Source organism: uncultured Pseudoteredinibacter sp. (assembly GCF_947500695.1).
GTDB lineage: Bacteria > Pseudomonadota > Gammaproteobacteria > Pseudomonadales > Cellvibrionaceae > Pseudoteredinibacter.
The window spans coordinates 461,371-576,713 of record NZ_CANMSS010000001.1; the positions used below are offsets into that span (position 1 = coordinate 461,371).

Consider the following 115,343-nt stretch of genomic DNA (forward strand, 5'->3'; position numbering starts at 1 on the left):
CGCTAGAATTTCTGTTCCACTAATCAATATTCATAAAACGCGTTTGAATGATCCCTTCTTATGGTTCATGGGTACGAATGATCAACCTGGAGATTATCGACACTCAGGCTGTACCTCTTGTCACGTTGTTTACGCCAACGACCGTGACCCGAAACACTCGGGGCCTTACGCGCAGTTTGGCCATACAGGCAAAACACAAACGATAGATCCAACGATTCCAAAAGACGAATCCGGTCACCCGTTAAAACACCAGTTTACTCGAGGTGTACCTAGCAGCCAGTGCATGATCTGTCATATGCACCAACCCAATATGTTTATGAATACTTATTTGGGTTACACCATGTGGGACTATGAATCGGATGCACCGGCGATGTGGCCAGAGGAGCAACAATATCCTTCTGAGGCGCAAAAGCGTAAAGTGTTAGATCGTAACCCTGAAGGTGCTGCGCCTCGTGGTAATTGGGCCGACGTAGAATTCTTAAAAGAAGTTGCCTCCTTAAATCCAAAGCTAAACGACACCCAGTTTGCTGACTATCATGGTCACGGTTGGAACTTCCGGGCTATCTTTAAAAGAGACCGTAAGGGTAATCTACTCGATGCCGAAAACAATATGGTATCGGATGATGATCCCGATAAATTTAAAAAAGCTGTGCATATGTCCTCGATTCATGCGGACGTAGGCATGCATTGTTCCGATTGTCACTTTGCACAAGACAACCATGGTAATGGGCACATCTATGGCGAAGTCGCCGCCGCCGTTGAAATTGCTTGTATCGATTGTCACGGCAGTGCGCAACGTTACCCTAACTTACTAACCTCCGGCCCAGCGAAACTGGGTAAGGGTGCAGATCTTTCTGTACTCCGTAACCCTGACGGCCAGTTACGATTTGAATGGCTTGAAGGTAAGTTGATCCAACGCTCCTTGGTAACACCAGGCTTAGAATGGGAGCTTAGTTTGGTGAAGGACAGTGTGAGCAAAGGGCATCCGCAATACAATGAAAAAGCAGCCCGTGCTAAGTTAATGTCAAAAGACACCGCAGAACAAAATTGGGGTGAAGATGTGCCGGAGGATCAGCTGGCGCATACCTATGAAAATATGGAGTGTTACACCTGTCATACGGCGTGGACAACAAGCTGCGGCGGTTGTCACTTGCCTATTGAGGCCAACGTAAAAACCGAGCGCCATCATTATGAAGGTGGAGAGTCGCGTAACTTTGCGACCTATAATCCGCAAGTGTCGCGTGATCAAATTTTCATGATTGGTAAGCGGGAAGAACATAAAGGTGGTAAGTATGCACCGATTCGCTCTACCTCAGCCTTGGTATTGTCTTCGACTAACTCAAACCGTGAGCGGATCTATATCCAGCAGCCTCCCGTTGCGTCTAGTGGCTTTAGTTCGCAAGCGATTAACCCGCATTTCCCACATACAGTTCGCAAGACTGAAACCAAAACCTGTAGTGATTGCCACTTGGCAAACACTGAAGACAATAATGCGATCTTTACTCAAACCTTAGGTGTAGGAACTAAGTTTATCGACTTTATCGGCCGCTTTGCTTGGCTGGGCGGTGATGGCGAAGTTGTTGGTGTGCAAGTTACCGAATGGGACGAGCCTCAGGCGGTTTATGGCAGCTACTTACATAAGTATGCCTATCCTGATTGGTACAATGATCACCAAAAAGCTGGCCAAGAGTTGCAGGTAGGCTACAGTCATAGTTCTGGGCGCAGCTCTTGTTTGCAGATGCGTGGCGAATATCTCTACACGGCGGCAGGTAAGCAAGGATTACAGGTCTATGATATTGCCTCTATTGATAACAAAGGTGTTTCCCAGCGTATTATCTCGGCACCATTTAGCCCACTTGGCCACAACCCGAATGTACCGAGTAAAAACGCAACCTGTATGTTGATGCCCACAACTCAGCCAGTTGCGCCAGCGCGAAACACTGGTGAGCTGATGCGGGTGACCAATATGGAACAACCAATGCATCCTTTATATCACTATGTCTATGTGACGGATGCAGAAGAAGGGTTAATTCTAGTCAATATCGATACCTTCTCCGACGGTGAACCTCGCAATAACTTTTTGGAACGTGCCGCTACTTGGAATGCCAATGGCATATTAAATGGCGCGCGCCATATAAGTATTGGTGGTCACTATCTTTACATTGTTGCAGATGCTGGTTTGGTCATTGTTGATATTGATAAGCCGCTATCGCCGCAGTTGGTGTCGGTGACACCATTGAATGATGGTCGAGCTTCGGCCGTACAGTTTCGTTACTTGTTTGTGACTGATGCGGATGGACTAAAAGTCATTGATATTACTGACCCCAAGCAACCCTCTCTATTGGCGAATAACACGATCGCTTTGGCTGATGCACAAAAGGTTTTCATTGCTCGAACCTATGCTTATGTCGCGGCTGGCAAAGATGGTTTGGCAATCATTGATATAGAAAAGCCAACCGCCATGAAAGTGCAGCAAATGTTTAACGCTGGAGGCAAGCTCAGTGATTCTCAAGATGTCGTTGTTGCGAGTACCAATGCCTCCTTGTTCGCCTATGTTGCTGATGGGACTGGTGGTTTAAAAATACTTCAGTTGACGTCTCCGGAAATTCAGCCAAAATTTTATGGCTTTAGCCCGCAACCGAATCCGCATCTAATTGCGCATTACCCAACGGAAAAGGCAGCCTTAGGTTTGTCGAGAGCGCTAGAACGTGACCGTGCTGTTGATGAAACTGGTGGCCAAGTAGCGGTATTCGGCCGTCGCGGTTCTCGCCCGCTGAATAAAGAAGAAATAAATAAGCTTTACAAAGATAAATCCGGCAAGGTCTGGACCGTAAAAGATAAAGAAGAGTAGTTATGAAAAAAACGATCTTGAAACTACCGGTGTTTATTTTTAGCTTGGCATGCTTAGCGGCAAGTGGGCATGCCTTAGCCGAGGAAAACCCAATCACGGGAAAAGACAAGCACATGGGTGTTGCTACCTGTGCTTCCAGTGTGTGTCACGGTAAGCCGGCACCGGATGCAAACTCATACGCGCTGTTAAATGAATACCGCACTTGGAGCCGTGAAGACTTACACTCCAAAGCTTATAAAATTCTATTCAATGCTGAGTCTAAGCGGATGGCCAAAAATCTCGGCTTGGCTTCGGCTCATACGGCGGATATTTGCTTAGATTGTCATGCGGATAATGTTCCCCAAAGCCAGCGTGGCCCTAAGTTCGTCATTCGTGACGGCGTTGGCTGCGAAGCCTGCCATGGTGGCAGTGAGAAATGGTTAGATAGCCATTATAAAAAAGGCGTAACTCACGCAGAAAATTTGGCGGTAGGCATGTACCCAACTGAATCGCCAAAGCCTAGAGCGGAAATGTGCCTATCCTGCCATTTGGGTACTAAAGATAAATTCGCCACGCATCGAATAATGGGAGCAGGGCACCCTCGTTTGGCTTTCGAATTAGAAACTTTCACCGCAAATCAGCCCGCTCATTATGTAGTTGATCAAGATTATCTTGAAAGAAAAGGGCAAATCGAATCCGTGACTATGTGGGTTGCCGGGGTTTACTACACCGCTAAGCAAACCTTAGAGCTTTATAACAGTCATTTGCTAACGGCTAATGGAATGATTCCTGAGCTATCTTTCTACGATTGTCACGCCTGCCATCATCCGATGGATAAAAAGACTTGGCGCCAGACAAGTATCGAAATTGGATTAAAACCCGGAGATTTACGCTTAAACGATGCGGCACTACAAATGTTGGTGGGTATTGCCTATATTCGTGATCAGGAAGGCGCCCAGCGATTACTGCAGCTTTCACGTGATTTGCATGTCGCTTCTCGTAAAGATGTTAACAGTCTTAGGTCTTCCGCCAAGGCGGCATTAGCAGAACTAGCAAGCATGGAGGTGGCACTATTGGATCGCAACTACAGTAGCAATGAAATTAATTCTTTGCGACAAAGAATCCTAAGCAAGAGCGCCGCCGGTCAATATCGCGATTACACCAGTGCTGAGCAAGCCTTCTTGGGGGTTGAGACGCTAACATTGGCTTTAAATCAAAGTGAGCGATATAGTGCACAAATGGACAGCTTTTATGCTTCACTCGCCAGTGAGTCTGCGTTTCAGCAGGGGCGTTTCGCCAGTGTCGCAAAAAATCTGCTTTCAACCATGTACCCATAGCGAGGTGAGTCAGTGCTAAAAATAGTAGGATGCACCCACACGGGAAGACGTGAGCTAAATGAAGATTCCTTTCTAGCGGATGATGAACTGGGCTTGGCGGCTGTGGCTGATGGCATGGGAGGCTATTCCTCAGGTGAGGTTGCAAGCGCAATCGTGGTTTCCACCCTTTGGAACGATTTAAAGGAAGGCGAAAAAAACTTAGAAGAGTCGGTCGCCAATGCTCATCTAGAAGTGAAAAAAGGCGTTTTGGACGGACGTGGTGGAGCTGGAATGGGCTCGACCGTGGTCGCAGCGAAATTTGACGGTTCGCGTTTTGATGTCGCCTGGGTTGGCGACAGTCGCGCTTATATATGGGATGGGCACGAACTACGGCAAATCAGTCGTGATCACTCCTACATCGAGTCATTGCTGTCGCGCGGCATTATATCGGCTGAAGATGCCAAAACACGTAATGATCGCAATTTGGTGACTCAGGCCTTAGGGGCAGAAGCGCTTGTTGAGCTGGATATCGGAACCTGCGAAGGAGATTTGTATCAGGGCGAGCTACTGCTCCTCTGTAGTGATGGCCTAAACGATGAGTTAGGCGGTTTTGAGATCGCAAGGCTTCTTCATGATAATGCCGCCGAGGGTCTTGAGAGCTGTTGTGAAAAATTAGTCCAGGCCTCATACGATGCTGGCGGTAAAGATAATATTACCGTGATGCTGGTGAGTAATGATGTTGTTGCGCCAGAATCCGGCCGTGTACCAGCAACAATTGTAGAAACCCATAATCTATCGGGGCACAGTGAGTATTTCCCGCTAGGCGTACAAAATGATGGCGCCCATATCACCAGCAGTGAGAGTGTCACTGAAGAGTTTTCCACTACTCAAGTGTATGCGGTTAAGCCCAAGAGTCAGTTAGATTACGATGCATTGGATGATCATATCGGTGGTGGCACGCCAAGTTGGCTAATTACGATGGTTTGTCTGCTTTTATTGGCAGGGCTGCTTGGGCTGCTCGTTTATTTGGGTATAATCAGCTTCTGATATTGCTTTGATGTAGCAATCAGCTGATTTAGGCGCTGCCTAAGCTTAATACAGCTTTCATAATGGCAGCGTAAGCTAGTTTATTTGTTTTCTGTATCAACGCAGATTTCAAACACATAGTAAAAGATTAAACAGTAGTAAGAATAAGTAAAAGGTCGAAAATGATGGTTGAGTGCACAAGCGACAACTGTAAATTGAAGAATCCGCAAACAGGCGAGCTGTTATCTTTAAGCGCCTCTACCATCCTAGGGCGTAGTGATGATTGTGACATAGTTCTAAAAAGCGATGTGGCCTCTCGTCGACACGCGTCTATCGAAATAAAGGATGGCAAGCTGGTTTTGTTAGATCTGGGCTCAAGTAATGGCTCATTTCTAAATGGTGAAAAAATAAACGATTCTTCTGATCTGTTCGATGGCGACTTAATTGTGATCGATACCGACAGCTTTAGTGTTATTTCGCCCAATAAGCGTGAAGCCGAAGCGGATATTCCATCGGTTTGGTCTGAAGGGGAAGGACTAGAAAGCGCTTCACAGACCCAAATTGTGTTCGATGTAGAACGTTCTGCGGCTGTTTCAGACTACATGGCGGGCCGTATTGATATTCCAGCGCTTGGCGCTGTCCCACGTTTAGTTGGCCTGTCAGACGCTGTCAGAGGTCGAATCTATGAGCTGCAAGGTGATCAAGCGACTAACATCTGGCACCTAGGGCGTTCAGAAGAAGTGGACATCGTAATCGACGATGGCAGTGTTTCTGGTAAGCACGCCCAGTTGGTGAATGATGGTGTACTCTGGAAAATTGTTAATTGGATGTCAACCAACGGTACTTTTGTAAATGATAAAAAAGGCTTGTCTACCTTTTTGAAGTCTGGCGACATCATCCGCTTAGGGTCTGTAGAGTTTGCCTTTGAAGCGAGATTGTCCAATAACAATTCAGCAGCCGCTAGCGTTAAAACGGCTAGCCAAGAATCCGGCTCATCGAAGACTGGCCTAATCATGGGAGCAGTCGTTGTTGTGGTAGCTATTGCAGCTGCAGCCGCATTCTTGCTCTAAAATTTTAGGGCTGTAAATTTAAAAAAAGCCGCTATAGCGGCTTTTTTTATGTCCTTTTTATATTCGCTTTATGAAAGGCATAAAAAGGAGCAGTTGCTAGTCAACAACCACTGGCAAATCAAAGCTCTGTGTTGCTTTTAGCAAAAAATTTAGCAATCAATGTATCGATAGCCAAAATGCCTGAGCCCCATAGTAGATTCAGGCCCAATAACAGACCCCAGATAACATGCCCAGCAAAGGCTGCGGGCGCTATTTCTTCCAAGCTAATTACGGCAACAACATTTACTACGCTCAATCCAAGTGCCGCAAATCGTGTGCTGAACCCAAAGGCCAATAAAACCGGTAAAACAATTTCACCTGCAGTACCTAGAAATGCGGCTACAGCCGGAGACAAAAAGGGTACCTGATACTCATATTCAAAAAGAAAAAGCGTTGTTTCCCAATCATTGAGCTTCGTTAAGCCTGAAGCGAAAAACACCCAGGCGACGTAACAACGCGCAAGTAACAACGCCAGGTGCTGGGGGTATTCTAAATATCGGCTTAGCTGCAAGTAATTCTGGTAGTGGTTTCGTATACTAGAGTTCATAATTTTCTCCGTTGTTACTCGTTTAATTGGCTCTAGCTAATAAAGAGCGCAAGGTAAAAGGTATTATCGGTAGTGCTGTTAAAAGAGTGCTATAAAAATGGTGCTGTTTCATGTTGCTAATTCCAGTTGTCCAAGCTCACTGTGGCGGTTTCTGTAGCGTTCTACGCTCACAGCTCATTGAATGTAAAGTTCACTAATGGCTTGGTGTTGGATCAGTAAACTCAATACGCTGCCCAGGTCTAAGCCTTTATTTTCACCGCTTCGATGCGCTTTGATCTCGATCGTGTCCAAAGCAGCTCCGATACTTAAGCCGTTTATACAGGCTGAAATGAACGCGAATTCATTTTTAGCCACCGCTATTGAGTGAGCTTTATAACGACAGCGATAAATCATCAGTCGTTCTTGATATTCATCTTGCTCAAGTTTTTTCTTAGCTGACTGTAGATACTGATCAGGTTCAGCAGCTTCGCTGAGGTTTGCTCGATAAATATCTTCTATGGGATAAGGGCTTTCCAGTATGCGAAAGCTTTCTTGAAAGCGAATGTATACATTATCGATTTCGCTTTCTTGCAGTTTGAAAACACTTGATTGGTTGAATAACTCATCCTTAGATCGTTCGCTTTCAAATATCAGCGCTTCGTAACGGGCCACATCGCTTAGATAGGGGTATGATTCAAAGGCTTCATTACTGGCAATAATCTTAGCGAGTAAATGCCCAAATTCAGACCAGTCCGCGGCTTGTAATGGCTGCTGCTGCAAATGCATTGCCGCCAGCGCTTTTAGGGCTTCATCGCCAATTAATTGCTGAGTGCAAGGGTAGGCAATGGACAAGCTTCTAAAGGCACTGGCCAGTAGGTTATTCTGATAAACCTGAGTATGTGCTGCTGATGTGTCTTGTTCACCAAAGCGGTATATGTCTTCGAGCACAGAACCTTGCAGTGTCTGGATATCACTCATGACGGTAGCGCCTGTTTTAGGTAATACTCTGACTCCAGCTCACTGACAATAGCCCGTGCTTTGTCCAGCTCAGCCACTAAAGTTTCCCAGCTTGGTAGCGAATTGTCCCATTCAATCAAAGTGGAAACGTTGCCAAGGCGCTGAATAGTATTGCGATACAAAGCCCAGCATTCATCAGATACTGCCTGAGAGTGATCGTCGATATAAAAACTGGCTACCTTATCTTGGCTAAAGCCTGCTAGATGAATTTCTTGTACGGCGTTGAGGTTTATAGATTCGGTCCAGCTAATAGCATCGTGGAGCGGATTACTACTTTGCTTGTTGTGGGCGTTGATCAAGATATTGTTTAGATCAAGTAGCAGTCCACAGTTGGTTTTTTCGACAAGCTGGTTTAAGAAGTCTGTTTCCATCATTTCATCTTCATCGTACTGAAAATACGAAGATAGATTTTCAACAAGGATTTGGCGACCTAACTTGTCTTGGACATAGTTAACATTATCGCTCAGCGCCGAAAGCCATTCTCGGTTAAAAGCTAGGGGTAATAGATCACCGGTAAATATTGGCTTGGCGTTTGTACCGGATTTAGTAGCGGCCCGGTTAAAGCTTGCATGATCTGATAAAAATAGAGGTTTATGTTCCTGATTTAATCTTGCGATAGTTTCCATATAGCTATCGCTGGGTCGATCGATTGAACCTAGCCCCATGGCAGTGCAGTGTAAACTCAGCTCGTAATGCTTAGAGATCTCACGGATAAGCTCAGCACTGGCCCCGCCTGGGGCGAAGAAATTTTCAGTGTGTACTTCCACAAAGTCGATATCAGCGGGACAGGTCAGGGCCTGCTGGTAATGCTCGTGACGCAAGCCAATACCAAATAGCTGTGCATCATTAAGCGCTTTTGTTGGATTGCTCGATGATATAGCAGGCCCTAACATGTTTATCTCCCTGATCGATTAAGCTTTTTTAGAAGCTTTGTACTTCTCTTTGGCTTCTGCTTTCAGCATACCGCCAAGGTCTACGCAAGTGCCTTTGGCTACGAGCTTCCATTCACCTGGATCGTTATCAACCTTTGATTGGCCTGCACATGAATGTGTACCAGCTAGGTTGCCACAATCATTTTGGCCAGCTTTGGCAACGCCGTAGCATTTTTCTTTCGCTGCGGCTTCGCTGACCGGAACCATGGTGGTGGATACTAATGCGGCTAAAGCCGCGCTTGCTAAAATACTCTTGTTCATAGCTATTCTCCGCTAATGTTGGAAAATTACTCTTCAGCCAAAACTTCAGCGTCTACAGTACGGATGCCATTCCAGTTACGGTAGGCTGTTGTTAGATTGCCGTCGATGTCAGAAGACCATTTCTTTTGAACATCTTTGTTAAGGTTCAGGTAAAGCTTGTTGTCAACAATTTTCCAAGCGTATGGGTCAACGTCCAATTTCTTATTCAGTGCAACACCCATCGCGCAGTAACCACCAAATTGTGGTGCATACTTTTCAGGTGAGGCCTTAAATAGATCGCGGTTGCTCGCACTGCGAAAGTGGAAGATGGCACCTTTGTGGGTCGCGGTGTACTTGGTGTTACCTTTGCTAGGCTTGCCTTTCTTAAAGTAAGAAACGGCATCGTAACCACTGATCGCCAGATCGTTTTTGTCAGCATTGACACCAATATCGGCCGCAAAAGTTAGGCTGCTCATGGCAATAGCTGAAGCGGCAGTTAAGGTTTTTAGTACTCGATTGAATTTCATAATTTCCTCGCTAAGTCTTTAGGTTTTGGCCATCGCTTGGCCTATTAAGCTGTGATGACTCTTCAATCACGGTGACCAGTATAGGTAGGAAAAAATATTAAAATTAACCAAACGTACAGAAAAACGAGCCAATCGTTCAGCCTTACAAAGGTTTACTTCGGGCTTATCTTTTGCTTAACAATTGCTTGATTTTACTTTGCGTTGAATATGATGGTGGCTTGTTGCTGTTAGGCTGGAGAGTTATATATTGTAAATGTATAAGCTAATAACAAGCTTATTTGTCTATCTTGGTTTTTGCGAAGTTACTCTTGTTGGGGTAGCTAATGACTTCGACGCATAGCTAGACCCTGGGTCTTCGCTTGTTGAATTTTAGAAAAGAAGATAATAGTTACGCTGACGCAAGCTTATAAATTAATAAAACGATTTAGATAAAGTTAGTTGCAAGCAATATAGCTAAATTGGGGTTTCAGAAGGGTAAGGGGTAAGTTAAAAAGGAAAGGGCGGGCAGCAAAACTCAGTGCTTATCCTATTAAGCGCTGAGCTTCTCTTTAAGCCATTCTTTAGGGCTGATACCATAGCGCTTGCGAAACACCCTGCTGAGCGCTGATGCATGCTCGTAACCCACTTCATGGGCCACCAGGCTCACCGGTTTATTGTTAATTAGAAGTTCTTGGGCCTTAACTAATCGTATTTCGGTAAGATATTCATTAGGCGTCTTGCCTACAGTATCTTTAAATAAGGTGGCAAACTTAGAGCGTGACATGCTTGCCGTCGCTGCCATGCTATCTAGGTTCCAACTATCTGACGGGGCTTTTTGAATGGCTGCTATTAGTTTGGATAACTGTGGGTGCACCAAGGCTGAAAGAATCCCGTGGACTACAAGCCCCTTTTCAGTAACATGTCGGAGAATCTGGATAAAAATAATGTCGCTAAGTTTGTCCAGCATCATTTGTTTTCCGGGCGTCTCTTGGAAAGCTTCTTCAAACAGCCAGTTTGCAGCGCGTTGAAGATGCTGGTGGCTGGCGCCATCAAAATAAATAAAGCGTGGTAGAGAGTTAACGAACTTTTCTTGTCCCTGCCCAAAATGAATTTTGGCGCAGACCAGTTCAGCGTTTTCACTATCGCCTACGGAAAGTCGGTGATTAGATTTGCTAGGGATGAAAATAACAGATGGACGATCTAGAAATATTTTGTGCCCATCCTCAGTAACAATGTTTAAAGTTCCTGATTTCAAGACATGTAAATGCCCGCAGCTGTTGTCGCCGATGGATTGCAAGCCGCAAAGCTGACCACTGAAAAACACCTCTGTATTGAAGTCGATTAAACCCGCCGTTTCACTAAGCTGATCCATACTTAAAGCTTCTTATCATTGATGGTGGGCGTACTGTGCGTCTTTACATTGCTTGAATCAAGGTTGATAAACAAAACTTGATAATCAACAAGTGGGCTTTACTCAGGATTTTGAGGGCTCACAGTTTTCTGTGTTTAAAGCCCTAAAAACCGCGAATTTTTGCTGGCGGTGTTGGCTTATAAGCGTATAGTTTATAGGTAAAAGGGCAATAGCTTGATGCCCGAGAAGTGGATGTTTCTGAACTCTATAGCTGATAGATCGGCTGGACGAAGCTTCACAGCTGCCGATCTACCACTATAAGCGAGCAGCTCTATGAGTTGCTGATATGATGTTATTGATAATGGATTGTACAGATTTCCAAAAGCTGGCCTTTAATAGGCCAGATTAGGTCGTATCCATTTTTCAATGTCTTCCTGCTTAAGATCTCGGCGCTGCGCTATTGATTGCACCTGATCTTCCTGGATTTTGCCAACATTAAAGTACTTACTTTCTGGGTTGGCAAAATACCAGCCGGATACTGAGGCAGCGGGAGTCATGGCGAAATGCGTACTGAGCTCTACGCCAATATTTTCTTGGGCATTTAGTAGTTCGAAGAGAAACTCCTTTTCGCTATGATCCGGACAGGCAGGGTAGCCAGGAGCAGGGCGTATGCCTTGGTACTTCTCCTTGATAATCTCTTCATTGCTAAGCTGCTCATCGGCTTGATAGCCCCAAAACTCTTTACGAACCCGCTGGTGCATATGTTCAGCAAAGGCTTCGGCCATACGATCTGCCAAGGCCTTAACCATAATTGCCGAGTAGTCGTCACCATTACTTTCGTATTCTTTGGCAAGGGCTTCAGCGCCTAGGCCGGTGGTCACACAAAATCCACCTATATAATCTTGCTTGCCGCTATCTTCGGGGGCGATAAAGTCCGCTAGGCTCAATAGTGGTGGCTCCGCCACATCCCTAGTCGCTTTAATAGCCTGTTGGCGAATAGGCTGAATGTTGCCCAAAACCTTGCCGGCTTCGTCGCTAATCTGAATGTCTTCTTGATTGACTTGATTGGCTGGCCAAATACCGATAACGCCCTTCGCTTGTAGCTGTTTTTTCTCGATTAACTCTTTAAGCATCTTTTGCGCGTCGGCAAATAGGCTGGTGGCCGCTTCGCCAACGATTTCATCCTCTAGAATAGCGGGATATTTTCCAGCCAAATCCCATGAGATAAAGAAAGGTGTCCAGTCGATGGCGTCGACAAGCTCTTCTAATGGGTAGTCATCAAATACTTGGGTCCCGACCAGCTTTGGAGTAACCGGTGTAAAGGCATCCCAGTCTATCTGTAAGCCGCGACCTTTACTTTCTTCATAGCTGATTTGTTTGCCCTTGGGTTTGCGGTTAGCGGTACGTTCGCGAACTTTTACGTACTCACTTTTAATATCATCAATATAGCTTTCTTTGTTCTTAGACAATAACTTGCTAGCGACACCTACCGCTCGCGAAGCGTCCGCAACATAAATAGCTTGATCAAGATCGAACTCGGGATCAATTTTGACGGCGGTGTGGGCTTTTGATGTTGTCGCTCCGCCAATCAGCAATGGTTTTTGAATATTCTGTCGCTGCATCTCTTTGGCAACGGTAACCATTTCATCAAGCGATGGAGTAATAAGACCTGATAAACCGATAATGTCGCAGTTTTCTTCGATCGCTGTTTTCAAGATGTCTTCGCAGGGCACCATGACGCCGAGATCAATCACCTCAAAGTTATTACACTGCAATACCACGCCAACAATATTTTTTCCGATATCGTGCACGTCACCCTTAACGGTGGCCATGAGAATACGGCCATTGCTCTTTGCGCCTTCGTCTTTTTCATCTTCAATATAGGGCTGCAAATAGGCTACTGATTGCTTCATGACTCGGGCGGATTTTACCACCTGCGGAAGAAACATCTTACCTTGGCCGAATAAGTCACCGACAACATTCATGCCGTCCATCAGTGGGCCTTCGATAACATCGAGAGGTCGCGTGCTGGCGATGCGAGCTTCTTCGGTATCTTCCTCAATAAAATTGTTTATGCCTTTTACAAGGGCATGCTCCAAACGTTTGCTTACCGGCCAGTCGCGCCATTCTAGGTTCTCTGTTTTTGCGCCACTGCTGCCATCACCACGATACTTATCGGCGATTTCAAGTAAGGCTTCGGTAGCTTCCTCGCTACGGTTGAGGATTACGTCTTCAACTTTATCTTTTAGTTCTTGCGGCAAGTCATCGTAAACGGCGAGCTGGCCAGCATTCACAATGCCCATGTTTAGACCGGCTTTAATGGCGTAATATAAAAATACGGAGTGAATCGCTTCGCGTACTGGGTTATTTCCCCTAAAAGAGAATGAAACATTACTTACGCCACCAGAAACACCGGCGTGAGGAAGGTTTTCACGAATCCACCGTGCCGCCTCAATGAAATCGACGGCGTAGTTATTGTGCTCTTCAATGCCGGTGGCAACAGCAAAAATGTTTGGATCAAAAATAATATCTTCGGGTGGAAAGCCTACTTGATCGACCAGTACTCGGTAACTGCGTTCGCAGATTTCAATTTTCCGAGCAAGGCTGTCGGCCTGTCCCTCTGTATCAAAGGCCATTACAACAACAGCGGCGCCGTAGCGCATGCAAAGTTTTGCCTTGGCAATAAAGTCTTCTTCGCCTTCTTTTAAACTGATCGAGTTAACGACGGCTTTACCCTGTATGCATTTTAAGCCAGCTTCGATAACCTCCCATTTAGACGAGTCCACCATGATAGGTACGCGGGAAATATCAGGTTCACTAGCTATCAGGTTTAAAAATTTCACCATGGCCGCTTCGGCATCCAGCATGCCTTCGTCCATATTGATGTCGATAATTTGCGCGCCGTTTTCTACCTGCTCTTGGGCAACCTCTAGAGCGGTGTCATAATCTTCTTCAATAATCAGGCGTTTAAAGCGCGCAGATCCGGTGACATTACAACGCTCGCCGACATTAACGAACAAAGAGCTTTTCTCGATATTGAATGGCTCCAAACCAGCTAAGCGGCAGGCAACATCAAGTTCTGGAATTTTACGAGCTGGATGTTTGGCAACTGCAACGGCGATAGCCTTAATATGTGCGGGCGTTGTACCGCAGCAACCACCAATGATATTTACAAAGCCGCTGGCTGCAAACTCTTCAACGACTGTCGCCATTTCTTCTGGCGTTTCATCGTATTCACCAAATTCATTAGGTAAGCCGGCATTAGGATGCGCCGAGACGAAACAGTTGGCAACCCGAGAAAGCTCTTTTAGGTAAGGGCGCAGCTCATCGGCACCGAGTGCACAGTTCAATCCTATTGAGATAGGTTTGGCGTGAGCTAAGGAGTTGTAAAAGGCTTCTGTAGTTTGTCCAGAAAGGGTGCGGCCAGATGCATCGGTAATCGTACCCGAGATCATAATAGGTAAGCTTTGGCCGACTTCCTCAAAATATTCCTGTACCGCAAACACCGCAGCTTTGGCGTTTAGGGTATCAAAGATGGTTTCAATCAAGATAAGATCAGCGCCACCGGCGATAAGCCCGGAAACCGCTTCGCGATAGTTCTCAACTAATTGGTCAAAGGTCACATTACGGGCGGACGGGTCATTTACATCGGGTGATATTGAGCAGGTGCGGCTGGTAGGGCCAATCACCCCAGCAACATAGCGTGGACGGTCAGGTGTTTTGGCCGTCATGGCATCGGCGGCTTCGCGTGCTACTTTCGCCGACGCTAGGTTGATCTCATAAGCCAGCTCTTCCATTTGGTAGTCGGCCATCGAAACCTGGGTGGCATTAAAGGTATTGGTCTCAATAATGTCGGCACCGGCTTCCAAGTAGGCCGTGTGGATGTCTCGAATAATATCTGGCTGGGTGATCGAAAGCAGGTCATTGTTACCGGCCACGTCCATATGGTAATCCGCAAAGCGCTCACCGCGATAATCAGCTTCTTGCAGCTTGTAGCCTTGAATCATGGTGCCCATACCGCCATCCAGCATCAGGATACGATCTTGCAGTTGTTCTCGAATATCAGGGCGTGGGCTTTGACTCATGGTTTCATTCCTTCTTGCTTCGGCGCTACAGCTGGTTCAAGTAGTGGTTTAAACCAGTTGGGCCAGGCGCTACATTTGTTATATGCCACAATGACTAGTTAATGCTATGGCTAGTATTGGCTTGTTCTTAACTATAATTCTTAAAGATAGACCTAAAAGAAAATTCATATAGCCTCGCATTATACCTATATCAAAATATTTCGATATAGATTTTGAATTCTAAGCTTATTCATATATTGAGGCTGTTTGATTGCCGCGCCGTACTACATTGCAGGGCATATAAATTTGTCTTAGCGCTAAACCCACTTCACACACAAGGTTTTTATATTAGCGTTCATGATTTAGAATAACCGACCTGTGAATTAAGGTATTTAAAGAGCCTGTTATATGAGTGATACGCCTGTAGTCGATGTGGATTTTACCCCTTCAGCCCAAAGCTATTTAGCTGAATTATTGTCAAAGCAAGACGGTGAGGGCATTGGTATTCGCATGTTTGTATCAAACCCAGGGACGCCACAAGCGGAAACCTGCATAGCTTATTGTCGTCCCGGAGAAGAACAGGAAGGTGATATCCAAGTTCCTTTGGATGGTTTTACCGCGCATTTCGAGGCGCGCTCGATACCTTTCCTAGCCGAAGCTAAGGTTGATTACTCGGCGGATAAGATGGGCGGCCAGCTCACGATTCGAGCGCCTAATTCAAAAATGCCTAATGTTACCGACGACAGTCCATTAGAAGATAAGATTAACTACATCTTATTCAACGATATCAATCCGGGCTTGGCTTCTCATGGTGGTGAAGTGAGCTTGATTGAGATTACCGATGATAACTACGCAGTATTGCGCTTTGGTGGTGGCTGCCAGGGCTGTGCCTCAGTGGATATGACCCTAAAAGATGGTGTTGAAGGCACTTTAAAAGCTAAGCTGCCAGAGCTTGCTGGTGTTCGCGATATCACTGACCACAGTGACCGTTCTCAAGCTTACTATTAAGCAGCATCCTTGCTAAGTTCCTTCCAGCTTAACACTTTAGGATGCTCCCAAAGCCAATGCCAAGCAGAGGCTTTGGGGCCTGCGTCAAAGCTTCTTAGTTACTTCAGCTAACTTAAAGGCACTAAAAATAGCCAAGATTCCCCGCTATCTAAATCGTGCATTACATTATCAACGACAAACTGCTCACCCTCTAAAACCAGTTGTTCACCAATGGTAACTGGGTTTCGAAATAGCTGGTCTTCATAGCTGTAGCTATCTTCTTTGCTGACATGTAGGTGGTAGATGTACACAAATTACTCCTTGAGATCTAAATTCCTGTCAAAATCTTTTGAGTCGGAATAGGGGATACTGTAGCCGTGTGACTCAATAATCTGCTGCGCCTTAGGTGTTTGTAAAAATCGCCAAAAAGCCGTGGCCGACAGCTTGTTGCTGCTGCGCTTAAGTAAAACGGCGTCTTGTAAAATGGCCGGGTGCAACTGCTTGGGGACTTGCCAGGCATTATTACGATCTTCTGTTTGCAAGCTCAACCATTGAGATTTGGCAATAAAACCCGCGTCTACTTGGCCTGCTTGAGTAAAGTGGTAGGCTTGGGCAATGTTTTCACCTTGTATCTGTACTATGTTGCCCGCCTTGTTCGGCTTTGCTTCATTGGCAAGCTTTGCTAAAACACTGCTCGCAGCTTTGCCATAGGGGGCGAGTTTGGGGTTGGCTAGGGCAATTTTTCCTGCTTCCCGCTTAAGAAACTCGACACTCAGCTTCTTATTCCGATGCTCGGCATGGCTAGACCATAGTACTAGGGCGCCCTCAGCATAGCTAAATTGACTATCCGCGAGTGCAAATCCTTCGGCAACTAGCTGTTTTGGGCGAAGCTGATCTGCAGATAGAAATATATCAAAAGGCGCGCCGTGCCGAATTTGGGCGGCGATCTTGCCGCTAGAGCCCAATACAAAGCGAACTTTGTGGCCGCTTTCTTTGCTGAATTCTTGCCCTATCTGTCGCGCGCTATGGGCAAAGTTTGAGGCTACAGCAACGGTTAGTGTCGCTGAGTAAGTTTTTGAAATACTGTTAATAAACAAAAAGATGGAGAATAAAGCTAGAATTAGCTTCACCACAAGAACCCCCGAATATTTAGTCTCCTTAAAGTAACAAATTCAGGCATCTTTTGCAGTAAGTTATAGAATAAAAGCTGTAGTGAGCTGCTGTCGTTGTGGAAGTGGAATCTAAGGATAAAAAAGCCGCCTATAATACAGGCGGCGCAAGGGTCTTAGGGTGTTCTCTATTACTTAATAACTTAGATCATATATCTGGCATATGCAAAAGTGATTGATGAAGCAAACGACTTTTTTCACACTTTCACATCAAATTATGATGTGTGTTTCGCTTATTTCGCCAGCAGAGCATCAATTTGGCGCTCTCCGTCACTTAACACTTCGGCTTGCGAGCCCTTTGAGCCACTTGCATCGATGTGATGTATTTCCTTAACGCCAATAAAACGGCATACCTGCTCGATATAAGTGCTGCAATGATCATAGCTACTGCCTACGGGCGTGCCGCCAGTTGCGGTGATGATATAGGCCTTCTCTATATTACAGAGGCCTTGTGGACCTTGCTCTGTATAGTGAAAGGTCTTGCCCGCAACACAAATGGCATCAATCCAAAGCTTTAAATAGCTCGAAACGCTGAAGTTGTACATGCTGGCGCCAATAATCAGAGTGTCAGCTTGCTTTAATTCGGCAATCAAATTGTTCGATAGCCCCACAAAGCTACTTAGGCTGGTATTTCCGTTATCAGTTCCATCTTTAAAGGCCATCAAGTCCTCGGCGCTTGGCAGGCTAACGGGGTTTGACACGAGGTCACGGTACACCGTTGGCTTATCCAGCTTAGCCGCAAGGTATTGGCCTAGCTTGCGACTGTTGGAACCTGTTAAGTTAGCGCTGCTATCGATGTGTAAAGCTGTCATTTTTAAGCCCTGTATCCAATTAATTGTTCAAATTCGTTTTTGATTTATTAAGCTTGTTTCGCAGGACGTGTCTTGAGGTTGCGCCCTGCAATAAACTGTTAAGAAGTATTTTATGGATTGACAGTTTTTTAATAAGCGGTAAATTCTGCATAAAACCTTCAATTAAATTGAACAGTTACTATGAGATCTCAAATAACTCTAGAAGTCCTTGAAATTCTTGATGCCATTGATCGTCGAGGCAGTTTTGCTAAGGCGGCCGAAGAGTTGAATCGGGTGACCTCGGCATTATCGTATTCCGTGCAAAAACTCGAGGAGCAGTTAGATATTGTGGTGTTTAGGCGGCAGGGGCGCCGATCGGTACTCACGCCTGCTGGAAAGTTACTTCTAGATGAGGGGCGGCAGCTGTTGCAGGCTAGCAACGATATCGTCCTAAAGGCGAAAGAGGTGGCTAATGGTTGGGAGCCAAGGATCCGCATTGCCGTTGAATCTCTGCAGAACTATCCCAGCTTTTTTACTGTGGTATCCGATTTTTTGCAGGAGCACCCCAGTATGGAAATAGATGTTCAAGAGTCAGTTCTAAACGGTGGCTGGGATGCCTTGGCCAGAGCTGAGGTAGAGCTGCTTGTAGGCGCGCCAGGGCCGGTACCTAGCAACCAGGGGATTAGAATGGAGCCTTATGGCTTGGACGCGCTGATTGAGCTTATATCATCTCATCACCCTTTGGCTGAGCAGGCAGCTAATGTCGATTCGGTAGATCAGGTTTACCCAAGCCTCAGGCGGGTAGTGCTGCATGATACCTCGGTGGTTGATGTTGCCCGAAGTGCCGGCCTCGGGCAGCAATCACAGCGTTTTTATGTGCAAACCATGGAGCAAAAATACCAGGCCATCAAAGCTGGAATAGGAATCGGCTTTGTACCTACGCACCGCGCCGAGAGAGCAATAGAAAGCGGTGAGCTTATCAAAGTTGCCAAGCCGATTATGGATAATCAGCAGCAGTACCTGGCCTGGAAAGTGAGTAACAAAGGCAGGGGCTTGCAAGAATTGTGTCGGCGTTTGTTACAAGATGATCGGTGATTAATCCGCAGGCTGCTCTAGGGGTTTCTTTCGTAGATACTTTTCCACTTTTAGGCAAGCTCGACTGCGAGACTGCCTACGGTATCGCCTGGGAAATTACTGGGATTCAAACAAGGCTAATCCTACTCCTTTCAGTTTACCCTTGTGGAAATATTGCCAAAAGAGAGTCGCAGATAAGCCAAGCCACAGAGCTTTATGCTCTGCAACTCAAGCGGCTTTAAACTTAAATGCTCGTCTTTTTCCTATGAAGTCTTGTTCTGAGCGCGCTTTGATCGAAACGCAATCAACCCCAAAAAAGCGCCAAGCAGTAATAGGCCTATGGGTGGCAAAGCTGGCACAGAAGTAGTTGAGCTTGCCCCTACAGCGCTAAAAAAGCGTATATAAATATGGAAACCTGTCACTAATATAGGTGCGCCCCCTGAGTCGCTAACAAGGTCGCGAAGATCGCCCACTAGGGTGTTAGATATTACGTTATAGGCATTGGCACCATCAGATGAATATACAGCAATAAAATATGTTCCTGGCGCCAGCTGAGATGTTGTGAGCGTAAATTGATCCAAATTGGAATCATTTCCGCCTACAGTGACATTCGCATAGGTAGATCGGTTTGCTAAGGTTGCTGGCCCCGATTCAATTAAATTGTATGGCGCTACGTTGCTGCGTATTGCGTATTCATAACTCGTAGCCATTGAGGGTGTGCTATCGCTGAGCTGCTCTATTCTTGTAATAACAGTGGGTGAAGTAATCGTCAGGGGAGTAAAGCCTATTTGCCTCGGTGGGCCTACATGCTGGACTTGTAGGGTGTTTGCTGCACCGTCAAATCCAGTAATACGCTCATCCAATAGAGTTTGCGCTAGTGATTGTTGGCTAAAGAACCCAGTAATCACTAATAAAAAAGAAAATACGGCACACGTACGTGAGTACTTCATTTACTACCCCCACAACGGAATTGATTAGTTATTATAAAACTTGGTGATACTAACCCGCACTTATATTAATTGGTAGTAAAAATGGCGCATAAAGGAACTTTCATAATGCCTTTTCAATCGCTGAAGAGCTTAGTCAAACGTTTCCAGATACAGAGTTTCATACAGAAGGGCGCGTGAGTTTTTATATTTTGTTGTTTTGGTAATGAGCGAATCCCTAAGGGCTAAGAAGAGGGGGCTCTAGAAAATCAAAAGTTAAATAAAAAAAACCCGACGTCTGGGGGAGAGCATCGGGCCAAGACCATTAGGAGTAAACACGTCGTTGAACATAGCTTTGAAGAAAGATAACAGTGCTCTGTTCGATCATAAGATGAAGACTGGCTGCTGTCATTTACCTTACTGGCGTTATTAAGTATTAATCAAATCAGAAAAAATGCCAGTGAAATATCGCCGTTGCTTAAATGTTTTTTTCATGTTGCCAAGGCTTCGAAATACTCAATTCTTATATCCAACCTATTACTGAGCTCCGGGGTAATTAATCGCTATTTGTTATTAATTTCGTGGAATATAAACATGCTTGCTATATAACTTAAGCTGCCATTAGTTGGCACTATAGTCACAAAAGCCGCTTTGGCCTCTTTATTGCAATATTTTTTGTAATGATCACTGCAATTGAGTCAGCCCCCCAAAATAGCCTAGTGTGATTGTAATACGGCTTATTGCCGGCTAGGTACTGGACAAAAATTTCCTGTGGGAAATTTAAAAGGGAAGCTTGTTGCCGCTTATATACGGGAAGAGCGTTATGAAAACGAGTAAGTTCACCGCCGCAAAATTTTTGTCGATCGCTTTATTGCTATCGATGCAAATGGCCTGCACGCCGCAATACAGTTATCAGGTGGCCCAGGAGATTCCGTCCTATCTTCAAATGAGTAATAAAGTAAATATTACTCGGCAGCAGCAGTGGCGGCTTAATGCCCATACGCCTTTGTATATTGCAATGGCTAAAAACGATCTAATTCCCCGTACCGAGCTGACTATCACAGAAAGCCTTTACGATGCTTTGCTGGAGCAATTTCCACTGAGCAAAGCCTCCTCCAATCCTGCTAGTTTAGGCGAGGCGCTGGCCAGCGCTCGCTTGATGCGCATGCCGATCACGGTGTTTCATCAGTTATCCTACATGGAGGACAATATCAGCAGCTGGCAGGAGTTCGATCAGGATATGGACTCCGGCAGATCCATGGGGCGGGACCGTCTGCGCCTTCAGATCCAGTTATACGATAGCTATAGCGGTAAGCTATTGGATTCGGCCATATTGGATTCGGTAAGTCGCCGGCTTGCTTGGTCTGAGGTAAGTCCAATTGAGCTATTGCGTATGGCATCCGCAGATTATGCTCAGCAGTTAACTATGGTCAGCGTCCCCTGATAACCGCTTTGAGACAAAGACGAAGGGTTCTTGCATCATGAGCTGACTATGGGCAGACTGTAGCGCCCTAATGCTGGGAACACAAAAATCCTCCGTTGTATGGCCGTCGATTATCGGCTAGTGAGACTTAAAGAGAGGGTGGTTATGCCAAGCAGGAATTATAATTTAAGACCTATGCTAGACCCAGAACAACTGAGCCAGGCCGTTCAACAAGCCGCTTCGCCAGGATCTAAGCCTCCAGTTCATTTGTGGAACCCTGATTTCAGTGGCGACATCGATATTGTTATTGCTGCAGATGGGCAGTGGTATCACGAAGGCGATCCTATTCGCCGCTTACCTTTACGCGCATTGTTCGCCTCGATTTTAAAGCGCGAAGGCGATGAGTACTTTTTGGTAACCCCGATTGAGAAGTGGCGAATTCAAGTGGAGAGACAAGCATTTTGTCTAACTCAAATGATGGAGTTGGAAGAAGATGGTGTGTTTTTTCTTGAGTTTCGCAACGAAATTGGTGAATCTGTGCGCCTTGATGCCAAGCACCAAATTTGGTTTGAAAGCTATGGTGAGCAAAGTATCCCCTGTATTGCCGTGCGAGATGGCTTAAATGCGAGCTTATCACGATCGGTCTTTTACGAGCTGGTAAATCTTGCCCAGGACTGTGAGGGTGAAATGCAAGTGTTTAGCGGCGGAGTTGGATGTTCCTTAGGGAAAATATATTAACTAGCTTTAAAGCTCTTGTAGCTGCTAACTAAAATAGATGACATTAAAAAAGGGCCTGAAGGCCCTTTTTTAATGTCGCAACAAGCTTTGCGTTACATATTTGGATAGTTAGGGCCGCCAGCACCCTCTGGGCATACCCAGGTAATGTTCTGGCTTGGGTCTTTAATATCACAAGTTTTGCAGTGTACGCAGTTCTGGCCATTAATTTGGAACTTCTTGCTGCCATCTTCTTGCTCGACAACCTCGTAAACACCTGCAGGGCAGTAGCGTTGTGCTGGCTCGTCCCACTTGGCGTAGTTCACCTCCATTGGGATAGCGTCGTCTTTCAAGGTTAGGTGGCAAAGTTGGTCTTCTTCGTGGTTGGTATTCGATAGGAATACCGAAGAAGGTTTATCAAAGCTCAAAACGCCGTCTGGTCGCGGGTATTCAATCTTCTTGGCCTCGGAGGCTAGCTGCATGCCTTCATGGTCTGGCTTAGGGTCAGATAGTGTCCAAGGCAGGCCGCCATTGAAGATATTGATATCGATAAAGGCGTAGGCTGAACCAATAATGTTGCCCCACTTATGCTGTGCTGGGCCGAAGTTGCGCTGGGTGTGAAGTTCTTTCCACGCCCAAGAAGCTTTGTAGGCCTCGGTAAACTCAGTTAGATCTTGACCGTTACGCTCTTCTGCAATCGCTTTAACTACCACTTCAGCGCCTAGCATGCCGGATTTCATGGCGGTGTGGCTGCCTTTAATTTTGGCGAAGTTTAGGGTGCCAGCGTTATCGCCTAGTAATAAGCCGCCAGGGAAGGTCATCTTGGGCTGTGACTGGATACCGCCTTTGGCAATAGCGCGGGCACCGTAAGAAAGACGCTCGCCACCCTCTAGGTACTGCTTGGCTACAGGATGATGTTTGTAGCGCTGGAACTCATCGAACGGGCTTAGGTGCGGGTTGGTATAGGAAAGGTCGGTAATTAGGCCGATCACGACCTGATTGTCTTCGATGTGGTATAAGAAGGTACCGCCAGCAGAGCCTGATTCGTTCAGTGGCCAGCCTGCGGTGTGAACAACCAAACCTTGCTGATGCTGTTCGGCTGGAACCTTCCAAATCTCTTTAATGCCGATACCATAATGCTGTGGCTCTACGTCTTTATCCAGCTCGTATTTGGCGATCAATTGCTTACCAAGCTGGCCGCGACAGCCTTCAGTGAATAGGGTGTATTTACCGTGCAGCTCCATGCCGGGCATATAGCTGTCTTTTTGCTGACCATCCAAACCTATGCCCATATCGCCAGTGGCAATGCCTTTTACGCTGCCATCTTCGTTATAGACAACTTCGGCGGCGGCAAAGCCTGGAAAGATCTCTACACCCATGGCTTCGGCTTGTTCAGCCAGCCAGCGGCACAAGTTGCCAAGGCTGATAATATAGTTGCCTTCGTTATGCATGGTTTTAGGGGTAAAGAAGTTTGGAATCTTGATGCTGTTTTCGGCGTTGCGCAGCATATAGATGTCATCACCAGTGACTTCGGTGTTGAGTGGCGCGCCACGTTCTTTCCAATCAGGGAACAGCTCATTTAGGGCAGTGGGCTCGAATACCGCACCCGAAAGGATGTGGGCTCCAACCTCTGAACCTTTTTCAACTAGGCAGACAGAGATTTCTTCGTTCAGCTGTTTTATACGACAGGCTGCTGATAAACCGGCAGGGCCAGCACCAACGATAACCACATCGTATTCCATATATTCTCTTTCCACAGTCTCACTCCTGGCAAATCTAGCTAAATACGGTTGTGCCGTTTATCTAATAGCGGCACTTCTATAATACAAACCGAGAGGCTTGGCTTTTTATCAACCCAAAACCTCTGGGTTAAGCTTCATTATTGGCTTAGCTTAACCTTTCTAAACCTTTTAACGCCATTCATAGTTTTGATACCCGTTATCGATACTGTCGATTCGAGCTTGAAACGGCTGGCAAAGCGCTCAGATAATTAAAACTAATACCCAATTTCTCTAGTATTGGCGCGGATTATAGCTGTGACGGCCTAGATAGACCAATGGTAAAAAGGCGCAAAGCTATGACCGAATGTTCCACCATTTAAGTAGCGAGATGCGACATTTGCCCAACAACTGCCTAATTAATGAGCCTTAAAAAGGTACTGTCTGTGGAAAAAATGACTAATTTCAGTGACTTTGATCAATCTCGCCATTACCCCTGAGCAGAACAGGTATTGATTTTAAGGGGCTGCTGCTTCAACATACTCGCCGCTCGAAGTCGGCTGTAATATGCTTTTATTAAAGCCAGAGCACTGCGGGAATGTGGTACCACTCTTAAAACAACAAGGGCGTAAAGCCAGAGGGTGCTGCCGCGTTTATCCTTCAACGATAAGCGAATGGGAAACCGATGAAGATTCTTGTTGCTGTAAAACGCGTTGTGGACTACAACGTCAAAGTACGTCCAAAGTCAGACGGTACTGACGTTGATATTGCCAACGCTAAAATGTCTATTAACCCTTTCTGTGAAATCGCTGTTGAAGAAGCGGTTCGCCTAAAAGAGAAGGGCGTTGCGACTGAAGTAGTCGCCGTATCACTGGGTACCAAACAATCCCAAGAACAAATTCGTACTGCGATGGCCTTAGGTGCCGATCGCGGCATCTTGGTAGAAACCGATACTGAGCTGCAGCCATTAGGCGTGGCGAAGTGTTTGAATGCCATCATCGCTAAGGAATCCCCTGATCTTGTGATCATGGGTAAGCAGTCCATTGACGGTGACAACAACCAAACTGGTCAGATGCTAGGTGCATTGAGCAATATGCCTCAGGGTACTTTCGCTTCTGAAGTTGCGGTTGAAGACGGCACTGTTAACGTAACTCGCGAAATCGACGGCGGTCTACAGACTGTTAAGTTGAACTTGCCAGCGATCGTTACTACCGATCTGCGCTTGAATGAGCCTCGCTATGCGTCTTTGCCTAACATCATGAAGGCTAAGAAGAAGCCACTAGATACTACAACTCCTGATGAGTTGGGTGTTGATGTAGCTCCACGTGTACAAACCTTGAAAGTTGAGCCACCTGCCGAGCGCAGTGCGGGCATCAAGGTTGCAGACGTAGCTGAGCTGGTTGAGAAACTAAAAAATGAGGCGAAGGTGATCTAAGATGAGTATTTTAGTAATTGCAGAACACGATAATGCTAGCCTCAAGGCCGCTACTCTAAACACTTTGGCTGCGGCTAAAGCGATTGGTGGTGACGTACATGTACTCGTTGCTGGCTCTGGTTGTGGTGCTGCGGCTGAAGCTGCTGCCCAAGCTGATGGTGTAGCTAAGGTATTAGTTGCTGACAATGCCGCATACGAGTATCAGTTGGCTGAAAACGTTGCAGCTCTTGTTGCTGACTTGGGTAAAGATTACACCCATGTTTTGGCTTCTGCGACCAGTAACGGTAAGAACATCATGCCTCGCGCTGCAGCTTTGCTGGATGTTCAGGCTATTTCTGACATCATTTCTGTTGAGAGCAGCGATACCTTTAAGCGTCCTATCTACGCTGGTAACGTGATCGCAACAGTACAGAGCTCTGATGCGATTAAAGTGATCACTGTTCGTGGTACGGCGTTTGACGCTGTAGCAGCCGAAGGTGGTTCTGCTGCTGTTGAGTCTGTAGATAATGCCCAAGATGCTGGTGTTTCCTCTTTCGTTGGTGAAGAGCTAGCGAAGAGCGATCGTCCTGAGCTAACTGCCGCCAAGATTGTTATCTCTGGTGGTCGTGGTATGCAGAACGGCGAAAACTTCGAAATGCTGTACAAGGTAGCTGACAAGCTAGGTGCTGCGGTAGGTGCTTCACGTGCTGCTGTAGATGCTGGCTTCGTACCTAACGATATGCAGGTTGGTCAAACCGGTAAAATCGTTGCGCCTGAGTTGTACATCGCTGTAGGTATCTCCGGTGCTATTCAGCACTTGGCAGGTATGAAAGATTCTAAGGTTATCGTTGCCATCAACAAAGACGAAGAAGCTCCGATCTTCTCTGTAGCAGACTACGGTCTAGTTGCTGATTTGTTTGAAGCTGTGCCTGAGTTGGAATCTTCCATCTAAGCCGGTCTTGGGTTTATTGATTGGGAGGGCAGCTTGCTGCTCTTCACTGAGCTTTGGGCTCAGATGATTTCCATCAGTAAATTTCAAGCATAAAAAAAGCCGCAATAGCGGCTTTTTTTATGGCTGCGAATTAATCAATTATTCGCTTTTTAGCTTTTCAAGAGCGCCTTCAGCTTTGTCTTTTAGCTCGTTCATTTTTTCTTCGTCTTGAACGGCTTCTTCAACCTTGTTCATTGCGTCGCCAGCAGCTTCTTCAACTTTATCAGCTACAGCACCAACAGCGTCTTTAGCGCCTTCGCCTAGCTCACCAGCCGCTTCTTTTGCGCTATCGCTCATTTCGCTCATGGCATCAGAAGCCTGCTCTTTAAGACCAGATGCGGCATCTTGGGTAGCTTTGGCAGCTTGATCCAATAGGTTGCCAGACTCAGCCTTGGCTTCGCCAGCAGCTTCTTCAACAGCAGCGGCGGCTTTTTTCTCTTCGCTAGCGTCTTGTGAACAGCCAGCTAGTACCAAAACAGAAGCCGCAGTGAAAGCCAGTAGACCGTTACGCAACAATTTAGTGTTAATTTTCATTCTATATCCCCTTTGTCTTCACTTATAATAAACCTAATACAGGTATATTAGGCGCGGCATCAAGACCCTTGTTCCTGGCAGCGCCTTTTAACTTTTATGAGACCGCTCTTATGAGCGACTCAGGCAGTGTATCTGGCTTATCCTGAATAGAAAAGTAACCGATACCACATTTTTGCGAAGAGTTTGGAGTTATTAGTGGATATTGAAGTATTTGAAACCTGGTCTCTGTATCTAGGGGTCGGTGGCCTAATCGCCTTTATGGCATTTATTGTTTGGGATTTAGCCAAACAGTCCAATGCTGGGCGCTTCGGTACCATGATTCTGTTTGCGGCTCTTGGTTTGGGTGTTCTGGGTTTTGTCATTAAAACCGTCATTGTACAGATGATGGAGCAGTAAGCTCCCCGGTGTCCAATTGCTAGTAATAGCTGCACATTGCGCAGTAACCCGTTTTTGCGAGAACAGGCCTTATGTTTAAGCTCTTTATTCCAGAATCTAAAGTTCATCGTGATCGCCGTTTAATGCGCGAAACTGATAGTCGCATGGCCAAATACAGTCGTCGCGGCATCTTGATCAATCTTGCGGTGTTTCTGTTCTGTGTCTGGATGGGGGAGCTTTACCTTCAAGCTCCAACCGCCACTGCAATTTTGACTGTTGGCTTATTAGCATTAACTGCTGTGCGCAGCTTTTTTCTATTTCGTTTTGATGCTTTATATCCGAGAGCTCCTTCTCGCTGGCGTAACCAGTATTTTTTAGCCTCACTGCTCGGTGCTGTTTGGTGGAGTGTGGTCTTAGTCACATTTACGCTTATCAAAGGCCTTGATGACGCTTCTACTATCTTATGGTTTTACACCATCGTTTTCTTTTCTTCGACGGCCAATGCTTTAGCGCCTTACAACCGCTATATGAGTTGGTATCAGTTTCTAGGCTTGATACCAGGTGCCTTGGCCATGGTGTCCTTGGGCACCATTAACGGTTATCTCTACGGCATCATTATTTTGTTGTTTTTCTTGCTCATGATTCATCAGGGTAGAATTGTCGCAGAAAGCTACTGGAAGAGCTTGGAAACTAACCAAGCCTTGACCCGTAAAACCATTGAGCTGGAAGCTGAAAAGCGCGATATGCAGGCCGCAGATCAATTTAGTACTGAGTTTTTACAGAACCTGGGTAGCGAGGTTCGGGTTAACTTAAATGATTTGTTGGGAAGTTTGTCCTTACTTGATCGCGATCAACTGAGCTCACATCAATCTGAATTGGTGGATATGGCGCATCGTACTGCCATGCATCAATTGGAGTTGATCAATAATGTTGGTGAATATCTAACAACTGTGGGTCGTCAGTACGAGCGTGATATCAGCGTATTTAATTTACGTCGCTTGCTAGAAAACGTACTTGAAGATTTGTTTGAAGATGCGGCTCATCAGCACACTGAATTGAATTATTTGCTGAATTCAAGCATTCCCCTTCGTGTGCGCGGCGATGCTGTACGCGTCCAACAGATTTTGCATCAGCTGATTTACCACGTGATGTATTCCACTCAGTCCGAAGAAATTACCATCGTTGGTAACTATAAATTGGATAATCAACGTGACGGTAATCTGACCTTGAAAATTCGTTTAATAGGGGCAGGGGATGACAAGTATTCCGCCTGGGAAACGACAGGTGAAAGCGAGGAAAGCGCGACTACTTTAGTCAATAGTTGGGAAAACAGTACTTCATTTGTCGTCTGTAAAGCATTGGCAGAATCTATATCAGGCTTTGTAGAGGTAAGCCCTTCGCGTCACCAGGTTTTGGTAAGCTTGCCACTTGAAATATCTGGTAGCCTCACGCAAGAAGTTTCAGTCAACGCTCGCCTTAAAAACAAACGAGCGCTATTGGTAGATGTATCCAAAGAAGTTCGCAAGCCAATGATGCGTGAATTTAAGGACTGGGGTCTAAAGGTCACCCACGAAAAAGATCTAGGCTCAGTGGTTCAGCTAATGTGGGATGCACGAAACGATGACGAAGCATTTGATCTAGTGCTGTTTTACACCCGTCATGGTAATCGTGACTGGATGGAAATTTCTCAGCAGATTTTAGATAACGAGCAACTGCGCGATGTCGCACAGTTAATTGTGGGTAATAAGCGCGATATGGAATGTACGGAAGTTACCGACTACGCCATTGATAAGATACAAGTTGCCCGCTTGAATAAACCGCTATCTCCACATGCGGCTCACAATGCCTTGCAATACTTGCTGCTAAAAGGCGATTACGCTAAGCCCGATTGCCTCAATCATGATAAAGATAATATTTTATCTTTTGACGGGTATTCGGTTTTGCTGGTAGATGATCATCGAGCCAATCAACTGGTGACACAGAGATTATTGGAAAAATTGAAACTGCAAGTTACCGTCGCGATTAACGGCAAAGAAGCTTTGGAAAAAATGCAAAACCAGAGTTTTGATATTGTACTAATGGATTGCAATATGCCATTAATGGATGGTTTTGAGGCAACTCAAATAATTCGAGAACGTGAAATCGAGCACGAGTTAAAAAGCGCCGAGTCAGGAGAGCCTGTCTCCGAGCATATCCCAATTATTGGTATGTCATCGCATTTGTTTAACGGTGAAAAGTCTCGCAGTTTTGCCGCGGGGATGGATGAGTACTTAGCCAAGCCTATCGAGTTTTATAAGCTGCAGCGATTGTTGCAGCGCTGGTTGAATAACTAGTTTGCACTTTTAGATCTTATAAACTCGATAAGAAATCTAAATGGCGCTAGCGTTTCTGTGTTTAGGTGGTCAAGTTGTGGAGTGGCAGCTTGATCTAGAGCGGAAGTTTAGTTTTTCCTAGTGGTAGTTGTTTGCTTAAACTCAGTGGTAGTCATCCCGCTCCATTGTTTAAAGCGCCGAAAGAAAGATCTGGGCTCAGCAAAACCTAGTTGGACGCAGATGCTTTCATTGTCCATTCCTTGCCTTAACATAGCCTTTGCTAGTGAAAAACGAATTTCACTCAACTCCTGCTGATAACTGCTGTCGTTTTCCTCCAGTCTTCGCTGTAGTGTTCTTGGGCTAATGTTCATTTTGTTAGCAAGTGCGGCTTTACTAATATCGTTTTCCTTAAGTAGCGCGCCAATATTCTTTCGGATTTCCTCTAGCCCACTGTTTTCCTTCTTGGGGGCCAGCTTTAGTAAAAGTTGGTTGGCGTGGTTGATCAGTGAATCCTGCAGCGCTGGGTTGGCCTGGGGTAAGGGTGCGTCCATGGCTTCTTTAGGTAGCCGTAAAGCTGTGTAGGGCGCGTTAAATACAGGCGCGCAGGAAAACACAGTATTATATTGCTGAAGATCATTGCTGCTTTGCGGGTGTTCAAAGCTTAAGCCAAGTACATCGCCTTCAAGGCCCAGCATGTTTTTTCCGTATAAATACCAAGAAGAGAGCACCGCTTCACTGATATGTCGCCGGGCCGCTGGGTCTTTTAGTTGGCAGTGCCAGCGCTGCTCGAAATATTCTTCCTGCTCAATTAACTCGGTAGTGCCCATATCACCAACTAGTGTCTCATAGGTTGGCACCAGCTCAATACATGCCCGTAAGCTAGCAGCGCTAATGGAGATAAGCCCAAGGCTTGCGTACATGGCTGGGCTGATGTGATTGCTGGCATAAAGACCGAAATAGGGGTGTTTACTGGCTTCGATCAAAGTTAAAAAAACATCTTCAAAATGAGCCAAATCGATTCTGGCTTCGTTGTCTTGAAGTACGTTCTCCGTGAGGCTGTGCTTTACCAATACGGGCGCTATATCAACACCTAGAGCTTCGGCGGCTGTCAGATATTGCTTTAATGCAGGAATTGATGCGCTTAGAGGGGTCAAAATTAGCCCTTATTGTTGTTTTATTGTCGCGTTATCTTAGTAAGATTAATAAAAATCTTACATTTTGGCTCGTTTGGTGATTCTAGCGTCTTCTCTCGTCATCGCAAAGTGTGTGATCTCACAATACTATAAATGCTGATACCTTTATTAAAAGCTACGGCTTAGTAACGATCTAATAAGAAACTGGGGGAGTTTATGGGCACACAGTCTAATGGCCAAAGACGATGGAATGGTTGGGGCAAGCTTAATGGAGAATATGAGCATAGCCCAAGCACGCAGGCCGTAGCGATGGCCAATGAGCGTTTAGGTGCCGCTGCCGCATTGCCACTTGCCGAACTTGAAAGCGTGCTCGCGAAAGTACCCGCCAGTAAGCTTGCTGAACACCCTTTATTGGACTTAAGCCCCGAGACTCGCGTGCGTCACAGTCGCGGCCAAAGTTTGCCCGATTTATTCGCCCTTCGTTCTGGTGAGTTAGGCGCGATACCTGATGCGGTGGCTTTGCCGAACGATGAGGTGGAAGTAGAAGCGTTGCTGCAGCTCGCCGAAGAGCGTAATGCCATGATTATCCCTTACGGTGGCGGCACCTCGGTAGTCGGCCACATTAACCCTGCTAAAACCGAACGACCTGTCATCACCGTTAGTCTGGCTAATTTCAATAAGCTCTGTGAGTTGGATCGCGAGAGTCAAATTGCTACCTTGGGTGCTGGTTTGGCTGGCCCTGAACTTGAGGCGCTATTAAAAGCAGAGGGTTATACCCTGGGGCATTTTCCGCAATCTTGGGAGCTTTCTACGGTTGGTGGTTGGGTGGCAAGCCGCTCTAGTGGTCAACAATCTTTGCGCTATGGTCGCATTGAAAAAATGTTTGCTGGCGGCACCATGGTGACGCCAAAAGGCAGCTTGGACATTCCAACTTTTCCTGGCACATCGGCCGGCACGGATCTGCGTGAAGTCGTACTTGGTTCGGAGGGGCGTATGGGAATCATCACCAAGGTGAAGATGCGGGTTACGCCGCTGCCCGAAGAAGAGCATTTTTACGGCGTTTTCTTTCCTAGCTGGCAACAAGGTAAAGCATTAAGCAAAGCTTTGGCACAACAGATGTTGCCGTTGTCGATGATGCGCCTAAGCAATGCCGAAGAAACGTCCTCTCACTTAAAGCTCGGTGGCGACCCCAAGGCGATTGCTTATCTGGAAAAATATCTCTCTTTTCGCGGTGTGGCTGAAGGCAAGGTAATGTTCACTTTTGGCACCACCGGTGACAGTAAAAGCTGCCGCTTCGCGCTCAAGCAAGTGAAACGTCTAAGTCGCAAATTTGGTGGTGTCTATATCGGAAAGTTAATTGGCAAGGCATGGGAGCACAGTCGTTTTCGTAGCCCATATTTGCGCGATGGCTTTATGGATTTGGGTTATGCGATTGATACCATGGAAACTGCGGTAGATTGGAGCAAAACCGATACCACTATGGCCGCGATCGAAGAGGGTATTCGTAAAGCGGCTGAAGGCTTTGGTGAAAAGGTGCATGTCTTTACCCATCTCTCACATTTTTATCCGCAAGGGAGCAGTGTCTATACCACCTATATGTATCGTGCAGGCAGCGACTACCAAGAGGCCTACGATCGTTGGTTGGCGTTAAAACAAGCTGGCGCTGAAGCCATCGTCTCTGTTGGTGGAACAATTAGTCATCAGCATGGTGTTGGCGAAGACCATAAGGCTTACTTGCCGGCTGAAAAAGGTGAGTTGGGCATTGCAACAATACAAAGCTTGTGTAAACACTTTGATCCAAACAATATTATGAATCCCGGCAAGTTGGTTGATTAATTCCTGTCACTGTAGCAATTTTAGTGGAGACTAAAGTGATGAGTAAACGCGCGCAAAAGCTTGCACAGGCTCAAGGCCAAAGTTGGGACATGATTGTTGTTGGTGGCGGTATCACCGGTGCTGGTGTGGCTCGGGAGGCGTCACGGCGCGGTTTGAGTGTTCTGTTATTGGAACAGCAAGACTTTTCTTGGGGAACCTCTAGCCGCTCTTCAAAAATGGTACACGGTGGTTTGCGTTACCTAGCCATGGGGGATAGGAAACTCACCAAGGAATCCCTGTTGGAGCGCGAGCGTATTCTGCGTGAAGCTCCAGGGCTAGTAGAACGCATGGGCTATTATTTTTTATTGCCTAAAAGCTGGTTGCCATGGCGTATGGTGATGAAAATTCTGCTGTCTAGCTACGACCGTATTGCGGGCATCAAAAATCACAAAATATGTGATACCGACGAATTGCAATCAAACTTTAACAGCATGTCTATCGAAGGCTTAGAGGGCGCCGCTTATTATACCGATGCGGTAACAGATGATAGTCGCTTGGTGTTGCGAGTACTACAAGAAGCCGAAGCAGAGGAGGCCTGTTTGCTAAACTACTGTGAGGTGAAAAGCTGCACCGCTGATGACAATGGCCTGCAACATCTAGAAGTGTTCGATACAATTTCTTCAGTTGGTTTTAGCTGTAGCGCTAAAGTGGTTGTAAATAGTACGGGTGCTTGGGCTGACAAGCTTCGTCAGCAACGTATCGATGAAGCTCGCGTGCGCCCGCTTAAAGGAAGCCATATTGTGCTTAAGCGAGGTGTGTTACCCATGCATAGCGCTTTAAGCTGCCAGCACCCAGCTGATAAGCGCAGTGTATTTGTATTCCCTTGGGAAGGGCACAGTGTGATTGGCACGACTGATTTGGACTATGATAAAGAGCTCAGTAGCGAGGCGGCAATATCTAAAGAAGAGCTCGATTATCTTTTAGCGATTGTTGAAAAACACTTTCCCGGAACAAGCATTAGCCATAAAGACATTGTCTCGACTTGGTCTGGCGTAAGGCCTGTTATTGCCGGGGATAAGCAGTTTAAAAAGTCACAACAGCTTGCGGCTAAAAACGCCAATCAAAAAAGCAGTAAAAAGAAACCTTCCAAAGAAAGGCGCGATCACGCTGTGTGGGATGATAAAGGGCTGATCAGTGCGGCAGGTGGAAAGCTCACTACTTTTCGTGTGATGGCTTTGGATGTCCTGCAAAAAGCTGAACAGTACATACCCGGATTCAATTTTACACGTGATGACGCCCAAGTGTTTCGAACACTAGATGCATCAAAACTCGAAGCGCTAAAACCTATTGTCAAAGACGAGGTGATTTTCGATACTGCAAGCGCATTTTATGGCTTCAAAGCCGCAGGCTTTTTGTCTGAAAGTACGAGCGATGAGCTGCAACCCATCGAGCAGCAAAAATACTGTGTAGCGCATCTACGTTGGGCCCTTAAACATGAATGGGTTGAGCATCTTGACGATTTATTGTTACGCCGCACACGTCTTGGCTTGCTACTTGAAGATGGTGCGAGCTCTCTGTTTTCTGTGTGTAAGCTCTTGTGTATTGAAGAGTTGGGCTGGAGTGAGGAACGCTGGGAAGCTGAGCTTGAGCGTTACAAGAATATTTGGCAGAACCACTACAGTTTACCAACTGAATAAAAATTGGCTCTAATAAAAGAATTGCCCTATGAGTGAAAAACCCTTTGTACTCAGTATTGATAATGGCACACAGAGCATCCGTGCGCTGGTCTATGATCGTGATGGTAATCAAATAGATAAGGCTTATGTACCCATAGAAGCCTACACGAGCCAAGAACCAGGATGGGCTGAGCAATCGGCCGATTATTTTTGGGAAAAACTCTGTGAAGCCTGTCAGAGCCTGTGGCAACAGGGGGTAGTAAAACCGGAGCAAATTGCGGCGCTCAGCGTCACTACCCAGCGTGGCACCGTCGTGAACGTAGATAAAAATGGCGATACTTTGCGCCCAGCCATTATTTGGCTGGATCAGCGGGAGGCTCCGAATCCTGTTTCTTTGGGTTGGCTAGATTGGCCATTAAAACTACTGGGCCTAAAATCTAATATTGATTATTTTACCCGTCAGGCGGAAGCAAATTGGTTGGCGCAAGCGCAGCCAGATTTGTGGCAACAAACCCATAAGTTTTTGCTGCTATCGGGCTATCACCACTTTAAACTTTGTGGTGAATTCAAAGACAGTGTCGCGAGCCAGGTTGCCTACATCCCATTCGATTACAAAGCGCAGCAATGGGCAAAACCGAGCAGCTGGCATTGGAAGGCCTTGCCGATTACTCAATCAATGCTGCCTGAATTAACGCCTGCAGGGGAAGTACTTGGGCATGTAAATGCTATTGCCGCTCAAGAGACGGCTCTGCCTGAAGGTCTTCCCATTGTCGCTTCAGGCTCCGACAAAGCCTGCGAGCTATTAGGAGCGGGCGCTGTAGAGGAACATATCGGCTGCTTAAGCTATGGTACTACAGCAACCTACAATGGTAATTTTGATCGCTATATTGAATCGGCCACGATGATACCGCCATACCCAGCTGCGTCGCCTGGTCGATACAACACCGAAGCGATGGTGTATCGCGGATACTGGATGGTAAGTTGGTTCAAGGAGCAAATGGCCTTGGAAGAACGCTTGCGAGCAAAGGAAGAGGGCGTAGCGGTAGAAAGCTTATTCGACGAGTTATTAGAACAAGTTCCAGCTGGCTCAATGGGCCTGACCCTACAACCTTACTGGAGCCCCGGCATTAAAAACCCAGGTCCAGGTGCAAAGGGCGCAATTATTGGTTTTGGTGATGTCCATACCAAAGCACATATTTATCGAGCCATTATTGAAGGGCTTTGTTACGCATTACGCGAAGGTAAAGAGCGCGTTGAAAAGCGTAGTGGTAAAAAAATAAGCAAGCTGCGCATCTCAGGTGGCGGCTCCCAAAGCGATCAAATTATGCAAATTTCTGCCGATATTTTCGGCATGGAAGTCGAACGTCCTAGCACCTATGAAACCAGTGGCTTAGGGGCGGCGATAAACTCAGCGGTGGCCTTAGGTTGGTATAAAAACCATGCTGAAGCCTGTAGAAGTATGAGCTCTATTGGTACCGTATTTAGACCCAATCAAGAAAACGTAAAGCTCTATAATGACCTGTACAAAGAGGTGTATCTAAAGATGTATCCGTCCCTAAACCGTCTTTATCAAGCAATACGTAAAATTACTGGTTATCCTGCTTGAAGCGGTTTAGCTGGTTCCTTTGGTTCAGTAATTTCACTAGGGAAGTTCATGTGCCACGCCATTTAGAGCCTTGTTCCCACAGTTTCTCCTTATCGTTTGTTAGCTCTAAATCGAGATTGCTGGTGGCTCCGTCACAAAAATCGCCCAAAGCCTAAAAACCCTAATTAATATACGTTTAATAGTCCAATTTGCTCCATTTTTAGGCGCATAAAGCACTAAAGCGTAGATATATATCAAAAAACAATAAGAATAATACTCATTTGCCATTCCATTTTGTTTGTTTTTGCTAGATACTTCCGCCCAATTAAAAAGCAGGGCAGAGACCTTTGCCAATTAGCGGTTATAGAAGCCGTTATCGACAAATATCCAAATAGGTATGGAGTGGAGAACATGAAAAAATTGCCATTAGCTGTTGCGCTAATCGCTGCGAATCAAGCCTTACTTTCTGGGGTGGCTATCGCTGAAGACAGTATTGAAGAAGTGATCGTAGAGGGTTCTTACCTTTCTATGGATAAACTTAACTCTGTTAAAAGCCCAACCCCGATTATCGATGTACCACAGAGTTTATCGATTATCACTGCTGCACAAATCAGCAAGCAGGGTTTCGATAGCGTTGCCGATATCATTAACTACACTCCAGGCGTAAACAACACCCAAGGTGAAGGTCACCGTGATGCGGTTGTATTCCGTGGTGTTCGTTCAACCGCAGACTTCTTTATTGATGGTGCGCGTGACGATGTTCAATACTACCGTCCGCTTTATAACCTAGATCAGGTTGAAATCTTGCGCGGCCCTAACGCACTACTATTCGGTCGTGGTGGTACTGGCGGCGTACTAAACCGTGTTAGTAAAAAAGGCCAACTCGATAAAGATTTCACGAAATTTAGCGTTAGCGCTGATAGCTTCAGTGGCGTTGGTATTCAGATCGATACCAATACCAGCATCAACGAAGATGTAGCGCTACGCATTAATGGCATGTACGAAGCCTTAGAAGGTGATCGCGATCACTTTGATGGCGACCGTTACGCGATTAACCCAACCCTACATGTGAAGTTGGGTGAAGAGACGGCTTTAGATGTTTCTTACGAATACGTAGACTTCGAACGTTTTATTGATCGTGGTATTCCAACCGGTGCCGATGGTCGTCCAGTTGAAGCACTTGACGGTGTTGTGTTTGGCGATCGTAATCTAAACACAACTGGCTTAGAAGCTAATGTGTTTCGCGCTACTTTACAGCATCGTTTTTCTGACAGCTTAAAAGGTAACTTCAACGTTACTTACGGCGATTACGATAAGCTGTATCAAAATCTTTACGCCTCTGGTTACGATCAGGCTAATACCCCAGATCGCGTGACCTTAGATGGTTATCTAGATACTACTCAGCGTGAAAACCTAACTTTGTCTGCAAACTTAGTTGGCGAGTTTGATACTGGTAGTATCGAGCATACTTTAATTGCTGGTGTTGAATACGGCGATACCTCCTCTAACCAAGATCGTTATAACGCATTCTGGGACACCTCTGGTAAGGATAAAGAAACCATTCTTATCGATCAGCTAAGAAACTTGGTTGGTGGTGTAGGCGTTAATGCAGCGGGGCAGGCAACTACTGTTGTCTTTAACAACCCAGATTCTTTGAACGATGATACCCACGTTGAAATTGAAGTAGCTTCTGTTTACATCCAAGATCAGATTGCTCTTTCTGAAAACTTCGACATCGTTTTGGGGGCGCGCTTCGACAGCTTCGACATCGATGTGCTAAACGTAAAAGCTGATAATGAGCGTCGCACACGTAAAGACGAAGAAATTTCTCCACGTGCAGGTTTGGTTTATAAGCCGCAAGAGAATATTTCTATCTACGCCAGCTACAGTGAATCTTTCTTGCCACGCAGTGGTGAGCAGTTTGCGAACATCAATGGTGATGCAAACAACCTAGACCCAGATGTTTTCGAAAACTCTGAAATCGGTTTGAAGTGGGATTTTGAGGGTGGTTTAAGCCTAACGGCTGCTTACTTTGAAAATGAACAGACTCGCGCCGCTCGCGACAACGAAACCGGCGAGAACTTTGAAGTTCGTGGTTTAGAAGTCGAAGGTTATGAGATTCAGTTGCAAGGTAACCTAACCGAACAGATTTCTATCCAAGCGGGTTACAGCAATCTAGATGGCAAAACTGGCTCGGGTGCTCAGCCTCGCGAATTGCCTGAGAACATGGCCTCTGTATGGGCTGGCTATCAAGCGACTGACAAGTTTGGTTTGGGCTTAGGTGTTATCTACCAGGACGAATCATTGATCAAGGACGGCAGCGATTTAACCTTGCCTTGCTATACTCGTGTTGATGCGATGATGTCTTACCAGGTTTCTGATGAGTTGCGACTGCAATTGAATATCGAAAACCTAACAGACGAAGAGTACTTCCCAACGGCGCACAGCACCCACCAGGTAACTGTTGGTCAGCCAATGAATGCTCGTTTGACAGTTAGTGGCAGCTTCTAAGAAGTTACCAATATATTGAGCCTTTCTGTTGTTCAGTTAGGCTTCTCTAAAAAACCGCGGCTTTTGCTGCGGTTTTTTTATTGCCTGAAAGGTACTTCTGGATTGATTGTGTTGGTTGAATTTTGCTCAGCGCAGTGTTGCGCTGTTGTTAAAGGCTAGCTTCCTGAGTTAAAAGCTGAACAGTAGGGCGCTTATTATGTGGCCATTCTGGGGCTATCAAGCTACCGAGTCGGGCCGCCTATACCGATTTAAGCTTACTAATAACGAGTATTTATCTTATTTATGGTGCCCAATCGACCTAGCTAATACTCAATTACACCCTATATACAAAGGGTTTAGCCGTTTTTTAGAATGAATACATTGCTCTGGCTTACCTCAAGGTCGCCAATTTAGAACCCTTGGAGTACTGATCTAAAAGGCGAATTCTGCTAAAATTGGCACAGTTTGCCAAATTTGCCGACTAGATTAAGCCAGATAAAAAGAGGTTATGTAAGTTAATGAACTTGTATGCTGAATATCTCCAAGAGATTGAGCTTCGCGACAAGGAGCTCGGGTTACACCCTAAACCTATTGATAGCGCCGATCTACTGTCAGAGATCATCGAACAGATCAAAGATCAAAATCACGAACACCGCGCTGATTCCCTAAAGTTTTTTATTTACAACACGCTTCCAGGCACCACTCCAGCGGCTGGTGTTAAAGCGGAGTTTCTAAAAGACATCGTACTGGGTAGCGAGAAACTAGATGAAATCAGCCCAGAGTATGCCCTAGAGCAGCTTTCCCATATGAAGGGTGGCCCATCTGTACGCGTACTACTAGATATTGCATTGTCTGAAGACAGCAATAACAATGCTGCCGGTGAAGTTCTAAAAACTCAAGTATTCTTGTACGAAGCAGATACCGCGCGTTTGGAAGAAGCCTATAAGGCTGGCAATTCAATTGCTAAAGGTATCCTAGAAAGCTACGCAAAAGCTGAGTTCTTTACCAAGTTGGACGACATCCCAGAAAAAATTGATGTTGTTACCTATATCGCCGCAGAAGGTGATATTTCTACCGACTTGCTTTCCCCAGGTAACCAAGCGCACTCTCGTTCAGACCGTGAATTGCATGGTCAGTGCATGATTACCCCAGAAGCTCAGCAAGAAATTGCAGCGATGGATAAGCAATACCCGAATGCCAAAGTAATGTTGATTGCTGAAAAGGGCACCATGGGTGTTGGCTCTTCTCGTATGTCGGGCGTGAACAACGTGGCCTTGTGGGCGGGTGAAAAAACCTCTCCATATATTCCATTTGTTAACAACAAGCCTGTAGTTGCCGGTACCAATGGTATCGCACCTATCTTCCTTACCACCGTTGGTGTTACTGGCGGTATTGGCTTGGATTTGAAAAACTGGGTTAAGAAAACCGACGAGAACGGCGAAATTGTTTTCGATGAAAATGGTGATCCAGTATTAGAAGAAGCCTACTCTGTAGAAACTGGCACTGTGTTAACCATCGATACTAAAGCTAAGAAGCTTTACAACGGTGATAAAGAGCTAGTTGATATTTCTTCTTCATTTACTCCACAAAAAGTTGAGTTTATGAAAGCCGGCGGCTCTTATGCAGTAACCTTCGGTAAGAAGCTACAGACATTTGCAGCAGAGACTTTAGGTGTTGAAGCTCCAGCGGTATACGCTGCTTCAAAAGAAATTTCTCACGAAGGTCAAGGCTTAACAGCGGTTGAGAAAATCTTTAACCGTAATGCTGTTGGCGTAGCGTCTGAAACACCACTGCACACCGGTTCTGACGTTCGTGTAAAAGTGAACATTGTAGGTTCACAAGACACCACCGGTTTGATGACCTCACAAGAACTTGAGTCAATGGCCGCTACGGTTATTTCACCAAGTGTTGATGGTGCATACCAGTCTGGTTGTCACACGGCTTCTGTATGGGATAAGAAAGCTCAAGTTAACATCCCTCGCTTGATGAAGTTTATGAATGACTTCGGTGTGATCACTGCGCGCGATCCTAAGCACGTTTACCACTCAATGACTGACGTAATTCACAAGGTATTGAACGATATCACTGTGGACGATCGTGCAATCATTATCGGTGGTGATTCACATACACGTATGTCTAAAGGTGTCGCCTTTGGTGCGGATTCCGGTACGGTAGCAATCGCTTTGGCAACGGGCGAATGTGCAATGCCAATTCCAGAGTCTGTAAAAGTTACCTTTAAAGGCACCATGAAAGAGCATATGGATTTCCGTGACATCGTACACGCTACCCAAGCTCAGATGCTGAAGAAGTTTAACGGCGAAAACGTTTTCCAAGGTCGCGTTATTGAAGTGCAGATCGGTACTTTGTTAGCTGACCAAGCGTTTACCTTCACCGACTGGACTGCAGAAATGAAGGCGAAAGCTTCTATCTGTATCTCAACTGATGAAACGCTTATCGAATCACTTGAGCTGGCGAAATCTCGCATCCAGATCATGATTGACAAGGGCATGGAAAACCGCGACAACATGCTTAACCGTTTGATCAACTTGGCCGATCAGCGTATTGCTGAAGTTAAATCTGGCGAAGCTCCTGCTTTGGCACCAGACGACAACGCCAAGTACTACGCTGAAATGGTTGTAGATCTTGATGTTATCGAAGAGCCAATGATCGCTGACCCAGACGTCAACAACGACGACGTTTCTAAGCGTTACACGCACGATGTAATTCGTCCAACATCTTACTACGATGGTCGCAAAGTAGATCTAGGTTTTGTGGGTTCATGTATGGTCCACAAAGGCGATATGAAAATCATCGCTCAGATGCTACGCAACCTAGAAAAGAAAGGCCCTATCGAGTTCAAAGCACCTTTGGTTGTAGCTCCACCAACATACAACATTGTTGATGAGCTAAAAGCCGAAGGCGACTGGGAATTGCTACAGAAATATGCCGGTTTCGAATTTAGCGATGACAATCCTAAAGAAGAAGCCCGTACTAAGTACAAAAACCAAATGTACTTGGAGCGCCCAGGCTGTAACCTTTGCATGGGTAACCAGGAGAAGGCTGAGCCAGGTGATACGGTATTAGCAACTTCTACTCGTTTGTTCCAGGGCCGTGTTGTGGAAGACACTGACGAGAAGAAAGGTGAATCATTGTTGGGCTCAACTCCAATGGTAGTACTAGCGACTATCCTTGGCCGCTTCCCAACTTTAGAAGAGTACAAAGAAGCTGTAGAGGGTATTAACCTAACTTCTTTCGCTCCACCTTCAGAAGATCTTGCGGTTCCTGCACAGGTTTTGAAGTTAGCTTAGAGCGTTTAACTCGGTCTTTATCGCTTGGCAATGACTAGCCTATAGAGACCTAGAAGACAGCGCAAACGATGCTCGCATTCTTAATGGCAATCTAATTGCCATTAAGAGGCGGGCATTTTTTTTTGCCTAGCATTTGCTATATTTACGCCTAAGGCTCAGACATAAATGTGTCTCATTTACGATAGCATTTAGTATAGCTATTAGTTATAGGCCGCATATCCATAGGGCTTGAGAGATGAGGTATAGAAGCTATACTTAAATGTGTAGGCTGTAGTCTCCATAGCCTGCGGGTGTATGATTGAATTGACTTGACGATCCTTAGTCTTATAAAGCCGCTAGAACAAAAAATTATCAGTATGAAGGGGCTCATGTCTAAGAACGCTAAAAGTTGTATAGGGTGTGTTCTACTCTTAATTCTCAGTCCGCTTAGCTGGCCTGCAGAACCCCTCCGCTTATTGAACTGGGAAGATTACCTTAGCCCAGAGCTTATCGAAGAATGGGAGGAGGCGAATGGTCCCTTACAAGAGGTTTACTTCGATAGCGACCAAGACAGAGATGCCATAATCGTTAATTCTGAGCGGCACCGTGTTGATGTGGTGGTGGTTGACGAAATCGTTGCTAACCGATTTGGTGCGGATGGAAAATTCCTAAAGCTTGACGAAAATATTCTCCCATCACTTAAGCATATAGAACCGTTTTGGCGAAAACGCTGTGGTGATTATGCCATGCCTTATTTGTGGGGCACGCTTGGCATTGCTTATCGTAACGATAAGCTCGCTTCGCCTCCTAGCTCCTGGGCTGATTTACTTTTTCCTGCTGAGAATATTCGCGGGCATGTTGCCATGATTAACGACTATACCGATATGTTGGCGCCAGCACTTTTTCAGCTTGGTTATGATCTCAACACAGAAAATCGAACAGAGCTAAAACAGGCTTTTGAGCTTTTAAAGCAACAGGCTGAGAGTATTTTGACATACGAATACGCATTAACGTATGCAAAACAGCGCGATATGTTTAAGAATCTGTACATGGCCGCAGTGTATGGTGGCGATCAACACACGCTTAATGAACTTGATGACAACAAAGGGCGCTGGAAATATATTGTTCCCGAGGATGGCACTGTTCTGTGGGTAGATTGCTTGGCAATCGTTAAGGGCAGCTCAAAACAAAAGCAATCAATTGCTCTGCTTAACTACCTAAATACCCCAGTAATCGCTGCCAAAAACGCCGCTTATAATCGAATAGCCACTTCGAATCATGCGGCTGTAGCTTATATGAATGCAGAAGATGCTGAAGAGTTAGGTATGCGAAACTTAGAAAGCTTGCAAGTTAAGGCTCAATTATATCGTGAATTAAGTAATCAAAACGTGGCATTAAGACTCAAGATTATCAATGCGATAATGAATATCCATGAATCTAAGAACTCGAACTAGTTTATTACTACTGCCGGTTATAGTGATTAGCTATGCCTTATCGTCTTGGTGGATTTACCAGCAGGAGAGGGGGACCTTGCTCGAACTGGAAGTTGCAAAGCTGGAGCAGAGCTTAAGCAGTTTGCATGCCGACTACATGACCTTTCGTAATTTCCAAGACGCGTATTTGATGTCTTTAGTTGAAGGGGATTTACTGGCGCAATATTTATCAAAACCCAATGATATATATCGTTTAAGAATGTTACAGCGGCATATGGATAATGCGTTAAAAAGGCAGCTGGCCCAGAGCAAGCCCTACCTATCAATACTGATTCTTAACGCCGATAACCAGCAACTTTTATATCTTGAAAACAGTTTAGATCCCTTTGCTGAGGTTTCTGATGAAGAAATTCAATTCGCGCGTGATTTAAGGGTGCAGAATGTTGCTAAGAGAAGCAGTGTTTTTATTGATAACAATGAAAATATGTACATCTACCAGGCTATAACCCTTGATGAAAGCACTTATAAACAGCCATTGCCTTCTCAATTAGCTGAAGCATTAATTGTGGTTGTGGCCATTAAATCTGATGGCTTGCTGCAAGCCCTGGAGCGTTTACGGAGGCACTATGGTGCTGAAATTCGTTATATTAAAAATAACGATCCCTCGCTGGATATAGAAGGATCCTTAAATTTCGACTTTAAGTTGAAACTGAGCGATCTCGATTCAATATCGTTTACTGTTCCTGGTGCCCATTTTGATGCAGCGCTAAAAGATCTTAGAATCAGAATGGTATTACTTACGTTTTTGTTCTCTTTGCTTACCTACCTATTGTTACAGTCCTTAGTTGCACGGTTTATTACCGCCCCCATTGCTGATCTCGATTCGCAACTTGACGAGCTTATCAAAAACGAACGCAAAGAAATTTTCGTTAACCAAGATACTGGGGAGATAGGGCGCTTGGCTCGAAAGTTTCAAGAGCTCTATGTAAGGCTTTCAAACTCATATCGTCAAAGCTATAAGCAAGCTCGAGAAGATTCACTGACCGGTCTTGCTAATCGTGTGGCCTTTAATGAAATGGCCAACCGTCTGTTTTCCAGATCACTCGATATTGCCCCGGTTTACATTTGCTACATTGATATCGATAACTTTAAGTACGTTAACGACAAATACGGGCATGAAGTTGGTGATAAGCTGCTTCGCTCTGTGTCTAAAAGGCTCACTGCCACAATAGAAGAGCACAATAAAGACGGTCGTCACCAGGTGGGTGTCTTTCGTTTATCTGGTGATGAGTTTGTTATCTTAGCTGCGGATTGCAGCAAACAAGAAATGACAGACTGCGCCGAAGCGGTGTTGAATATGTTTAAATCGGGTTTCGCCATCGATGAAGAAACTTACCCGGTAAGCGTGAGTATCGGTTTGGCCGTTTCAAGTCAGGGCTTGTCATTTTCTGAATTAATGTGCAATGTTGATTTGGCTATGTACCAGGCAAAAAAATCAGGTAAAAATTGTATTGCAGCTTATTCCGAAGAGCTAGCCCAACAACACCGCAGAATGCAGGAAATAGAGCTAGAGCTTAAGAGTGATCGCTTCGAGAAAGAGCTTCAGATTCACTACATGCCTATCGTAGATGCGCAAGGAAAACTCTGTGCACTGGAGGCTTTGTTGCGCTGGAACTCTCAGACGCTTGGCGCTGTCCCGCCTGATGAATTTATTCCTCTAGCCGAATCAATTGGCGCATTTGAGAAAATCGATTTGTGGGTGATTGCGCGTGTGTTTAAAGACTTTAGCGTATTGAACAATACCTTACCTACCGTGAGTCGAGTATCAATCAATATTTCATCCGCTGAGTTGAATTCATTAACGTTTGTAGACAAGCTCAAGCGCTTAGCGAAATATTATCGTATCGTGAATCAATACTATGTTTTGGAGGTTACCGAAACGTTTGCTACCGCGCATAATGATCAAGTATTGGACAACTTAAAGAGTATGCGCAAGCTCGGTTTTCGTACGGCTATCGATGATTTTGGTACGGGCTATACCAGCCTAATGCAGATGCTGGATTACCCTGTGGATGTTATAAAATTTGACCGTTCCTTAATAAACCGGATCGGCCAAAAGGGCAGCTCCGAGACGGCTAAATCTTTAGTTAATCTATGCAAGCTTCAGGGTTTGTTTGTTGTGGCTGAAGGCATAGAAACTAAAGATCAGTGCGAACTGTTTAATGAAATAGGGTGCGATTTCCAGCAAGGCTATTACCACGGTAAGCCAGCCGCTTTAGAAGTATTGCAAGTACAATACAATCCTGCCGTGAGCAAAGATCAAACGATTGATATTGCCCACTAGCTCACGTTTAAGTGATTACTGATCATTAAAACCACTTAGGACCAACTTTCCAATAGACGCCCCTGATTCTAATATTCGATGTGCTTCTATTAAATTGCTGGCATTAATGCAGCCTAGATTTTTACCTAGCGTAGATCGTATGGCTTTTTGATCAATGAGCTCTGCAACCTTGCTCAATATTTTCCCTTGTTCTGCCATGTCCTCGGTTTCAAACATAGATCGGCTAAACATAAATTCGTAACACAGCGATAGGCTTTTGGGTTTTAGTAATGTGAAATCCAAGTTGGTTGGATCATCAATTAGCGCGATACGTCCAAAGGGCTTAAGCAGTTCAACAAATTGCTCGAAATATTGCTCGGTGTGACTTAGGCTTGCGATATGAGTAACTTCTAAATTTAGCTGATTAATTTGGGGGCCTAAAGCTTGGCTGTGATCGATAATATGGTCGGCGCCAATTTCCGATAGCCACTGCTTGCTCTCGGGGCGCGATGCCGTTGCGATGACCGTTGCATTACTCAGCTGTTTTAACAATTGGATTAGAATTGAACCAACGCCACCTGCCGCTGCCGTTACCAACACTACTTCATTTTGATTATTAGTATCTGTTTTCATGGCAATGCCCAGTTTTTCAAAGGCTAGTTCCCAAGCTGTAATCGACGTGAGGGGCAGGGCGGCGGCATGCTCGGCTGGAATATGCTTAGGCGCTTTCGCCACAATTCGCTCATCAACAAGATGATATTGGGCATTGCTGCCTTGGCGGTTTAGATCGCCGGCGTAAAAAACGAGTTCACCAATTTCAAATTCTGTACTGTCTTCTGCTTTAGCAACAACGCGGCCAAGGGCATCCCAACCCAGCACCTTGTATTCGCCATCTTCCGGAGCAACCATTTGCCGAATTTTATAGTCCACCGGGTTCACCGCTATGGCGGCTACCTCGACCAATAAATCACGACCCACCGGGGCAGGGGTGGTCAGCTCTGCGTCAATCAGTGCCGAAGGATGGTCGATCGCCAAAGACTGTTGATAGGCCACGGTTTTCATTGTGTGCGGAATGTTTGGGGTGTTTGCTTTGTTCACGTTTAAATCTCTCTTGAATGACAATGCCTGCAGTGTAGAGATTGTATTGAACGCTAAAAACAGTCTAATGTTTGATTCATTATCTAAATGTATTTGATAAAAGGTAAATTTTGAACACAGAAGATCTAAATATCGCCATTATGGTGGCTGAGCTGGGCAGCATAACTGCAGCTGCAAAACGCCTAGATTTACGTAACGCCACGGCGAATGCAGCATTAAAGCGCCTCGAGAAACAGTTGGGTGTAGAGTTGTTTATACGCACAACAAGGAGCTTACGCTTAAGCCAGGCCGGTGAGCAGTTTATTCCACAGTGTAAGCACGCCTTATCTATATTAGAGGGTGCTAAACTACAAGGCTCGAATACGAGCGAGTTAATCAGTGGGGAACTCAAGCTCGCCGTTTCCTCAGATTTCGGCCGCAATCTGTTATTGCCATGGCTTGATCTATTTGTAGAACGCCACCCAAAATTAAGTCTCAACTTAAGTATCGATGATCGCCAGGTCGATTTTTACCGAGACGGCGTAGATATTGCCATCCGATATGGATCGCCCAAAGACAGTAGCGTTTACGGCTTTAAGCTTTGCGACGTGCCTGGCTTATTATGTGCGAGCCCAGATTATCTAAAGCAATATGGCGAGCCAAGAAGCCTAGACGAGCTAAAACAGCACAATGCTTTACTGTATCAGCTGCATGGCCTGAGTCACGATCTATGGGAGTTTACGCATCAAGGCAGCAGCCACAGGCTACGTATGCACAGTAACCATATGTGCAACGATGGCGACATTGTTAGGCGCTGGTGCATCGCGGCTAAAGGTATAGCGGTAAAATCCAGTTTGGATATGGCAAACGATTTAATCGCTGGCCGGTTAAAAGTGATCATGGAAGACTATCGGCCACCGGTAAAAGAGCTTTGGTTAATCTGCCCAAGTCGGCAACTGATCACACCAGCTGTGCGAGCCTTAAGAGATGATCTGCGTAATCACTGTACACAGTTATTATCGCAGCTTAAGGAGAATGGTTTTTTAAAGGCTTATAACGGACTAGAGGCCACGTAAAATAAGGTGTTGAGCGGATATAGTGGTTTGGGGGCTTTATCTGTATTGATGCGCATAATGTATATTATGTTAAATTATATATTATGGGCTAACACACCCTTAAACGTTATTCCAGTGGACGACCCCATAAAGTTGTGTGCTTTTTGCTCGTAAATTTGTGTATTTCCCCACAATGTTGATTATCTGTAATACAGGGTTGTCCGAGCCCTATTTGAGCTTGAACTTTCTTCCCTATATCCGAATGAACCAAAGCGTGTTTAGAGAATAAAACTGTTTCAGAAGCGTTTTCAGATTTCCGGGGGCTGAAACAACGGATCCGAGCAGTTTATGGTCCCGTGGGGCTGAACAACTGAAGTAAAGAGGTGGTGTTTTTTTGCGTACTAATTGTGCAAACTAGGTAGAGTGCTCAATTTGGCTCGCAAAATACCAATAATCCGTTAAAATCCTATTATTACGGATTATATTTCACCCCTACTTTGAGGCATTTCATGTCTAAATCAGGCCAAGCGCGTGTACCTACTCGAGAACAACAAAGCCACCTCTTTCAAGTGATTCGGGAGCACCGTCATCCGGAAAAGAACACGGCCATCATGCAGATAAGCTTCAAGCTAGGACTGCGGGCCCAGGAGATTGCACTCTTACAAGTAAAAGAAGTTGCTAAACTTAATCCTTCGGGAAATGACTTCAAACTCCTAGAGATAATGTGACTATACTAAAATAAATAGAGCTGCTTAGGGCGTAAAGATAACCTCCGGATATTTTTTCGTCAAAAATTATCTTATCGAAATTAAAGGAATAAACCAGAGCAAACATAAAGATAACAAGCGGTACGGAATACAAAAACCTAGTCCACTTACAAAAATAGGCGAATATTTGTTGCAGTATCCATTTGAATAGCCATAATACCAACTTATATTTAAGACAACTTTTTTTTGCTTGGTTTTTAAAGTCCAGCAGGCGCTCTCGTTTAACTAAATACTCCAGCTCCAACTTTTCTTTTACATCACCGTTTTTATTTGCTATATCCCGAAGCGCCTCGTAATTTTCTGAAGTCTGTTTATGCTGGATTTTTCCATCAACAAGAATTTTTAAGCAGTCATAGTCATCTTGAGAAATAGAGCTATAGTCCCATGTCGAGTTCCCCAGATCCGAAGCCTCAAATACAACTCTCCCTTGACTCTTTTTAAAACCGAAAACACTCTTTCCGACAATATGAATATCTGAAAATTTTAAATTTGCCTTTTTAGGCAAAGAAATGGCTGAAGCCCACTATCCCCTTTGAACATAAACATTGCTAAAGAAGTAGCTGTTTAGAACCGTAGTATTTGATATGCTAATTCTTTCAAATGTCGAGTTTTGAATGCTTCCGCTAATTTCAGAGTCTCTAATGCTAACCCTTTCTCCCGTAGCGTTGCTAATTACTAAACCCTGCCAGTAGAAAAACTTTGATTTGTCTACATCTATGAACTTTATGTTCATAAGGATAGATACAACTCCATAAAACTCACAGTTTGAAAGCCTCAATGAAAGGTTTTGTGAGTAATTTGGTTGTTGGCCTAAAAATAATGATTGAAGGAAAACGCAGTTACTAAAATCAAAATACCTATGGCTAAGGTTTCGACCCAAATTAACGGTCCCCATGAAAATTATGTTTTCGGCGTTTGTAAAAAATTCTTCCAGTTGGGGGCCATGATCAACCCTGAATGTTACAATTCCGTATCGATGAAAGGGCTTAATAACTCCCCCTGATTGGGCGTAGGCAGCTTCTATCTGATCAATTCTTGACTTTTGAGAGGATTGCAAAAATTCCGCTAGCTGATTTATGTCTCGCAAGACTTCATAATCAATGATCTGAGATTTTATATCGAAAGAAATTTTATCGCGCTCTCCAATCAAATCCATTTGTTCGGTCTCCGTCAATTCAACAAACTTATTGAATTCAATGTCACATCCCAAGATACCACCTCCGTGTGCGCACAGGTAAAATTGATTAGAGTACTAAAAACGCAAGAATAGTGTCAAAGAGAATAATGCCTATATTCAGAGCTATAGAAATCTTTATTATTTCAGTTTATCTAGAACTCGCATTTTTTTCGCATACTCGCGAGGGGAATAACCACCCCGGCCTTTAAAGAAATTTGACAGCGCCGCCGTGTCGGTAAAGTGCAAACGCTCAGCTATGGCGCTGATGGACAATTCAGATTTAGTCAGATAATGCTTGGCTAACTCTTCACGGGTTTTATCGTAAAGATCCTGATAGCTGGTGTTATGTTTTTTTAATCGATATTGCAGCGTCCTTACGGGAATATTCAATGTTTTCGCAACTTCGCCAGCGGTGACGCCCTCGTCATTAATCAGGGTCCGAATAATGCGCCCGACACGTTGCACAAAACTCATGCCCTGACCCACACTGGATTCCAAATCCCGCGTCGAAATCCTTTTTGCATCAAGGGATATTTTATTAAGTGGATTCCGATAATGGGGCGCTTGAAAATCTTCGTGACTTAAATGGATTGCATTAACGTCCTGATTGAAAAAAAGATGCTCTCCGAATACTTTTCGCAACGGCTGAACATTTGTGGGAGCAGCGTGTCTGAATTGTGCATACCGAGGAACCCAACCCGCTCCCAAAGACTGACGTAAATTCTTACAGGTAACTGCAAGACTTAGCTCAACCATCTGAGTAATGGCCGTATTCCTTGGCGCGGATTGAAAGGTATCTAGCTTGAGTTGAGTGATTTCCATATTCAGGGAAACACCCGCCCGTCCCTCATCCACAATATGCATTGTCATTGCCTGGGTATGTATCGCTAGGTTATCCGTCAGCAATTTAAGATATTCCCCTACAGTGCTTGCATTACGGGCTAACAGCCACAGCGGCCCCAGCGTATCGTGGCCTTTTATTGCTGCGATCTTGAGCCCGAAAAAACGATCACCGCAGGTCTTTGCCGCCTCTTCGAAAAGATCGTTAACTTTAATTTCATTAATTTGAATGTCTGACTGGTATAACGCCGCCGGATTCAGCTCGACCCGCTTGGCAAGTTCCACGGGATCCTGGCCGGCTTTCTCGATTAATGCGGCCACGCCCTCTAATACATAACTGGGTATATTGTCTGACATCACTCCTCTCCCAAACTTTGCAGTCATCCTACAAAGACAAGCTCCCCCAACAGAATATTGCGCAATACTACAATTAAGTTGCGCAATATTACAGATTACCACAACCCATTACCTCTAGCATTGGCATCTGAGCTGGATCTTGGCTCAGAACAATAAAAAATGAGAGAGTAGATGATGAAAATACACACGGTTAACAAGAATCTGTTATCACTCAGCATCGCAGCGTCAATCGCAATAGCGGCTCCTACACTAGCTATTGCAGACGACTTGATGTTGGAAGAAATTGTCGTAACCGCCCAAAAACGTGAGCAAAGCCTTCAAGATGTACCAATCTCCGTCAGTGCTGTAGATGGCGAGAAAATGGCAGAAGCAGGCATCAGTAATCTGGAAGATCTATCCGCCTATGTACCCAACTTCCAACAAGCCAACTCGCCCTTAGGGCAAGTGATATCGATTCGCGGTGTCAGCTCTGGTATTAATCAGGGCTTTGAACAATCGGTTGTGCAATATGTGGATGATATTGCCATAGGTCGTGGCCCTATGGCCCGTATGCCGTTTATGGATCTGGAGCGCGTTGAAATCTTGCGTGGCCCACAAAATGTGCTGTTTGGAAAAAACAGTATTGGCGGCGCCATCTCTATCACCACCGCCAAACCCACTGAGGATTTCGAAGGCAGCGTTCAGGTCGAACACGAAAATAAGTACGGCAGTAATGAAATTCAAGCCATGGTATCCGGCCCACTGTCAGACACCGTAGGCGCTCGTCTGGCCATTCGAGCTCATCAGGAAGACGGCTACTTTGACAACACCACTAACGGTGATGATGAGCAACAAAAAGACGAACTGACCGCACGTCTGACCCTGGATTGGACGCCTACCGACACCTTTAATGCCAGCCTGAAACTGGAACACAGCAGTTTTGATTTTGAAGGCCGCGGTGAAGAAGTGATTGCCGGTTATGATTCCGTTAGCCCACTATTTACGGGTATGAGCTACGGTGAAATTGGCGAATACCTGACAGCCGTAACCGGCCAGGACATCGGCTATGAGGACGGTACCCAAAACCGTAAACGCCAAACCAATAACGACGAATACAGCGATAACGAAACCAATCAAGTCGTGCTGACCATGAATTGGGATTATTATGAATTTACCATCACCAGTGTTACCGGTTATGTAGATTACGAGCTGGACGAAGATACCGATCTCGATCTGTCAGGCCTCGAATCCATACGCGCCGCCCAACAAGAAAAGTTCGATCAAATTAGCCAGGAAATTCGTTTTACCTCCCCGGGTGGTGAAACCGTTGATTGGATTGCCGGAGCCTATTATCAGTCGTGGGATCTGGAATACGGCCAACAAAATATTGTTGATGATGAAAACCTTACTTCTGCGCTGAGTGATATTGGTCTTGGATTGCTGGCACCCTTTGCGCGCGTTACCGGTTTTAATCCCGCAGCATCTCTGCTGGCCAACTACGGTGTAGGTGCTCCATTCCTGGCTGCGACCGCCGCCGGCCGTCAACTCTTTTCCCTGAAGGAAATCAATAACACCAGTAACAACAGGGATTATAGTGGCACAAGTGATACCTATTCTGCCTTCGGCCAAGCCACCTGGAATGTGAACGAAGAAGTACGCCTGACCTTGGGTGCCCGTTATACTCTGGAAGAAAAAGACGCCGAACGCTCACTGACCATTTATGACACCAGCGGTGGCGGCCTGACTCCGGCCGGTATTGAAACACAACTGGTTATGGGTGGTGTTTTTGGCATTGAAAACCATGCCGTTAAGGATGACCGCCGCGAAGAGTCTGTGACAGGAACCTTGATTGCCGAATGGGATGCCACCGAAGATTTAATGCTTTACGCCTCGGTCAGTAACGGTTTTAAAGCTGGCGGTTTTGATGCCCGTGCAGGTCGTGCCGATGATTTCGAGTACGAAGACGAAACCGTTATCAACTACGAAATCGGTACCAAAGCCGAACTGCTGGGTGGTCGCGCACAATTAAATGCCGCCATCTTCTACACCGATTATACAGATCTTCAGGTCAGTCAGTTTGATGGCACCGTGGGATTTGTAGTGGGTAATGCCGCCTCCGCTCGCTCACAGGGTATCGAACTGGACGGTCGTATTATGTTGACCGAAGAGTTGTTACTGATCGGTTCCATGGCTTATCTTGATTATGAATTTAAAGAGTATGAAGGTGCAGCCTGTCCACCAAAAGTTACTTTGGATACCGGTTCCGTTACCTGTGACCTGAGCGGCGAGCCCAGCACCTTTGCGCCTGAAATGAGTGCCTCGATCACACTCAATTACATAACCCCTATCTCCGATGCGCTTAACTTGCATATGACAATGGACACGTCTTACCGCTCTGCGCAGTATGTAGAAGCAACACTGGAGCCGCTGATGGAACAGGATAGCGAAATCAATGTTAATGCCCGTATCGCACTGGAAGCGGAGAACTGGATGCTGGCATTGGTGGGTAAAAACCTGACCGACAATGACGACATTGGTTATTCCGCGGCAACACCGGTCTCAGGCAGTGCGTTGTTACAGGCACCAACTTACAGCGGTTATCAGGTAAATCCTCGCACGGTAGCAATCCAGGCTAAATACAACTTCTAATTTATAAATCAAAGAATTAAACCATCTCTCTGTTGGGCACTCGGTTCTCTACTGGCCAGTGCCTCTTTTAGAAAAAGCTAACCTATCTCGGTATACCCATGACGCTCCAAGATTATGAACTGGTTGCAGCACAGCACTCCTATTATTCAGCTAAAGTGCGTGCGTGTCTGCAGTACAAACGCCTGCCCTACCAGGAGATTGGCACAAACATCGAAACTATCCTCAATCGTGTTATCACGGCAACTGGTAACCAACAATTTCCTGTGGTGTTTTGTCCCGATGGCACAGTACTGAAAGACGGTTGCGATATTGTTGAGGCGCTGGAAGCTCGCCACCCTGAACGCCCCATCATGCCAGAGAATTCGCAACTTAAATGTGTTGCCAAACTGATTGAAACCCTGGCCGATGAATTTTTCGTCATCCCCATGATTTACTATCGCTGGGTACCCGAAGAGACCAAACAATGGGGCGTCGGTATGTTCCAGATGTTGTTGGGTAAGGGTATCGAAAACCCGGATATGGCTGCCCTGGCTGAACAGATGGGCGAAACCATCAGTTCAGAAATTCGCTCGCGCCTGCCCAAAGTTGGGCTCGACCGCAAACACATTCAGGATAAGGCGCAGGAAATTACCAAAGAAGTCTGCAGCCTACTGGATAAACATTTTGCCAAGACCCCTTACATGCTGGGTGATCACCCCACGCTCGCCGATTTGGGCATCATGAATACCATGTGGGGCCACCTGTATCTGGACCCATGTAAGGCCAGTATGTTTATCCGTAAAGATTACCTGCATCTGAATAACTGGATTACCAATATGCATTCCGGCGCCGGTATTTCAGATCAGGGCGAACTGTATATCGCCGACACCTTGGTTCCGCTACTGCGCTATCTGAGTGATACCTTAGCCAATATGATGACGGACACCCTAGCCGCCGCCGATAAAACCCTACCCGCAGCTGAAGCCGGAACCGAAGCACCCGCGGGTCTCGGCCGTATTGAAACCACGCTACTAGATGCCGAACTTTCCCGCCCGGCAACCAGCTACACAGCCTGGCGCTTACAGAAGGTTATTGAGCAATACCAGGCAATTCCTGCCACCCAAAAGCCAGCCATGGATGACCTGCTAAGCGATATCGGCTTCCTTTCCGTGTGTCAGCATCAGCCAAAATGGCGCCTGCAAAAAGATAATTTCAAACTGTTTGTCGCTTCTTAATAAACGCTTTTTCGCCCCCTGAACCGATTCCAGCTCAGGGAGCGAAAAGAAGCGTTAAGCTGCGTAAATCTACAACCTTTTTGCGTAATTTTACAACTTGATGCAAGCTGCCCTTCTACAATGAAGCTGTGTGTGCCATAAACCTGAGACATTTCATGAAGAAAACGCTGATCACATTACTTGCTCTGAGTGCCGTCGGTTACGCTGCCTACGCGCAACGTATAGACATCATGCTGGCTCTTATCAAATATCAATCGTCCAACGAAGTCTTTGCCGAAACCCGTGAACTGCCGTGGCAGCAGGGCCCTGCAGCATCAGAAGTGCCAGCGAATGAACGCCCACCCAACATCATTTTGATCGTCGCCGATGATCTCGGCTACAACGACATTTCGACCCTTGGCGGAGGGGTAAGCCGTACCGATGGCAGCATCGTACAAACACCGGGGATTGATCAATTAGCCGCCGACGGTGTGGTATTCAATCAATCCTATTCCGGCGCCAGTACCTGTGCACCTTCTCGCGCTATGCTGATGACCGGACGCTACCCAACCCGTACCGGCTTTGAATTTACACCAACACCAGGCGGTATGGGCTCGATGGTTAGTAGCATCAGTAACAATATGGATAACAACTTACCACCTGCGGTCTATGACGCTGCGTTGGATGAAACAAAACCAGACTATGAATTACAGGGTTTACCGTCATCAGAGATTACCCTGGCCGAAGTATTAAAAGACCAAGGATATTACACCGCCCACATAGGCAAATGGCATTTAGGAAATGATGGCGACATGGGCCCACATAAACAGGGCTTTGATGACAGTTTACTGATGACCAATGGGCTCTATTTACCAGAAGATGACCTTAACGTCGTTAACGCCAAGCTGGACTTCGACCCTATTGATCAATTCCTGTGGGCAAAATTAGGCTTCAGTAACTCATTTAATTCCGGCAGCGCCGATCAGTTCAAACCCGCCCGTTATATGACGGACTATTGGACTGACGAATCAGTAAAAGTCATCAAGGCCAATAAAAATCGTCCTTTCTTTTTGTATCTGGCCCACTGGGGACCACACACACCTCTGCAAGCCACACGAGAAGATTATGAAGCCGTGGGCGATATCAAGCCACACCGCAAGCGTGTTTATGCAGCCATGGTGCGTGCCGTAGATCGCAGCGTCGCACGCATTATGGAAACCCTAGAAGCCGAAGGTCTGGCGGACAATACCATTGTGGCATTTACCAGTGATAACGGTGGCGCCGGTTACGTGGGGCTGCCTGAAAGCAATAGTCCTTTCCGAGGCTGGAAGATCACCATGTTTGAAGGTGGCCTGCGTGTACCCATGTTTGTCAAATGGCCGAAGCACATTGCCGCCGGTAGAACCGTAAACACGCCGGTAGCGCATATCGATGTCATGCCTACCCTGGCTGCTGCTGCCGGTGCCGCTACACCTGAAGGCGTTGAGATCGATGGCAAAAACATACTGCCATTACTTGACGACGAAACAAGCTGGCCGCGTAAAACCCTGTTCTGGCAAAACGGTCACTATCAGGTGGTGCGTCATGGCGATTGGAAATTGCAAGTGAATGACCGCCCTACTGACGGCCTGCAAACCTGGCTCTTCAATCTAAACGACGATCCAACCGAACAAAAAAATCTGGTCAGTAATCATCCAGAAAAAGTCAGCGAGCTCTCTAAGCTACTTGCCGAGCATCAGGCAAACGCGCGCCCGCCTCTGTATCCAGCCGTGACCGACATGCCGGTGATGATTGATAAAACACTGAATGACACATTCGAACAAGGCGACGAATACGTCTACACGCCTAACTAGCAGAGAAATCGTAGAGAGAACTAATGAAAACACCCATGATTGATCTATACACTGCACCAACCCCCAATGGTCATAAAGCCTCCTGCACTCTCGAAGCTTTGGGTATGGAATACAACGTTCATACCGTTAACCTGCTGGAGAACGAACAAAAGACACCGGAATTTCTGGCGATCAATCCTAACGGCCGTATCCCGGCGATTGTTGATGGTGCTAACGATGATTTTGCGGTGTTTGAATCCGGTGCCATTATGATTTATCTGGCAGAACAAGCCGGACAATTATTACCCACCGAAACCAAAACACGCTCTAAAGTGATGCAATGGCTCATGTTTCAAATGGGCGGCACTGGTCCAATGATGGGTCAGGCTAACGTATTCTTCCGTTACTTTCCGGAAAAGATTCAGCCCGCCATTGATCGCTATCAAAATGAATGCCGGCGTTTATTTGAAGTAATGAATTACCACCTGAGTGACAACCAATGGTTGGCCGATGACTACTCCATTGCCGATATCGCTAACTGGTGCTGGGCACGAACTTACAAGTGGTCTGGCGTATCTATTGATGGTTTAGATCATCTTAACCGCTGGATGAGCACCATGACAGAACAGCCTGGCATGGCCAAAGGTATTGAAGTGCCGTTTAGTCTTGGCAATCTGCTAGACGATGAAGAAGAACAAAAAAACTTCACCAGTAACGCACAAGAATTACTGCAAAAATAGATATCAAAAAATTGCCTTGCCATGCAGGGCATAGACATGGGACACACAATGAAAACCTTAGTAAAGACTATCACAGGTCTATTTGCCTTTATTATTGTGAGCGTAATGGCTTTACCTACACTCCTGCATAATCTGGGATTGCATCCTGAATATCATGGCGAGAAACATTCAGCTGTAGGTAAACGCGCTCTGGTGATTACCACCAGCCATGCCATCTTAAATGCTGCTGGCGAGACAACCGGTAAAAAAACCGGTGTGATGGCCTCGGAAATGACTCACCCCTACTACACCTTTTTGGATGCCGGCATGCAGGTGGATGTTGCCAGTATTAAAGGCGGTGAAATCCCTGTTGATCCAGATACGCTCAAGTTTATGATCAAAAGTCCGGAAGATGATCGTTTCCTGAAAGACCCGGATCTTCAGGCCAAGGTCAAAAATTCTCTGCGCATTGATGATATTGACTTCACCCTTTACGACACAGTCTTTATGGCTGGTGGCTGGGGTGCTGCCTATGATATGGGCTATTCCGACGTGCTCGGTCAAAAGATCAGTGAGGCGTATTTCGGTAACCCAGACACCATTATTGGTTCGGTTTGCCATGGCGCACTGGGTTTAATCAATGCTACCGATGACCAGGGAAACCCTATTATTCGTGGACGCGCAATTACCGGTGTTACCGATAAACAAGTCAAAGAACTGGGCATTGAAGTAACCCCTATGCACCCGGAAACTGAACTGCGTAAAGTGGGTGTTAACTTTGAAAGCCAAACCGCTTTTCTCGACTTTTTTGCCACCCATGTTAGCGTTGATGCAGAACAGCGCTTTGTCACTGGACAAAATCAAAACTCCGGTTTGGAAGCCGCTCACAAAATTGTAGAAATTCTGGCCAAGCGATAACCAAGAAGGAAAATATAATGTCCAAAGCTATTCGCGCACTGGCCTTGTTGCCGGCACTGGCGTTCTTATTCACTGGATTAAGCTGGTTAACCCAGCCTGAGTCGGCCGCGAGCTCACTGGGGCTGCCCCTGCTTGATGGTGTAGCACGAAGCAGCCAGATTGGCGATTTGGCCGCTTTCTTTTTAAGCAGTAGCCTGATGATTTTAATCGGACTCGTAACAGAAAAGCGTATCTGGTTGCTGGCTCCTGCCATGCTGATCGGCCTCACGGCTATTTGCCGTACCCTCGCCTGGCTATTGCATGATGCCGCATTGCCAATGAACCTGATAGCACCTGAGATTGTTTTTAGCCTGATACTCCTATTGGCTGCTAGCCGGCTCCCTCAAGAGAGCCAACCACAGGAGTGTTAACAGCATGAAAAAAATACTCCAGGCATTAACGCTTTTAGGCAGCACTAGCATCATTTGTTCCGCCATGGCGACAGAACGTCCCAACATTGTACTGATCGTCGCCGATGATTTGGGTTTTACCGATACAGCCCCCTACGGTGGCGAAATCAATACCCCCACCATCAGTCAATTAGCACAACAGGGAATTCAATTTACCAACTACCACACCGCCGCCAGCTGCGCGCCAACACGCGCGATGCTGCTCACCGGTGTTGATAGTCATTTAGCCGGCGTGCCCAATATTCCTGAAGCTATACCGCCCGAGCAAGCCAAGCATGATCACTATCAAGGTTCGCTAAGCCACAATGTGGTTACCGTTGCCAGCTTGTTACAGGCATCCGGTTACCACACCTACATGAGCGGTAAGTGGCATCTGGGTAAGGAAAAACATCAGCTACCTTTTTACCGGGGTTTTGAGCGCACGGTAAGCATGAGCGATACTGGCGCCGATAACTGGGAACAAAAACCTTACCTTCCTATTTACAAAAAAGCCAACTGGACCGCTGACGGTGAAGAGTTTCAATTACCCAATGACTTTTATTCCTCGCGCTTTTTAGTTGATAAAACCATCGAGTTTATCGACAGTAATGCAGGGGATGAGCAACCCTTCTTTGCCTACATCCCCTTCCAGGCGGTTCACATTCCGATACAGGCACCGAAAGAATTTAGCGATCGCTATCTGGAAACCTACAAAGAAGGCTGGGAAGTCTTGCGAAAATCCCGTCAAGCCAATGCCAAAGCGCTGGGCATAGTGCCTGCTGACAGTGACATGGTAACCATGCATACGAACAGCGACTGGGATGCGTTAAGTGAAGACGACAAGCGTTATAACGCCAAACGCATGGCGGTTTACGCCGGTATGATTGAAGCCATGGATTTTCATATAGGACGCTTGGTAGATCACCTAAAAAGCACCGGGCAGTTCGAGAACACCATTTTTATTTTTACCTCCGACAACGGCAGTGAATACAATGGTCAGGATCGAGCACAAGGCATGCTGCAACGTTTTGCAATGTCTCTCCAAGGTTACAGTCTTGACTATGACACCTTAGGTGAAAAAGGCAGCTTTAACACCATAGGTCCAAGCTTCGCCAGTGCATCTGCCGGTCCCTTGGCATATTACAAATTCTATGCCGGTGAAGGCGGTATGCGTGTCCCCCTGATCATTGCCGCTGAAGCAATTTCAAAAAGCGCTCGCATAAGCAATGCGTTTACTTATGTAACCGATATCACCCCAACTATTTTGGACCTAACCGATACCAAAGCACCGGCACAACGCTTTGGCGGCAGACCGGTAGAAACCATCAGTGGTCGCAGCTTAACCCCACTTTTGAATCAGGAAAGCGATCGAATCTACCAATCTACAGATTATGTCGGTTATGAACTAGGGGGGCACGCCGCACTGTTTCAGGGAGACTATAAAATAGTGTTTAACCGTGGCCCGGTAGGCGACAATCAATGGCGCCTGTACAATATTGTTAGAGACCCTGGCGAAACCCGAGATCTTAGCTCTGAATTACCACAGCAGCTGCAAGCAATGCTCGGTAACTTTGAACAATACAAACGCGACAACAAGGTATTACCCGTACCTGTTGGTTACGATGCAGTAAAACAAACCGGACTTAACGGTGCTCGCAAGCTGTTAAAACCCAGTTTAACTATACTATTGCTCGCGGGCTTTATATTAGTGATGTTCAGGTTTGCTTACCACCAACGTCAAAAAAACAAGCAAACTTAACCCCCACATAATCAAGTCACGTACCAACAAAGAGAGGTGTAACTAATGAAAGCAACTTTACTATTGTTTTCAGGCTTAGGGCTTAGCCTGCTACTAGACGGTTGCAGCCCTACAAGCATGGGTAGTTTTATCATGGAAAAAGCCGCTGAAGCTCGCATAGGTAAGAGCATGACTGATGAGCTCGAAGATGGCCTGCATGTAATACTGTGTGGCGCTGGCGGACCTATGCCGGATCCTAAGCGCTCTGGCCCCTGTGTTGCAGTGATTGCTGGCGAGACGTTGGTGACCATTGATGCCGGTAGTGGCGGTAGCCGAAACCTGGCGGCCATGCAATTCCCGCTCGGTGAGATTAGCGCACAACTTCTCACTCACTTTCACTCCGATCATATTGATGGCTTGGGTGAGATGGCGATGATGCGCTGGGTCAATAACGCCAATACTTCACCGCTACCTGTATACGGTCCACAAGGGGTAGAGAATATCGTCAACGGTTTTAATTTGAGCTACGGAGCCGATGCGATATACCGCAACGCTCACCATACCGATGTGGTCGCGCCTCTGTCAGGTAAAGGCATGACAGCCCAACCATTTTCTATACCCGCTGAAGGTGAATTACTGACTGTATTTGAAAAGGACGGTTTAAAAATCAGTACCTTCACCGTAGACCACGAACCTGTGCACCCTGCTGTGGGTTATCGATTTGATTACGAAGGCCGCTCTGTGGTGATCAGTGGTGATACGGCCAAATCTGCCAATCTGGAGCGGTTTTCGCAGGGTGTTGACCTACTGGTACATGAAGCCTTGAACCGCGAAATGGTCGGTATCATGGAAGCTGCGGCCAAGAAAAATAGTGTAAAGACTTTGGAAAAAATCTTTTTCGATATTACCGACTATCATGCCTCGCCGGTTGAAGTGGCAGAAATAGCACAGACAGCCAAAGCTGGGCATCTGATGTATTACCATATTGTCCCTGCACTGGTTGCCCCAGGGATGGAGTCACTGTATTTGAAAGGTGTCAGTGAGATCTATGATGGTCCCGTAACACTGGGCAAAGATGGCTCAATGATTAGCTTGCCTGCCGACAATCAAGATATTTTCAGTGACGAATTGCTATAATAGCCGCAACCCAGTCTTAATATACAAATATGGATGGGCTACCATTGATGTTTCGGTAAAGTGGCGACATCAACAGCTTATGAATCCGCTCGGTGAGCGGATACGCGAGGCAGCTAAATGTGCTAGAGAGCATAATAACGACCGAAACATAACTTACTTCTTTCCTAGTACAACCATATGACCCCTTCGCCTAGTTACGCAATAGAATACGAGAACATGCGTTCATTTTCGAGACCATCTATTCCTAAAGTCCATTTCAATTGCGGCCTTGGTGCCTTTGCTACGAGTTTCCTCCTGAAATACTCGTAAGCAAATGCGTTTCCTAGCCGCATTTTCTAGAGCGGCCACAATATCATTAACCGTTTCCTAACGACATCAATGAATTTCTCTATTCCAGAAACCGCGTCATATTCGCCTTGCCTGTTTAATGATTGCTACCTGGAATTCTGGTTGACTTTTTAAATGGCAGTCAAGTAGAGCGTGACTGGATGAATAGTTATCAACTTTATAGGAGAAGTAAGCGATACACGCTAAATAAGCATTGAGCTGCGAGAATCATCAACTTTATGAGACTCTTGCACCATTTATATAGAAGCAATTCAAGCACTTATAAATTTTGTTGATTATTACTTTATGGGGTCGTCCATCCAGAACAAGTTTTTACCGCCACTTCCCCAAGGTGGTTTTTAGAACCAAATAATCTAAGCCGAAAGTCGGCATGTCGCTTGTTTCCTCTCGCGTCACCTAGGGAATTCCCCCTGGGCATCGTGTATGGAGACACACAATGATCAAAGACACCCAAACCCTATGTTGTTGGTTCAGCATTCAAAGACTGTGCGACCTGCTAGGAGTTGCTGTGGCCACAGCCAAGTGCTATCAGAACGGTAAAGCCAAACCACGGCCCGGTGAAATTACGTTGCTACGGCTGTTATACGACGGCAAGATCATGCCGGAAAGCTGGCCTGGTGGGATGAAATTCCGTGGGGATTTATTAACAACCCCAAATGAGTTGGAATCGCTTACTTGGAAGGAAATTGAAACTTATCGCTGGGTACTGGGCCAATGGCATTGGTCAAACCAGAAGCTAGTCGAACTTGAACGCAAGCTCTCGTTGCCAAATAGCTAGGGTTATTTAGGTGGGGACATATTCCCCACCTCAACGAAAGCAAAGCGGGTGCAGCTTTACTCTTTAGGGCCAAATCTGAACTCGGGGTAGATTCCTTTGTTTAAAGCACTCTCGGTGAGCTTGTCATAGCAATCAAAAAACTCATCTTGATTTCGACAATGTATGCAGATATCACGAAGCCCCAAGTAATCTAATGGAAGACAAGGATTGCCTTTTTCCTCGAATATTTCAAGAACTAGCGGGCTGAATACATCAGATTGGTCGACAAACAGTTCCTTAACTACTATCAGTGATCTAAGCTTACGATTTATCTTTGGTATTGAATACAAATCTTTATTAATTAAAAATTCGAAAATTTCAGGTATACGATCATAATAACCTATTGCACCTTTTGTCTGAGCCACTGCTTTTTTAAGCGCTTTCAAAGCGTTTTTTCGCTTCCTCTGTAAAGTTTGCCCAAGTACTCTTTCAGTATTTGGGCTATCCTTAGCCTGGACTAGCAAAACTGTTTTATCCGTAACCACTAAAATGTCACAAACTTCTTCTTTATCGTATGTCCGCAAAGGGTTTAGATATATTTGATCCTGCGTAAAGATAGTAAATAATGAGCGAACAATATCTTCCTCTTGATACTGCCCAGGCTCTTCCCTTTCTAACATCGTATGACTAAATCCACGAGCACCGACATATGAATGAAGATTTGTGCGAGCATCCTGAATAAAGATATCCTCACCATAGACTGCTTTCTCTAGAGTGATTTTTACGGCAAGTTGATCATCCACCGAATCTCTAGTGCAAAATTTCAAACTCATCTGGTCGATAGAATCCCAAGCCCTAGGATAGCTAAACTCCAGAAAGCGTGCGTTATTTACCCGCTCTACTACGACATCATTAATATCTATAGTTGCATGATACTGAAGCAACTCTCTTGAATGATCATCGAAAAAGTGTATGTCAAGTTTGCGGCCTGTTACCAAGCGCAATAAGTCCATTGATGCCTCATCATTCCAAAGAGGGGTAGAAATCATCAACGGTTCGTCTTCATCGTCAAAAAACGCGGTTACCAAACCAATAGTTTTAGTGTTGTCTAAAATCAGAGGAATAACATAGACTGCTATTTCTCCATTTGCCTTTGCCGTCAGGATAAATTCTTTAGGCGCTTTTACTATCAAGACAAATTCATCGTTATCTATCGGTATTGGAAAAATTCCTATATTAGCTTGTTCAATTTCAGGAACTAAGTTGGGATATAGAATAGATAACATTGAAAACCCTACTGTTGAGTAAAACTTCTTGTAAGCTTGATGTATTGCGGATCATAAAAAAATTCGAATTAAAATATCGCCATATCCCCATATAACAGTTCCCAAAATCATTCCAGTTGTATTCGCTATGACTGTAATGAAGTGAACTACCCCTAATGGCCGTGGAATATCAAAAGGTATTTGATAGCCTCCCGTCTCAAAGTAAACTTGAACACCACTAAGCTTGAACTGTACCCAAACAGTAAAAACTACCAGTACCGATCCGCTTCGTTGAAACCAAGAGAGTTGTGATTCTCCCTCTGGGAATAGTGGTAAAAATGCAGATAAAAGACAAACAAATATGGCAAGAATCAACCAAGACCAGCAGAGAACAATTAACATTGACAGTGATTTTACATCGTGTTCTTTTTCTTTCGTCTTTTCATCTTTTTTCATCTTTTCATCCTTGATTCTTTAGTAAGACTAAAATATTGACTTTATTGCCATAATTAAATAAGTCCCATAGGCCCATATCAAAGTTCCAACGACCATAAGTGTCACTCCAAACTTTTCGTCCCTAAGAACTTCATTAATCTCATCTTTTTGTTTATCATTTAGCTGATTAGTTCCGAATCTAAAAGCACCTTTGTGGGTATTATATTTCCACTCCAATGTTTCATCGCGGTGAAATAGTAGCGTGTGTTTGATGTTCAAGAACAGGCCTGCCACAGTAACTACTGCCCCTGCGCTTGAAAATAAGTTCAAGCTAGCAGGATGAAAAAATGAAAGGGCCATTGAAAGTAAGAGGAAAAAACCCGCGCTTCGAAGCAAAAAAGTACGGTCGAAATATTTTGGTGAACTCATATCATTTCCTTTGACTCATGTTTTGGGTGAGACTAACTCCAAATGCTTCTTTCTTCAATAGACAAATAAAACCTACAAATAGTCAGAGTCGATCATAAACCCACCATCCACCAAGACGAACACCAATCCACCGAATCCAAGCTCGACCTGGGCGGCCGAAATACCCATTCAATCGGCGCATCATGCGATCAGCATACGACCGCCCTGCTTTCAGTCTGTATAAGCGATCATGGACGACACAGGCAGGATGACGCGGCCACGGCCAACGCAACTCGTTAACAAGGTTACAACCGTTGCTAATTTTGTGTTCGCCATTCTGATAAGCGTCAATTAGGAGGGCTTCGAGTTCGGGATCACCCTGGCCGTTTTCCTGGCGGCCAGCGATCCATTGTTTAACGAGTTCGAATTCGTTATCGATCGTCACCTTGCTTTAGCTCCAATTGCTGGATACGCCATAACAGCTAGGTTTGATTCTTGGTAAGTTCGCGAGTATTCCGCAAGCTATGTGCGTTTTATCGACGCTAAACTTGTCCTTGTCCGCTGTGATCAAAGGCAGGTTTTTCCAAAATCCCTGAAGCTTTCAATTTTTAGAACAGCACACCGCAGATGGCAGTTTTGTTTTAAGGCAGATATGTGCTTTGGTGGGCGAGCCCTATTGAACAGCCACATTATTCAAAATGCCTAAACTTACTAAACCCCTTCTCTGGGCAAAAAGTATAAACATTATCATCATTCTTACGTCTCCCCTCTCCTATCGTCCATCTAAAGGTCAGGCAGTTATCTGGGCCGTTTAGCTCTAGTATTTCTACGCGAATACCGGCGCGGGTTTTGTAGTGTCTTACTTCGCCTTGCTTCCAGTAGCCTAGCGGGAATTTACTGCCTACGCCGTCGTAGCGGCGTTCGCCCCAGCGTTTGCGCTTGTCGTATATTCTTACTAAGCCATCTTTAGATTTATTGATGGTGAAATGGGATTCTACTGGGCCGCCGTATGGGGTACTGAAGGTTCGTTTATAGTATTCAATTTCATCGCCTACCCAATCTATTTTACTTTGGTTTTTAGTTGTGAATGGGCCTGTTAAATGGTATTTATCGCAGGGTCGGTCTCGCCCGATGGCTTGGGCGCATGCGGTGTTTTCTGCTGGGGCTAGCCTTAACTCATGTTTGCCATCCCAGGTTGCACCAGTGAAAAGCTCGACGGGAATAAAGCGTTCTTTACTTTGCTCATTGTAGGCGTTGGCCCAGGGGTTCTTGCTTATAGTTTGTTCTTTAGTGTCTGAGCTTTGATTGCTGCAGCCTGTGATCAAGCTGATCACGGCGGTCATGCTCAGTATTTTGAGAGTGTGCATTGCTCTATGTGCATTCATATCCATGGCCTATTGCTTGCAGCGTTGGGTAGCTGCATAAGTTACGCCGCATAAAGCGGCGTTTTATTATTTTGTATCTTTCATTAAGGGGCTATTACTATGACGTTATTATGTCTCTATTTGTTACGTCTGTTTTTCATATTTACTTTTCATATTCCCTTATTCATACCTTAGGGAATAAACAGGCCTTTGTCTGGCAACGCGCCAAGCGTGTATCGCTACAATGCTCCAGGCCATTACAATAGCAATAATCACGGCGATAGCGACAAAGGGTAAGATAGAACGAATGGATTCCGGGTAGAAATCAATGTACATGCCCGCCGCGAGGTAGCTTAAGGGCACTGCAATCAGTACTGACCACAATACTGGCTTGGATATTTGCCAGACGAGTAAGCCAATTACCTGCCCTAAGCTGGCGCCCAATACTTTACGAATACCAATTTCTCGGGTACGGCGCTGGGCCATAAAGGCCGCCAAACCAAATAGTCCAATTAGTGATAGCATCAAAGCAATACCGGCAAAGCCTGAGATTACTGCGTTAATACCTTCAGCAATGCGATAGAACAAGCGGAAATAGTACGTTAAAAACTTGCTTTGTATTGGGTAATTAGGAATTAACGCATCCCAAGTTTGCTCGGTATTCAATACCCCTTGCTGGCGCTTATTGGGCATCAGGTGTAAAGATAAAAATCGATAATCCTCTGGCCTCACCATAAAGCCTGTTGGCGGTATGGGTTGGTGCACACCAAAGAAGTAGCTATCAGCCACCACGCCAATAATATGGTACTCGCGTTCTTTGGGGTACTTCTCTTCAAAGATTTTATGGAAGTTTTGGCCAATCGCGGCCTCAGCAGATGCGATGCCAAGCTTCTGTAACATACGCTCGTTAACTATTACGTTAATAGTACTGCGGCTATCATCAAAAATATCCTGTGAGCGCTGTTTATCAAATGCCCTACCCGCAATTAGCTCTTGGCGATAATTACTCAGATAGTTAAAGTCTACAGAAACAAAGCTAACATCAAAGCGCCCTGCTTCGTCACCTGCACGGGCAGCAGCGATACGGCGATAACCCCCAGATTGGAAAGGCACAGCATTAGAATAACTTGCGGCGGCAATGCCGTCTTTGTTCAGTAGCTGCTGCTTTAGCGCTTCTTGTTTGGGAACAATAGCTTCTACATCCATACGGCCAAGCACTAGGGTATCGCTTTTATTAAAGCTGGCGCTTAGCTCTTGCATTTTGGCGTTCTGAAAATACACCACCATCACCATGGCCAACATAAAGATGGAAAGCGAAAACTGTGCGGCAATAAGTATGTTCCTAAACCACTGGCTGCCACCGGCTTTATTGGCACCACCACGCAAGCTTTCAATCGGTTGATGGCGGGAAATTTGATAAGCGGGATAGGCACCAGCACCTAGGCCCACTAACAAGGTGATGCTAATGGCGTACGGTAATACCTGGCTATAATCCAGTGCTACGGCCTTGCCTGTGCCGGTGTTATATAACGGCACCAGCCATTCAATAGCCGCTAGCGCCAATAACATGGCAAAGCTGGCGATGGTTAAGCTTTCAATTAAAAACTGTTGTAACAACTGCGCCTTGCTGGCACCAAGCGCTTTACGTAAACCAACTTCACGTACGCGCCCAAAGCTTTGTGCGGCCGCTAGATTAGTGTAATTAAGTGCGGCAATAATCAATACCATCAAGCCTAAAACTTGAGCGGCAATCATCACCGGAAAGCCCATAGCATCCCACACCATAGTGTTCGACAAGATTAACGGCCGAACACGCAGTGCTTCAGTGTATTCCCGGCCGTCTTCTGGCGTATGGGCATCAAACATGGCATCCGCTTCACGCTGTAACCAAGCTTGATCACGATGCTCGGGCAGTAATACGTATATAGCCGCGGAGTTATTCCCCATCTCACCTTCTAGGGTGAACTTATCGATTTGGGTCAGTGCATGATAAGGCGCTATTAATCCTAAAGCGTATTTGGGGCGCATATCAGAGTTTAAGTGGCTATCGGCGGCGATATCTTCGATAACAGCACTGACTTGCAGCTCAATGCTCTGTTCTACTTTTACGGTTTTCCCCATAACCTCTGTACTGCCAAAAAGTTGCTGGGCTAAGCTGCGGGTTAGTATCAAACCTTCGGGACGATCCAGGGCCTGTTCATCGCCATGGATATATTCAAAATTAAAAATACGCGTAAAGTCATTATCAACAAAGCGCGTGCCCAAGTAATAGCTTTCATTATCAATGGTCACTTGCTTGATGCGATGTACAGCGCGAGCCACGGCTTCTAGTTCTGGCAAACGGTTGCGTATCAATGGCCCATAAGCTGTTGAGGAATCGGGATAAAGGCCAATGGCTTCGCCTGAGGTCGGTGCAAATTTACTGGCTAGTGTATAAATACGCTCACGCTTATCGAACATATGATCGTGATTCTCTTCATAGGCAGCAAGCAATACCGAGAACATAAAAATCAATAAGCCTAGGGTTAAACCCACAATATTAATCAACGCAAACAATTTATGCTTAATCAGATTTCTAAGGGCAATGGTGATATAGCTTAAAATCATGACCGCCCCCTAGGAAACTGCGCGCAAGTTTTCAGCTAAGACTTGGCCATCAAATAAATTGATGCAACGTCTAGCATAGTCAGCGTGGGCCGATGAGTGTGTCACCATGATAATGCCGGTGCCTTCACGATTTAGGCTTTGCAGCATTTTCATCACTTCCTGGCCGTGGCTACTATCCAAATTACCGGTAGGCTCATCGGCGAGGATTAAACTCGGTTTTGCGACTACAGCGCGGGCTACCGCTACTCGCTGTTGCTGCCCCCCCGAAAGCTGCCCCGGGCGGTGATCGGCGCGATGAGCAATGCCCACCCTATCCATTACTTCAGCAACACGTGCACGGCGTTGCTTGCTAGGGATGTCGTGATACTGCAGGGCCAGCTCGATATTTTCACGTACGCTAAGCTCGTCGATCAGATTAAAATTCTGAAAAATAAAACCAATATTTTCTTTTCTTAGCTGGCCTAACTGCCGCTCGTTATAGCCACTAATATCTTGGCCTTTAAAATAGTACTGGCCTGAAGTCGGCTGATCCAACATGCCTAGGATATTCAGCAAGGTAGATTTGCCACAGCCTGAGGGCCCCATAATGGCCACAAACTCGCCCTCATCCATGCTGATATCAATTTGATTTAGGGCGATGGTTTCAATTTCGTCACCGCGATAGCTCTTGCACAAGTTTTGAAGTTTAATCACTGGTCTCTCCTAGGAGTCTTGAGATAATTTTAAGCGATCTGCGTCCTTAAACGCAGCATAAGGTGAGGTAATTATTTCTTCGCCGGCATTTAGCCCTGAGATTACCTCTATAAAATCGTTATTGCGGCGCCCCAGGCGTACTTCTCGGCGCCTGGCTTCACGGCCATCGTCACTTAGCACATATAGCCAGCGCCCGCCGGTATCCAAGAAATAGGGGCCGTTAGGTATTAACAGTGCTGGGGTATTGGCGCCGAGTTGTAAGCGGCTTTGCACACTTTGGCCCAAACGAAGCTTTTGGGGTGTCTCTTGCTCGAAAGTCATTTCTAATTGAAATTGGCCAGCACGTACATCGGGGTAAATTTTGCTGACGCTTAATTGATAAGCTTGGCCTTGCAGCTCTATTTGTGCGTGTTGGCCGGTGACAATACGGCCTAGGTAATATTCATCTACACCGGCTTTTAATTTAAAAGATTGCGGCTGGCTAATCTGTCCAATACGATCACCACGTTGAATGCTCTGCCCTACCACCAAATCAAAGCCGGACAGGTGCCCATTAAATGGTGCGCGAATATGCAGGGCCTCTAAGCTTGCGCGCGCAAAGGCTAAGTTATCTTCCATCACGGTGGCTTTGGTTTTATAAAACTGCAGCTGTTTGGCCATCATGCGCTCATCCGAGGCTTGGGCCTCTAGGCTGATTTCGTGCAGTCTTTGGTAGTGGCGTAATTCATCCTGGGTTTTATCAACGGTTTCCTGGGATATGTGGCCGGCCGTTAGCAGCGTTTTAAAACGTTTGTCTTGGCGCTGAAGACGCTCAATGTGATAGCTCAGCTCTGAGAGCTCAGTTTTGTGACGCAAGCGATTTTGCTCTAATCGCAGCTCTTGCTCACGCATTATGTTGAGCTGCTCTATCACTCGCGATTCGGTACTCATTACACTTAGCTGTAAATCCGAGTTCGATAGGCGAGCGATGGTTTGCCCTGCGCTCACTACTGCGCCATCCTCAACCAACAGGTGATCTACTCGCCCACCCTGTATAGCATCAAGAAAAACCGTCTTTTTCGGCTCTACTCTGGCGCGCAATGGAATAAAATCATCAAACACTCCTTGCTGCGCCTTGCCGGTCACTAGGCGATCACGTTCCAAATTTAGCGATTTGCCCTTCTCATAAAACAAGGCATACGCTAATACGGCCGCCGCTATGCTTGCTGCTAAAAATAACCAAGTGAGATAAGGCTTTTTACGTTCAATTCGCCTGTCCATTGGGTGGTCACTAAGCAATTTGTCTTTCGCGGGTAATCCTGTGTTGTTCATACGCAACCTATCTATATGCTGGCCCAGTTTTCGCTTAACTATGAGTAATACGCGGCGGGTCATAATGAATGTATGTGATCGCTAGAATTGCAAACCCAGTGCCAACCTGTAAGTCATTGAATTTATTGAATTTAGTTGTTGGCTTATAGAGCTGCTGTTCGAAAGCGTGCACAGGGTACTGTTCGATAACGAACACAGGCTGTACGATAGCGAACATAATTAAGGAGATAGTTTCTTGCCTGAAGACCACAAGATACTGGTGATCGATGATGATCAGGACATATTGCTAGCGGCTAAGCTTTTGCTTAAGCGCCACTATGCGGGTGTTGATATATGCAATCGCCCAGAGCAGTTGCCCAAGCTTATGGCGGCCAATCAGTATGATGCGATTTTGTTGGATATGAATTTTTCACCGGGTGAAAGCAGTGGCGAGGAAGGATTGCATTGGTTGCAGCAGATAATTGCGATAGATCCCGATGCCGTGGTGGTGCTAATTACCGCCCACAGCGCGATTGAACTTGCCGTAGAAGCCATGAAATACGGCGCTACGGATTTTATAGCAAAGCCCTGGCAGAACGAAAAAATATTGGCGACCCTTTCGGCGGCTATTAAGCTAAGGCACAGCCGGCAAGAAGCCAACTTGCTTCGCCAATCTAATGAGGGCCTGATAGAAGCAAGCCAAGCTCATAGTGAGATGATCGGCGAATCCGATCATATGAAGCTGGTAAAAAGTATGATCAAGCGCGCTGCTCCTACGGATGCCAATGTACTGATTCTGGGTGAAAACGGCACGGGTAAAGAGCTGGTCGCGCGGGATTTACATCAGCAAAGTTTACGTCACGATAAGCCCTTTGTAGCCGTAGATTTAGGGGCCGTATCAGAAAATTTATTTGAATCGGAGTTATTTGGCCATGCCAAAGGCGCTTTTACCGGCGCCGACAAATCTCGCGTTGGGCGATTGTTGGCAGCCAATGGCGGCACCCTCTTTCTCGATGAGATCGGTAATATCCCCTTGCATCTACAAGCTAAGCTGCTAACGGTTTTAGAACAGCGCACGGTAACACCACTAGGCAGCAATAAAAGCCAGTCGCTGGATATTCGCTTGGTGGCTGCCACTAATGTGCATCGCGAGCAACTTGCCGATGAACGTTTGTTTCGCCAGGACCTGCTCTATCGTTTAAACACAGTGGAAATTAAACTGCCGGCCCTGCGCGAGCGCGCTTCGGATATCACCTTAATTGCTCAGCATTATCTGCAAAACTACAAGCGTAAATACCAGAAGCCCGAGCTCACCTTTTCCAAAGAAGCACTATCCGCCATAAGCGCTTACGACTGGCCAGGCAATGTTCGAGCTTTGCGTCACGCCGTAGAGCGTGCTGTTATTCTATCCGACGGGCCTTATATTGAAACGGCAGATATGCAAATCACAACTGGAAGCGCGCCGCTTAAGGAGCATGAACGAGCCGATGTAAGTAATGATGCGCAACTGGATACTGAAGCGCTTTCACTCAAAGATTTAGACCTAGAAAAAGCCGAACGCGAATTGGTTACCACGGCCCTGAACCGTCACAGCTTTAATATCAGCCAAGCGGCGAAGGCTTTAGGAATTACCCGTGCCTCTTTATATCGCAGGATGGAAAAATATGATCTTTAAACGTTTTTCCCACGCTTTATATGTTCAGTTGCTGCTGCTGTTTTTGAGTATGTTGGGCCTAGTGTATTTTATCGTGTTGCCGGGTTACTACGCTGTAAGCTTAATATTCGCATTGCTAACATTTGCCTGCATCTGGGCAATGCTAAACTTGCTAAGTAAGCACAATCGACAATACAGCCGTTTATTACAAGCGGCAAATCATCTTGATTTTGATAACCGCCTGCCCGAGCCACCTTTGGATTGCGGTTTTCCAGAGCTTAGCGAGCAACTTTCAAACTTGCTACAGCATTGGCAAGAAAAGCTGCAAGGCCAGGCTCTAGAGCTAAAACACGCCCAGGCCATGATCGAGCATATGCCCATACCGCTGATTTCTATTCAGGGTGATGATGGAGTCTATTTTCATAATCAATCGGCTAGACGTTTTTTTGAGTTGGGTGATTATTGCAAAGCACAAGAGCTATCGCAGTTTGGAGAAGATTTTTTCTATTCACTCAGCCAATTGAAACCCGGCCAGCAAACTCTTTTAGATTTTTATGATGGCAGCCAATATCGAAAGCTTACTGCTCAAGCCAGTTTGTATATCAGCAATAAAGGCCAAGAGAAACTCGTGAGCCTGATCGATATTGAATCGGAGTTGGATCGCAATCAGCTGCAGGCATGGCGAGAAATGGCGGCGGTATTAAGTCATGAGCTACTCAATAGCATTACACCAGTAGCTTCGCTGGCCGATACTAGTCAGCAACTACTCGAGGATTCCATTGCTGTTTTAAAACAATCCAATCAACAGCCAAGTGCCGACCAAACGCAATTAGCTGTCGAATCGATTAATGATGCGCTCGAGGCTAGTCAGGTATTGGCCCGTCGCTCCAAAGGTCTTATTGAATTTGTCAGTAACTATCGCCAGCTGCAAAATAATGCCGAAGTACACAGTGATATTTTTGCCCTAAATGATTTGCTCAATACGCTGCAAACTTTGTTGAGTGCTGACAGCACCTTCAGGGATATCGATCTATCATTTAGCTGTAAACCAGAAGGCCTTCAACTGCATGCCGATCGGGAACTGATTGAGCAGCTAATGATCAATTTACTTAGAAACTCGGCGCAAGCGCTTAAGGAGCATAGTCTTAGAGGACAAAGTTCTCAGGCCAGTATTCATGTGCGTGCTTATTTAGATAAACGCAATCGCTGCCACATTGAAGTGGAAGATAACGGCCCTGGAATTAAAGCGGAACACCAAAAGCGCATTTTCTTGCCATTTTACACCAGTAAAGCCAGCGGCAGTGGTATTGGTTTGGCCATGGCCAGACAGACCATGGTGGCCCACGGTGGTAAGATTAGCGTGCATGATGCAGCCGAAGGCGGCGCCCTATTTCGCCTGAGCTTTTAGAATGCTGGCAAACACTGTTTAAATAATGGAAATCAATTAATGCAATTAACCGTTGGAACTGATTCTACCTGGTCTTTAAGGGCTTGGATTTGCACGCAAATCGCGGGCATTGAAGTGGACATAAGCGTTATCGACTTAGCGAGCACGGGATATAAAGTCAAGATTCAACAGCACTCTAAAGCAGGTCAAGTCCCTTTTCTAATTGACGGTTCTGTAGAGGCAGCAGGTAAACAGGCTTTAATTTATGACTCCCTAGCCATTGCCGAGTATTTAAACGAGCGCTCAGAGGGCGCATTACTGCCTATAGATATAAGCGATCGTGCATTGGCCCGAAGTTTATGTGCCGAGCTGCACTCGGGTTTTATGGCATTACGATCTAACTGCCCGTTCAGCTTACAAGCTGTAGGCCCGCTAAGCGAAATAAATTCCGATATTGAAAAAGAACTTGATCGTCTGGTGCAGATTTTTGAAAACGCCGAGGGGCCATTTATGTTTGGCTCTGCAACTATGGTCGATGCCTTCTATGCCATATTGGCGTTTCGTTTGGCTCACTACGGGCTAAAACTTGAGGGTAAAGCTGGAGTCTATCAGCAAAGCTTATTGCAATGGGATCTGCTAAAGGCCGCTATCGAAAAAGCCGAGCAGTGGAACCAGCAAGCTAAGCAAGCTAGCTAAGGAATAACTGTGAGCCACCGCCGCTTTACCTCTAAAGATGCCGCTTTAACCATTAACTATATTGGTTTTGTGTATCGCAGTTTGGTGGCCGAAGGCTACTCAGCCAGTGCTTTGTTGCTCGGCACCGGCTTATCAGAAAGTGATTTATTAAATCCCGATTTTCGTTGTACCTTTGAGCAGCACAAGGGTTTTGTATTGAATGGCATTGCTCTGACTGGTGATCCTCATCTTGGGCCTCGTATGGCGGCGCGTTTTAATCCACTTAATATCGGCTTACCTGCTTCGGCCGCGCTCAGCAGCGATGTATTTGCTACCGCCTTGGATGTACTACGACAGTTTGTCTCTTTGAATTTTTCGATACTGTCTTTTGATTATGTACAAGAAGGCGAAGAGTTGATCATCCGCTGGCAGCCGGCGGTGGATGTCAGTGATATTGAGTATTTTGTGGTAGGCAGTAGCATTGTAGTTACCGAGAATTTTTGGAAGCTGCTCCTCGCTGAAGATCAAATCACCTTGTTTGCCGAGCTCGCGCTGCCGGAACCAGAAGGCTGGGCGGAGTTCGCCCCAGAGCTAAACTTCCCGATTCGTTTTAATGCGCCTTTTAGTCGCGTTGTGATGCCAGCTCATTACCTGGATAGGCCACTAAGCGGCACAGATCCAGTGTTGCATCAAAACATGTTAAGGCTATGCGAGCGCCAGCGCGCCGAGACCTTTTTTGAAGAAGGCTTAGATGCCAAACTGCGTAAACTGATTGCGCAAAGGCATTATCAAAACTTGCCCATTGAGCAAGCGGCAGCTTATCTAGGGCTATCAGAGAGAAGCCTACGTCGGCAGCTTTCTGATGCCGGCAGTAGCTATAAAAAAGTGCTGGATGAAGAGCGACAATCACGCGCTAAGGAGTTACTGGCGGTTTCTGGTTTACCCATTAGCACCATTGCTTATGATCTGGGCTTCAGTGATCCATCCAATTTTAGCCGTAGCTTTAAGCGCTGGCTCGGGCTCTCACCGGCGGACTATCGGGAGCAGCTGATTAAAGGCGTCAAAACTGACCAGTAACTGGCCGCCAATGACCGCCTGCCACTACTATAAAAAAGCCGCATATTCGTTAAGATACTCCTTAAAAGAACAGCAATAATAAGGAGTCCACAGTGGCCGATGACCTGAAAACAGTCGATGTATTCTTTTCCTTCCGCAGCCCCTATTCCTATCTCGTTACCCCAGATTTGCTCAAGCTACGGGCAGATTACAATGTAGAGGTGAAGCTTCGACCGGTATTACCCATAGCCCTGCGAGCCAAAGGCGCCCTATTCGATGACCCCCAGGCTCAGCTCAAAGTTGGCTATATCCTGACCGATGCTTTTCGTCGTGCAGATTTTCTAGGCATGAAAATGGCCTGGCCATCACCAGATCCAATCGTGCAAGATTTCACCACATTCGAAGTGGCTGAAGATCAGCCTTATATTTACCGCCTGAGTGCATTGGGCATCGCGGCTGAAAAGCTCGGCAAAGGTATCGATTTCGCCCACGCCGCCTCCCACCTTATTTTTGGTGGCACTGAAAATTGGGATCAAGGTGATCATCTTAAAAACGCACTGGCCGATGCAGGCCTAGACTTAAATGCATTAGAAGCAAATCTAAATATCGACGAGTGTATTAAAGAAGTGGAAGCCAATCAGGCCATGTTAGAGAAAGCCGGACACTGGGGTGTGCCCACTATGGCATTTAACGGCGAGCCATTCTTTGGCCAAGATCGTATTGATACTTTGCGCTGGCGACTAGAGCAACAAGGTTTAAAGAAAGCCGACTAAATAAGAACGCCTTAATCCGAAAGGCAAAGATTGCTAAATACAAGAATAAATAAAACGTGGCAGTGCGCTGTCCATAGGGGAATCATAGGAGCAAGCGATGGATCTTCAAATACAAGGTAAAAAAGCCTTAATGGCCGGTGGCAGCGCGGGTATGGGCCGTGCGACCGCCGAGCGATTGGCCGAGGCAGGTGTCGAGCTGTATATCAGTGCCCGGCGTGAAGCACGCTTAAAACAAGCAGCTGAGGAAATCTCTGACAAATTCAATGTATCAGTTACCCCTATTGTGGCGGATTCTTCTACCGATAGCGGCCGTGAAGCACTGTTTGCCGCCTGCCCTGATCCAGATATTCTAGGCATTACCATTAAGCCACCCGCCCCAAATGGTGATTTTCTAAAGGTAACACCAGAGATGTGGCGCGAGTCTATTGAGACCACTTTGCTGGGGCCAATAGAAATTATGCGAAACTATATACCGGTGATGAAAGATAAAGGCTGGGGGCGCATCGTAAACATCGCAACTTTTTCCGCAAAGAACCCAATGATCTGGCGACTAATGTCTGGCCCCGCGCGCTCGGCCCTGATTAATTACACGGCCAGTGTATCGCGAGAAATTGCGCCTTTTGGGGTAAATATAAATAATCTTTTGCCGGGCATGTTTCAAACCGAAGGTATGAGCGAAAGCCTTGAGCCTTATGCCGATGCCTTCGGTTTAGAGCCGAATGAAGATGTGGTGTTCACCCATTTTTTAGAGAACAATAGGATTCCCGCAGGCTTTTTGGCTGAAGCCGATGATCTTGCGCCAATGGCCGCCTTACTGTGTAGCCCGCTATCACGCTTTATTGTTGGGCAGAATATTGTGATTGACGGCGGACAACATCATTCCTTGTTTTAATTTTTGTGCCGTAGCTTGTGTTTTGGCGCCAGTGCTCAAAAGGAAAAACTGCCAGCATGCGGATTTGCTGGCAACTTCATTTACTAAACGAGACGGCAGTCTACAATATCTTATCGATAGTTCTAGGCTTATAGTTTTGCATTAACTTCAACAATGCCTTAGGTTGCGCTTCCACCAGTAACAAATCTTGGTGCTGAGGTTTTACAAAGCCTTCTTCTGCCGTGTGCTGTAAAAATTCGACTAGGTTCTGATAGTAAGCATTGATACCTAGCGCCCCGCAAGGTTTTTGATGAAAGCCAAGCTGCGCCCAAGTGAGCATTTCAAATAGTTCTTCGAGTGTGCCTAACCCTCCTGGCAAAGCGATAAATCCGTCGGCAAGCTCTGCCATCATTGGTTTTCTTTCGTGCATATCCTCAACAATAATTAACTCGCTCAAACCTTTATGGGATATTTCTAATTCCGCTAATGCTTTGGGCATCACCCCAATCACCTCGCCACCCGAAGCCAGTACGGCATCGGCGATGACGAGGCCTTAACCGTTTGCACGCCGTCTAAAGACCATAAATGCCCACGACTGTACTGATTATCAATATAGGGCTCGTCTTTCCCGCGAGACGCATTTACTTGCGCGTAATATTCTGACATCGTGGCTCCTGGGTATGGTAGGTGGAGTACTTCGCTCTAACTAGGCTCGTAGCTTTAAGCATATCATTTAGCCAGTGCATATTAGATCTACAGCGTAGGCATAAGTTTATATAAACGATAGCCTGTAGCGCTTTGAAAACATCAATCGGTTTCCCATTTAAGCCCCTGGGTATTGTCTTCATAGATACGCTGATAGACGACATTGGTAGAGCCTTTGTACTGCCAATCCTGGAATACAAATGTCAGCTCGTTCCTCGAATCCAGACCAATTGGAAAGACGATGTAAATCAAGTTATCAAGTTCTTTTCGCACATTAATAAGCCCTATATCGAAACCACCAAATTTCTCATAGTCCTGCTTGGGGATTACGGTTTCGACACCGTCAAATATAATTGAAATAATACTCGGCCAATAATAAACCCGCTCGGGGTACTCGTTCATTTTATGTCGGCTTGATTCCAAGTATATCTCTAAAGTTTTGCCGTTGACTTCAGTTGAAAAACTAAACTTTGAGAAGGGAGATAGAAACTCCTGACTGGCGTGGCCGCTTATGGAGAAAATGAGTAATACTAATGCGCTGAAGATTTTCATATTGTCACAACTATTTTCATTTAACCATCACATACTCAAGCCAAACAACCATTCAGAAAAGAGAAGCGCCCTGCTCTACATCTCGTAAAGGCTATTCACAAATTATGCCCTCGTCGTAGGGGCTAAAGCTATAAGTACATTTACCTGCATTACAACGCTCTACGGCATATGAGCCCCACCCACAGCCATTGGCCGTATGGCTCACATAATGATGTTACTGGCTATGTTCAACATCATAGAAGTCCAAGTCATGCGGATGACGTAGTTACAGCCCGGAGGCCTGTTTAATGCACGGGCTACATCTACCACTCCGTTTTTAAACGGAACTTTCCATCAGGGCAATTCAAGTCGGAACTCGAGTACATCTATGTATTCTCCATTCAATATCACCCTTTCCCCTTCGTGTGAATATGAAAATCCGCTATTTATTGCAACTTTCTGGCTAGCTACATTCCCTTTAGCGCAAGAAATTTTTAGTTTGGTCATTGCCATATTCTTTGCCAAAACCACAATGCCTCGGCAAGCTCGAGTTGCGACACCAAGATTGATATGCTTTTCGCTCACCCAATAGCTAATGGATGACTCCATATTTCTTACATTATTAATTGAGATAGTTCCAACAATTTCTCCCTCTATACATATGAGGTAAAAAAAAGCTCTTCCTTCTATACGCAATCGGGACACGGAATAAATAAACTCCTTAGTTTGAGCGACGCTCCTTGTCGAATCTACCCAAGGTAGATGTTTTCTAAGGAAGCTTCTATTTTTTTCGATCAAGGAGAACAGCTCATCTGCATGTTGTTCCTTTAGATTGACTAGAGAGAATGCGTTCATTAAACATCCGGAATATACAAAATCAAATTCGTAGTGATGTGTTTCTAAAGTTTGATATATTTACTGGATTAAAATTTTCCCTTGAACATAGAACAATGTGGAATGGTTTATTCTTGGCTACCTCATACTTTTTAGCAGGTTTTCCGCCACCGCCAGTACCGCCGCCGCCAGTGCCACCACCGCCAGGGGAATCATACATACCTTCATTTCGCTCTACATGAACAGCTCTTGACAGGGTCATTCTCTCGATTTGTAGCTTCGCATTTTCGAAGCTAATATTTTCATAAAACACCAACAAGTCTATATCGTCAGCCTTGTCGAAACCTTTTTTTACCACTGAACCAAATAGAAAGACATCACTTCCGTTGACTGCATTTCGTACAGCGTACACATCTTCTATTATTTCTTGCGTAAGCATAACGTCACATCCTCAATTCAAGTATAATGAAAATAAAGAACGAAGCTAATCCGAGAGAAAAACTCATGCTAGCTATATTCTGAAACTTCTCGTGTAACAAAGCCATTTTTGGAGTTGAGTATTTGTGATCAATATCATCCAAATTTTTCTTTACGTCGAGTATCTGACTTTCTATACCCTTCTTTCCTGTAATGTAAGACATCACCATAAATGCTATAGCCATGAAAAAAGATGCTAAAGCTATGACAATTATTGTTGAATACTCTGATGCTTTAAGCTTTTTGATGATAGTAACCGAAAAGCCCAAAATAGCAATGGAAAATGTAATTATTGCTTTGGATAGGTTTTCATTCATCCCCTTTTTCGCACCATTAAGAAAAGCAATATGGTCATACAAAGCCTTTTTTAGGTCATCCGAAGGTGGTGTCACCTTAGTTTTTTCATTATTCATAACAAATTCCAAGCAAAACTGAGTTAAGATAATTAATGAATATAGAGCTAATATTTCACACTGATCTTATCAATAAAATAGCGTGAACTGCCACGCTATAAAATTTAGATCTTAAAGTTATTAAAATTTCAATTGGGCCTAATCTTTAATATTTTGTTTATCATGTATTGTTAGTGGTTAGCTTGAAGGCTAAAGAAGAAAAAACAATATGGCGGTGGCTTTTAATATTATCGAGCCTTATACCCTAGCAAGCACTCCACCTACCCGCACTTGACATCCCCATATTCGCGCTAATCGGTGGCGCTCGCTAATTTCTTTATTTATCTTTTGTCGTTAACCAACCTTGTTAAGACCTAAATCTATTAGTAAATTAGCATTTTTTCAATGGATTGGCTGACCTTAGTAATCTGAGGCTCACCCTCCCAAAGCTTCAGCCACCACTCCATAAAACTGACGGGTCAGGACATAGCAATTAATAGGTATGGAATTCTTTAGCGTTTTCACGCTTCTATAGCACCCTTTATTTAGCTATTTATTCTTGTTTATATCAACAGGCATCAGGAACCAAGTGAAGGAAATATAGAAGATTATACCTGCACTGAATGTTCGATGCGTATGATAAAAATACACAGGGCTATATTCTGCGAGAAATCCATTTTCAAACTGAATTACAAATAATAATTTATTTGTAATTCAAGAGTTTGGAAAAATCAATAACGGACAAAAAGTAACACGCTCTCTGCAATGGGGTGTCAGTTAATCTTCCCTAGCGACTCCCTTGAGTAAAATTAATAAATGAAATCCCTGCTTCACAACTAAATTTTAATCACTAGCAAGTGTTCTAAGTTTTCTTTATGGGCATCCAGGTGCCGCATACATGCTCTAGCAAAATGTCTTCACGTAAGAATAACAGTTAAAGGAAATACTTAATCTTTCACGAGTTTTTTCGCCTTCACGCTTGTTTTCGAATGAAAACATCCGAGCCTCACTGCCTCTACAATCTATCGATTAAGTGTAGCGGCGAGGTAATTAGCCCAGGTTTTGGTTGGATTTTATTCGCAAAGATCCAGTACGCCTCATGTACCCATTAACATTTTCTATGCATAGCCTCTATATTCTGCAGTCGTTTTGGTCAGCTTAAGTGCAATTCCAACAACAAAGAACAATGGAGCTAACAACCTAAGAATCTCTTCCAATGTGTTTTTATTTATTTTTTTTAACGATTCTATATATTGTGACCTTCTATCATTATATTCAGCAATAGAGGTAGCCACTCTTTTTGCTGGGTCATCAATTATGATACTCCCAGTATAAGGTGGATTCAAATACGTTGCCTGATCAAAAAGAGGAGGTTTATTTTTTCTATAAATCGGAACCACTTTTTCCGCCCCTAACAACCAGTTGCACATTAATACTCGCTTGGGCTCTTCCTCAGGAATATATATTTGATAATCAAGGCTTTGGCACTGCATATATTTTATCGGTGACTCGATGTTATAGATCACATGTTTGTACGCAGAGTAGACGCTAGGCTCCTCAGATTGTGAATAGTTCTTATAAATCCACATTCGAACATCAGAACTGACAGTGATTATCCCAATGGCCGCGCAAGCTAACGCAACATACTCAATAAGTAACCAACCGCTTTTTTTCAGTTTTAACAAACTAATGAACACCATATGAAAAATAATTAGTAAAAAGATTAACACCACCAACAGGTGATATATACTTGTAACAATAACAGTTAATCCCACAGACTACGCCCTTTCACGAATTAGTGTTGACTGAGCAGACACCCTAATACTAACGCCTCCGCCATCGAAGTATCAAGCGCTCAATCTACAATAACTCGAGAACACAAATCCATGACTGTTGCCAAATACAATCTGCAATCTTTACCCAGATATACATTTTATCTCAAGTCCACTTTTCGCTTGGCATGTAAGGGCCGAAGTCCTGCCATAACAGGTTGTCCGATACATTACTCATTGTAAGTGCATGACTAACTTATCTAACCGATTTTATGCTTCTAGTCTTTAAGCCCAGCCCCTGAAGAATATCCAATACCGCAAAAGTAGAGCACGGAATCCCGAATGACTTGAGTTTTTTTGTGATTCTCGGCGCTCAGCAGAAAGCTTTATGTGCCAAACAAATATCAGCAACTTGTACTTCCAAAGAATCTATACGCTGGGCTTGCTTACTCTTTGGAAAGTTTAATCGCTTATAAAAACCAGAGTGCCACACTTCCAACACCTTGCTCACTACGCAGCTGGCTTTTAAGAGCCCAGGCTCCTTTTCTACTGCAACTTTCTCACGCCTTAGCCTTCTAATTTTTCGATTTCTTTCTTGGATTAATCCTCGCGATCCATAGAATCAAATTGCTTATCCGATAAGCGATTAAATTGATGTCGCCAATTGTAGATTTACTGATGCGGTGACGTTACTTTGCTTGTACAGTTACTTGTAAAGCGCAATTGCACAATACCCCTCAATTCCTAACTTTATAGCTGCGTATACTAGAGATGTACAGAACGCCATAATTGCAGCTCCAGCCACACCAATTTCAGCTGCGAACGCAGCTGCAACGGCACCAATTAAAATTTTAGAGCCCTCATTCGCAGAGGTGTTCAGCTTTTTTCTTAGCTTTGTGTACTTTCTATCTTTGGTACAGAGTAGCTTGTAAAACTCTCTAGCTACAGATTTCCACAATGTTAAAGCTTCATTGACATCAGACTCCATCTCACTCTTCTCATCGTTAGGTTTGGGCTTCGCCGGCATTGGTGTCATATAAGCAAGCCCAACCCCCCTTGATAAGAATTCTCCTGACGACAATGTTAACAAATCCCCCCACTCTTTTAGTGGAACACCAGAATAGTCGGGGTTATCAAACTCTATCTCCAGCAAAATATTTTTCTTTAACCAGTTATTTTCTTCCATTACATACCTCGATTTCCTGGCCGCTTGACGCCCAAAGCAATCGCGCCACTTTATAGCGTCGCCTTGCAGTTGCTTGTTATGAGAATATTGATTCACGGACTGTATGAGATACAGACGAGAATCCCAATCTCCCTTACACGAGTGACGATTAAGACCACAAAGGTAATAGATGCCAACCATTAAATCCTGCTTGCTAGGCTTGTAATACGAATTTATTGATATTTCCTTAGTCAGAGACCCTAGCTCCACCTCATTTAAAGCTCCATTCTCCTCTCCAGTATAAACGTAAGCTTGCGTTGTAACAGGAACCCAATGGTGATCTATTTTTAGTGGAGCAACAAGGCGAACATAATTTTGTTCACCAATCTTTTGGGTCTCGATCTTGAAACCCAAATCACTGATATTATCAGGTGTAATATTTATCGGATTTGCTGGATGGGATGCATTTCCAGAAAATGATAGAAGAAGTCCAACTAGCACCAGAATTTTACTCATGGTTTTCTCATAACGCCTGGCTTAGGGACGGCCGCTTATTAAGCATTTATCCGCTGGCTGATTTATACAGTATGTCGCCATACCCGCAAACAACAGTTCCCAATACGATTAGCACTACATTGCTAACGTTTGCAATTTTTTCGACCGGCTCAATATAAGTGTCGGATATTTCCTGCTCTGCTTCAAGGCGACACGGTGACTACTTATGGATCAAGCTACATTGCTGCACCCAGTTGTGATGCCTCTTGATTCTATTTAGAAGCCACAACTCCGAAAGAGCCGCAGCTATAACAACAAGTGAGCCCGAACTAGAAAACCAGTTCGTCGTATCAAGTAATGCCTGAGTATTTAGCTGCCAAGATACGACCAGCAGAAAGATGCAGACACACCACATCAGTATGCACTTGCTTCTAATTTCTTTGGGAAAAGCTAACTCCAATGCACATTATTCCTTTGATGCTTAACGCCTTGCTCACCGGTAAATTTGGAGCGCAGCGGAAAATTTATCCGCGTGCAGCAACTTGTTAGCCACTGTACTCTTCAATTTCTTTCTTGCGTTCATCAACAACTTTAGATAATACTTCTGTTTTCCCGAAGTGTGTGGCTACTCCTGCAGCTGTTTTAAGATGTATATCAATATCTTTAGTCCAGTTTTCAAGAAATTCGACGGTTTCTTTATCATGCATCAAGGTCGCACATAGACTGCATTGCCCTTCTTCTACAAATCTCATTCCTGAATATTTTTCAGGTAGCTCCTTGCTAAGTACCTCCATTATCTGTGGAAAACCCCATAATCTAATAAAATTCAGTAATACATTGTGGTTAGACTGTTGGTAAACGTTAACTAATGGTATTTTTGATACATCACCTAAGTTCAGCGGATGACTAATAGGGATTTTATTATCAAGCGTGCTGCAACATGGTATTACGTTCCCGCTTTCAGTAACATGCGGGCCACTAGAAAGGCACGGCAATATAGGAGCGGAATTAGAGTAATTAGCTTTTATATTAAGATCGCTAGCTCGACCAAAAGAAAGTACCTCCTGTGTATGGACTCTATCTTCAAACTCAAATTTGAGTGCATTTAAGAAATTCATATGGGACTCCTCCGCATTCGGCGGGATAGAGGCCCTGATAGATGCAGTCTTTCCGAGTGCTTCCGCTGCTTCAACAGCATGCCTTACACTACTCAATTTAATATACTCTGAGTGGTATTTGTCGTAACTAATTGTTATGTGATCTAAATGAGGAATTTCTTCTAAAGTTTTACGAGCTTTCTCTAAGCTCGTTGCCCAATGTGCGCTCGTAACCGCACCGCAACTAATTGAATGTTTGTATGCGTCATGGCTAATTCTGCACATTACATCTTTACAGAGAAAAGGCTCCCCGCCTGTAAAACTTATTTGTTTTATACTTTCAGATAGCTTTGGAAGGCTATCAAGTATCGATTGAACAGCTGCATCAGGAATATCTAAAGATATGTCATTACTTGGAAGGCAGCTAACGATACAATGCGAGCATCGCAAGGGACATCTCTGGGTTACAGAAATACTTAAATGACGCCCGTAGGCGATATTTGCACGCTCAATTTTTTGATCAAGCGTGCCTTTTTCGCCTCCAGAGGCCATACCCCTTTGACTAAACCTAGTAGTCATTTCTGGATTTCCTTTCAATTAATTGAATACATCTATTTCTCTTAACTTAATTGCAGCGACCTCATCTAGCTTTTGTTTAATTTGCTCATCAGAAAGGCGCATTTCATACTTCATAATGTCAGCGAACTTTCTTTTTGTAGTGGAATCAAAGCCAATCAAAGTTTCCGCATTTTTCTTTTTCTGGATAAACGCGTCTGGATTTTTCAATAATTCCTTGACTTGCTTATCATTTAGATCTTTAAGACTCATGGTTTTCTCCTTTCGGTTTGTGGTAAATCTATCATTACAATGTATGGCTAACGCTTTTGTTTTGGGGCAGCTGGAACGAAGTGTAAGCTATCCCAGCCGCGCTCTTTGCGGCGACAACACAAACTTGTTAGGCATTGTTAAAAACCTCAGACACACTTTAACAACCCAGCTGGCTGCAACAGGGTTGATATTGTCGCCCAGAGGGTTGTCTATTGAGCTGCTGGCAATCAAATCAGCCAACTGATCAATGTCACGAATACCATTTTTAGCTAGGACTGCCTTAACCTGGTTCTTGTCTAATGCTTGAGTCATGTTAAATTCCTTCAATAGTTTTGGCCTTTTTGATGTGCAAAATTTTGGCCAGGAATTCTTGCAGTTTAACTCTCTCTGCTAATCTATTTTTCAGTGTGAATTATATAAACCCACATCATCCATCACGAAATAGAAATAATTTTCGATAAAGAACTTCGATAGGCATCTGTTCTTGTTTGGCAGCTTATATCTGCCTTGCCTCAAAAACATTCTAGATCTAGCCTGAGTCCAATAAAAAATCTTCATCACAAGCCCCTAGCTCTTAATAGCAATGAAGCTTAGGAGCGTAAGTTCAAAGCGTTAGATGCCTTAAAAATCAACGCTTGAGCTAGGTTAGCCAATATTCGTTCAAGTTAAGTATCATAGAGAAATTAATTGGAAAAAAGCAATCTTACTAATAAATAACACTGTTTAATGTTTTCTAGAACCACCTAACCTTGGTGCTAGAGAATAGAGCTGAATACATATTATTCAATCTTTTTACACTGGGTTAGTACGTGATATGGCTGTAGATTGGAAAACGCCAAACCTTTACCTCCATCAACTTCAGTTTGAGCGGTTTGTATATCTCCCTGCCAATCATCGTATCCCCAAGCAGCACTCCTATTTTGGTAGGCATTGTTGCCTGATCGCCCTGGCAATGACATTTTATGACTGTGTGGAGGGATATTGGACACGGTAAGCGTTACTGATTCCTGCCCCCCTTGATCACCTAGCTTTTTCTTTTTAATTCCATCTGCTAGCTCAGTAGAGGAGACTATGACCCTTCCTTCAGCCTGTTTAAACTTTTCCCATCCTTTGGGGCATTTTGAAAGGTCAAAGTATGCAACCATGCCTTGAGGCAAACTGTTCGACCTCAGTGAGGCTACGCCGCTTTCCACTGTGTCGATTTTACTTTTTAGGTTGCTAAATGCTGTAATACCAGCTGATATTAAAGCGGTAAGGGCAACTATAGAGCCTATTGCAGTCCAATTCATGATGTATTCCCTTGCGTAATTTCGTGGTTTAATACTCCAGACCGATAAAGTAAATACACATCAGAGTAGTGATCCGATAGCATTATTCTATTGATCATTAAGCACTATCGTTATTGCAGTAAACGCAGCTGATTCTGATTAGCTATTTTTTCGAAATCCAGACTTTCCTTCTATTTGAGCCAAATCTTATAAGTGAATTTAACACCGCTTTCTCGCTCTATACGATCCTTTATGAATTTCTTGTATTTACTTGTGCTATAAAGATCGATCTTTATTCGCTGGTCTTCCGTGCCATATGAAAAGCCAAAGCTTAAAGTATGCAGAGTGTCTTCATCCTCACTAATTGATTTTTCAGATATTGTCCTAATGTCACTTTCTTCCGCCCCAATCGAAACAAATGGCTTCCATGCCTGCTTGTCCCCTATCGGTACTGACAATTTTATTGCTTCGAAGCCAAATTTTGTCGTTTTCTTCCTCGTACTAATTATTTTCTCATCGGTATATTTTACATATGGTTTTGATTCAATAATTACATTGTAATCAAGTAGTCGGATTCTACGATTTTGGGATTTCCATTCCCAAACCCACCCCAGCTGGACACTCTTAGATTTTGAATCTTTGTCATCAAAACTGCTAAAAGCTGCTTCTATATTAGAAGCTTCTACACTTATCCCTTCTGAATGCGAAAGGGATAGCATAAAGGAGCTGATTAATATAACTAATATCTGCGATCCTACTTTGTTCATTACGCTCCCTGCTATCTGATGTAAACAATCTGCCATTCTTGAACACTTGTTGATTGAAACGACTTTTATTTTGAATTTTGTCCATTATAGTAAAAATTCTAATTTGGTTTTCAAGTGCTACTATTTATTGCCTCTCGATTTATCGATACTTTTGCAGAGCTGGGATGTAAAATCCAGCCCAAAGATACTTAAGGCGACATTTATTTAATTTGGACGTGTTTAATTTAAGCTAGAAAAACTAGGAGTAAATGTGGCTCTTTGTAATATGTTATTTGGTCTTAAATTCTATGCGGTATTGCACTGATCATTTAAACGACAAACTCAAGAAAAATCTTGGCTAGCGGGACTAAAAATCTACGCATATAGCGATCCGTATTTTAAATTTCTAAATTGAAAACAATGGGGTTTAGCCAAATATTTAGGAGTTTAAATTTATTTTCCGGAGTGTGTTCGTTAATTTATAGCTGTTTAACCAAGGCAATATGACCCCATTTGGTAGCGTGGCTAGAATAGGATTAGTTTCGCTAGCCACGACTCCCAACCTGCGCAGGACAAAACGTATTTGATAGCTACACCTTTGGCTTGCATCCATCAACTGGCGCTTTTTATGTAAGTTGGGGACGTAACGACTGGACAGGTGGCAGCAGTAACAAAAGCATGCGTCGATCACCGCAATACAATAGCGCGGTAAAGTTTTATACCCTGCATGCAGGTTTTCGAGATCAAGTACACTGCAGCACTTTGATTGGATTTAGTTCCTGCGACAGCGGCGCTTTGTTTAACAACCGTTCTAATGTTCCAGCACAGTTAAATGTTGGTGCAGGTTCGATCGCTAGCACGATAGATTTAGACTTCGATGATTTTAGCCCATTGAATCTATTGGGTGGTGATGCCGACGGTGTTGGCCACTTCGGGACTAAGATTAATACCGGTGCGATTTTGTATAAAATGCTAAGTAGTAATTGCAGTGGTACTGCATGCGCAAACCAATATAGTGGGCCGGCTCAGTAGATTGGATTGCAATGACTTCGGTAGATTTACTACTCTATTCTACTGAAAGTCATTTTAGCGTTACCCGTTTAATCTTTCTCTATAGAAATTGCCAGCGTACTAATTGCGCTGGCAATGCTAAGAGGTAACCACCTAACTAAGCAGAAAAAATCAATAGCTATAGTATCTTATCGATAACTCTAGGCTTATAGTTTTGCATTAACTGCAAGAGTTCCTTAGGCCGCTCTTCCACCAGTAACAACTCTTGGTGCTGGGGTTTTACAAAGCCCTCTTCTGCCGTGTGCTGTAAAAACTCGACTAGCTTCTGATAATAAGCATTGATATTTAATGCTCCACATGGTTTTTGGTGAAAGCCAAGCTGGGCCCAAGTGAGCATTTCAAAAAGTTCTTCGAGGGTGCCTAAGCCCCCAGGCAATGCGATAAATCCGTCGGCAAGCTCAGCCATCATTGATTTTCTTTCGTGCATAGATTCAACAATAATAAGTTCGCTTAAGCCTTTATGGGATATCTCCTTGTCGGCTAATGCTTTAGGCATTACGCCAATAACTTCGCCACCGGCGGCCAACACAGCATCAGCGATTTCTCCCATTATCCCTATACTGGCACCACCATAAACCAGAGCAATGTCTTGCTCGGCCAATAGCTTTGCTAGCTCTTTAGCGCCCTCGGCATACTCAGGGGCATTACCTGGGCTTGATCCGCAGTAAACACATATTCTTTTCATATCGGTGTTTCTCATTTATGGATGCACTATATCGGCGCTACACATTATCGCGCTTCTAATATCGACAATCTAAATGCCTAAAAGCACGCATTATACTCCTAAAAAAGCTGTCTCTAAGGTTGGCACCAGTCAGAAAAGTCTCATTTCCAAGCCAAAACTGACAGCTCACCTTGTAACTATTGTTATGAGACCTAAAGTTTGCTCAAATGCTTGTTGGGCTGTAACGCGTTCATGAATGATGGATTTATCAAGGACACGGCCCTGCAAATAAAGACACTGAATAACACCGCTAATAAGCAAAAAAGGAGTGATCAATGTCGTATCTAGACACCGTTCAAGCACTTATCGAAGACTGGAAGCGTAAAGATCTCGATGCCGTGGCAAATTACGTTACCGACGATCTCGTCTATTTCTACGCTGCGGGCCAAGCCCCAATAAACGGCAAAAAAGCTTTTCGTGCTTTTCTTGAAACCATCAAAGAACATCAACAGCAGCCGGCTTGGCGTATTAAACGGAGCGCTGAATCGGTGAATACCTTATTTGTCGAAGGAGTTGACGACTATGTAAACCCTGCCGGACATCATATTCAAACCCCCTATGTAGGAATTTACGAATTTAGAGATGGCAAAATTTCTGCATGGCGTGACTACTTTGATTTTGAGCTACTTAAAAAGATGGAAACCGGTGAAGCGCCAAACGAACACTATCAAGCACTAGTTAAGGCTTAAGGTCTGCTCTACTCAATGAATGTAAGGGATGAACCATGACAACCTTGGAGTTAGCAAAGACATTTATTAATGCAGTACAAGCGGGTGACGAAGCAACCATGCGTAGCTGCATGCATAAAGACGCTGGCATTTGGCATGATTATGATAATGTTACTCAAACGGTGGATGAGAATATTGCGTTGATGCATCAGATGATCAAGTTCGCCAAAGACAGGCAGTATACAGTACGCCGCTTGGAAGAATTGTCCGATGGCTACTTGCAGCGCCATACCCTAACAGTAACGGGCCTGAGTGGAAAAGTGTATACCGCCGAGGCGATGTGCATCATTACCGTAAAAGACGGCAAGATCTCGCACATTGAGGAGTTTATTAACCCGGCTACGCTAGCTGGATTGTTTTCGGAGTCCAGCTCATGAATATCAAAGGCTGTGTCGCCATTGTTAGTGGAGGTAACCGAGGAATTGGTGAAGCCTTCGTGTTAGAACTTCTAGAAGCCGGTGCCAAGCATGTTTATGTAGGATCACGCGATCCTCAAAATGCCAAAGCTTTACAAGAAAAAGACCCTCAGCGTATCAGTGTACTCTGCTTGGACGTGGCCGATGAGACACAGATAAAAGCCGCCGCCGAGCAATGTAGTAATGTAGTAATGTTAATCTAGTGGTTAACAATGCCGGGGTATTTAACAAACTATCACTTATGAACGCGCCTGATCTCTCAGCAATGCGCAATGAGATGGAAGTGAATTATCTAGGCCCGGTTGCAATGGCCAGAGCCTTTGCGCCTATTATTGAGAAAAATGGCGGTGGTTGTATTGTCAATGTACTCTCGGCTGGCGGTATAGTTTCAGTTCCAGAAATGGGTGGCTATAGCCCTTCAAAGTTTGCTACCAGAGCGGCTTCTAATTGTCTGCGAGCCGAGCTTGCTCCACGGGGTATTCATGTGTCATCGTTGATTGTCGGCTCGGTAAAAACTCGCATGGCCGAACATGTAAAAGGTGTCGCCCAAGTGGACCCTGTAGTAATTGCCAAAGCGGGAATTTTAGCGGCAAAAGCCGAAATTGATGAGCATGATACCGATCCCCATGCAATCGGTGTTCGTGCGGCTTTAGCGCGTGATCCTGCTGGGTTGGCGAAAGCTCTAGCGGCCGGGGTTGGAGCTGCTTAGTGGAGAGTTTGAGTTGTCGAATTTACAGCGATTTCACTGCAGTAAAATCGCTGTATCTTATTTTCACTTTGGCTAAGAATGGAATAAAGTTAAACAACCCACGCTGGCTATTCGGCATCCTGCTTTAAAATCTTAACAATACGCCCCAAGACGATTTCAGACAAATTCCATTCATAACCCGTAAAATCGGTTGTGTTAATAAACTGCACCACAACCGTATCAATATCTTCGTGATACTCTGCCAAGCTTTGGTAGCCCGGCACTAAGCCGCCGTGCTCATAGACATAAAGCGTGTCATATAGGGCTTTCTCACCAGGTTTAAAAACTGTTCCTTTATTTAAGGCTCTTAGAAACAAGCCGACATCTTCGGCGCTTGCCAACATGCCATTATCGTTTTCTTTAAAGTCGTCCTCTACTCCAGCATAATAACCACTCATTACTCGTTCTAGGTCAACGTCTTTAATTGAGCTAAAAGTGTTTTTTAGGCCAAGGGGATTGAGTATTTCTTCTTGAATATATTGGTGATGACTATAGCCAAGGACTTTTTGAATAATATTGCGCAATAAAAAATAATTAGTGTTTGAGTATTGGTAGCTCTCTCCCGGATTGAATCTAATCGGCATATCAAGCGCAAACTTCATGGGAGTTAAACGATTACTCTGTTCGTCGCCCCAGTAATCGGGGTGGTAGGTGAAATCAGGAATACCACTGCGGTGTTGGACCAGCATTCTTACCGTAATTTTATCAGCCTGTGAAAGCTGATCGGCATATTCTGGAAAGTAGTCGGCAACGCTGTCATCTAAGTTCAGACGATCACTTTTAGCCAGCTTAGTGATTGAAACGGCGACATAAAGCTTACTAATGCTGGCAATCTTAAACAGAGCATGGGGATCAGCTGCTACCTTACTTACCCTATCCTTCCACCCACCGGTATAGAATGCAGGCGGCTTACCCGCTTGATCGACATAAACAATCATACCGTCAAAGCCGTGCCCTATGGCTTCATCCACCTGCTCTTGTATTGTAGCGGGCAACGGTAATAACCAGGCCTTTACTAAAATCCAAGGCACGAAAAACAATGAGATACACGTAGCTGTTAAAAGTGCAATTCTTAGTGTTAGTTTTAACCGCTTGCTGCTCATAGCTGGATTTATTGGCTGCTTATTCGTTTTATGTGCTGATATATTAAGCCAATCGGGTAGCCAAGGCCATAAAGTGGTCGTTATCTGGGCTGATATTAAGCTCCCTTTAGCGAGCTTCCTAGCCCATGGCTTTGTATATTCGTTCATAAGCGGTCGAAATATTTTTAGAGGCAAGCAGCCGTCGTCCCTATTCTGACGGGAAATTTACCTGCCAATAGCCAACATCAACCCACTGATCAAACTTATAGCCGACCTCTTTGAAATGGGCTACCTGTTCCATGCCAAACTTCTCATGTAGGGCAATACTGGAAGGGTTGGGAAGTGCAATGCCAGCAATGATCGAATGGATGGAGCTTTCTTTGAGCATCGCAAAAAGAGCCTCATAGAGCTTGCTGCCCCAACCTTTTGCTTTATTGTGCTTAGAAAGATACACCGTCACTTCAACCGAATAGCGATAAGCGCAGCGTCCTTTCCACTTGCTCGCATAGGCATAACCTATAACCTCGCCTTCTTGCTCCGCGACTAACCAGGGTAAATCAGATTGAATAGATTCCTGTATTCGCCCTTTCATATCATCTTCGGATACTGGGTCTTCTTCAAAGGTAATGGTGGTATTGGCGATATAGTGGTTATATATGTTCACGATGTGTAGCGCATCGCTTGGTTTTACAGATCGGATCATTCAAAGGCCCAGGGTAATATGCTTGTTTACGCTAAATACGAGTTTTAATCTTATTGAAAACTCAGCATTTCAGCTGTGATTATATTACCCTAGGCACATGACTATTCAAAAAGTAGCTGCCATAGCCTTTTTGCAGTTACTGTGCTGTCTTTAGCAACATCGGCGGTATACTGCTTCATATCCTCTAGCTCGGCCTTATCATAATGCTCGCCCTTATAGATTACGGCATCTATTTGCGTGAGTGCTGATAGCTCCTGCAATGGATTGCTATTTAGCAAGATAAGATCCGCCTGTTTTCCAACACTAACGCTTCCGAGCAATGCCTCGGCCTTAACATGCTTGGCTGGGTTGATAGTGGCGGTGCGTATCACTTCGATATTTGACAGCCCTGCTTGTGATAGTAGCGCTAGTTCTTCATAGAGGCTAAAGCCAGGATAGATATACGCATCCGAAGCGTCTGTCCCTGCAAGGAGTAAAATATCATTATCCTGTGCAAGCTTGCTGATTCGAAAGCTGGTTTCCTTGAGCTTTTGGAAGCTCGCCTTATCGTTTTCATCGAAACCTATTTTAGTAAGCCAAGCATAGGTATGCCAAAGCCCCAGTGTAATAGAGTCGATATACTTATCATGCGGCTTAGCTTCATCGCGCGGCATAACAATATTGATATCCTGCACGCTCGATGCAATATGGGTTGGTGTATAGGAAATGTCATGTGACTTTAGGCCTTGCATGAGCGATACACACTTCGCTTCATCAAAACTATTTGTATGAGTTGCCATTACCGATACACGCTCTTCAAAATCGACCGTTGCATTGGCGCAGTAGCTGTAGAATGCCCTATCGTGTTCGATACTGTTAAGGTTGCTGAGGTCTAGCTTATCTAATTTAAGGTTTCCTGGCAGATGTCCTGCGGCAGAAAGGCCGGCATTGTTAGCCTGGTCTAAGATCGATTGGAATTGTTCAGTCGTGGTCTCGTGGGATAATTGCAGCTTCAATAAATCGTCTTTGCTATCATGCAGCGACTTTAACGCCTCTGATATATCCGAACCCTCCAGCTCCTCCATATGATAGCTAACCTGCCCCCACTGCATGGGGCCTAGCAAGGCTTTCTTCTCTACCAGTGCTTGCCAGTGGCTATTGGGTGCCACACACCCTTGAGATGAGCTCCAGCTGCAGGTATTACCCAGATCCCTAACATTTAAAACACCATTAGCAATATAAAGTGGGAAATGCAGTAGATCCGAATTCTTTATGGTGTGAACATGCATATCCCAAAGCGCGGGCATCAAGAACTTATTGCGCCCATCAATACTGACATGCCCTGCTCCTTCAGGGCTTAACTCAACCGCTGATATATCGAGAATTCTTCCATCATCAATTAAGACATGCTGCCCCTGCAGTATTCGCCCGGCAATAACATCCACTATGGTTACGTTATGAATATAGATAGGAAGGTTGTCAGATTTTTGCTTTAGTGGTTTAGGGGTTGATGTAAGCGCACCGAAGCCTAAAAATGCGCTAGACAGTAGTATTATAAGTAAAGCAATGGTTTTTAGTGTATTCACTTATCTTAATACTCTTAAATCGTATTAATGTTTCTGGTTATTGTACTTTGACAAGCTCTGGCTGTATTTACAACAATGGGCCACTCGTTAAACGTCGGAAACACTGTACTTCTTGAACAAAATGTTATGGCGCACGAACTGAATACCTATAACCGAAAAAGAACAACAACCCTGTGAGAAGCCATACAAGGCCAGCAATTATACTAAATGTACTAACCAATTCAGGGAACGCTATGGATAACGGTAGAGTCGCAAGCCCACGAAAAATGAAGCCTATAGATATCACGTACATACTCAATTTAAGAAAGGGTAATGTTCTTAAGAGCGATGCGGCAGATAACGCGTAAGCTGCACAAAGGAGAAAAATAGACGAAACTAGCAAAGTACCCAGCGGAGCGATCCAGGTGCCATCAATGGCAGACTGGACGATTTCAGGTGGTGCCATTTGGGCTTCGAAGCAAGCTGGCCCGAGGTAAATGCATGACATATGGGCGATTGCAGTAAAAACTACAATCAAAGCGCCTAAAATTAGGCAAAATTTGGCGGTAGCCCGACTACTCTTCATAGCTAATCCTTTTAACACACAACGTCTGCCGGCATTTGGTAAACGGATTAATCAGCACCACCACCAAAGCCCCCGCCGCTTGAACCATAATCGATGTTGTGCTCACGGGAATACCCTCTATATTTTTTCATAAGAGCTTGATCCACACCAAATGCCTCGGCGACTTTTTCGTCGCAGAAGATACAGATAGCCACTTCTTCTAACTCAGCTTCATATCCTAATTTTTTAAGCGCCGCCTTAACCTGACCCTCCGTGTAGCCTGAAGGCCTCCCATAGTCGATAGCAAGGGTTTGCGACATCGAAACTATGAACTTTTTCATCTTCCTTTTTACAAAGAATTCACGAAACATTTGATTTCCTTGGGTTGCATTTAACGCCCGCCACAGCTGAATGATCTGCTACCTCTTTCATTGACAACATTACTGACCATGAAAGTGGTTACAGATCAGATGCTTTGGAGCGCAAGCGGAAAAGCAGTCTGACAACAGCGCCTTGTTACCTGTGACGCTACCACAATTTCCACCATCTCTTTGTAGGGGTAGCTAGTTTATAACCGGTAGGTTCCTTTTCTTCGGAGGTTCGTAAATCCGTGTACTGAATTCCTTGAAAGTCACCGTCATGGCCTGTGATTACTATTTTGCTAGTATCAAGCCAGTTTATAACTTTTTGAGCCTCCTCACGAACACTCGGGTAGAATCCCTCAATAAGCTTCTTTTGCTCTGGAGATTCCAGTTCATCCCAGCTATCTGCACTGTAATCCGATGGAGGGACAGCGACCGCCAAACCGTAGCCCAAACCAAGATTGTCTAAGAACCCATAACCATCACAATAAAGGTCGTAACACTGCTCAATATATTTATGAACATCGGCAGGATGCTCTATAACCTTGTGCAGAACCCTACGTAAATACCATTCGTAATACTTGCCAATATCAATATGTGGTCTGAGAGCTTTTTCTGCTTCATATAGAGATGATGGTTGCTTGTAAGATAATGAAATCAAAGCCAAGTACTCATCGGAACTGAGAAGGCTTTCTAGCTCTTTCTCAGAGTATACCCACTGCTCGAATTCATTAATTTCGATCTCTCTAGCAATAAGCTTATAAATGATTAACTCGAACTTATTCAATGCACGCTCTCAAGACAGGTAACGCTTTAAACAGGAGGAACGTTTTTTTGTGTGTCCCGGCCGCGTATTATGCGCCCTTGCTGGCTTTACTTGTTATAGCTTTCACGGTTTCGACAGCTTCTCGATACCACTAAGTGCTAGAGGTATACCGGAAAAGCCACTAAATATTGCTATCAGTAGAAAAGGTACGTATTCGACTGGTTCTTCAAGATAGTATATGTCAAATGACTTAAAAAACTCGGCCAATGCTACAACGCATACAAGGCTTAAAAATATACCCAATGTAGCCGGGAACAGCTTTTTGTAGGTTTTAATCATTGTTAAGTACGTCCTCTACAATAGTGCCACAGACAAAATTCTCTTCAGTTTTGTATGAAGCCCAGACTCCTGTAGCTATAAGCATAAAGTAAAACCCGAATAGTACTCGCTTTCTCATGACTGTAGCTCTAACGCCGCCAACACAGGCAGCCGAAGCGCAGCATAGGCTGTCCAGTGCAATGTGCTTTTTGCATTGCACGATTGTGTTTGGCCTTGTTAAGCATTTGGTTCTCCGAACACGCCCATAATCTGATTGCCTTCTGAGTCAGGCTTGATGGCGGAATACTGAAGAGGAAAAATAGGACTTTGGCCCGTATTGTAAGAAGACCTCACTTTTTCCTCCGATTTAGACCAGAAATCCTTAAGATTTTGACTAAACATTACAATTCCATTGCCACAAAATATTCCAAATACAAATGGATTAGGATTGATAATTATGCCTCTTAACTCGTCGCCATTTGCAGTTATAAACTTACTGAGGATATAGACACGCATTCTATCTGGCAGCGAAACCGACCTCGGAATGGGATAGTACGGATGCCCGCTACCTTCTTTTGCTATGCTAAGAAGTTCATTAATCTGATGTTCTGCAACACCCCAAGACCTAAGCTCCTCTAGCTCATCAAAGTCATAATACTCTGACCAAACTTCGTGTTCGCTAAAGTCTGATGGCTTTAAGTCTCTTGTTATTCGAAATTCTTCCATATCTCTCAACGTAGTGATGCTTAACGCTCCGCACAGGGGGCGACAAAAGAGCGCAGCGTTTTGGCGCTCCCAGCGACCAACGGAAGCGATTGCTGCGGCTTGTTATAGGGCTTTCTCACCAATAGTCCACCGCCTCTCTGAATGTGTATAAACTTCTCCATGTTCGTCTTCATCTTGCCAGCTTACGTTGTAACCAATTTCAATTAACTCAGAGGGTAAATCAATATTAAATTTCTCAGAGATTTTTTCAGTTAATAAGTCATCCGTTGGCTGAAAGCCTTCATAATAACTTTTATCAAAGAATACTGTAACTTCACTAGACCAAAGATTGGGGTAGCACAAAAGAATTGCCACCCAGGATTTACCTTCTTCTGATTTTGGCTTTGCTGCCATTAGGTGCTTTGCTGCCTGTAGAAGTTGAGCAATAGCGTGTCTTTTCCATTCTTTCTTCGATTTAGGCCCCTCTATCAATCTGTCCAAAGTCCATATTTTAAAATTATGATAGTGGCTTTCACCTCTTTCAGGGTAGTAACCTTCGAATCTCGAAGCCCATTTAGCTAGTGACCTTAAATGCCTGTTCGGATTTCGAACCTTCTCTAGAGGCCTATAGATGCTTAGTCTTCGCACTATCTGATTTCCCTATAACGCTTCAATTTGCGGCGAACGACAGTGAGTCCGAGCGCGGTAGCGCTGAACAACATTGACTTGTTAAGAGTTTTCTAATTTTCAAAGACTACTCTACCTGCTTCAAATATTTCGATATTAAGCTTTAAATCGAAGTCTTGAGGAGTGCCATATGACTCTACTTTCAGATAACCACGCTCTCTCAGACTTTTTGTTGCTCCATCCGGCATGTGTATTGAATTCACACTCAAATATTCGTTAGAAATTACCGCACTTTTATACTTTACGAACTCATGTATCACTCGACGTTCTTGCCCTGTCAGGTTTTCTACAACTTTCACCAACTCCTTTTTCTGAGAATCTAATCTCTCTGCCTCCCTTCTCTTTGTGTATTTGGACTCAAAGTGCCTTAATAATATTTTTACTGGAGGGAAAACGATTATTGTTATAAACGCCGCCAGAACAAAATCAGATTGAATTAGGTAGATAGTCAGGCCAATAATACCAGCTATAGATATGGCAATGTTTTTACCAAAATCCTCTTCTTCATAAATTCGACCCGCCCACTTATCTAGATCCATGTGCATATACTCTTAACGCCCCGCACAGGGGACGACAAAAAAGCGCAGCGTTCTGGCGCTCCCAGCGACCAACGGGAGCGATTGCTGCGGCTTGTTAAGTTTTGACAACTCCGAGCTTCTCGACAAAACCGAATTTGTAATAGTACCTGTGATAACCATGAACTCCGCTTTTCTCCCAATATGAACTTTCAGGGCCTTCGAAATATTCGAGGTCTTTGCTAGTAGGCTCACCTAATAGTGATTCTGCAAATGACTGCCAACGCTTGAAAGACTTTACCACTTGCTTACTAGGCACTCGGTGTAATTCAACGGTATGCAGCCCATTTTGGTTGAACATCAAAGTGAGTATCTCTGGTTCAGTGGACAGCCATTGGCAGCGAACTTCATATACCCCATCAGTTTTCTTACTTAGGCAAAAATCACCAAACATCGCTTTACACGACGATTGATCAATTCCCCAGGGTATTTCTATTTGAGGCTTTATGAGCCTGATTCCTTCCGATACTTTCATAGAAACTTAACGAGCCTGTAGAAAAACAGATTTCAAAACCCGCCCCTCCAAAGCCCCATTTCCTTGTTTATCATTGAACATCATTTAAACAAATTCCTTTAACATAATCACGTCTTATGCGTAAAAAACGCGAGCGAGTGTGAGTAAGTCTGTGTATTACTGTAGATTGCCGTAATTCATCACTTTTTCGATGTTATGTACCAAACAGAACAACCTCCATTGGCCTTGCACCTTCTCTTTTCCTCTCAAAGAAAATCGATTTAAGCGTTTATTCGTGCCAATGTTTCCAAACACTGGTTCAACGACCGACATTCTATGGCCGTAAATTTGTTTACCTAAACGACTGTCGACCCTTTTCTTCATCCAATCAGTTGCACTATGACCTACAGAGAAGGTTTTAGAGACTTGGCGTCCATGGCCTTTCCTTGTGTCAGCTGATGATGGGTTGCGCATACACTGTTCTTTCAGATCACAGTTTCGGCAATCTGTGAGCTTGCCTTCAAACGCGAGCTTCCTTCGACCAGACCCCATTGAGTAATCACTATGCAGCCACATTTCGTTTCCTGCAGGACAGGTGCAGGTTTTCTTTTTTAGATTAAACGTAAATTCAGACGTTGGAATAACTTCTTTTACACCGACTAAGGTATCTCGATGACGTTTGCCATGTTTAGTTTTCTGGTGCTTAAATTTTGGATCTCGCGATCTAAACCGATTATCGGGAATATAGGCATTAATGCCTTCTTCTTTTAAATATTGATAATTGCTTTCATTGGCAAAGCCGGTATCGGCTGTAACCACCACATGCTCAGATAAAATATCTTGGTGCATCCCCGTTTTTTGATAGTGCTCGGTGATACCATCAAGCATAGGCTTTAATGTGTGGTGTTCTTGGCTTTCGCCGAAGGTTTGAGCCTCAATGATAATCTGATGTTTTTTATCCACTGCAGCCACACCGTTGTAACCTTGAATCGTGCCTTTGCTCGTGGTCATCTTGCCCGATTCATTATCGGTAATGTTGCTTTTAACTTCTTTCTTCCGTTTACCCTGCCCCATCCTTGGGGCTGCTGTCTTTAGGAATTTATCAATCTTATCGAAGTGCTTGCTTAGAGTGTCAATTGATTGCTCCAACTGATCCTTACGCTCTCGATCTTTAGGGCGCCTTCGATCTAGGCGCTTATGCTCTTTCATGCAGTGCTTGATCTGGCGCTGGATCTTCTCTCTTTTATAAGCGAGCTCGCCCAAGGTCCCGGAATGCTCCTTCGATGCATTGGACGGCATCTTGCAACCATCAATGGCAAATAACTCATTCCCTATCAAGCCCTGCTCATCACAAACCAGTAGTACCTGCTCAAAAACGGATTCAACGGCATCTGGATAACTACTAATAAAGCTAGCGATGCTCGTAAAGTGAGGAACCGAGTCACAAGAGAGCGCCTTGAAAATAATATTGTGCTCACACTCCCACTGAATCTCTCGGCTGGAAGTAATGCCTTTAGAATAAGCAAACAAGATTACTTTCAATAAAATAGCTGGATCATAGGCCGAACGGCCACCTGCATCGTTCTTATATTTGTCGTAGAAAGCAGAAAGGTCTATATGATTATCAATCAGGCGGTGAAGGGTAAACTCGAAAGTTCCCGGCCTAAGTTGCTCTTCAAAGTTAATAACGACCATTGAAGATTGATTGTAATCGTACTTCTTAAAGTTAGGCATAAACCAGCTCCATTGTGATGCCTAATTTTATCAAAAAACCGCTATTTTTAGGAGTTTTTCTACAATTTCAACGCTTTGCTAAGGGGCAACCGAAATGCAATGTAGATTGTCCCGCGGAGGCCGCGCTTTTTGCGGCCGGAGTGAACTTGAGCAACTTGTATGGTTCAATTCCTTCCAAAACCACTCTATCAATCCTTTTTCCTAACGGGTAAATTGAGACCCACCTTGGGCGGCCACCCAAGGCCTTGTTGATTACAGTTCGTTGCGCGACAGGTTTATAAAAACCGCTAACAAGTATGAACGTAATCAACACTCACTAGGCATAACTCGAATAGTCATGTGGGCCTCGAGCCCGAATAGCAAGGCGGAGATAGCTTATCCTATGAACACTCAAGAGATCAATGTCGGTATCGATACTAGCTCCACACAACTCGATATTTATGTGAGGCCTTCAGGCCAGTTTTTTAGCGTTAAAAACGATAAGGAGGGTATTAAAAATGCAGTTAAAGATATTCAGGCTTTGAAACCCAGCCGCGTCTTGATTGAGTCTACCGGAAGGCTTGAATTAGAGTTTGTAATTACCGCTCACAAAGCTGGGCTGCCCATTGTTGTTTGCAACCCAGGCCAGGTACGACAATTTGCTAAAGCCGCTGGGCGTATTGCCAAAACTGACAAGCTCGATGCTATGGATATTGCCCACTACGGTGAAGCAATGAAGCCTAGATTGTCCAGCATAAAACCTGAAAAACTAAGGGCAATCAGCGATTTACTCACTGTTCGAAGCCAATGCCTTGAAATGAGCACCATGCAAAAGAATAGGTTGAAACGCATGCCAAGGACAGTGCACAAACCTATCCAAAATATTCTTAAATCAATTAAGAAAGAACTCGACTCGATAGACAAGCAACTAAACAAACTCGTTGATAGCGTCTCCGAACGGAGGCAAAAGAGAGATTTACTACTAAGCGCTAAAGGCGTCGGCAATGTACTCGCTTACACCCTCATGAGTGAGCTACCCGAATTGGGAACATTGAACCGCAAGCAAATTGCAGCACTAGTCGGCATCGCGCCCATGAACCGTGATAGCGGCAGCTACCAAGGTAAGCGATATATACGTGGCGGCAGGCACAGAGTAAGAACTGTTTTGTTTGTATCAATGATGTCAGCCATCCAATGCCACCCCAAATTGAAACCAATGTATGAACGCATGGTAGCTGCCGGAAAACCAAAGAAAGTTGCACTAATCGCTTGCATGAGAAAGCAACTAACAATCCTAAATGTGATGGTGAAAAATAATACTTATTGGGATGAAACCATGGTGTAAATTTAGGGTTTGACACCATAGTCACTTGTTATGTGTGTGACTTAAAATAGGAGTTATATTCATCTTGAATCACACCGCTATTAACTAATTTAAGCTCCTTTATACCCAGTTGGTTTGCAGCACTTTCAATGCTTTTGGATGTTACCATTTTTACTGGCTCACCATATTCCCCTGATGGAGAATCGAATGTGTATATATCTATGTAATCTTCTGAACCTTGATCAAATGCCTCCCACAAACTCGCAGACACTTTATCGCCTGAAGCCGTAAAAGAAGCCCAACGAATACACTTTTCACCTTCGAAATCGAATCCGCCAAGGAAAATCTCTACTGCCTTGCCACGACGAAGTACTGAACCAGCCTCTTTTGTTGTTAAGTATCTACGAGTCATTGGCGTTCCTAAACATATAACGCTTAATTGAGACGCGTGATTTTTACGTCGTTTTCCAATTCCTTGTTAGGCATTACTTAACAAACTCATATTCTAACCATTTTGGACGAACACCTAATTCTAAAAATTCCCTAACTACTTTTGCAGACATCTCCTTCGTCATGCAGTACTTCCTATCTAATGCCTCTGGCTCTCCAAAAGAGATCTTAGTTCTTGTGTGCACGCTTAAATCTTCAGGCTCAGAAGGTGACAACGCTCGATACTCACTGTCACTATGATCATGAAAAATTAGGGCGCAAGTATTATTCGCCCACTCAATCATAAAATATGATCGTATATATATCTTAGCTCCAAAAACAAACTGTTGCCACTTTGGCCGAAAACCATCATCTGCACATAGATGTATGGATCCGGAACTCCCTGCCAATGCCGATTCAATCTTTGCAATCACATCATCGAAACATTCTATGGAGTGGTCTTCATCTCCAACTTTAAGAAAATACCTTGGATGTTCCCGTATATTCATCTGTATGCCTAACGCCAAGCTAAGCGGCGCACGTAGTGCGTCCGTGCTTGAGCGCCTTGTTATGCCTTACCCCCTATGTGAACTGCCGCTTTTGATTTTGCAATTTCCAACCTCAGAAAAAGGTTTCATACCACCATATATAATGTCATGCCGTGTTATTGCAATTTCCCCTGAGCTTCTGATGGATACCATTGCTGGGCCAAATGATTCAATCCACCCGCCGTATTTACTATTTCTCGTTTCGTCGCCAGTATATTTAGATGTAGCTGGAGACATCCAGAAATGGGCCGTATACTGACCAGCGTTAGAGAAGCCCGGGATCTCGCGAAGTCCTTTTCCATTGCCATTTGGGTATATTAATTTTGCGTGACCTGAATCCCTAAACCAAGTTATTTTCATTTTACTAATTTTTTTTGTCGGATTACCTGCAGGGTGGGGAGGGAACTCCTGAACCTCACACTCAAATTCCCACATGGCGCTCTTATTAAAAGGCTCTGCACGTGCGAAATAACTGAATGTTGTCAACACAACAAGAAGTAATGAAAAGTGTAACTTGCCCTTCATATACATATCTCACTCTTTGGCCTTTGAAAGTAACCTTGCCTTTCAACTGTAGGCATAACGCTTTAAGCACGCGCCCAATGCCGAAGCTTTGGTTTTGTGCGATTATTTTTCCGCACAAAATTTAAGCGGAGTGCATTGTGTCGCTGTGGCTTAACTTGTTATAAGTTTTTTGGCCATCCATCTTCATATATTTCCAACACGCTTACATCAGCGAAAAAACCACCATCCCACAGTTTGCCTTTGCAACCAGGATGGATTGCTGGCTTGAATAGTTCAGGAGCAATAGCAATACAATCAGCTTCGCAGGAGTCTCCCTCATAAAAGGTACCAGGTGATTCTACAAACATTCCAATTGTATTTAGGTCATCTACCCCTTCCATTTCTACTGGCACGCGCCTATGACAATCATCACCGAACATAAACCACCTACGCCGATCATCACCGAGATCGTTGAAATGGAAACTAATCACAATTCGAAATTGGTATTTATGCACCTTACACCCTCAACGACTTATAACAGCTTATTCAACAGACCGGTATAAATAAAACCGAAAAGCGGACGCGTCTTAATAATTCGGGGATTTCAGAAATAATAGGATGGTGTCCGTTTAAATACCTGGCTGCATTCCTTTGTCTAAAGCTCTAATTTATTGTTTTCGCAGTGCTTTTTCAAGCATTAGTAAAATCATACCAAACTCACGAGACCTGGCGTTTAAATCATTAATAATTGGCGATCTTCTTGCTTTTTCTCATGTGTAGCTTTTTTTGAGAAGTAATTTTTTATATCTAAGGTGTTGATATCACTAATTTTTGTGTTTTATGAATTGTTATTTCCCGAATTATTAGGAATCTTTCGAAATAGCGCTTTTAAAATTATAACTGTATATCCGTACAGCGTTCTTGCCGTGGGGTTGTGCTTTTTGCTGGTTTTTTGATCTCTTTGACCGGGGGGGGGTAATGTATGCTCTGCTATAGCTCTATTTTAAACACCTGCTGAAGCTGCTCACTTTTCATACCTTGTAGTGCGGCGGGCCTGTAGTTAGTTTCTTCTATGCGCTCAAGAACCGAGCTATGCAGTATTGAATCTGGGGCGATTTCTCTATAGTCGGGTGCGGTGCGTAGTACCTCCCTTTCTTCTTTCACCGACCAAACGCTTCTTGGGATATTTTGTACCCAGTGCCATGCGCTTTGCAGCGATTTATGTTGCTCTGCAAGTGGGGTGGGCGCTATGTATTTGGCATCACTGCCCTTACCCATTACATAGCGATCATATTCCTTGGCTTCGATTTTTAAGGGGTATTTGTTTACCGTAAGGTTTTGGGTATTGCCTTGGGCTTCATTAATCATCCATTGCAGGGTTACTTTGGCTAGGCCAGATTCGCATTCTGGATAGCCTCCCCCGATATCGGAATGGACGCCGGCAAACCACACTTCTTTTATGTCTTGTTTATCTTGATGTTTCCTGCCCCATAACATCGGTTGAAAGAAGGCTCGTTTTTCATCTATGGCTAAAGCGTGCCTGATTACTTCGACGCTTGGATTGTTGGTGGTAAACGGTAAAAACACCGGGCTGTATATCCAACCGAAGGTGCTAACCGAATCCCATAGGCCTAAAAAGTTAATGTTGATGTTGCGGCCGTAGGTCTTTTTAAACTGCGCCATTAAGGCAAAGTCGGTTTTCTTAGCCCTGTATAAAGTCAGTGCGTAGGGAATTAGGTTATTACAGCCTGAATCTAATAGACCGATACTATGAATAAAGCCAGCAAGCACCCTGGCCGTATAAGCGCCGCGGCTAAAACCGAAGATATACACCCTGTCGCCGTTTTGGTAATTCTCCATCAAGAAGCTATAGGCCTGCACCATGTTTTCTATAAGGCCCAACCCAAATGCTTGGCCTAGGCCTTTATAAAGTGTTTTTGCGATGGAGGATTTATATTTTGGGTCGCCTAAAGTGCCTACGCCTGGGTCGTAATAACATATTTGGGTGGTGTTACGCTTAAGTACGCGAAACAGCTTTACGATATTGGTATTCTCTTCACCAAATTTATTGCCCGTGCCATCAAGGCATATCACGATGTTTTTCGCCATAGCGGTAATCCTTTACGGTTTTGTTACAGTGCTATTACAGTGTGATTAGGGTATTACAGGATTTTAATATTATTACTATGATTGCCTTTGCTTATGAGGTTAATCCTTCCTAGCCACTATGGCAAATTAATTACAGTTTTGCGGCTTAGCTGGGCCAAATTGAGAGGTCACAGGGATATAACTAGAGAGTCGCTGGCCAATAGCTGGCGCTTAGAGTGGCTTGAAGCAGCGAAATGATGCTTAGGGAGTAGCTTTTGCGTATGCCAAGCATGCACCCTATTTTAAGATAAGGTACATGCCCGTTTTTTTTTGGCTAGCCAATCGGATTGGCCTTAGCAAACTTCAGTACAACCTTAGCCAGTGCTTCGCCTTGGTCTTCTTGTAGAAAATGGCCGCCATTAACAATAGTAGTATGGTCCTGTCCTTCGCAACCGGGAATTAACTTCTGCATAATGGCATCGCCACCTTTGGTTACTGGGTCGGAATCACTAAAGGCAGTTAAAAATGGCTTTTTCCATTTGCTTAATGCTGCCCACGCAGCGCGATTGGCATCAGATGCTGGGTCGTCTGGTGTTGCGGGTACTAGCAATGGAAATTGACGTGCGCCCTCTTTGTAGCTTTCGTCCGGGTATGGTGCATCATAAGCGGCAACTACATCTGGGCTGAGTTCAGTTGTGGTTGCACCAGAGATAATCCCACCTACGGGAAACTCGGGTACTTCTTGTGAGAATTTCCGCCAATCCAAAAAGGCTTGCCCCGGCGTTTGATCACCAGTTGGCAGCATGGTGTTAGCCGCAACGGCGCGGGCAAATCGGCTCGGGTTTTCTGCTAATAAGCGTAAGCCAATTAAACCGCCCCAATCCTGGCAAACCAAAGTGATATCGTTTAATTCTAATTGATCCAGTACGGATTGCATCCAATCCACGTGGCGCTGATAAGTATAATCGCTGCGTTTACTGGGTTTATCTGAACGCCCAAAACCAGGCAGATCAGGTGCGATAACGCGGAAACCGGCCTCGACAAAAAGTGGAATCATTTTACGATACAAAAACGACCAGGATGGCTCGCCATGTAACAGTAATACCGTTTCGCCATCGGCTGGGCCTTCAGTCACATAATGGACGCGCAACTCTCCGCCTTCACCGTCGGCAACGTTCAGGTAATTCGGTGCAAAGTCATAGCCGGGTAAGTTTTCAAAACATTCGTCGGGTGTACGTAAATATTCCATAGTGTTGCTCTCTCATTATTCTGTGTTCAGTGGAGTAAATCTTTGACGCTGTGCATGGCATGTTTTAGCCACTGTTTGTCGGGTGATCCGCGCCATTGCACGAGCATGCCATTAAAAAGCAGCAGTAAACTCTGGGCGCGCTGTCGGCAATCTATATCGCTGCCTAGCTGACCTATCGCCTGCGCTTGGCCTAGCGCATGCTGCATTCCCTTTACTACTTTTTTCATGGCGGTTTTGCTTCGAAGCCGAACAGATTCTTCATGTGGACCTAATTCAACGGAGCTATTTACCATCAGACAGCCTAAGCACAGCTCGGCTGGGCCAGGATCAAAAGCGGTTTCAATAAAGGCTTCTATACCCGCCAAAGGATCATTCAAATATTGGGCCTCAGCAGGTAATAGGTATTGTTTTACGCGTGCGCCGATAACGGTTTCGTTATAGTGATCTAGACAGGCTAGAAACAAGCCATCCTTTGAGCCAAAGCTGTTATAGATACTGCCAGGTGTTAAGGCTGTTGCCGCCTCTAGATGCTTCATGCTTGTTGCACTAAAGCCTCGCTGCCAAAAGCACTCTATGGCTTTGCCCAGCACAACATCCTGATTAAATTCTTTCTGTCTTGCCACAGCTCATCTCTTTTAGTGCCAATGTTTCTAGAGTGTCCATTCTAGAATGATCACTCTAAAACAGTATTGGCTAGATAACTACGGCCATAATATTCATAAAACTGGCCATATACGCCAGCACTTGGCAAAGATTGAAGCAGTAGCTTTGAGTTAAGGAGTAAACTTTGAGAACGGCATAGAACAGTGCTTAGCCGCGCAGCCATAAGGCTGCACCACTAAACCAAATATTGAGCTGTGTATCGCTCGCAAGTCGAGGGGGTTAAGCTGGCTTCTTACTAAGTACCCAGCTTATCGTAATTACAAATGCGATATACGCCAATAAAACGAAAAGTGCTAAGCCAACCTGCCCCATCATTAGCAAGCCTGGTATAAACGATACCAGTAATATATCTACCACAGACCCTGGCACATAGGCGATAGCATAATCGTCTAATACAGTAGATTTAGATTTTGGATCAACGATGCGCAATAGCAAAATTCCCATAGCTACTGTTCCGGTCATCCATCCCCAGGAAAACAATCCGGTCTCTACCCATTTTTCCCCAAAGATCTTTGGGGCTACATACAGCACCAAAAATACGCAGAGGATGATTCCGCTGATCATTAGCAAAATAAAGGGCGCAGCAAAGCTGATTAAAACACTCAGTTTGATAGAGGCGATGCCAAAAAATACTAGGTAATCAGTGGCGGAGCTGGCTCCAATATTAAACAGTTTATCGTCGAAGTGATTTAACGCCCCACTGGCTTTTAAGCCATAACGCAGCAAGCAGCCTAGCAAAAACGCACAGGCAAAAACCGGTACGCTAACGAACTGATTGAAAGACGATAAGATTTGGGAGGCGTAATACGCCGCCATTACCACGACGGCAATTAAAGCGATATGCAAGGTAAAAGCGTTCACGGATGAAGATGAGACCGTTTCCATCCCGATACTTTCACGCTGTTCTTCAGGGATTAGCCCTTTGCGAAAATGCTCTTCGAACTCTTCGAATTTTTTAATATGAGTAAGAATACCCAATCTAGACATAATATTGATCAAGGTCAGGCCGCCAAGTATGGCTAAAAATACACCCACCGTTGCAGCGGTAAGCGCTAAACTCATACCGGCATCCCAGCCTAATTTATCTAAGCTATCGCCCACCGCGGCAGCGGTGCCATGACCACCCATAAATCCAGAGGGCATTACTACCGCAAATGCCGCCGGAAGCTCAGGCCAAATACTGCTGAGAACATAAGCGCCCATTACGATGGCTAATAACCACTGGGATACGGTTACGATCTGATTAAATGCCCATAGCCGCCCGGTTCGCTGAATTAATGTGCTGGCTTTTGGGAATTCGGTACTTAAACCTAAAGCGGCGAATATCACTGCAATCAGCACGCCGCCATAAGCATTTTTAGAAAGCGGTAAAACATCAAAGCCGTTGCTCCCCAAAAGCAGGGCCAGCAGCCCCGCCATCATGGCAACGGGTATATACAGGCGTTGAAACAGGCTAAGTTTTACTCGTATATATTTGCACAATAAGATAAGTGCACTGGCTACGCCGACATCGGTAGCTAAATCCCAGGTATTAATACGGCCCCCTATTAAATCGAAAACATCTTGGCTGTTTTATAGTTTTTGTTAAAGCTGTCTATTTCATGGCTCTGTGCTTATAACGTCGTTGTTTACGCTAACCAAGCTTGTGTTAAGCGCTCATCCTAATCTTGATGGCCTCGAATAGCTAATTTCTCGTCAAGCTTTTATTACGTAATACTCACCAGTATTTGGCATTAGTAAACTCATCGTTCCTCGGTATTCACCTCACATATAAGCCGCCATAAACAATATAAAGTCTTCTAGGCTTGCTCGGCCTCACCTTTGTCTTTATGCTCATATAGGTATTACTACCTATTTTTAGGGTGGTGGATTTTTAGATAACGATAACAATAAGTGAGTTGAGGAAGCCTTGTGAGCAGCGAACTACCCAATACCTACAGTCAATACGACAGCAAAAAGTCCCGCCGCTACGCCCTAGCTATGCTGGTGGCGGCTTATACGTTTAACTTTATTGATCGTCAAATTCTGACTATTCTGCAAGAGCCCATTAAAGCCGAGCTTGGCCTTTCTGATACCGCTTTAGGGCTACTAACCGGTTTTGCTTTTGCCATGTTTTATGTGTCCATGGGTATACCTATTGCCCGTATGGCTGATAAGGGCGTGCGCCGTAATATTATTTCTGTATCTGTTGGCGTGTGGAGTTTCTTTACCGCTATCAGTGGTATGGTGCAAAACTTTTGGCAGCTCTTATTGGTGCGCATTGGCGTGGGTGTTGGCGAGGCAGGCTGTAGCCCCCCAGCCTACTCGATGATTTCAGATATATTCCCACCAAAGGAGCGAACCACGGCTCTAAGTATTTACAACTTTGGCGTTAGCGGCGGAATACTCTTTGGCTTTCTAGCAGGTGGCTGGATAAACGAGTTCTTTGGATGGCGAGTGGCGTTTTTGGCCGTTGGCCTACCTGGTATTTTACTGGCGATTGTTTTGCGCTTTGCTTTAAAGGAACCGCAACGTGGTCGCTACGATGCTGCGCAAGGCCAAAACCAAACCGAGTCCCCTTCTTTGTCAGAGGTTCTTAAAACCTTATGGGGCTTTGGAACCTTTCGCCACTTAATGCCCGCAGCGGCATTCTACGGCATGGCCTGTTATGGCTTGCTTAATTGGGTGCCATCCTTTTTTATTCGCACCCATGAAATAGGTACCGGTACATTAGGTACCTGGTTTGCACTTATTTTAGGCATCGGTGGTGCCATTGGCACCTTTGCTACTGGCTATCTTGCCGACAAGCTTGGCCACAACAATGCGCGGTGGTTTTGCTGGATAACGGCTTTAGCGATGGGCAGTAGCATTCCCTTTATATTTTTTATGCTGTTAGGGAACGATGCACAGCTTTCCTTATGGTTGTTTATTGTGCCTGGCGCAATGCTAACGGCCTACGTGGCGCCAATTCTTTCAACGGTTTTGGGCTTAGTTAATACCAATATGCGGGCTACGAGCACAGCGATCACACTATTGATTTTAAATGCGGTTGGCTTGGGCTTAGGGCCATTAATTATTGGTTTTTTAAGCGATTATCTCGCCGCGACTATGGGCAGTGAAAGCTTACGTTATGCCATGTTGTACGTGATACCAGCCGCGATGATTTGGGCCATTGTGCATACGCTGTTTGCTGCGCGTTATATCAATGATGAGCTGAAAACAGAAGCATGATAAGCCAAATTTGGGCGCGCTAATCGTATTAGCGCGCCAGCGCTTCCACTAATGGATGACCGACAAACACCGCGGCATAAATATAAAGCAAGCTCGTGGCGAGTAACGCAAAAGACAGCAACCCACTATTGGCGACCAATGCTGTTTCGATAGATAAGTTTTGCTCAAGGCGGTTTAGGCGTTGCGGGCACCCTGTCTGATCAAGCGATTGCCCTTGTTGTTGATATAACTGCCGCAAGGTTTCAAGGAAACCTTGCTGATTAATGTCTTTGCCGAGTGCCCGGTAAGCTTGCAAATCACAATCGCTAGCACTGTGACGTAAGAAATCTTGCCTTATGGCTAACTTTATCGGCTTGGGCCAAGCCACCGTGGCCCATTTAAGGAGCCAGTATCGCAAATTCTCAAAGCTCGCCGCCTTGGCAAGTTGCCTAGCGATAATAACTTTTTGTTGCTGTACCGCGCTTGCTGCCATTAAACCGGTAGACACAAATACTTTGGGCTTTAATAAGCCCACACAACGCGCCAGTGGCTTGGCATCTTCAACAATGCGATAACCGCCCCGCTCTGCACTAGACAGCATATTCAGTAAGCGTTTTAAGCGCAGATTCTCACGTAGTTGCCAAATCATTCCCAAGCTTAATAAGGTGATGGTGGCAAGTGCGAAGGCGATGCTACCAGAGCCTATAATGGAATCGACACTCACATGTAGGCTGTGTGGACTGCAGGCATCGCCATGACAATGATCGGAAACAATGGGAAATGCCATTTCTGGGTGAGTAAGAATAAGTGTGCTAAACAAGGCACTCAGTGGTGCCATAAAGCCTAATACAAAAGTAAACAAAGCAGATTTAGCCGGTGCAAACCGCTCTAGCGACGACGCAATCAGTGGATAGATAAACGCCGAAAGCCAGCTTAAAAGCACACTCAATAGCAGCCATGCTAGTAGGTAAAAGGCAAACTGTATAAGGAACTCAATCATTTTTCAGTTCCTTTTACTGTACCCATTGCGGGGTTCGCTTTTGAGTCTGATTCTGAATCAGCTTCGCTACCTTGCAACTGCTTTATAAGGGTTTTTGAAGCCAAACTATTGTCTTGGCCTTGCTGATCCAAATACGACACAAAGCCCGAAATCATTGGCTCGATATCACCTTCACTAAATTGATCGGCAATATCGCCCAATAGCTGACCAATAATTGTACTGCGGCTAACGGCGGCACGATAAAGATATTGCCGCCCCTGCTTATTTCTGTGCAAGATCTCTTTGCGGCATAGTCGCTCGAGTGTGCTTTGTACCGTACTAAGACTGAGGGTGGCTTCTTCGCTGTATTCTAAAACTTCTCTAGCACTGAGAGGCTGATGCTCCCAAAGTATCTTCAATAGCTCTAATTCACGCTCACCCAAATTTGGCGCGGGGCTTCTTGCCTGTTTTTTAAGCAGTAGCTGACTAAGACCTAGGCCAATGGATTTCATAAAGTTCGATCTATTATCGGTTTTCGTTTCTTGTTAGAGAATGTAAGGCATGGGAGCTCATAAACTGAGCGTGAGTCTAACAATTGTTTGAAATCGAATAAATGAAAAAACCACTTCTCGGCTTATTTGTCGCGATAAGCCAAATCTCACTAGCTTATGGTGAAGAAATTGAAACCATCACCGTCGAAGGTCGACAATCGAATCTCATCGGCAAGGCAATATCGGCATCAGAAGGTGTTATTGGTGAGCAAGAGATTGCCTTAAGGCCCCTACTTCGAACTGGCGAGGTCTTAGAGCTGGTGCCCGGAATGGTCGTTACCCAGCACAGCGGTAGCGGCAAGGCCAATCAATATTTCTTGCGGGGCTTTAATCTGGACCATGGCACCGACTTTGCTAATTTTGTCGATGGTATGCCAGTGAACATGCGCAGCCACGGACACGGCCAAGGCTATACCGATCTCAATTTTATTATTCCTGAAGCGGTTTCAAGTATCGCCTATAAAAAAGGCGCCTATTACGCCGATGTAGGTGATTTTAGCGGCGCTGGTAGCGCACAAATAAACACATTAAAACGCAGCGATAAAAAACGTCTGGGGCTAACGCTTGGTAAAGATGGCTACCAACGTTTGCTGGCGCTTGGCGGTGTCGAAATGGCCGGCGGTGATACCATTTTAGCAGCGGAGTCCAATCGCTATGACGGTCCTTGGCAAGGTATCGATGAAGATCTAGAAAAGAAAAACCTACTCATTAAGCATACGCGCCCCATCAGCGATGGCGAGCTAAGCCTTAGCTTTATGGCCTACGATAATGAGTGGAACAGTGCCGATCAAATTCCATCGCGTGCCGTTCAACAAGGCCTAATCAGCGATTTAGGTATTATCGATGATACGGTAGGTGGCAAGTCCAGCCGCTATAGCCTGAATGCCCAGTGGCAACAAGACGGCTTTCAGGCTTCGGCGTATCTCATCAATTACGATTTAAATCTTTGGTCTAACTTCACCTACTTTCTCGACGATCCCATTAACGGTGATCAATTTGAGCAAGTGGACGATCGTAATATCTACGGCGCCAATGTAAGCCATTTAATAAACGCGAACCGGGGCAACTTTGCGGTTAGTAATCGTATTGGTGCTGATCTTCGTATCGATGATATTTCTGAGGTAGGTCTATACCAAACACAGCAACGTACTCGACTAGGCGCCAAGCGTAGCGATAGCGTTGATGAAAAAAGCCTTGGTTTGTTTTGGGAAAACAAAATTGCTTGGACTGAAAACCTACGTACAGTCCTGGGTGTACGCTACGACTATTTGGATTTTGATGTTAACGATCGTCTAGGCGTTAATCAAAATGGCGTCAATCTCGCGGCTAATAGTGGCTCTGGTGATGACGATATCGTTTCCCTAAAAGGCAGTGTTGTTTACAACCTTTCTGATAATTACGAGCTTTACGCTTCAGCTGGTCAAGGTTTGCATTCTAATGATGTGCGTGGCGCTACGATTAAACTTGATCCAGCTAATGGCGAAGCGATTGATACAGTAGACCCTTTGGTAAGATCTTTTGGTTATGAAGCCGGTGTGCGAGCATTTATCGATCAGCAACTCAATGCCTCTTTAGCACTCTGGTACCTAGAACTAGATAGCGAGTTATTGTTTGTGGGTGATGCAGGCAATACCGAAGCTAGCGGTCAATCTGAACGTCAGGGAATCGAGTTAACCGTTTATTATCATTTCAGTGACTACCTCAGTTTAGATCTTGAATACGCCTATACCGATGCAGAATTTAGCGAAGCGCCGAGTAACGAAAATGCCATACCGGGTGCCATTGAGGATGTTGTACAAGCTGGTTTAAACCTCGATTTAAATAATGGCTGGTTTGGCAGCTTGCGCTGGCGCTACTTTGGCGATAGGCCGCTAGTAGAAGACGGAAGCGTCGTGTCCGGTGATAGCTCTATCTTTAATATGCGCGCTGGGTATCGAAGCAAGAATTGGACAGCTTATGCAGACATATTAAATCTTAGCGATAGCGATGCCCATGATGTCGATTATTTCTACGAATCAAAACTGGGCTCAGAGCAAGAGGCTGTTGAAGATGTGCATTACCATGTGATTGAGCCTAGAACCGTTCGTGTTTCTTTGGAGTATAACTTCTAAGAAGCAGGTAATATAAAAGCAGCACAAATAAAGCCGCCAATTCTATCTAGAAATGGCGGCGTTATTTTTTCTTTCTTTTTCCTCAGCTATTTCATATATCTACAGTCACTCAGGAATTATAAGTTTACATTGACTACCGTACGACCGTGAGTTTTAACACCCTTAAGCTGCTGAGCGGTGGCACCTGCAAGGTCAGCCAATCCCAATTCTTCGGTCATTGCTTCTAGCTTGCTAACATCCAAATCTTCAGCCAAACGTCGCCACGCTTCCTCTCGGCGAGCTTTTGGTGCCATTACGCTATCAACCCCTGCCAAAGTAACGCCGCGCAAAATAAAAGGCATTACCGTCGCTGGTAAATCACTGCCTTGGGCCAAGCCAGTTGCAGCAACAACCCCGTCGTATTTTAAGCTGGCACAAATATTCGCTAAGGTGTGGCTACCTACTGCATCAACAGCCGCTGCCCAGCGTTCTTTGTTAAGAGGTCGGCCTGGCTCGCTGAGTTCATTGCGATCAATGATTGAGCTTGCCCCCAGGCTTTTTAAATAGGCTTCTTCACTAGCACGACCAGTAGAGGCAACGACGGTATAGCCCAGTTTAGATAATATAGAAATCGCCACACTGCCAACACCACCGGCCGCTCCGGTAACCAATACCTCGCCCTGCTCCGGTTTGACGCCATTTTTTTCCAAAGCCATCACACATAACATGGCGGTATAGCCCGCCGTACCAATTGCCATGGCTTGGCGAGTTGTAAAAGCTTCTGGTAATGCAACTAATTGTGATGCTTGTACGCGCGCTTTTTGAGCATAACCACCCCAGTGGTTTTCGCCAACGCCCCAGCCATTTAAGACGACCTTATCGCCAGCGCTGAATGCTTCACTTGAACTTTCAATCACGGTGCCGGCGAAATCAATACCTGGCACCATAGGATAGTTACGTATCGAAGGTAATCGTCCATTTAAGGCTAAGCTGTCTTTGTAATTGAGCGAGGAATAATCCACATCAACTAAAACTTCTCCATCAGGCAACTGGGATTCATCAATATCGTTTATTTCAATATTAAGCGCGTCTTCGGTTTTTACTAATTGCAGGGCTTTCATGTTTTTTATTAACTCCAGCTTGGCTAGCTTAAAAAGGATGACTGGAGCTAAAAGTGAGGGACTTATTTAGGTCAACATAAATAGCATTGGCTATTGGTCTAGGGAGTCGGGAGTGTCAGCTTTAGTGTCTTAATAGCCAATTGTAAACCGTTGTTACAAAAGTAGTGAGGCCGTCACACGTCAAACAACTCTTGCTGTGCCGACCATTGCCCATCACAAATGCTATTTTTACCAAGCGCTTTTGCTTTATACATAAGGTCGTCGGCTGTATTTATTGCCTGTTCAGTAAGCTGAACACCTGGCATAGCGGTATAAAGTCCAATGCTGGCTGTTAGCCTGCCAATCGATTTATCGTTTCGGTTAACAATCTTAATGCGATTCAAATCGCGCAGGACATGGCGGGCCAGCCTTAGGGAATCAGCATGTCCCATGTTTCCCCAGGCGATGATAAACTCTTCACCACCATAACGTGCGCATAAGTCTGACGCCCTACCCGTGTACTTTCGCAAGACTTTCGCTGTTTGTTGTAAACAGCTATCACCAAATTGATGACCACATCGATCGTTAATCAATTTAAAGTCATCAAGATCGATAGCTAGCA

General features: G+C 45.0%; 104 protein-coding genes (2 of these 104 only partly in view). 43 read left to right on the top strand and 61 right to left on the bottom strand.

Annotated features, from left to right (window positions below):
• The 4 genes from Q1A08_RS01675 to Q1A08_RS01690 form a co-directional block, all read left to right on the top strand.
• Positions 1–2,851: the 3' portion of a hypothetical protein gene (locus Q1A08_RS01675; RefSeq protein ID WP_299768785.1), read on the top strand. It extends 929 nt beyond the left edge of the window; the window shows 2,851 of its 3,780 coding nt (coding positions 930–3,780); its start codon lies beyond the left edge, outside the window; it ends in the stop codon at positions 2,849–2,851.
• A 2-nt stretch (positions 2,852–2,853) separates the two neighbouring features.
• Positions 2,854–4,167, top strand: a complete 1,314-nt coding sequence (locus Q1A08_RS01680) for a multiheme c-type cytochrome (RefSeq protein ID WP_299768788.1) — start codon at positions 2,854–2,856, stop codon at positions 4,165–4,167.
• Positions 4,168–4,179: 12 nt separating this feature from the next.
• On the top strand, positions 4,180–5,193 hold the full coding sequence (locus tag Q1A08_RS01685; protein ID WP_299768791.1) for a protein phosphatase 2C domain-containing protein: 1,014 nt from the start codon (positions 4,180–4,182) through the stop codon (positions 5,191–5,193).
• Positions 5,194–5,354: 161 nt separating this feature from the next.
• A complete protein-coding gene (locus tag Q1A08_RS01690) occupies positions 5,355–6,242 on the top strand; it encodes an FHA domain-containing protein (RefSeq protein ID WP_299768794.1) in 888 nt (295 codons plus the stop codon).
• A 118-nt stretch (positions 6,243–6,360) separates the two neighbouring features.
• Here the strand turns inward: Q1A08_RS01690 and Q1A08_RS01695 are convergent, their stop codons facing one another.
• The 7 genes from Q1A08_RS01695 to metH form a co-directional block, all read right to left on the bottom strand.
• Entirely contained in the window at positions 6,361–6,828 is a 468-nt protein-coding gene (locus Q1A08_RS01695) for a DoxX family protein (RefSeq protein ID WP_299768797.1), read from the bottom strand.
• 174 nt (positions 6,829–7,002) lie between these two features.
• Complete coding sequence (locus tag Q1A08_RS01700; protein WP_299768799.1) at positions 7,003–7,785, bottom strand: putative DNA-binding domain-containing protein; 783 nt, start codon at positions 7,783–7,785, stop codon at positions 7,003–7,005.
• Positions 7,782–8,717, bottom strand: coding sequence for a DUF692 domain-containing protein (locus Q1A08_RS01705; RefSeq protein WP_299768802.1), 936 nt, complete (start codon positions 8,715–8,717; stop codon positions 7,782–7,784). Before Q1A08_RS01705 ends, Q1A08_RS01700 begins: the two co-directional genes overlap by 4 nt.
• Before the next feature lie 18 nt (positions 8,718–8,735).
• Positions 8,736–9,017, bottom strand: a complete 282-nt coding sequence (locus Q1A08_RS01710; protein ID WP_299768805.1) for a DUF2282 domain-containing protein — start codon at positions 9,015–9,017, stop codon at positions 8,736–8,738.
• Positions 9,018–9,043: 26 nt separating this feature from the next.
• Positions 9,044–9,523, bottom strand: coding sequence for a YHS domain-containing (seleno)protein (locus Q1A08_RS01715; protein ID WP_299768808.1), 480 nt, complete (start codon positions 9,521–9,523; stop codon positions 9,044–9,046).
• 529 nt (positions 9,524–10,052) lie between these two features.
• Complete coding sequence (locus Q1A08_RS01720) at positions 10,053–10,874, bottom strand: AraC family transcriptional regulator (protein WP_299768811.1); 822 nt, start codon at positions 10,872–10,874, stop codon at positions 10,053–10,055.
• Between the two features lie 371 nt (positions 10,875–11,245).
• Positions 11,246–14,938, bottom strand: a complete 3,693-nt coding sequence (gene metH / locus Q1A08_RS01725; protein WP_299768814.1) for a methionine synthase — start codon at positions 14,936–14,938, stop codon at positions 11,246–11,248.
• Between the two features lie 387 nt (positions 14,939–15,325).
• Here metH and nfuA point away from each other — a divergent pair, with 387 nt between their 5' ends.
• A complete protein-coding gene (nfuA, locus tag Q1A08_RS01730) occupies positions 15,326–15,925 on the top strand; it encodes a Fe-S biogenesis protein NfuA (protein WP_299768817.1) in 600 nt (199 codons plus the stop codon).
• A 107-nt stretch (positions 15,926–16,032) separates the two neighbouring features.
• On the opposite strand, the gene Q1A08_RS01735 is transcribed toward nfuA, so the two are convergent.
• The 3 genes from Q1A08_RS01735 to Q1A08_RS01745 all read right to left on the bottom strand — a co-directional run bounded on the left by Q1A08_RS01735 (position 16,033) and on the right by Q1A08_RS01745 (position 17,885).
• Positions 16,033–16,215 (bottom strand): hypothetical protein, encoded by a 183-nt coding sequence (locus tag Q1A08_RS01735; protein ID WP_299768820.1) that lies wholly within the window; start codon positions 16,213–16,215, stop codon positions 16,033–16,035.
• Between the two features lie 3 nt (positions 16,216–16,218).
• Positions 16,219–17,037, bottom strand: a complete 819-nt coding sequence (gene modA, locus Q1A08_RS01740) for a molybdate ABC transporter substrate-binding protein (RefSeq protein ID WP_299768823.1) — start codon at positions 17,035–17,037, stop codon at positions 16,219–16,221.
• 269 nt (positions 17,038–17,306) lie between these two features.
• The gene (locus tag Q1A08_RS01745) at positions 17,307–17,885 is read right to left on the bottom strand and encodes an NAD(P)H-dependent oxidoreductase (RefSeq protein WP_299768826.1); all 579 of its coding nucleotides are present in this window, start codon (positions 17,883–17,885) and stop codon (positions 17,307–17,309) included.
• A 180-nt stretch (positions 17,886–18,065) separates the two neighbouring features.
• On the opposite strand from Q1A08_RS01745, the gene Q1A08_RS01750 reads away from it, so the two are divergent.
• The gene (locus tag Q1A08_RS01750) at positions 18,066–18,959 is read left to right on the top strand and encodes a LysR substrate-binding domain-containing protein (RefSeq protein WP_299768828.1); all 894 of its coding nucleotides are present in this window, start codon (positions 18,066–18,068) and stop codon (positions 18,957–18,959) included.
• Positions 18,960–19,201: 242 nt separating this feature from the next.
• Here Q1A08_RS01750 and Q1A08_RS01755 read toward each other — a convergent pair whose 3' ends face one another.
• A complete protein-coding gene (locus Q1A08_RS01755) occupies positions 19,202–19,888 on the bottom strand; it encodes an IPTL-CTERM sorting domain-containing protein (RefSeq protein WP_299768831.1) in 687 nt (228 codons plus the stop codon).
• A 799-nt stretch (positions 19,889–20,687) separates the two neighbouring features.
• Here Q1A08_RS01755 and Q1A08_RS01760 point away from each other — a divergent pair.
• Complete coding sequence (locus tag Q1A08_RS01760) at positions 20,688–21,308, top strand: DUF4823 domain-containing protein (protein WP_299768834.1); 621 nt, start codon at positions 20,688–20,690, stop codon at positions 21,306–21,308.
• Positions 21,309–21,452: 144 nt separating this feature from the next.
• Positions 21,453–22,025 (top strand): DUF1285 domain-containing protein, encoded by a 573-nt coding sequence (locus Q1A08_RS01765; RefSeq protein WP_299768837.1) that lies wholly within the window; start codon positions 21,453–21,455, stop codon positions 22,023–22,025.
• Between the two features lie 92 nt (positions 22,026–22,117).
• Here Q1A08_RS01765 and Q1A08_RS01770 read toward each other — a convergent pair whose 3' ends face one another.
• Entirely contained in the window at positions 22,118–23,743 is a 1,626-nt protein-coding gene (locus tag Q1A08_RS01770) for an electron transfer flavoprotein-ubiquinone oxidoreductase (protein ID WP_299769900.1), read from the bottom strand.
• A 661-nt stretch (positions 23,744–24,404) separates the two neighbouring features.
• Between Q1A08_RS01770 and Q1A08_RS01775 the strand changes: the two genes are divergently transcribed.
• Complete coding sequence (locus Q1A08_RS01775) at positions 24,405–25,154, top strand: electron transfer flavoprotein subunit beta/FixA family protein (RefSeq protein ID WP_299768840.1); 750 nt, start codon at positions 24,405–24,407, stop codon at positions 25,152–25,154.
• A gap of 1 nt (position 25,155) precedes the next feature.
• Entirely contained in the window at positions 25,156–26,085 is a 930-nt protein-coding gene (locus Q1A08_RS01780) for an FAD-binding protein (RefSeq protein ID WP_299768843.1), read from the top strand.
• A 138-nt stretch (positions 26,086–26,223) separates the two neighbouring features.
• Here Q1A08_RS01780 and Q1A08_RS01785 read toward each other — a convergent pair whose 3' ends face one another.
• Positions 26,224–26,658: a hypothetical protein gene (locus Q1A08_RS01785; protein ID WP_299768846.1), complete on the bottom strand. Its 435-nt coding sequence runs from the start codon at positions 26,656–26,658 to the stop codon at positions 26,224–26,226.
• A gap of 195 nt (positions 26,659–26,853) precedes the next feature.
• On the opposite strand from Q1A08_RS01785, the gene Q1A08_RS01790 reads away from it, so the two are divergent.
• A complete protein-coding gene (locus Q1A08_RS01790) occupies positions 26,854–27,054 on the top strand; it encodes a DUF2788 domain-containing protein (RefSeq protein ID WP_299768848.1) in 201 nt (66 codons plus the stop codon).
• A 71-nt stretch (positions 27,055–27,125) separates the two neighbouring features.
• A complete protein-coding gene (locus Q1A08_RS01795) occupies positions 27,126–29,366 on the top strand; it encodes a response regulator (protein WP_299768851.1) in 2,241 nt (746 codons plus the stop codon).
• Between the two features lie 107 nt (positions 29,367–29,473).
• Here Q1A08_RS01795 and Q1A08_RS01800 read toward each other — a convergent pair whose 3' ends face one another.
• Entirely contained in the window at positions 29,474–30,499 is a 1,026-nt protein-coding gene (locus Q1A08_RS01800) for an AraC family transcriptional regulator (RefSeq protein ID WP_299768854.1), read from the bottom strand.
• Between the two features lie 195 nt (positions 30,500–30,694).
• On the opposite strand from Q1A08_RS01800, the gene Q1A08_RS01805 reads away from it, so the two are divergent.
• From Q1A08_RS01805 to Q1A08_RS01835, 7 genes are all read left to right on the top strand, one after another.
• Complete coding sequence (locus Q1A08_RS01805) at positions 30,695–32,314, top strand: FAD-binding oxidoreductase (RefSeq protein ID WP_299768857.1); 1,620 nt, start codon at positions 30,695–30,697, stop codon at positions 32,312–32,314.
• Positions 32,315–32,352: 38 nt separating this feature from the next.
• Complete coding sequence (locus Q1A08_RS01810) at positions 32,353–33,990, top strand: glycerol-3-phosphate dehydrogenase/oxidase (protein ID WP_299768859.1); 1,638 nt, start codon at positions 32,353–32,355, stop codon at positions 33,988–33,990.
• Between the two features lie 28 nt (positions 33,991–34,018).
• Positions 34,019–35,575, top strand: a complete 1,557-nt coding sequence (locus Q1A08_RS01815; RefSeq protein ID WP_299768861.1) for an FGGY-family carbohydrate kinase — start codon at positions 34,019–34,021, stop codon at positions 35,573–35,575.
• 390 nt (positions 35,576–35,965) lie between these two features.
• Positions 35,966–38,065: a TonB-dependent siderophore receptor gene (locus Q1A08_RS01820; protein WP_299768863.1), complete on the top strand. Its 2,100-nt coding sequence runs from the start codon at positions 35,966–35,968 to the stop codon at positions 38,063–38,065.
• Positions 38,066–38,562: 497 nt separating this feature from the next.
• Positions 38,563–41,352: a bifunctional aconitate hydratase 2/2-methylisocitrate dehydratase gene (locus tag Q1A08_RS01825; RefSeq protein ID WP_299768866.1), complete on the top strand. Its 2,790-nt coding sequence runs from the start codon at positions 38,563–38,565 to the stop codon at positions 41,350–41,352.
• Positions 41,353–41,720: 368 nt separating this feature from the next.
• The gene (locus Q1A08_RS01830) at positions 41,721–42,785 is read left to right on the top strand and encodes a spermidine/putrescine ABC transporter substrate-binding protein (RefSeq protein WP_299768869.1); all 1,065 of its coding nucleotides are present in this window, start codon (positions 41,721–41,723) and stop codon (positions 42,783–42,785) included.
• Positions 42,763–45,108, top strand: a complete 2,346-nt coding sequence (locus Q1A08_RS01835) for an EAL domain-containing protein (RefSeq protein ID WP_299768872.1) — start codon at positions 42,763–42,765, stop codon at positions 45,106–45,108. The genes Q1A08_RS01830 and Q1A08_RS01835 overlap by 23 nt, the downstream gene beginning before the upstream one ends.
• A gap of 15 nt (positions 45,109–45,123) precedes the next feature.
• Here Q1A08_RS01835 and Q1A08_RS01840 read toward each other — a convergent pair whose 3' ends face one another.
• Positions 45,124–46,185, bottom strand: coding sequence for a zinc-binding alcohol dehydrogenase family protein (locus Q1A08_RS01840; RefSeq protein ID WP_299768875.1), 1,062 nt, complete (start codon positions 46,183–46,185; stop codon positions 45,124–45,126).
• A gap of 110 nt (positions 46,186–46,295) precedes the next feature.
• Between Q1A08_RS01840 and Q1A08_RS01845 the strand changes: the two genes are divergently transcribed.
• Positions 46,296–47,240: a LysR family transcriptional regulator gene (locus Q1A08_RS01845; protein WP_299768877.1), complete on the top strand. Its 945-nt coding sequence runs from the start codon at positions 46,296–46,298 to the stop codon at positions 47,238–47,240.
• A 684-nt stretch (positions 47,241–47,924) separates the two neighbouring features.
• Here the strand turns inward: Q1A08_RS01845 and Q1A08_RS01850 are convergent.
• From Q1A08_RS01850 to Q1A08_RS01860, 3 genes are all read right to left on the bottom strand, one after another.
• The gene (locus Q1A08_RS01850; protein WP_299768880.1) at positions 47,925–48,491 is read right to left on the bottom strand and encodes a hypothetical protein; all 567 of its coding nucleotides are present in this window, start codon (positions 48,489–48,491) and stop codon (positions 47,925–47,927) included.
• Between the two features lie 18 nt (positions 48,492–48,509).
• Entirely contained in the window at positions 48,510–49,142 is a 633-nt protein-coding gene (locus tag Q1A08_RS01855; protein WP_299768883.1) for a hypothetical protein, read from the bottom strand.
• 159 nt (positions 49,143–49,301) lie between these two features.
• Positions 49,302–50,360, bottom strand: a complete 1,059-nt coding sequence (locus tag Q1A08_RS01860) for an AraC family transcriptional regulator (RefSeq protein ID WP_299768886.1) — start codon at positions 50,358–50,360, stop codon at positions 49,302–49,304.
• Between the two features lie 171 nt (positions 50,361–50,531).
• On the opposite strand from Q1A08_RS01860, the gene Q1A08_RS01865 reads away from it, so the two are divergent.
• The 9 genes from Q1A08_RS01865 to Q1A08_RS01905 all read left to right on the top strand — a co-directional run bounded on the left by Q1A08_RS01865 (position 50,532) and on the right by Q1A08_RS01905 (position 62,079).
• Positions 50,532–52,988 (top strand): TonB-dependent receptor, encoded by a 2,457-nt coding sequence (locus Q1A08_RS01865; protein WP_299768888.1) that lies wholly within the window; start codon positions 50,532–50,534, stop codon positions 52,986–52,988.
• Positions 52,989–53,086: 98 nt separating this feature from the next.
• Positions 53,087–54,202 carry a glutathione S-transferase family protein gene (locus Q1A08_RS01870; protein WP_299768891.1) on the top strand — a complete coding sequence of 372 codons (1,116 nt, stop codon included), beginning with the start codon at positions 53,087–53,089 and terminating at the stop codon, positions 54,200–54,202.
• 230 nt (positions 54,203–54,432) lie between these two features.
• Entirely contained in the window at positions 54,433–56,034 is a 1,602-nt protein-coding gene (locus tag Q1A08_RS01875; RefSeq protein ID WP_299768894.1) for a sulfatase, read from the top strand.
• Positions 56,035–56,057: 23 nt separating this feature from the next.
• Positions 56,058–56,753, top strand: a complete 696-nt coding sequence (locus tag Q1A08_RS01880) for a glutathione S-transferase N-terminal domain-containing protein (RefSeq protein ID WP_299768896.1) — start codon at positions 56,058–56,060, stop codon at positions 56,751–56,753.
• Between the two features lie 48 nt (positions 56,754–56,801).
• Complete coding sequence (locus Q1A08_RS01885; RefSeq protein ID WP_299768899.1) at positions 56,802–57,650, top strand: type 1 glutamine amidotransferase domain-containing protein; 849 nt, start codon at positions 56,802–56,804, stop codon at positions 57,648–57,650.
• A gap of 17 nt (positions 57,651–57,667) precedes the next feature.
• Entirely contained in the window at positions 57,668–58,060 is a 393-nt protein-coding gene (locus tag Q1A08_RS01890) for a hypothetical protein (RefSeq protein WP_299768901.1), read from the top strand.
• A 4-nt stretch (positions 58,061–58,064) separates the two neighbouring features.
• Entirely contained in the window at positions 58,065–59,837 is a 1,773-nt protein-coding gene (locus Q1A08_RS01895) for an arylsulfatase (protein ID WP_299768904.1), read from the top strand.
• Between the two features lie 45 nt (positions 59,838–59,882).
• Entirely contained in the window at positions 59,883–60,953 is a 1,071-nt protein-coding gene (locus Q1A08_RS01900) for an MBL fold metallo-hydrolase (RefSeq protein WP_299768907.1), read from the top strand.
• Between the two features lie 784 nt (positions 60,954–61,737).
• A complete protein-coding gene (locus Q1A08_RS01905) occupies positions 61,738–62,079 on the top strand; it encodes a hypothetical protein (protein ID WP_299768910.1) in 342 nt (113 codons plus the stop codon).
• Between the two features lie 56 nt (positions 62,080–62,135).
• On the opposite strand, the gene Q1A08_RS01910 is transcribed toward Q1A08_RS01905, so the two are convergent.
• From Q1A08_RS01910 to Q1A08_RS01940, 7 genes are all read right to left on the bottom strand, one after another.
• On the bottom strand, positions 62,136–63,344 hold the full coding sequence (locus tag Q1A08_RS01910) for a hypothetical protein (RefSeq protein ID WP_299768913.1): 1,209 nt from the start codon (positions 63,342–63,344) through the stop codon (positions 62,136–62,138).
• A gap of 51 nt (positions 63,345–63,395) precedes the next feature.
• Positions 63,396–63,779: a hypothetical protein gene (locus tag Q1A08_RS01915; RefSeq protein WP_299768915.1), complete on the bottom strand. Its 384-nt coding sequence runs from the start codon at positions 63,777–63,779 to the stop codon at positions 63,396–63,398.
• 27 nt (positions 63,780–63,806) lie between these two features.
• Positions 63,807–64,187, bottom strand: a complete 381-nt coding sequence (locus Q1A08_RS01920) for a hypothetical protein (protein ID WP_299768918.1) — start codon at positions 64,185–64,187, stop codon at positions 63,807–63,809.
• A 668-nt stretch (positions 64,188–64,855) separates the two neighbouring features.
• Positions 64,856–65,557, bottom strand: a complete 702-nt coding sequence (locus tag Q1A08_RS01925; protein WP_299768920.1) for a hypothetical protein — start codon at positions 65,555–65,557, stop codon at positions 64,856–64,858.
• A gap of 153 nt (positions 65,558–65,710) precedes the next feature.
• On the bottom strand, positions 65,711–68,137 hold the full coding sequence (locus tag Q1A08_RS01930; protein WP_299768923.1) for an ABC transporter permease: 2,427 nt from the start codon (positions 68,135–68,137) through the stop codon (positions 65,711–65,713).
• A 9-nt stretch (positions 68,138–68,146) separates the two neighbouring features.
• The gene (locus Q1A08_RS01935; protein ID WP_299768925.1) at positions 68,147–68,830 is read right to left on the bottom strand and encodes an ABC transporter ATP-binding protein; all 684 of its coding nucleotides are present in this window, start codon (positions 68,828–68,830) and stop codon (positions 68,147–68,149) included.
• Positions 68,831–68,839: 9 nt separating this feature from the next.
• On the bottom strand, positions 68,840–70,141 hold the full coding sequence (locus tag Q1A08_RS01940; protein WP_299768928.1) for an efflux RND transporter periplasmic adaptor subunit: 1,302 nt from the start codon (positions 70,139–70,141) through the stop codon (positions 68,840–68,842).
• Positions 70,142–70,376: 235 nt separating this feature from the next.
• Between Q1A08_RS01940 and Q1A08_RS01945 the strand changes: the two genes are divergently transcribed.
• The 6 genes from Q1A08_RS01945 to Q1A08_RS01970 all read left to right on the top strand — a co-directional run bounded on the left by Q1A08_RS01945 (position 70,377) and on the right by Q1A08_RS01970 (position 76,557).
• The gene (locus Q1A08_RS01945) at positions 70,377–71,795 is read left to right on the top strand and encodes a sigma-54 dependent transcriptional regulator (RefSeq protein WP_299768930.1); all 1,419 of its coding nucleotides are present in this window, start codon (positions 70,377–70,379) and stop codon (positions 71,793–71,795) included.
• Positions 71,785–73,182 (top strand): HAMP domain-containing sensor histidine kinase, encoded by a 1,398-nt coding sequence (locus Q1A08_RS01950; protein ID WP_299768933.1) that lies wholly within the window; start codon positions 71,785–71,787, stop codon positions 73,180–73,182. Before Q1A08_RS01945 ends, Q1A08_RS01950 begins: the two co-directional genes overlap by 11 nt.
• Positions 73,183–73,221: 39 nt before the next feature.
• Positions 73,222–73,857: a glutathione S-transferase gene (locus Q1A08_RS01955; protein WP_299768936.1), complete on the top strand. Its 636-nt coding sequence runs from the start codon at positions 73,222–73,224 to the stop codon at positions 73,855–73,857.
• Between the two features lie 9 nt (positions 73,858–73,866).
• Positions 73,867–74,913, top strand: coding sequence for an AraC family transcriptional regulator (locus Q1A08_RS01960; RefSeq protein ID WP_299768939.1), 1,047 nt, complete (start codon positions 73,867–73,869; stop codon positions 74,911–74,913).
• Positions 74,914–75,005: 92 nt separating this feature from the next.
• Entirely contained in the window at positions 75,006–75,665 is a 660-nt protein-coding gene (locus Q1A08_RS01965) for a DsbA family protein (protein ID WP_299768942.1), read from the top strand.
• Between the two features lie 97 nt (positions 75,666–75,762).
• Entirely contained in the window at positions 75,763–76,557 is a 795-nt protein-coding gene (locus Q1A08_RS01970) for an SDR family oxidoreductase (RefSeq protein ID WP_299768945.1), read from the top strand.
• Positions 76,558–76,657: 100 nt separating this feature from the next.
• On the opposite strand, the gene Q1A08_RS01975 is transcribed toward Q1A08_RS01970, so the two are convergent.
• From Q1A08_RS01975 to Q1A08_RS02035, 13 genes are all read right to left on the bottom strand, one after another.
• On the bottom strand, positions 76,658–77,035 hold the full coding sequence (locus Q1A08_RS01975) for a TIGR00730 family Rossman fold protein (protein WP_299768948.1): 378 nt from the start codon (positions 77,033–77,035) through the stop codon (positions 76,658–76,660).
• 8 nt (positions 77,036–77,043) lie between these two features.
• On the bottom strand, positions 77,044–77,202 hold the full coding sequence (locus Q1A08_RS01980) for a hypothetical protein (protein ID WP_299768951.1): 159 nt from the start codon (positions 77,200–77,202) through the stop codon (positions 77,044–77,046).
• 141 nt (positions 77,203–77,343) lie between these two features.
• The gene (locus Q1A08_RS01985; RefSeq protein ID WP_299768954.1) at positions 77,344–77,793 is read right to left on the bottom strand and encodes a hypothetical protein; all 450 of its coding nucleotides are present in this window, start codon (positions 77,791–77,793) and stop codon (positions 77,344–77,346) included.
• A 333-nt stretch (positions 77,794–78,126) separates the two neighbouring features.
• Positions 78,127–78,627, bottom strand: a complete 501-nt coding sequence (locus Q1A08_RS01990; protein ID WP_299768957.1) for a GNAT family N-acetyltransferase — start codon at positions 78,625–78,627, stop codon at positions 78,127–78,129.
• Between the two features lie 22 nt (positions 78,628–78,649).
• On the bottom strand, positions 78,650–79,045 hold the full coding sequence (locus Q1A08_RS01995) for a nucleotidyltransferase domain-containing protein (protein ID WP_299768960.1): 396 nt from the start codon (positions 79,043–79,045) through the stop codon (positions 78,650–78,652).
• A 4-nt stretch (positions 79,046–79,049) separates the two neighbouring features.
• Positions 79,050–79,496 (bottom strand): hypothetical protein, encoded by a 447-nt coding sequence (locus Q1A08_RS02000; protein WP_299768963.1) that lies wholly within the window; start codon positions 79,494–79,496, stop codon positions 79,050–79,052.
• 1,097 nt (positions 79,497–80,593) lie between these two features.
• Positions 80,594–81,250 carry a hypothetical protein gene (locus Q1A08_RS02005; protein ID WP_299768966.1) on the bottom strand — a complete coding sequence of 219 codons (657 nt, stop codon included), beginning with the start codon at positions 81,248–81,250 and terminating at the stop codon, positions 80,594–80,596.
• A 703-nt stretch (positions 81,251–81,953) separates the two neighbouring features.
• Positions 81,954–82,928 carry a hypothetical protein gene (locus Q1A08_RS02010; protein WP_299768969.1) on the bottom strand — a complete coding sequence of 325 codons (975 nt, stop codon included), beginning with the start codon at positions 82,926–82,928 and terminating at the stop codon, positions 81,954–81,956.
• Between the two features lie 524 nt (positions 82,929–83,452).
• Positions 83,453–84,583: a radical SAM protein gene (locus Q1A08_RS02015; protein ID WP_299768972.1), complete on the bottom strand. Its 1,131-nt coding sequence runs from the start codon at positions 84,581–84,583 to the stop codon at positions 83,453–83,455.
• Positions 84,584–84,601: 18 nt separating this feature from the next.
• A complete protein-coding gene (locus Q1A08_RS02020) occupies positions 84,602–84,832 on the bottom strand; it encodes a hypothetical protein (protein ID WP_299768975.1) in 231 nt (76 codons plus the stop codon).
• A gap of 87 nt (positions 84,833–84,919) precedes the next feature.
• On the bottom strand, positions 84,920–85,144 hold the full coding sequence (locus tag Q1A08_RS02025; RefSeq protein ID WP_299768978.1) for a hypothetical protein: 225 nt from the start codon (positions 85,142–85,144) through the stop codon (positions 84,920–84,922).
• 467 nt (positions 85,145–85,611) lie between these two features.
• Entirely contained in the window at positions 85,612–86,121 is a 510-nt protein-coding gene (locus Q1A08_RS02030; protein ID WP_299768980.1) for a hypothetical protein, read from the bottom strand.
• Positions 86,122–86,291: 170 nt separating this feature from the next.
• Positions 86,292–86,867: a hypothetical protein gene (locus tag Q1A08_RS02035; RefSeq protein ID WP_299768983.1), complete on the bottom strand. Its 576-nt coding sequence runs from the start codon at positions 86,865–86,867 to the stop codon at positions 86,292–86,294.
• A 582-nt stretch (positions 86,868–87,449) separates the two neighbouring features.
• Between Q1A08_RS02035 and Q1A08_RS02040 the strand changes: the two genes are divergently transcribed.
• Complete coding sequence (locus tag Q1A08_RS02040) at positions 87,450–87,878, top strand: hypothetical protein (protein ID WP_299768986.1); 429 nt, start codon at positions 87,450–87,452, stop codon at positions 87,876–87,878.
• 157 nt (positions 87,879–88,035) lie between these two features.
• Here Q1A08_RS02040 and Q1A08_RS02045 read toward each other — a convergent pair whose 3' ends face one another.
• Complete coding sequence (locus Q1A08_RS02045) at positions 88,036–88,602, bottom strand: TIGR00730 family Rossman fold protein (protein ID WP_299768989.1); 567 nt, start codon at positions 88,600–88,602, stop codon at positions 88,036–88,038.
• 314 nt (positions 88,603–88,916) lie between these two features.
• Between Q1A08_RS02045 and Q1A08_RS02050 the strand changes: the two genes are divergently transcribed.
• The 4 genes from Q1A08_RS02050 to Q1A08_RS02065 are packed head-to-tail and all read left to right on the top strand — an operon-like array spanning position 88,917 to position 90,494.
• Positions 88,917–89,330, top strand: a complete 414-nt coding sequence (locus Q1A08_RS02050; RefSeq protein WP_299768992.1) for a nuclear transport factor 2 family protein — start codon at positions 88,917–88,919, stop codon at positions 89,328–89,330.
• A 35-nt stretch (positions 89,331–89,365) separates the two neighbouring features.
• Complete coding sequence (locus Q1A08_RS02055; RefSeq protein WP_299768995.1) at positions 89,366–89,746, top strand: nuclear transport factor 2 family protein; 381 nt, start codon at positions 89,366–89,368, stop codon at positions 89,744–89,746.
• Positions 89,743–89,988, top strand: a complete 246-nt coding sequence (locus tag Q1A08_RS02060; protein ID WP_299768997.1) for an SDR family NAD(P)-dependent oxidoreductase — start codon at positions 89,743–89,745, stop codon at positions 89,986–89,988. The genes Q1A08_RS02055 and Q1A08_RS02060 overlap by 4 nt, the downstream gene beginning before the upstream one ends.
• A 38-nt stretch (positions 89,989–90,026) precedes the next feature.
• Positions 90,027–90,494 (top strand): SDR family NAD(P)-dependent oxidoreductase, encoded by a 468-nt coding sequence (locus Q1A08_RS02065; protein WP_299769000.1) that lies wholly within the window; start codon positions 90,027–90,029, stop codon positions 90,492–90,494.
• 107 nt (positions 90,495–90,601) lie between these two features.
• On the opposite strand, the gene Q1A08_RS02070 is transcribed toward Q1A08_RS02065, so the two are convergent.
• From Q1A08_RS02070 to Q1A08_RS02115, 10 genes are all read right to left on the bottom strand, one after another.
• Positions 90,602–91,528, bottom strand: a complete 927-nt coding sequence (locus Q1A08_RS02070) for a serine hydrolase domain-containing protein (protein ID WP_299769003.1) — start codon at positions 91,526–91,528, stop codon at positions 90,602–90,604.
• Between the two features lie 295 nt (positions 91,529–91,823).
• Positions 91,824–92,318 carry an arsinothricin resistance N-acetyltransferase ArsN1 family B gene (locus Q1A08_RS02075; RefSeq protein ID WP_299769006.1) on the bottom strand — a complete coding sequence of 165 codons (495 nt, stop codon included), beginning with the start codon at positions 92,316–92,318 and terminating at the stop codon, positions 91,824–91,826.
• 101 nt (positions 92,319–92,419) lie between these two features.
• Positions 92,420–93,883, bottom strand: coding sequence for an amidohydrolase family protein (locus tag Q1A08_RS02080; protein WP_299769009.1), 1,464 nt, complete (start codon positions 93,881–93,883; stop codon positions 92,420–92,422).
• 612 nt (positions 93,884–94,495) lie between these two features.
• Positions 94,496–94,798, bottom strand: a complete 303-nt coding sequence (locus Q1A08_RS02085; protein ID WP_299769012.1) for a DUF6559 family protein — start codon at positions 94,796–94,798, stop codon at positions 94,496–94,498.
• Between the two features lie 157 nt (positions 94,799–94,955).
• Entirely contained in the window at positions 94,956–95,576 is a 621-nt protein-coding gene (locus tag Q1A08_RS02090) for a hypothetical protein (RefSeq protein WP_299769015.1), read from the bottom strand.
• A 534-nt stretch (positions 95,577–96,110) separates the two neighbouring features.
• Complete coding sequence (locus tag Q1A08_RS02095) at positions 96,111–96,599, bottom strand: hypothetical protein (RefSeq protein ID WP_299769018.1); 489 nt, start codon at positions 96,597–96,599, stop codon at positions 96,111–96,113.
• A gap of 102 nt (positions 96,600–96,701) precedes the next feature.
• Positions 96,702–97,226: a DUF3916 domain-containing protein gene (locus tag Q1A08_RS02100; protein WP_299769021.1), complete on the bottom strand. Its 525-nt coding sequence runs from the start codon at positions 97,224–97,226 to the stop codon at positions 96,702–96,704.
• A gap of 92 nt (positions 97,227–97,318) precedes the next feature.
• Complete coding sequence (locus Q1A08_RS02105) at positions 97,319–97,804, bottom strand: hypothetical protein (protein WP_299769024.1); 486 nt, start codon at positions 97,802–97,804, stop codon at positions 97,319–97,321.
• Between the two features lie 94 nt (positions 97,805–97,898).
• Complete coding sequence (locus tag Q1A08_RS02110; RefSeq protein WP_299769027.1) at positions 97,899–98,315, bottom strand: hypothetical protein; 417 nt, start codon at positions 98,313–98,315, stop codon at positions 97,899–97,901.
• A 156-nt stretch (positions 98,316–98,471) separates the two neighbouring features.
• The gene (locus Q1A08_RS02115; protein WP_299769030.1) at positions 98,472–100,028 is read right to left on the bottom strand and encodes an IS1182 family transposase; all 1,557 of its coding nucleotides are present in this window, start codon (positions 100,026–100,028) and stop codon (positions 98,472–98,474) included.
• A gap of 382 nt (positions 100,029–100,410) precedes the next feature.
• Here Q1A08_RS02115 and Q1A08_RS02120 point away from each other — a divergent pair, with 382 nt between their 5' ends.
• Positions 100,411–101,352 carry an IS110 family transposase gene (locus tag Q1A08_RS02120; RefSeq protein WP_299769033.1) on the top strand — a complete coding sequence of 314 codons (942 nt, stop codon included), beginning with the start codon at positions 100,411–100,413 and terminating at the stop codon, positions 101,350–101,352.
• Positions 101,353–101,380: 28 nt separating this feature from the next.
• Here Q1A08_RS02120 and Q1A08_RS02125 read toward each other — a convergent pair whose 3' ends face one another.
• From Q1A08_RS02125 to Q1A08_RS02160, 8 genes are all read right to left on the bottom strand, one after another.
• A complete protein-coding gene (locus Q1A08_RS02125; protein ID WP_299769036.1) occupies positions 101,381–101,743 on the bottom strand; it encodes a hypothetical protein in 363 nt (120 codons plus the stop codon).
• A 73-nt stretch (positions 101,744–101,816) separates the two neighbouring features.
• Positions 101,817–102,269: a hypothetical protein gene (locus Q1A08_RS02130; protein ID WP_299769039.1), complete on the bottom strand. Its 453-nt coding sequence runs from the start codon at positions 102,267–102,269 to the stop codon at positions 101,817–101,819.
• 66 nt (positions 102,270–102,335) lie between these two features.
• Positions 102,336–102,839, bottom strand: coding sequence for a hypothetical protein (locus Q1A08_RS02135; RefSeq protein ID WP_299769072.1), 504 nt, complete (start codon positions 102,837–102,839; stop codon positions 102,336–102,338).
• A 152-nt stretch (positions 102,840–102,991) separates the two neighbouring features.
• Positions 102,992–103,252, bottom strand: coding sequence for a hypothetical protein (locus tag Q1A08_RS02140; protein ID WP_299769075.1), 261 nt, complete (start codon positions 103,250–103,252; stop codon positions 102,992–102,994).
• 550 nt (positions 103,253–103,802) lie between these two features.
• Positions 103,803–104,921: a DUF2235 domain-containing protein gene (locus Q1A08_RS02145; RefSeq protein ID WP_299769077.1), complete on the bottom strand. Its 1,119-nt coding sequence runs from the start codon at positions 104,919–104,921 to the stop codon at positions 103,803–103,805.
• Positions 104,922–105,234: 313 nt separating this feature from the next.
• Positions 105,235–106,149 (bottom strand): haloalkane dehalogenase, encoded by a 915-nt coding sequence (locus Q1A08_RS02150; protein WP_299769080.1) that lies wholly within the window; start codon positions 106,147–106,149, stop codon positions 105,235–105,237.
• A gap of 26 nt (positions 106,150–106,175) precedes the next feature.
• Complete coding sequence (locus Q1A08_RS02155) at positions 106,176–106,772, bottom strand: TetR/AcrR family transcriptional regulator (protein ID WP_299769083.1); 597 nt, start codon at positions 106,770–106,772, stop codon at positions 106,176–106,178.
• 259 nt (positions 106,773–107,031) lie between these two features.
• Complete coding sequence (locus Q1A08_RS02160; RefSeq protein WP_299769086.1) at positions 107,032–108,294, bottom strand: hypothetical protein; 1,263 nt, start codon at positions 108,292–108,294, stop codon at positions 107,032–107,034.
• 429 nt (positions 108,295–108,723) lie between these two features.
• Between Q1A08_RS02160 and Q1A08_RS02165 the strand changes: the two genes are divergently transcribed.
• Positions 108,724–110,022 carry an MFS transporter gene (locus tag Q1A08_RS02165; RefSeq protein WP_299769089.1) on the top strand — a complete coding sequence of 433 codons (1,299 nt, stop codon included), beginning with the start codon at positions 108,724–108,726 and terminating at the stop codon, positions 110,020–110,022.
• A 28-nt stretch (positions 110,023–110,050) separates the two neighbouring features.
• Here Q1A08_RS02165 and Q1A08_RS02170 read toward each other — a convergent pair whose 3' ends face one another.
• Positions 110,051–111,001: a hypothetical protein gene (locus tag Q1A08_RS02170; protein WP_299769091.1), complete on the bottom strand. Its 951-nt coding sequence runs from the start codon at positions 110,999–111,001 to the stop codon at positions 110,051–110,053.
• Positions 110,998–111,492: a BlaI/MecI/CopY family transcriptional regulator gene (locus tag Q1A08_RS02175; protein ID WP_299769094.1), complete on the bottom strand. Its 495-nt coding sequence runs from the start codon at positions 111,490–111,492 to the stop codon at positions 110,998–111,000. The genes Q1A08_RS02170 and Q1A08_RS02175 overlap by 4 nt, the downstream gene beginning before the upstream one ends.
• 101 nt (positions 111,493–111,593) lie before the next feature.
• Here Q1A08_RS02175 and Q1A08_RS02180 point away from each other — a divergent pair, with 101 nt between their 5' ends.
• Positions 111,594–113,642, top strand: a complete 2,049-nt coding sequence (locus Q1A08_RS02180) for a TonB-dependent receptor (protein ID WP_299769097.1) — start codon at positions 111,594–111,596, stop codon at positions 113,640–113,642.
• A gap of 116 nt (positions 113,643–113,758) precedes the next feature.
• On the opposite strand, the gene Q1A08_RS02185 is transcribed toward Q1A08_RS02180, so the two are convergent.
• Positions 113,759–114,742 carry an MDR family oxidoreductase gene (locus Q1A08_RS02185; protein WP_299769100.1) on the bottom strand — a complete coding sequence of 328 codons (984 nt, stop codon included), beginning with the start codon at positions 114,740–114,742 and terminating at the stop codon, positions 113,759–113,761.
• Between the two features lie 173 nt (positions 114,743–114,915).
• Positions 114,916–115,343: the 3' end of a GGDEF domain-containing protein gene (locus Q1A08_RS02190; protein ID WP_299769103.1), read on the bottom strand. It continues 520 nt past the right edge of the window; 428 of the gene's 948 nt are visible here — the last part of the coding sequence; its start codon lies off the right edge, out of view — the gene reads right to left on this strand; it ends in the stop codon at positions 114,916–114,918.

Coding starts and splice junctions, on each gene's coding strand:
- Q1A08_RS01905 (WP_299768910.1), top strand. CDS start 61,738: ATGATCAAAGACACCCAAACCCTATGTTGTTGGTTCAGCATTCAAAGA.
- Q1A08_RS01920 (WP_299768918.1), bottom strand. CDS start 64,187: ATGAGTTCACCAAAATATTTCGACCGTACTTTTTTGCTTCGAAGCGCG.
- Q1A08_RS02175 (WP_299769094.1), bottom strand. CDS start 111,492: ATGAAATCCATTGGCCTAGGTCTTAGTCAGCTACTGCTTAAAAAACAG.
- Q1A08_RS01895 (WP_299768904.1), top strand. CDS start 58,065: ATGAAAAAAATACTCCAGGCATTAACGCTTTTAGGCAGCACTAGCATC.
- Q1A08_RS01900 (WP_299768907.1), top strand. CDS start 59,883: ATGAAAGCAACTTTACTATTGTTTTCAGGCTTAGGGCTTAGCCTGCTA.
- Q1A08_RS02115 (WP_299769030.1), bottom strand. CDS start 100,028: ATGCCTAACTTTAAGAAGTACGATTACAATCAATCTTCAATGGTCGTT.
- Q1A08_RS02150 (WP_299769080.1), bottom strand. CDS start 106,149: ATGGAATATTTACGTACACCCGACGAATGTTTTGAAAACTTACCCGGC.
- Q1A08_RS01860 (WP_299768886.1), bottom strand. CDS start 50,360: ATGTCAGACAATATACCCAGTTATGTATTAGAGGGCGTGGCCGCATTA.
- Q1A08_RS01955 (WP_299768936.1), top strand. CDS start 73,222: ATGCAATTAACCGTTGGAACTGATTCTACCTGGTCTTTAAGGGCTTGG.
- Q1A08_RS01885 (WP_299768899.1), top strand. CDS start 56,802: ATGAAAACCTTAGTAAAGACTATCACAGGTCTATTTGCCTTTATTATT.
- Q1A08_RS02015 (WP_299768972.1), bottom strand. CDS start 84,583: ATGACTACTAGGTTTAGTCAAAGGGGTATGGCCTCTGGAGGCGAAAAA.
- Q1A08_RS02050 (WP_299768992.1), top strand. CDS start 88,917: ATGTCGTATCTAGACACCGTTCAAGCACTTATCGAAGACTGGAAGCGT.
- Q1A08_RS02185 (WP_299769100.1), bottom strand. CDS start 114,742: ATGAAAGCCCTGCAATTAGTAAAAACCGAAGACGCGCTTAATATTGAA.
- Q1A08_RS01770 (WP_299769900.1), bottom strand. CDS start 23,743: ATGGAATACGATGTGGTTATCGTTGGTGCTGGCCCTGCCGGTTTATCA.
- Q1A08_RS02105 (WP_299769024.1), bottom strand. CDS start 97,804: ATGGATCTAGATAAGTGGGCGGGTCGAATTTATGAAGAAGAGGATTTT.
- Q1A08_RS01690 (WP_299768794.1), top strand. CDS start 5,355: ATGATGGTTGAGTGCACAAGCGACAACTGTAAATTGAAGAATCCGCAA.
- Q1A08_RS01680 (WP_299768788.1), top strand. CDS start 2,854: ATGAAAAAAACGATCTTGAAACTACCGGTGTTTATTTTTAGCTTGGCA.
- Q1A08_RS02130 (WP_299769039.1), bottom strand. CDS start 102,269: ATGAATATACGGGAACATCCAAGGTATTTTCTTAAAGTTGGAGATGAA.
- Q1A08_RS01720 (WP_299768811.1), bottom strand. CDS start 10,874: ATGGATCAGCTTAGTGAAACGGCGGGTTTAATCGACTTCAATACAGAG.
- Q1A08_RS01700 (WP_299768799.1), bottom strand. CDS start 7,785: ATGAGTGATATCCAGACACTGCAAGGTTCTGTGCTCGAAGACATATAC.
- Q1A08_RS02025 (WP_299768978.1), bottom strand. CDS start 85,144: ATGACTCAAGCATTAGACAAGAACCAGGTTAAGGCAGTCCTAGCTAAA.
- Q1A08_RS01705 (WP_299768802.1), bottom strand. CDS start 8,717: ATGTTAGGGCCTGCTATATCATCGAGCAATCCAACAAAAGCGCTTAAT.
- Q1A08_RS02030 (WP_299768980.1), bottom strand. CDS start 86,121: ATGAATTGGACTGCAATAGGCTCTATAGTTGCCCTTACCGCTTTAATA.
- Q1A08_RS01930 (WP_299768923.1), bottom strand. CDS start 68,137: ATGATTTTAAGCTATATCACCATTGCCCTTAGAAATCTGATTAAGCAT.
- Q1A08_RS01815 (WP_299768861.1), top strand. CDS start 34,019: ATGAGTGAAAAACCCTTTGTACTCAGTATTGATAATGGCACACAGAGC.
- Q1A08_RS02110 (WP_299769027.1), bottom strand. CDS start 98,315: ATGAAAGTATCGGAAGGAATCAGGCTCATAAAGCCTCAAATAGAAATA.
- Q1A08_RS01750 (WP_299768828.1), top strand. CDS start 18,066: ATGAGATCTCAAATAACTCTAGAAGTCCTTGAAATTCTTGATGCCATT.
- Q1A08_RS02095 (WP_299769018.1), bottom strand. CDS start 96,599: ATGGAAGAATTTCGAATAACAAGAGACTTAAAGCCATCAGACTTTAGC.
- Q1A08_RS01855 (WP_299768883.1), bottom strand. CDS start 49,142: ATGGATTTGATTGGAGAGCGCGATAAAATTTCTTTCGATATAAAATCT.
- Q1A08_RS01880 (WP_299768896.1), top strand. CDS start 56,058: ATGAAAACACCCATGATTGATCTATACACTGCACCAACCCCCAATGGT.
- Q1A08_RS01755 (WP_299768831.1), bottom strand. CDS start 19,888: ATGAAGTACTCACGTACGTGTGCCGTATTTTCTTTTTTATTAGTGATT.
- Q1A08_RS02065 (WP_299769000.1), top strand. CDS start 90,027: ATGAACGCGCCTGATCTCTCAGCAATGCGCAATGAGATGGAAGTGAAT.
- Q1A08_RS02020 (WP_299768975.1), bottom strand. CDS start 84,832: ATGAGTCTTAAAGATCTAAATGATAAGCAAGTCAAGGAATTATTGAAA.
- Q1A08_RS01810 (WP_299768859.1), top strand. CDS start 32,353: ATGAGTAAACGCGCGCAAAAGCTTGCACAGGCTCAAGGCCAAAGTTGG.
- Q1A08_RS01780 (WP_299768843.1), top strand. CDS start 25,156: ATGAGTATTTTAGTAATTGCAGAACACGATAATGCTAGCCTCAAGGCC.
- Q1A08_RS02145 (WP_299769077.1), bottom strand. CDS start 104,921: ATGGCGAAAAACATCGTGATATGCCTTGATGGCACGGGCAATAAATTT.
- Q1A08_RS02125 (WP_299769036.1), bottom strand. CDS start 101,743: ATGACTCGTAGATACTTAACAACAAAAGAGGCTGGTTCAGTACTTCGT.
- Q1A08_RS02170 (WP_299769091.1), bottom strand. CDS start 111,001: ATGATTGAGTTCCTTATACAGTTTGCCTTTTACCTACTAGCATGGCTG.
- Q1A08_RS01710 (WP_299768805.1), bottom strand. CDS start 9,017: ATGAACAAGAGTATTTTAGCAAGCGCGGCTTTAGCCGCATTAGTATCC.
- Q1A08_RS01950 (WP_299768933.1), top strand. CDS start 71,785: ATGATCTTTAAACGTTTTTCCCACGCTTTATATGTTCAGTTGCTGCTG.
- Q1A08_RS02120 (WP_299769033.1), top strand. CDS start 100,411: ATGAACACTCAAGAGATCAATGTCGGTATCGATACTAGCTCCACACAA.
- Q1A08_RS01695 (WP_299768797.1), bottom strand. CDS start 6,828: ATGAACTCTAGTATACGAAACCACTACCAGAATTACTTGCAGCTAAGC.
- Q1A08_RS01970 (WP_299768945.1), top strand. CDS start 75,763: ATGGATCTTCAAATACAAGGTAAAAAAGCCTTAATGGCCGGTGGCAGC.
- Q1A08_RS01995 (WP_299768960.1), bottom strand. CDS start 79,045: ATGCTTACGCAAGAAATAATAGAAGATGTGTACGCTGTACGAAATGCA.
- Q1A08_RS01925 (WP_299768920.1), bottom strand. CDS start 65,557: ATGGATATGAATGCACATAGAGCAATGCACACTCTCAAAATACTGAGC.
- Q1A08_RS02140 (WP_299769075.1), bottom strand. CDS start 103,252: ATGTTCGGTGATGATTGTCATAGGCGCGTGCCAGTAGAAATGGAAGGG.
- Q1A08_RS02035 (WP_299768983.1), bottom strand. CDS start 86,867: ATGAACAAAGTAGGATCGCAGATATTAGTTATATTAATCAGCTCCTTT.
- Q1A08_RS02075 (WP_299769006.1), bottom strand. CDS start 92,318: ATGATCCGATCTGTAAAACCAAGCGATGCGCTACACATCGTGAACATA.
- Q1A08_RS01835 (WP_299768872.1), top strand. CDS start 42,763: ATGAATCTAAGAACTCGAACTAGTTTATTACTACTGCCGGTTATAGTG.
- Q1A08_RS01870 (WP_299768891.1), top strand. CDS start 53,087: ATGACGCTCCAAGATTATGAACTGGTTGCAGCACAGCACTCCTATTAT.
- Q1A08_RS01975 (WP_299768948.1), bottom strand. CDS start 77,035: ATGCCCAAAGCATTAGCGGAATTAGAAATATCCCATAAAGGTTTGAGC.
- Q1A08_RS01715 (WP_299768808.1), bottom strand. CDS start 9,523: ATGAAATTCAATCGAGTACTAAAAACCTTAACTGCCGCTTCAGCTATT.
- Q1A08_RS01760 (WP_299768834.1), top strand. CDS start 20,688: ATGAAAACGAGTAAGTTCACCGCCGCAAAATTTTTGTCGATCGCTTTA.
- Q1A08_RS02135 (WP_299769072.1), bottom strand. CDS start 102,839: ATGTATATGAAGGGCAAGTTACACTTTTCATTACTTCTTGTTGTGTTG.
- Q1A08_RS01745 (WP_299768826.1), bottom strand. CDS start 17,885: ATGACAGCTTTACACATCGATAGCAGCGCTAACTTAACAGGTTCCAAC.
- Q1A08_RS01980 (WP_299768951.1), bottom strand. CDS start 77,202: ATGTCAGAATATTACGCGCAAGTAAATGCGTCTCGCGGGAAAGACGAG.
- Q1A08_RS02085 (WP_299769012.1), bottom strand. CDS start 94,798: ATGTTTCGTGAATTCTTTGTAAAAAGGAAGATGAAAAAGTTCATAGTT.
- Q1A08_RS02180 (WP_299769097.1), top strand. CDS start 111,594: ATGAAAAAACCACTTCTCGGCTTATTTGTCGCGATAAGCCAAATCTCA.
- Q1A08_RS01820 (WP_299768863.1), top strand. CDS start 35,966: ATGAAAAAATTGCCATTAGCTGTTGCGCTAATCGCTGCGAATCAAGCC.
- metH (WP_299768814.1), bottom strand. CDS start 14,938: ATGAGTCAAAGCCCACGCCCTGATATTCGAGAACAACTGCAAGATCGT.
- Q1A08_RS02010 (WP_299768969.1), bottom strand. CDS start 82,928: ATGAGTAAAATTCTGGTGCTAGTTGGACTTCTTCTATCATTTTCTGGA.
- Q1A08_RS01990 (WP_299768957.1), bottom strand. CDS start 78,627: ATGAACGCATTCTCTCTAGTCAATCTAAAGGAACAACATGCAGATGAG.
- Q1A08_RS01910 (WP_299768913.1), bottom strand. CDS start 63,344: ATGTTATCTATTCTATATCCCAACTTAGTTCCTGAAATTGAACAAGCT.
- Q1A08_RS01765 (WP_299768837.1), top strand. CDS start 21,453: ATGCCAAGCAGGAATTATAATTTAAGACCTATGCTAGACCCAGAACAA.
- Q1A08_RS01915 (WP_299768915.1), bottom strand. CDS start 63,779: ATGAAAAAAGATGAAAAGACGAAAGAAAAAGAACACGATGTAAAATCA.
- nfuA (WP_299768817.1), top strand. CDS start 15,326: ATGAGTGATACGCCTGTAGTCGATGTGGATTTTACCCCTTCAGCCCAA.
- Q1A08_RS01830 (WP_299768869.1), top strand. CDS start 41,721: ATGTCTAAGAACGCTAAAAGTTGTATAGGGTGTGTTCTACTCTTAATT.
- Q1A08_RS02055 (WP_299768995.1), top strand. CDS start 89,366: ATGACAACCTTGGAGTTAGCAAAGACATTTATTAATGCAGTACAAGCG.
- Q1A08_RS02000 (WP_299768963.1), bottom strand. CDS start 79,496: ATGAATAATGAAAAAACTAAGGTGACACCACCTTCGGATGACCTAAAA.
- Q1A08_RS01985 (WP_299768954.1), bottom strand. CDS start 77,793: ATGAAAATCTTCAGCGCATTAGTATTACTCATTTTCTCCATAAGCGGC.
- Q1A08_RS01940 (WP_299768928.1), bottom strand. CDS start 70,141: ATGAACAACACAGGATTACCCGCGAAAGACAAATTGCTTAGTGACCAC.
- Q1A08_RS01825 (WP_299768866.1), top strand. CDS start 38,563: ATGAACTTGTATGCTGAATATCTCCAAGAGATTGAGCTTCGCGACAAG.
- Q1A08_RS02060 (WP_299768997.1), top strand. CDS start 89,743: ATGAATATCAAAGGCTGTGTCGCCATTGTTAGTGGAGGTAACCGAGGA.
- Q1A08_RS01805 (WP_299768857.1), top strand. CDS start 30,695: ATGGGCACACAGTCTAATGGCCAAAGACGATGGAATGGTTGGGGCAAG.
- Q1A08_RS01875 (WP_299768894.1), top strand. CDS start 54,433: ATGCTGGCTCTTATCAAATATCAATCGTCCAACGAAGTCTTTGCCGAA.
- Q1A08_RS02045 (WP_299768989.1), bottom strand. CDS start 88,602: ATGAAAAGAATATGTGTTTACTGCGGATCAAGCCCAGGTAATGCCCCT.
- Q1A08_RS01865 (WP_299768888.1), top strand. CDS start 50,532: ATGATGAAAATACACACGGTTAACAAGAATCTGTTATCACTCAGCATC.
- Q1A08_RS01785 (WP_299768846.1), bottom strand. CDS start 26,658: ATGAAAATTAACACTAAATTGTTGCGTAACGGTCTACTGGCTTTCACT.
- Q1A08_RS01890 (WP_299768901.1), top strand. CDS start 57,668: ATGTCCAAAGCTATTCGCGCACTGGCCTTGTTGCCGGCACTGGCGTTC.
- Q1A08_RS01795 (WP_299768851.1), top strand. CDS start 27,126: ATGTTTAAGCTCTTTATTCCAGAATCTAAAGTTCATCGTGATCGCCGT.
- Q1A08_RS01775 (WP_299768840.1), top strand. CDS start 24,405: ATGAAGATTCTTGTTGCTGTAAAACGCGTTGTGGACTACAACGTCAAA.